Origin of the sequence: Mesobacterium pallidum (assembly GCF_019966535.1) — a bacterium.
GTDB classification, from domain to species: Bacteria; Pseudomonadota; Alphaproteobacteria; order Rhodobacterales; family Rhodobacteraceae; genus Mesobacterium; species Mesobacterium pallidum.
On record NZ_JAIMID010000009.1, the window covers coordinates 55188 to 167437 of the forward strand.

Below are 112250 nucleotides of genomic sequence, written 5' to 3' on the forward strand. Positions count from 1 at the left end.
AACGGCTTTGGGACCGGCCCGACGACTTCGACCCGGGCCGCTGGCAGACCGAGAACGGCAAGACCTGCGCGCGGCAAGCCTATATCCCGTTCTCGGCCGGCGCGCGGGTTTGCACCGGGGCCGGGTTCGCCATGGTCGAGGGGCCGCTGCTCTTGTCGATGATCCTGCGCCGGTTCCGGATCGAGCCCGTGGACGGGCGCACCCCCGTGCCCGTCGCGCACCTGACCGTTCGTTCGGAAAACGGTATCTGGCTTAGGCTTACGCCGCGTTCTTAAAGTTTTCGGATCCGCAGCCGGGTGATCCGGTTCTGCTTGCGTTCGGCCACCTCGAAGCGGAAGCCGTGGAAGGAGAACACCTGGCCCACGGTCGGAATCGTCTGCGCCTCGTGGATGACCAGGCCCGCGACGGTGTTCGCCTCTTCGTCCGGCAATTGCCAGTCGTTGGCGCGGTTCAGGTCGCGGATCGTCATGCCACCGTCGACCATGAAGCTGCCATCGGCCGCGGCACGCAACGCGCCCTCGTCGGTGGGGTCGAACTCGTCCGTGATCTCGCCCACGATCTCTTCGAGGATGTCCTCGAGCGTGATCATCCCCTGCAGCGCACCGTATTCATCTACCACCAGCGCGAAATGCGTGCGAATGCGCAGGAACTGCCGCATCTGGTCGTCAAGCGAGGTGGTGTCGGGCACGAAATAGGGCTTCATCGCCACCTGCAGGATATCGAATTTCTCCAGCGAATCCATGCGGCCCTCGTTGCTTTCGGCAAAGGCGTACATGGCGCGCAGCAGGTCCTTGGCGTGAATCACGCCGACGATGTTCTCGGGGTCGTCGCGAAAGAGAGGCAGGCGGGTGTGGTTGCTCTCGAGACATTGCTTGAGCAGGGCGGCGGGCTCCTCGTCGGCATCCAGCATCTCGATCTTGGAGCGGTGGAGCATGATTTCCTCGACCGTCCGGTCGCCCAGGTCCAGCGCGCCAAGGATGCGGTCGCGATCCTCCTTTTCCACCACGCCCTCGGAATGGCCGAGGTGCAGCGCGCCCACGATCTCTTCGCGGACGGCAAGGATGTGGCTGTCCGGGTCCGCGCGTACGCCGAAGATGCGCAGCACGCCGCGCACCAGCATGCGCACGGCCGAGACGACCGGGGAAAAGACCATGATGACGACGCGGATCACAGGGGCGACCCCGGCCGCGGCCTTTTCGGCATTGGTGATCGCGTAGGTCTTGGGCAGCACCTCGGCAAAGACCAGCACCAGCGCGGTCATGACCAGCGTCGCCAGCGCGACACCGCTGTCGCCAAGGATGCGGGTGAACAGCGCGGTGGCCAGCGAGGTGGCCAGGATGTTGACCAGGTTGTTGCCCAAGAGGACAGAGCCGATCAGGCGTTCATTGTCCTCGGTGATCTCGAGCGCGCTTTGAGCCCCGGAACTGCCCTTGTCGGCCTGGGTCCGCAGTTTCCCGCGCGAGGCGGCGGTCAGCGCGGTCTCGCTGCCCGAAAAGAACCCGGACAGGACCAGCAGAAAGATGATCGCCCCGGCCGTGATCCAGAAGGCGGCATCCAGCGTTGTCGTCGGTTCCATTTCGGTCGGTATCCCTTGGCCTGATGGGCCGGTTATGGGCATCCCCCCGGGATCGTTCAAGGGGCACGTTGGGGACGGGCGCCGGCAAGGCAAGTGAGGTCACGCATGAGCACCGCCCGGCAAGTGCTTGGCGGGCTGGGGCTTTCAACGCTCTTCCGCCTCGCCTTCGCGGGCAAGCGGGTGGTGGGTCAGCACCAATTCGCGCAGACGGGCGTCAAGCACGTGGGTATAGATCTCGGTCGTGCCGACGTCGGCATGGCCCAGAAGCGTCTGGATCGCGCGCAGGTCGGCGCCGTGGGCCAGCAGGTGCGTGGCGAAGGCATGGCGCAGCGTGTGTGGCGTCACTTTTTCAGGCGACACGCCAGCTTCGACCGCGAACTCCTTGATCAGCATGTAGAAGGCGTGGCGCGTGAGGTGCCCGCCCTTGCCGTGGGACGGAAACAGGAACCGCGACGGCGGCTTGCCCTTGGCGCGGGCGGCCTCTTCGGCCGCGTCGCGATGCTGCAACCAGCCCGCCAAGGCGACCCGCGCCGGCGGAGTCAGCGGCACCAGCCGTTCCTTGCCACCTTTGCCGAGGATCAGCAACAAGCGCGGATCGCCGCGCGCGGCCGAGACGGGCAGGGTCACCAGCTCGGTCACCCGCATGCCGGTGGCATAAAGCAGTTGCATCAGGCAGCCGTTGCGGCTGCGCTCGGCCTCGGTCCGGCCATGGGCGCCACCAGCGTCGAGCAGGCGGTCGACCTCTTCCTCCGACAGGGTCTTGGGCAGCTTGCGGTCCTTGCCGGGCCCGGCGATCTGGATGGCGGGGTTGTCCTCGCGCCAGCCTTCCTCGAACGCGAAGCGATAAAGCTGCTTGATCGCCGACAGGCGCCGCGCCCGGGTGGATTTCGCCAGCCCCTGCGCCTCGCAATGGACGAGGTAGGCGGTGACGTCGTCCTCGGTCAATTCGAGGAAGCTTTTCCCAATATCCGCAGCCCATTGCGCGACGTCCTTCAAGTCGCGCCCATAAGCCAGCTGGGTGTTCGTGGCCGCGCCCTGTTCGGCTGCGACCGCCTCGAGAAAGGCCGATATCCAGCGCGCGTCGTTCATGCCTCGGACCTCAGCAGCAGCAGTTGCAGCGCCGCGCGGCGGGCGGTGTCCTCGAGCCCCACGGCGCGGAACGAGGCCAGTGCATCGGTCAGGGCGATCAGGCTGCCGTCCTCGGCATCCGACCAGATTTCGATGGCGGTGAGGATGGCCGCGCCAAGCTGGCCAGCGTCGATATGTTCCTGCACCGCGTCGGGCGGCACGGCGTCGGCAAAGGCCGCCGCGATGGCGCGCTGCTCGCCATCCAGCGCGCGGACCTCCTGCGGACGGCCTTCAGCCAAAGCGACAAGAAAGCGGTCGAAGGCCGTGTCCGCAGGGCCAAAAGCCCTGACGGCGGTTTCGTATTTTTCGGACAAGAGCGTGATCTCGCGGGCGAGCTCCGCGTCTTCTCCGGTCAGCGGCAGGCCGGTCAACCGGTCGCCGTAAAGCGCCGCCAGCGCGGCGCCAAGCCGGGCGTCACGCAAAAGCGGCCAGCCACGGGCAAGCCCGCGCGCGATCGCCGGCGGATCGCCCGCCGTCATGGCGATGTCGATGCGTTGCAGCGCCTCGACCCGGTCCCAGATCCCGCCCGAGGCGGCGGGCAGCCGCTCGGTGAAGATGCCCAGCAGCAGGTTCGGCGCGATGGCCCCGGTGCGGGCAAGCCGCTCGGCCGCCTCGAGCTTGGCCTTCCAGCCGGCATGGCCCGACAGGTCGATCACGGAAAACGCACGGGGCAGGGACGAGGTCGGCGGCGCCTCGCCCACCGATTCCAGCAGCCGGTAGGACAGCGGGTCGGGTGACGACGGCGGCGCAGAGGCCAGCTCGGGGTCCATGTCGGGATCGAGGAATCGTTCCAGCAGGTTGACCTGGCCGGCGGGCAATTCGTCCAGCAGCCGCGCGGTATCAAGCGTCGTGGCCGCGACCGGCCATTCGCCGTTCTGCGCGAGGCAATAGATGCGCAGGCCATAGCCGGGCGTCAGGCCGGGCTGGGCCAGCGCCTCGGCGCACATCTGGTCGGTCTGGCCGGTCAGCAGCGACAGGTCGGCCCAAAGCGCGAAAAGCTCGGGCGTGTCATGGCCGCCGCGCTCCAGCAGCGCGCGGGCCGGTTCGACCGCGCCCAGCTCGATCAGCTTGGCGATGCGGGCACGCAGAAGCACGTCGCTGGTGTCGGTGGCCGGGGTCTCGGCCTCGGCCAGCAGCAGGGTATAAAGCAGCGCCTGCATGGCGGGCGAACGTTCGACGTCCAGCGCGCCGAGTTGCCGCGCCAGGTCCTCGGGCGCGGAGGCGCGCCAAAGACCGCGCGGAAAGCCCGTGACCGACGACGGCAGCAGCCCGACCGCACCACGTGACGCCTCGCCCAGCTCGGTCACCGTCACCTGCGGCACCACCGCCGAGTCGGTGACCGGCGGCTCGGATCCGGCGGTTTCGCGCGGGACCATGGCCACGGGCTCGGCCTGTTGCAGCCAGTCGATGGCCGCAAGCGGTTCCTGCGCGGCGGCCACCATGGGCAGCGCCGCAGCCAGGGCCAGGCCCGAGAGATATGCGCGCCTAGTCTGCATCCAGCGTCACGGGGACCCGTATCTCGGTCTGCGGGGCGCCGAAATCAGCCCCGAAGAAGGGGCCGACATAGGCGTAGATGACAAGGGCGATGACCGCCAGCACTGCCAGATAGAAGAGCCACCTGATGATCCGCCACATGTCGGTTTCCCGTGCCTGCCTGTTGCTTTTGACGAAACTTATAACTGGCATTCCGGGGAATATCACGTCATTACGCGGACGAATTCACGGAAAGTGGCGGGGAGCCGCCTGCAAGGGGGACATGGCGTTGCGTTTGCGGAAAACCGTCGTGCTTGTCGGCATGATGGGGGCGGGAAAGACGGCCATCGGCAAGGCGCTTGCCCTGCGGCTCGGGGTGCCCTTTCTTGATTCCGACGCCGAGATCGAGGCGGCGGCCAACATGTCCATTGCCGAGATCTTTTCCCGGGACGGAGAGCCGTTCTTTCGCAAGAAGGAATCACAGGTCATCGGGCGCTTGCTGGATGCCGGCCCGTCGATCCTGTCGACCGGCGGCGGGGCCTACCTGGCCGACATCAACCGCAACATGATTTCCGAAAAGGGCGTGGCGGTCTGGCTCAATGCCGATCTCGACACGCTCTGGAACCGGGTGCGCCACAAGGATACGCGCCCGCTGCTGCGCACGTCCGATCCCAAGGGCACGCTGGCCGCGCTGTGCGAACTGCGCGAGCCGATCTATGCGTTGGCCGACCTCAGCGTGGAAAGCCTGCCGCGTTATTCCATCGAAGAGACCTGCGCCAAGGTGATCGAGGCGCTCAAGACCCGTCCCGACGTGTTGGAGAAGGTGACATGATCGAAACCGTCCACGTACCGCTGGGCGAGCGTGCCTATGATGTCCGCATCGGGCCGGGGCTGCTGGAGCGCGCCGGCGCGGAGGTTGCGCCGCTGCTGCATCGCCCGCGTGTCTGGGTCGTGACCGATGCGACGGTCGGTCCGCTGCATCTGGACACGTTGCGCGCAGGGCTGGCGCCGCAAGGCATCACGCTCGAGGCGCTGACGCTGCCGGCGGGCGAGGCGACGAAAAGCTGGCCGCATTTCGAGACCTGCGTGGACTGGCTGCTCGAGCAGCGGGTCGAGCGGCGGGATATCGTCATCGCCCTGGGCGGCGGCGTGATCGGTGACCTCGTGGGTTTTGCCGCCGCCGTGCTGCGGCGGGGCGTGCGCTTCGTGCAGATCCCGACCTCGCTGCTGGCGCAGGTCGACAGTTCGGTCGGGGGCAAGACGGGGATCAACTCGGTCCACGGCAAGAACCTGATCGGTGCGTTTCACCAGCCGTCGCTGGTGCTGGCCGATACCGCGCTGCTGGGCACGCTGCCCCGGCGCGACCTGCTGGCGGGCTATGGCGAGGTGGTCAAGTATGGCCTGCTGGGCGATGCCGCCTTCTTCGACTGGCTCGAGGTGCATGGACCGAAGCTGGCGGATGGCGACATGGCCGACCGCATCGCCGCCGTGCGCCGCTCGGTCGAGATGAAGGCCGAGATCGTCGTGCGCGACGAGACCGAGCAGGGGGACCGGGCGCTTTTGAACCTCGGTCATACCTTCTGCCATGCGCTGGAAAAGGCGACGGGCTATTCGGACCGTCTGCTGCATGGCGAAGGCGTGGCGATCGGTTGCGCGCTGGCGTTTGAACTGAGTTCAAGGCTGGGTCTTTGCAGCCAGGAGGCGCCGAGCCGGGTGCGCGCGCATCTGAAAGACATGGGGATGCGCTGCGATCTTGCGGACATCCCGGGCGATCTGCCGGGGGCAGAGGCGCTGGTCGACCTGATGGGCCAGGACAAGAAGGTGCTGGACGGCAAGATCCGCTTTATCCTGGCGCGCGGGATCGGCGACGCCTTCGTCACCTCGGAGGTGCCGTGTGACGAGGTGCTGAGGCTGCTGAACGACGGCTTGACCGGGCGCTGAACCATTCCCTCCGGAATGCAGAAACGGCCGCCCCATCCGGGCGGCCGTTTTGCGTTTTTCCAAGGATCTGACGGATCAGAACGGAATCTCGTCGTCGAGGTCGCGGCCACCGCCGCCCCCGCCTGAGGGGCCACCGTATCCGCCGCCCGATCCGCCGCCGCTGTAGCCACCGCCGCCACCACCGTAGCCGCCGCCCGCAGGGCCTTCGTCGTAGCCGCCGCCACCGCCGTAGCTTCCGCCACCACCACCGCCGCCGCCTTCGCCGCGGCCGTCAAGCAGGGTCAGCTCACCGCGGTAGGGGCGCAGCACCACCTCGGTCGAATAGCGGTCCTGGCCGGACTGGTCCTGCCACTTTCGGGTTTCCAGCTGGCCCTCGATATAGACCTTGGAACCCTTGCGCAGGTATTGCTCGGCGATCCGCGCCAGCGGTTCCGAGAAGATCGCGACCGAGTGCCACTCGGTCCGCTCGCGCCGCTCGCCCGTGGCCTTGTCGCGCCAGTTCTCGGACGTGGCGATCCGCAGGTTGCAGACCTTGCCCCCGTTCTGGAACTGGCGGACTTCGGGATCGCGCCCGAGGTTGCCCACCAGAATGACCTTGTTGACCGAACCTGCCATGAGCGCTGTTCCCCCGGATTCTGCTGTGTCGTGTTTCGGCGACGTTACACCATTGGTGCCGCGCGATGGAAAGGGCAAATTCGCGGGCCGGGGGCATAAACCGGGGGATTATGCCCGCAAACCGGCCGCTGCCGGGCCCCGATTAGGCCCCCGGTTCGATGGCCGCGGCGTCCCGGGCCGGGCATCTGTTCGGCACCGCCCCATGCCGGGGCTCCATTGCCGAAAGGACATCCCATGACCCTGCTCAAGACCCTCCCGCTGATCGCCGCCCTTGGCCTCGTCGCCGTGCCGGCGCTCGCCAGCTCCTCCATCCCCGAAGAGCAACGCGCCGAGATCACCCGCACCCTGACCGAACAGGGCTACGAGGTGCGCAAGATCGATCCGAGGACGGCATGATCGAGGTCTACGCGCTCAAGGACGGACAGCGGCTGGAGCTGTACCTCGACAAGGACCTCAAGATCGTGCGCACCAAGTCGGACGACTGAGGCCTTCGTCCGGGGGCGCACCGTCCCTGCCGCCCCCGGACACCATCTGCCAACAAGGAGGTGTCGCCATGCGTCACATCAAGGTCTGGGATCCGCTTGTCCGGATCTTTCACTGGTCGCTCGTCGCCGGCTTCACGGCCAATGCGCTGATCGTCGAGGACGAGAGCAAACTGCACGAACAGATGGGCTATGTCGTGGTCGCACTCGTGCTGCTGCGGGTGTTCTGGGGGATCGTCGGCACGGCCCATGCCCGGTTCCGCGACTTTCCGCCCAGCATCTCGGGGTCGATGGCGCAGCTGTCGGACATGGCCACCGGCCGGCGCCGGGTCCATGTCGGCCACACACCGCTGGGGGCGCTGATGATCTACAACCTGCTGGTGACCATGCTCGCCATAGGCGCCACGGGCTACATGATGACCACCAACGCCTTCTGGGGCGTGGACTGGGTCGAAGAGCTGCACGAGGTGCTGGTCGGATGGGCCGAGCTGTCGGTCGTGCTCCACATCGCCGCAGTGGTCTATGAAAGCGTCAGAACAGGTGTGAACCTGCCGCGATCCATGGTAACCGGCGCCAAGTCCATTCCGGAAGACGTGCGCCTGTCATGACCCAGCGCCCCGCCCTCGACGGTCCCGGACGGCAGGGCGCGGGCCTTGCCGCCCTGATCCTGTTGCAGATCGCCTGCGCCGGCTTCTTCGTCTGGGACGCGGGGCAGGACCTGATCGACAGCGGCTCGTTCCGGCCCGACCTGCATCTTGGGATCGAGATGGTGGCCGCCGTGTCGCTCATCTTTGCCGTGGGGTTCGAGATCCGCGCGCTTGGCCGGCTCTTGCGGCGGCAGGCCCGGATCGAGCGCGGGTTGCAGGTCGCCTCGGGCGCGCTCAACGACCTGATCGACGCCTGGTTCGAAGACTGGGGCCTGACCCCGGCCGAGCAAGACGTGGCCGCCTTTACCCTCAAGGGCTTTTCCATCGCCGAGGTGGCGGCCCTGCGCGGCGCCGCCGAGGGGACGGTCAAGGCGCAGCTGAACGCCATCTACCGCAAGGCGGGCGTTTCGGGCCGCAACGAGCTTTTGAGCCTGCTGATCGAGGACCTGATGGCCGTGCCGCTGCTGGATTCGCAGGGCCGCGCGGCGCCGCGACCTGACGCCTGACGGCCACGTTCATGACAATGCCGGGACGTTGCGCGCGCCCGGGCTTCCTTTGACGCCTCGTTGACGTTATGGTCCCGCAAAAGCAGACGGGACAGGATAGGGGCAGAGGGATGCTCGGACGGATGCTGGCAGGCGCCACGGCGCTGGTGGTCGTGGTGGGTGCGCAGGCGGCGGTGGCCGATGTGCTGTCGTCGAAGAACCGGTCGCAGCTCTTCCGGTCGCAGACCAAGATCCTCGACACCCGCGCCAAGGAACAATACCGCACCTCGGTCCGGCTGACGCCGCAGGCGGTCGAGACGCCGACCAAATGGGCGACCACCGTGCCGGCCTATGTGGGCAAGTACCGCGGGCCCTACCTTGCGCTGGCCAGGGATGCGGCGCGGATGCATGGCATCCCCGAGGACCTGTTCCTGCGCCTCGTGCAGCAGGAAAGCGGCTGGAACGCCCAGGCCAAGTCGCACAAGGGGGCCATGGGGCTGGCGCAGCTGATGCCGGCGACGGCGCGCAAGCTGGGGGTCGATCCGAAGGATCCGGCGCAGAACCTCGAAGGCGGGGCGCGCTATCTCAAGCAGCAATACCGCAAGTTCGGCTCCTGGCGCCTGGCGCTGGCGGCCTATAACGCGGGGCCGGGCGCGGTCGAGAAATACGGCGGGGTGCCGCCCTATTCGGAGACCCGCAATTACGTGAAGATCATCACCGGCCAAAGCTGACCTGAGCGCCGGGATTGATCCGGGCGTGCGCATCCGCGCGATTTTGATCCGACATCAGCGAGGCGTCGCTGGCACCTGAACGACGTTCACGTGGCCGGGTCGAGCTTGATCCAGTCCTTCATCCGGGCGCGGAACCAGGTGCGTTGACGCTTGGCGAATTGTCGCGTGGCGATGGTCGCGGCCTCGCGGGCCTCGTCCAGTGTCATCTCGCCTTTCAGGTGCGCGATGAGTTCTGGCGCCCCTATCGCCTTCATCGACAAGAGCGCCGGGTCCCAACGGGGCAGGTTGGCGCGGGCCTCCTCCAGCGCGCCGGCGTCCAGCATGGCGTCGAAGCGGCGGGCGATGCGGGCGTTCAGCCAGTCGCGGTCCACATCAAAGAGGATGGGCGTCACAGAGGGCAGCGGCAGCAGCGGCGGCGGCGTGTCGTCCTGCCAGGCGGCGATTCCCCGACCCGTGCTGCGAAGCACCTGCCAGGCGCGCTGGACGCGGATCGGGTTCAGCGGGTCGATCCGCGCGGCCGAAGGCGCATCAAGCTCGGCCAGCAGCGCCTCACGCCCTTCGGCGGCCAGGCGGGCATCGGCCTCGGCCCGTACCTCGGGCGGGGTCGCGGGGATCTCGGCCAACCCCGCGGTCAGTGCGGCAAAGTAGAGCCCGGTGCCGCCGGTGATGATCGGACGCTCCGGCCCGGTCAGCAGCGGCGCCACCTCGCGCAGCCAATGGCCGACGGAATAGGCGGAATCCCAGGGCACATGGCCGTAAAGCGCATGGGGCGCGGCGGCCTCGTCCTCGGCCGAGGGCCGGGCCGAGAGCACGCGCCAATTGCCGTAGACCTGCAGCGCGTCGGCGTTGACGATGACGCCGCCCTGCCGCGCCGCGATCTCGAGCGCGAGCGCGGATTTGCCGCTGGCGGTGGGGCCGGCGATCAGGACGGGGCGGTCGGCGGGGATGGCGCCGAGGTCGATCATGCGCGGCGCCCCGCGCAGGCCGCGCGGCACATCCATGCTCTTTCCCAGAGATCCCGCATTGAACCCGGCCCCGATTTCCGACATTTTGCGCGCGATCCTAGACCCCCGGACAAGGCGCGCGCAACATGACCGACCAAGACACTTCCAAGACCGCCTACAAGCGCGTCCTTCTCAAGATCTCGGGCGAGGCGCTGATGGGCGACCAGGGGTTCGGCCTGCACCCGCCCACGGTCGAACGCGTGGCCCGCGAGGTCAAGTCGGTGCATGACATGGGCGTCGAGATCTGCATGGTCATCGGTGGCGGCAACATCTTCCGCGGGCTGGCCGGGTCGGCGCAGGGGATGGAACGGACGACGGCCGATTACATGGGCATGCTGGCCACGGTGATGAACGCGCTCGCCGTGCAATCGGCGCTCGAGGGGCTGGGCGTCTTCACCCGCGTCATCAGCGCGATCCGCATGGACGAGGTGGCCGAGCCCTACATCCGCCGCCGCGCTGTGCGGCACCTGGAAAAGAAGCGGGTCTGCATCTTTGCCGCCGGCACCGGCAACCCCTATTTCACCACCGACACCGCCGCGACGCTGCGCGCGAACGAGATGGCCTGCGAGGCGATCTTCAAGGGGACCAAGGTGGACGGGGTCTACGACAAGGACCCGATGAAGCACGCGGACGCGGTGCGCTACGACCGGATCAGCTATGACGACGTTCTGTCCAAGCACCTCAAGGTCATGGATGCCAGCGCCATCGCACTTGCCCGCGACAACAACCTGCCGATCATCGTCTTCTCGTTGGACGAGCCGGGCGGCTTCCGCGGGATCCTGGCGGGTGAAGGGACATTCACCAAGGTTCACGGCTGAGGCAGGCCGGGCAGGGGGGCCAGCCCCCCGGCGGCAGAGCCGCCGCCCCCCGAGGTATTTGGAAAACAATGAAGGCGGGGGGGGCGCGGGCGCGGGGTATCTCGGTGCTATACATCCGGGGCGCTCTGGCTTAGAACGCGGCAAACACTCTTGGAACGGGCAGAGCACATGTCTGAAGACTTCGAACTCGACACCGATGACCTGAAGCGGCGCATGGACGGCGCCATTGCCAACCTGCGCACCGAATTCGCGTCGCTGCGCACCGGGCGCGCCTCGGCCTCGATGCTGGAGCCGGTGCAGGTCGAGGCCTATGGCCAGATGACCCCGATCAACCAGGTCGGCACCGTCAACGTGCCCGAGCCGCGCATGGTCACCATCAACGTCTGGGACAAGGGCCTGGTCGGCAAGGTGGAAAAGGCGATCCGCGAGAGCGGGCTGGGCATCAACCCGCAGCTGAACGGCACGATCATCATGCTGCCGATCCCCGAGCTGAACGAGGAACGCCGCCGCGATCTGACCAAGGTCGCCGGGCAATATGCCGAGCACGCGCGCGTCAGCATCCGCAACGTGCGCCGTGATGGTATGGACCAGATCAAGAAGGCCAAGGCCGACGGCATGTCCGAGGACGATCAGAAGCTTTGGGAATCCGAGGTGCAGGACCTGACCGACCGCTTCATCAAGAATGTCGACGAGCTGCTCGAGACGAAGCAAGGCGAGATCATGCAGGTCTGAGGATTGGCCGGTTCCGGACGGGACCGGTTTCGCCGGACGGGGAGAGAGGCCATCGCACGCAAGCCAGAGCCGACCGGGCCGCGCCATGTCGCCATCATCATGGACGGCAATGGCCGCTGGGCCACGAAACGCGGCCGGCCGCGCCTTTTCGGGCACCAGGCCGGGGCGCGCCGCGTGCGCGAGATCGTGTCGGCTTGCCCGGATTTCGGCGTCGATTACCTGACGATCTTTGCCTTTTCGACCGAGAACTGGAAGCGCACCCAGACCGAGGTCGCGGGGCTGATGAGCCTGTTTCGCCGCTACATCATCAAGGAGATGCAGCAATTCGTGGCCGAGAACGTCCGGGTCCGCTTCATCGGTGACCGGGCGCGGCTGGACGCGCGGCTGCGCGGCCTGATGGACGAGGCCGAGAAGATGACCGGCCATTGCACGGGCACCAACCTGACCATAGCGCTCAACTACGGCGGTCGGGACGAGGTGGCGCGCGCCACCCAGCGGCTGGCGCAGGACGTGGCGGCCGGCAAGCTCGACCCGGCGGACGTGGACGAGGAAACGCTGCCCAAGTACCTCGACACCTGCCTGCTGCCCGACCCGGACCTTGTGATCCGGACCAGCGGCGAGGCGCGGATTTCGAACTTCCTGCTCTGGCAATCGGCCTATGCGGAATACGAGTTCATCGACACGCTCTGGCCCGATTTCACCGCCGAGGAATTCGGCAAGCTGGTCGGCAATTACGGCGGGCGCGACCGGCGCTTTGGCGCCGTGAAGGCCTGAGCGATGGCCGGGAAGTGGAGGGATCTTGCCCCGCGTGTCGCCTCGGCGGCGGTGCTGGTGGTGCTGGCGCTTGGCGCCGCCTGGGCCGGGCTGACGGTCTGGGCCCTGCTGGTCGCCGTGGCCTGCGGGCTGATGACCTGGGAGCTGTCGCGGCTGCATGGCGCCGGCGACTCGGCCGCCGCGCTGCCGGGGCTGCTGGTTACCGGCGCAGTGCTGCCGATGCTGGGGCCGGTCGGGGCCGTGCAGGTGGTGCTGCTGGTGGTGGCCGCGCTGGCCGGGCTGGCGGTGGTCAGCCGCGACCGGCTGGTGCAGGTGCTGTATACCGCCGCGATCCTGGCGACCGGCCTGCTGGCCATCTGGCTGTATCGTGATGCGCAGCGGATGCTGGTGTTCCTGCTGCTGGTCGTGATTGTCACCGACATCATGGGCTATTTCGTCGGCAAGCTGATGGGCGGACCGAAGTTCTGGCCGCGCATCAGCCCCAAGAAGACCTGGTCGGGCACCATCGGCGGCTGGGTAGGTGCGGGTGTGGTCGGCGCGGCTTTCGCCTCGGATGGCTGGTTCGTGGTGCCGCTTGCCGTGCTCATGTCCTTTGCCGCGCAGATGGGTGACATTGCCGAAAGCGCGATGAAGCGGCGGGCGGATGTCAAGGACAGCTCTGGGCTGATCCCCGGCCATGGCGGGGTGATGGACCGGTTCGATGGAATCGTCGGCGCCTCGGCCGTGCTGTTCCTGGTGTTCCTGACCGGGCTCTTCGGGGCCGCGCCATGAGCCGCGCGATCAGCGTGTTGGGGGCCACCGGCTCCATCGGGCAGAACACGCTCGACCTCGTGGCGCGCGCACCCGAGGCCTACCGCGTGGTCGCGCTGACCGGCGGGCGCAACATCGCGCAGCTGGCCGCGGATACGCGCCGGTTCCGGGCCGAGGTGGCCGTGACCAGCGAGCCCGCGCTGCTGGACGATCTGCGCGCCGCGCTGGCGGGCAGCGGGGTCGAGGTCGCCGCCGGGCCGCAGGCCATCGCCGAGGCCGCCGCGCGCCCCGCCGACTGGGTCATGTCGGCCATCGTCGGCTTTGCCGGCCTCGCGCCGGGGATTGCGGCGCTGGGGCAGGGCGCGACGCTGGCACTGGCGAACAAGGAAAGCCTTGTCGCCGCCGGCGCGCTGGTCAAGGCGACCGCCAAGGCCCATGGCGCGCGGGTTCTGCCGGTCGACAGTGAGCATTCCGCCGTCTTCCAGGCGCTGGTGGGCGAGGACATGGCGGCGGTCGAGCGCATCATCATCACCGCCAGCGGCGGCGCCTTCCGCGACTGGCCGCTGGAAAAGCTGGCCAGTGCCACGCCCGAGCAGGCGGCCACGCATCCGAACTGGGACATGGGGCAGAGGATCACGATCGACAGCGCCTCGATGTTCAACAAGGCGCTCGAAGTTATCGAGACGCGGGAATTCTTCGACGTGGACCCGGACCGGATCGAGGTGCTGGTGCATCCCGAATCCCTTGTCCACGCGCTGGTCGGCTTTACGGACGGCGCGCTGATGGCCCATGTCGGCCCGCCCGACATGCGCCACGCCATCGGCTATGCGCTGCACTGGCCCGACCGGGGCCATGTCCCGGTCGAGCGGCTGGACCTGTCCCGCGTCGCGCAGCTGACCTTCCGCCCCGCGGACGAGGCCCGCTGGCCCGCGTTGCGGCTGGCGCGCGAGGTCATGCACCAGGGCGGCCTTTCGGGCTGCATCTTCAACGCGGCGAAAGAGATCGCGCTGGATGCTTTCATCGCCCGGCAGATCGGTTTCATGGACATGGCGCGCGTCGTCGAGGAAACAATGACCGCGATGTTCACGGCAAATTGCCATAAAGCAGCCCAATTGACCCTTGATACAATCGTCGAGACGGACCATCTCGCCCGGGAACGGGCCGGGGCGCTCGTCCCTCTTGCGTGCAACTGACAGGACGGATCCTTGGACCCTACGATGTTGATTCCCGAGTTCGGTGGTTTTCTCTGGACGATTCTGGCCTTCGTGGTCGCCTTGTCGGTGATCGTCGCGATCCATGAATACGGGCATTACATCGTCGGCCGCTGGTCGGGGATCAAGGCGGACGTGTTCAGCCTGGGCTTCGGCCCCGTGCTGCTGAGCCGGACAGACAGGCACGGCACGCGCTGGCAACTGGCCGCGCTGCCCTTTGGCGGCTACGTCAAGTTCGCCGGCGATTCCAACGCCGCCAGCGGCAAGGATGCCGAGGCGATGGAGGGGCTGAGCGACGACGAACGGCGCCACACCATGCACGGCGCCCCGCTTTGGGCGCGGGCTGCGACGGTCGCGGCGGGGCCTGTCTTCAACTTCATCCTGTCGATCGCGATCTTCGCCGGCGTCATCTGGTCCGAGGGCGTGGCCACCGACCCGCTGAGCGTGGGCGAGATGGTGCCGCTGCCGGTCGAGCATGACCTGCGCGAGGGCGACATCCTGCTCGAGATCGGCGGTATGCCGGTGCCGGGCATCGACAGCGCCGGCGGGTTCCAGGCGATTCTCGACGCGCTGCCGCTTGCGCCCACGGTCCCCTACCTGGTGGGCCGCGAGGGCGATGCGATGCGGATCGAGGGGCCCTATCCCTTTCCGCCGCTGGTCGAACAGCTGAGCCCGAAATCCGCCGCCTATGACATCGGCATGGAGGTAGGCGACGTCATCACCGAGGTTGACGGTATGCCCATCGTCGCCTTCAGCCAGTTGAAGGAGATCGTCGAGACCTCGGACGGCGCACCGCTGCTGATCAAGGTCTGGCGTGATGGCGAACAGCTTGATTTCGCGCTGACCCCGCGCAGCCGGGACGAACCGCAATCCGATGGCACCTTCACCAACAACTGGCGCATCGGGATCGCCGGCGGCCTCGTCTTCGAGCCCGCCACCGAGGCGCCCGGTGTGGGCTTTGCCCTCAGCACTGGCGTGAACCAGGTGCTGCGCATCGTCGAAGGGTCCGTGTCGGGCATCTGGCATATCGTCACCGGTGCGATCAGCACCTGCAACCTGTCGGGCCCGGTGGGCATCGCCCAGGCCTCGGGCACCATGGCCAGCCAGGGCACCACCAGCTTCATCTGGTTCATCGCCGTGCTCAGCACCGCCGTCGGCCTGCTGAACCTGTTCCCGATCCCGGTGCTGGACGGCGGCCACCTGATGTTCCACGCCTACGAGGCGGTCACCGGCCGCCCGCCCAGCGACCGCGCGCTGCGGGTGATGATGACGCTGGGCCTTGCGCTGATCCTGACCCTGACGGTGTTTGCCCTGGGAAGCGATCTGTTCTGCACCTGAGGGCCGGGCGGGGGCCCCGCGCCCCGCAAGGGTCACGGGTCTGCCGCATTTGTGCCCAATTCGACCGATACCACCGACGATAGGCAATTAACCTTCTGAGGTGCGAAACATGGACGCCATCTATGACGGCTATCGCGGGCTTCGCCTGGTGTGGAGCCTCAACTGGGACCGGCTGCTGGCCGTCTTCGCGATTCTGCTGTCGCTGACCCTGTTCGGCTACATCGGCACGCCGTAAGGCGGCCCATCGGATCATGGCTGCGCGCGCGCCAGACCGTGCCGGCCGCATGAAAGGCCCCGACCCATCCGGTCGGGGCTTTTTGCTTGCTTCCCCAAGATTTTGGGCTTTTGACAAGGTCCCACAATATCGGTAGGTCATTTCCAACGGGGGACTGCCGGAGTAGTGAGCCATGATCAGGGCTGAAAATCGCCTGGTGCGACTGAAGAACGTTGCACGGAAACAGAGCCACAACCTGGCCATTGGTATTTTTCTAAGCACGGCAAGCGTTTACGCCATGGTCCCGACCGAGGTTGCGGCGCAAAGCTATGTCTTTTCGACGGTCGAGATCCAGGGCAACGAGCGCGTCGATCCCGGCACGATCCTGTCCTACGCAGGAATCGCGCGGGGTCAGAGCCTGACCGGCGGTCAGCTGAATGCCGCCTACCAGCGCGTGCTGGCCTCAGGCCTGTTCGAGAGCGTCGAGATGGTGCCGCAGGGCTCGACCCTGGTCATCAAGGTGGCCGAGTTTCCGACGATCAACCGCATCAACTTCGAGGGCAATCGCCGGCTCAAGGACGAGGACCTAGCGACCGTGATCCGCTCGCAGTCGCGCCGCGTCTTCAACCCCTCCACGGTCGAGCAGGACGCCGCCGCCATCACCGAGGCCTATGCCGCCGAAGGCCGCCTGTCGGCCCGGGTGCAGCCCCGCGCGATCCGGCGCAACAACAACCGCGTCGATCTGGTGTTCGAGATTTTCGAAGGCGACCTGGTCGAGATCGAGCGTCTCGGTTTTGTCGGCAACCAGGCGTTCAGCGATGCGCGCCTGCGCCGCGTGCTCGAGACCAAGCAGGCGGGCCTGCTGCGCGCGCTTGTCCGCAAGGACACCTTCCAGGAAGACCGGATCGCCTTTGACCGCCAGGTCCTGCGCGATTTCTACCTGTCGCGCGGCTATGTCGATTTCCGCGTGCTGTCGGTGAATTCCGAGCTGGCGCGCGAACGCGACGGCTATTTCGTGACCTTCAACGTCGAGGAAGGGCAGCAGTTCCAGTTCGGCGCGATCACCGCGACGAGCGATCTGCCCGAGATCGACCCCGAGGAATACCTGGCCCAGTCGCGCGCCACGTCGGGCCGCGTCTACACCCCGACCGAGGTTGAACGCGACATCACCCGGCTGGAACGCTACGCGACCCGGCAGGGCAAGGATTTCATCCGCGTCGAGCCGCGCATTACCCGCAACGACCGCGACCTGAGGCTGGACATCGAATACGTCATCACCCGCGGCCAGCGGGTGTTCGTGGAACGCATCGACATCGAGGGCAACACCACCACGCTCGACCGCGTGGTGCGGCGCCAGTTCGAGACGGCCGAGGGCGACCCGTTCAACCCGCGGGCCATCCGCGAGGCGGCGGAACGCATCCGCGCGCTGGGGTATTTCTCCAGCGCCGAGGTGCAGGCCCGGGAGGGGTCGAGCCCCGACCAGGTCATCGTCGACGTGGACGTCGAAGAGGCGAATACCGGCTCGCTCAGCTTTGGCGGCACCTACTCTTCGTCGGCGGGCTTCGGCGCGCTGATCGAATACCGCGAGAACAACTTCCTCGGCCGTGGCCAGGGGCTGAACCTCAAGGTCTCGACCGGGTCGGATTTCCGCGAATACGGGTTGCAGTTCACCGAGCCGGCGTTCCTGGGCCGTGACCTGCGGTTCGGCCTGAACCTCAGCTACCGCGAGACGGACAACCAGTTTTCCGATTACGACACCACGCTGGGCAACTTCGCGCCCAGCCTGACCTTCCCGGTCAGCGAGGACGGCGAGCTGCAGCTGCGCGCGGCCGTGGCGACGAGCGACATCAACAACCTGGGCACTGTCGGCGCGATTATCACCAGCGAGGCGGCGCGCGGCGAGCTCTGGGATTACTCGGTCGGCTACCAGTACAGCTACGACACGCGGCGCAGCGGGCTGGACCCGTCGCGCGGGGTGCTCTTGCAGTTCGGCCAGGACTTCGGCGGCATCGGCGACGGCGACGCCTATATCAAGACCTCGGCCCGGGTGACCGGCCAGACCAGCATCGCCAATGACGAGGTCACGCTGCGGGCCTCGCTGCGCGGCGGCCTCCTGGCCTATTCCGGCGGCTCGGGCGGGCGGGTCACCGACCGCTACGTGCTGAACCCGAACCTGATGCGCGGCTTCGAGGTCGGCGGAATCGGCCCGCGCGAACGCGCCGGCGGAGGCGTGGACGACGCGCTTGGCGGCAATGCCTTCGTGGTCGCCAGCTTCGAGGCCGAGTTCCCGCTGGGCCTGCCCGAGGAATACGGCATCCGCGGCGGCGTCTTCTACGACATGGGCTCGGTCTGGGGGCTGAACCAGTCCAATGCCGACGTGATCTACGAGGATTTCTCGCTGCGCCATTCGGCCGGCGTGACGATCTACTGGGCAACCCCGGTCGGCCCGCTCGAGTTCAACTTCTCGCGGCCGATCGTCAAGAAGAAGTACGACCGCGAGCAGAACTTCAACCTGACGATCTCGACCGAGTTCTGAGCGCGCGCCGGCGATCCGACCGGCAGGAGGGCCCATGGCCATGCTGTTGACGCGACGCATTATCCTGACCGGCCTCGCGGCCCTGGCTTTCCTGCCGGGGCCGGCGGCCGCGCAGGAGCTTGGCCGCGTCTCGAGCCCGATCCTGATCATCGAGAGCGAGCGGATCCTGACCGAATCCGCCTATGGCAAGCGCCTTGCCGCCGAGCTCGAGGCGCTGAGCGCGGAGCTCTCGACCGAGAACCGCAGCATCGAGGCCCAGCTGATCGAGGAAGAGCGCGCCCTGACCGAACGGCGCCCAAACCTGAGCCCGGCCGAGTTCCGCGAACTGGCCGATGCCTTCGACGCCAAGGTGGTCGAGATCCGGCGCGAGCAGGACGGCAAGGCCCGGTCGCTTGGCCAGCGGGGCGAAGAGATCCGCCGCGAAGTGCTGGTGGCCGCGACCCCCGTGCTCGAGGATATCATGCTCGACGCCGGCGCGGCCGTGATCGTCGAGCGGCGCTCGGTCTTCATGTCCGCCGACGTGATCGACGTGACCGACCTGGCGATCCAGCAGATGGACGAACGGCTGGGCGACGGGGCCGATGCAACCCCCGAGGCGCCCCCGCCGGAAGGCGCCACCCGGCCCTGACCGGGCGCGCATCGCTTGCCCCGCGGGGCGCGGGCCGCTAATCATCCGCGAAACGAACTTTTGGCAGGAGCCCCCATGACCGATACGCCCACCAGCGCCGACATCCAGCTGATCCAGCGCATCCTGCCGCATCGCTACCCCTTCCTGCTGGTCGACCGCGTGGTGGATATCGAGGGCACGTCGCGTGCCACCGGCATCAAGAACGTCACCATGAACGAGCCGCACTTCCAGGGCCATTTCCCGGGCCTGCCGATCATGCCGGGCGTCACCATCGTCGAGGCGATGGCGCAGACGGCGGCGGTGATGGTCGGCGTGTCGATGAACATGGCCGACCGAGAGCTCAAGGTCTATTTCATGGCCATCGACGGCTGCAAGTTCCGCCGTAAGGTCGTGCCTGGCGACCGGCTGGTGATGAAGCTCGAGACTCTGCGCGGCAAGCCCGGCGCCAAGGTGTGGAAGTTCAAGGGCGTGGCCGAGGTCGATGGCGAGATGGCGGCCGAGGCCGAGTTCACCGCCATGATGGACCTGCCGGCAGAGGCCTGAGCATGACCAGCCATATCCACCCCTCGGCCGTCATCGAGGACGGCGCGCAGATCGGCATCGGCTGCGAGATCGGCCCGTTCTGCCACATCGGCCCCAACGTGGTCCTCGGGCCTGATGTCACGCTGAAAAGCCACGTGGTCGTCACCGGCCAGACCGAGATCGGCGAGGGCACGGTGGTGTTTCCTTTTGCCGTGATCGGCGAGATCCCGCAGGATCTCAAGTTCAAGGGCGAAGAGACGCGGCTGGTCATCGGGAAGCGCAACCGCATCCGCGAACATGTGACGATGAACGCCGGGACCGAGGGCGGCGGCGGCGTGACCCGCGTGGGCGACGACGGGCTCTTCATGGCCGGCTGCCACGTCGCGCATGACGCGCAGGTGGGCGACCGGGTGATCCTTGTGAACAACTCGGCCCTCGCGGGGCACTGCGTGATCGAGGATGACGTGATTGTCGGCGGCCTGTCGGGCGTGCACCAATGGGTCCGCATCGGGCGCGGCGCGATCATCGGCGCGGTCACCATGGTGACCAATGACGTGATCCCCTACGGCCTAGTGCAAGCCCCGCGCGGAGAGCTCGACGGGTTGAACCTCGTCGGTCTCAAGCGGCGCGGCGTGGCGCGCAGCGACATCACCGCCATGCGCGCGGCCTTCCAGATGCTGGCGCAGGGCGAGGGGTCGTTCATGGAACGCGCCAAACGCCTCGGGGACGAGACGGAAAGCGCCTATGTGCAGGAAATCGTGGACTTCATCCTGGGCGACAGTGATCGGTCGTTCCTGACGCCGAAATGACCGACCTCGCGTTGATCGCCGGCCGGGGCCGACTGCCCGAGCGCGTGGCCGCGCAGGTCACCCCCGCGCCGTTGGTCTGCGCGCTGGAAGGGAACGCGCCGGACAGGCTGTCCGTGGACCTGACCTTCCGGCTGGAAACGCTCGGGACGTTTCTGCTGGAACTGGGCACCCGGGGCATCAGCCGCATCTGCATGTGCGGCAGCATCGACCGGCCGCAGATCGACCCGTCGAAGCTGGACGCCGAGACCGCGCCGCTGGTGCCGCTGTTGCAGGAGGCGCTGGGGCAGGGGGACGATGGCGCGCTGCGGGCGGTGATCGGGCTTTTCGAGCAGACGGGCTTTACCGTACTTGGCGCCGAGAGCTTTGCCCCCAAGGTCGTGGCGGATATCGGCTATCCGACCCGGCGCGAGCCGCGCACGGCGCACCGGATCGACGCCGAAACGGGCGAACAGACCGTGGCCGCCATGGGCGCGTCCGACACCGGCCAGGCCTGCGTGATCCGCAAGGGCCGCGTATTGGCCGAAGAGCAGGCCGATGGCACCGACGCCATGCTGGCCCGCCTCGGCCCCCTGCCAACCCCGCCCGAGACCGGCGCATGGGACGAGTGGCTGTTCGACGGGGACAGCCTGACCGAGGCCGGCCGCGCCTGGGCGGCACAGGTCGTCGAGGCCGGTTTTGACGCCAAGGGCCTGGGCGGCATCCTCTACAAGGGCCCGAAACCTGGGCAGGAAACCCGCGCGGACCGGCCGACCATCGGCCCGCGCACCGCGCTGTCGGCCGCGGCGGCGGGGATGGACGGGATCGTTCTGGGCCAGGGATCCATCATCATCGACCAGGCCCGGCTCGTCGCCCTGCTCGACGCCATGGACATGTTCCTCTGGGTCCGGCGGTGAGCCTGCGGGTCTTTACCATCGCGGGCGAGCCCTCGGGCGACCGGCTGGGCGCGGCGCTGATGGCGGGGCTGAAGGAACTCAGCCCCGGCGTGCAATTTACCGGCGTCGGCGGCCCGCTGATGGAAGGCGCGGGGCTGCACAGCCTCTTTCCAATGGACGAGATCTCGATCATGGGGATCACCGAGATCCTCAAGGAATACCGCGCGCTCAAGGCCCGTATCCGGCAGGTGGCCGAGGCGGTGATCGCGCAGAAACCCGACGTGCTGGTCACCGTGGACCTGCCCGAGTTCTGCCTGCGCGTGGCCAAGCTTGTCCGCGCGGCCGATCCGTCGATCCGCATCTGCCACTACGTCGCGCCCACGGTTTGGGCCTGGCGCCCGGGCCGCGCGGCGAAGATGGCGCCGCATGTCGACCAGGTGCTGGCGCTCCTGCCGTTCGAGGCGCCCTACATGGAGGCCGCCGGGATGCGCTGCGATTTCGTCGGCCACCCCGTCGTGACCGAACCGCAGGCGACCGAGGCCGAGGCCGAGGCCTTCCGCGCGGCCCATGGCATCGGCTCCGCGCCGCTTCTCATGGTCCTGCCGGGCTCGCGCCGGTCCGAGGTCGGGCGGCTGGCGCCGATCTTCGGCGAGGTGCTGCGCCTGTTGCTGCCGCGCCGCCCGGATCTGCGCATCGTGCTGCCCGCCGCCCGCTCGGTCGCGCCGCTGGTGCGCGAAGCGGCCGCGACCTGGCCGGGCAAACCGGTTGTGCTGGACCCTGCCGCCCCGGACGCAGCGGCGACAAAGCGGGCGGCCTTCACGGCGGCGGATGTCGCGCTGGCGGCCTCGGGCACCGTGTCGCTGGAACTGGCCGCAAGCGATACGCCCATGGTCATCGCCTATGACATGAACTGGCTCAGTCGGCAGATCATCGGGCGGATGCTGCGGACCGACACGGTGACACTGGTCAACCTGGTGTCCGACACCCGCACGGTGCCGGAATTCATCGGAACCAATTGCCGGCCGGGGCCCATCGCCGAGGCATTGCTGCAAACCCTGGCGGATGACGGCGGCCAGCGCGCGGCGCTGCGCAGCACCATGGACCGCCTCGGCGCGGGCGGAGAGCCCCCGGGCCTGCGCGCCGCCCGCGCGGTGCTGGACGGGCTGGCCGCCGCCCGCGCCTGACGGGCAAAATGAAACCGCCGCGCGGATCGCTCCGCGCAGCGGTTTTGGTTTTCGGCAGGGCCGCTTACTGCTGCGGCACGGCGCCCGTGTCCGCTTCGAGCCCGTCAAAGCCAGCGGTGAAGCCGGTCAGCGAGAGCGACAGGTTCACCTTGGTGTCCGGCGCGGTCACCGGAACCAGCGTCACGGTCGCCATGTTGCCGCGCTTGAAGGCGGCCACGTCCTCGTTCGTCATGCCGAGGCGCGCGTAGCAGCCGATCGGCGTGCAGAAGCTGAACGGGTAGCGCTTGGCCGCGCCGTCATCGACCTTGATCGTCAGCTGGCCCGTCAGCAGCGTCTCGAGCGGGGTGATGACCGTGGCGCCGGCCGCGGCACGCCCGCCTTCGGGCATCTTGAAGACCACGAATTCCGACACCGGGTTGCCGTCCTGGTCCATCAGCAGCTGGTAAAGCTGGCACGGGTCGGTGCCTTCGCCCTCGGGCATCTTGGTGCATTGCACCTGCCAGTCGCCGCTGGTGCCCACCACGTAGGTCTGGCCGGGCTGCGGGCCTTCCTCGGCCGGCACTTCCTCGCCCATGGACAGGCCCTCGTCCGGGGTCGCTTCCTCGGTCGGGGCGGCCTCGGGCGCGGCGTCGGTCTCTTGCGCAGCAAGCGGGGCCGCCAGCGCCATCAGCGCGACGAGGGGCAGGGTCTGCAACGTCTTTTTCATGAATCTCACCCGTCAGGTCCTTGGTTTGATTGATGTCGCGCATACCACGGGGCGCGGCCGGTGTCAGGCCGAAACCAGGGCGGCAAGCGCCCCGGCCCGCGAAATTCCGCTGAATGTGAACAGGCGAAAAGAACGCCCCTCATCATGCAACAAGGGGGACCTTGCGGCCCCCCTTGCGAATTTTTCTCTCCCCGTCGGACTGGCCGACTTAGTTATTGGCCGTACGCTATGCCACATCCCGCGAGGGGTCAACAGGGAAATTTCGACTGGTGAATCGTGCCCAAGTGCATGGAATCGCGCCATAATAAAACGTGCTGCGGGCATGAAAAAAGGCCGCACCCGAAGGTGCGGCCAGTCTGACAGGGAGGAAGTCAATCCGGGGCCAAGAGGACATGTGCCCCGAACAATGTTGACACTCGCACCGAAAAGTTAAGGTTACGTTTCATGTGCGCACGCAAGCAACAGGGGCAAATCATGAGCGACGGGATTTTCGTGGGCGGCGGTGGCCAGGGCTACGGCGAACAGCAATACCTCGCGCTCAAATATGCCAATCGTCACGGGCTGATCGCCGGCGCCACCGGCACCGGCAAGACCGTGACGCTGCAGATTCTGGCCGAGGGCTTTTCGGCCGCCGGCGTGCCGGTCTTCCTGGCGGATGTGAAAGGCGACCTGTCTGGCCTGGCCGCCGCCGGGCGCGCGGATTTCAAGCTGCACGAGGCTTTCACCAGCCGCGCCCAGACCATCGGTTTCGACGATTATTCCTATGACAGCTTTCCGGTCACCTTCTGGGATCTCTTCGGCGCGCAGGGCCACCCGGTGCGCACCACCGTGGCCGAGATGGGGCCGCTGCTGATCTCGCGCCTGCTCGAGCTGAGCGAGGCGCAGGAGGGGATCCTGAACATCGCCTTCCGGTTGGCGGACGAGGAGGGCATGCCGCTGCTCGATCTCGAGGACCTGCAAGCGCTGCTGGTCTGGGTGGGCGAGAACCGCGACACGCTGGGCCTGCGCTACGGCAATATCTCGGTCCAGTCGGTGGGCGCGATCCAGCGCCGGCTGCTGGTGCTCGAGAACGAGGGCGGGGCGGGCATCTTCGGCGAGCCGGCGCTGGAGCTGTCGGACATCATGGCCCATGCGCCGGACGGGCGCGGGCGCATCAACATCCTTGCCGCCGATACGCTGATGGCCTCGCCCCGGCTTTACGCGACCTTCCTGCTGTGGCTCTTGTCCGAGCTGTTCGAGGAGCTGCCCGAGGTGGGTGACCCGGACAAGCCAAAGCTGGTCTTCTTCTTCGACGAGGCGCATCTTCTCTTCGACGACGCCCCCAAGGCGCTGGTCGACAAGGTCGAGCAGGTGGCGCGGCTGATCCGCTCCAAGGGGGTGGGGGTCTATTTCATCACCCAGAACCCGGACGACATCCCCGAAGACATCCTCGGCCAGCTCGGCAACCGCGTGCAGCACGCGCTGCGCGCCTTTACCGCGCGCGACCGCAAGGCGCTGCGCATGGCGGCTGAGACCTACCGCGAAAACCCGGACTTCGACACCGAGGCCGCGATCCGCGAGGTCGGTGTGGGCGAGGCCGTGACCTCGATGCTGGAAAAGAAGGGCGTGCCCGGCGTGGTGCAACGCACGCTGATCCGCCCGCCCTCGTCGCAGCTGGGCCCGCTGGGGTCCGAGGAACGGGCGGCGGTGATGGCCGCCTCGCCGGTCGCGGGGAAATACGAGGAACGGCTCGATCGCCGTTCGGCCCACGAGATCCTCGCAGAGCGCGCGGCGGCCGCGGCGAAAGAGGCCGAGGCCGCCGAGGCGCGGGAAGAGGAGATGGAAGCGGCCGAACGCGAGTTCAACGCCGGCCGGCGCTATTCCGGCACCCGCGTCAGCCGTTCGACCGCCAAGCCCGCGCGCAGGGGCGACAGCTTTGGCGAGGCGATGGCCAAGAACGTGATGAAGGAGCTGACAGGCACAACCGGGCGACGCATCGTGCGTGGCATTCTCGGCGGGATTTTCAAGGCCCGCTGACGGGCCCGGGGGGCGCTGCCGCCCTTCACGTACCGCGGACTCGACCGGAGTTTTCAGGGACATGTGAAGACAGACCAGGCGCCGGCCTTCATCTTTCCAATAAATATGCGCGCCGCAGGCAAGACAGCCGCCCCCGCCAGGAACGGCACCTCCTGCTTTCACTTTTCCCCAAATACTCCCGCCGGAGGCGACGCGCCAAGGGCGCGTTCGTGGCGCGATAGGGCTGGCGTCGGAGCGAGGGGCCAGCCCCTCGCGCTCCCCGGAGTTTTTTGGCACCGTGAAGGGGGATCAGGTCAGCTCAGAACCCGAGGTAGCGATCCTTGCGGTGGTTCAGTGCGATGGTCAGGTTGACCACGATGGCGCCCATCAGTGAATACAGCACCAGGTCCCACGGCAGCTGTGTGAAGGCGAGGGCAAAGAGCGCAGCGTCAAAGATCAGCTGCGTCCAACCGGCGCGAAAGCCTGTCTTGTCCTGCAGGTAGAGTGCCGCGATGCCGATGCCGCCCATGCTCGCCCCGTGGCGAAAGAGCACGATGAGCCCGGTGGCCGCGCAGGCCCCGGCCAGCAGGGCCCCGATGGGGGCGTTGAGCGTCTCGAACGTCACATAGCCGGGCAGAACCAGCGTCAGCATCGAGGTCAGCCCGACCGCGATGAAGGTCTTGAGGGTAAAGCGCAGCCCCATGCGCGTCAGGGCCAGCCAGTAGAACGGCAGGTTCACCAAGAAGAACACGAGGCCGAAGCTGGCCCCGGTCATGTAGGACCCCAGCACCGCCAGCCCCGCGGTCTGGCCGGTGATCAGCCCGGCATGGGTCAGCATGAGCACGCTGAAAGCCATCATGGTGGTGCCGAGCGCAAAGGCCAGGACGTCTTCGTATAGCGCGTGTCGCGGGGGCTGTCGGGGCGTGTCGTTCATGGCGCCGCGGATAGCCCGCGGCGCCGGCGTCGTCCAGAGGCCGCATCACGACCAGACTGCGTCGGCCTCGCTTTGCGTGATGGTCTCGATCGTCGCAAGGCGGGCGGGCAGGGCGCCGACAGCCACGAGGGTCGTGTCGCAGGGGGGCGGCGTATTGGCGCTGCCCGCGCCCGGGAACGCGCCGCACCTGTCGACCGGGCAGTCGCCTGCCGAGAGCCCAACGCGCAGGTGGCGGTCGGTGAGCGATCCGCGGCAGACCTCGGGACGTTTTCGACCCGGATGTCGAGGCCCAGGGGCGGGTCGCTGCCCGCCGCCGCGTCGCTGCTGTCGCTGTGATCGGTGCCCAAGACGATGTGGTGCGTCGGGTCAGTCGTGAATGCCGCCCCGGCCAAACTGCCGAAGCGCGCCTTGAGAGCGAAAGCCATGGAACACAACCCCGAACCGGCAACACGCGAAGCAGGGCACCGCGTCGCCCCTTGGGGCAAGCACCGAACATCGGACAATTCCAAGGCATTGTGGCGCGGGGCGGAGCACACCTTCGCCCCGCGCCGGAGCTGTTCGGGATTTACGCGCCGAGCGCCTTGTCGAGGTTCGCGTCGACCTTTTCCAGGAATCCCATGGTGGTCAGCCAGCTTTGGTCCGGCCCGACCAGCAGCGCCAGGTCCTTGGTCATGAAGCCCGCTTCCACCGTGTCCACCACAACCTTTTCCAGCGTCTCGGCAAAGGTTGTCAGCGCCGCGTTGCCGTCCAGCTTGGCGCGGTGCTTGAGGCCCCCGGTCCAGGCGTAGATCGAGGCGACGGAGTTGGTCGAGGTCGATTCGCCCGCCTGGTGCTGGCGGTAATGGCGGGTGACGGTGCCATGGGCGGCCTCGGCCTCCACGATCTTGCCGTCGGGGGTCATCAGCTGCGACGCCATCAGGCCAAGCGAGCCGTAGCCCTGCGCGACCGTGTCCGACTGCACGTCGCCGTCGTAATTCTTGCAGGCCCAGACGTAGCCGCCGTTCCATTTCAGCGCACAGGCGACCATGTCGTCGATCAACCGGTGTTCGTACCAGATCCCGGCTTCCTTGAACTTGTCGGCGAACTCCGTCTCGTAGATGTGCTGGAACAGGTCCTTGAAGCGGCCGTCGTAGGCCTTGAGGATCGTGTTCTTGGTCGACAGGTAGACCGGCCAGCCCAGGCTGAGCCCATAGTTGAAGGACGCCCGGGCGAAGTCGATGATCGAGGCGTCGAGGTTGTACATCGCCATCGTCACCCCGGCCGAGGGGGCGTCAAAGACCTCGCGCTCGATCACGGTGCCATCCGCGCCCTCGAACTTGAGGGTGATCTTGCCGGGCCCGGGGTAGTGGAAATCGGTCGCGCGGTACTGGTCGCCATAGGCGTGGCGGCCGACCACGATGGGGCGGGTCCAGCCCGGCACCAGCCGCGGCACGTTCTTGCAGATGATCGGCTGGCGGAAGACCACGCCGCCCAGGATGTTGCGGATCGTGCCGTTGGGCGATTTCCACATCTTCTTGAGGCCGAATTCCTCGACCCGCGCCTCGTCCGGGGTGATCGTGGCGCATTTGACGCCGACGCCGACCTCGCGGATCTTGTGGGCCGCGTCGATGGTGATCTGGTCGTCGGTCCGGTCGCGTTCCTGGATCGACAGGTCGTAATACAGCAGCTCCACGTCCAGGTAGGGCAGGATCAGCTTTTGCTTGATGAAATCCCAGATGATCCGGGTCATTTCGTCCCCGTCAAGCTCGACGACGGGGTTCTCTACCTTGATCTTGGACATGGGCGCGCCTCTCGGTTGCGGCATGGGGTTACCTGCGCTCTACCTAGCCCGCGTGAAGAAATGATGAAAGTCCGTATGCAATGGTATACGGAAAATTCCGCTTGATCCGGGGGGCTTGCCTGCCTTTCAGGCAAACGACCGGCGTTCGATCCGCGCAAGCAGCAGCATGAGGGCAAGGCCGAAGCCGCAGAGCAGGGTGATGCCGATGACCAGCGGGCGCTGCGTGCCGTCAAAGGCGAGGCCGATCGGCGTGGCCAGGATCGCGGCCAGGATCGTGGCGGTCGACTGGATCAGGCTCGAGGCGACGCCGCCGATGTGGCCCACGTGCTCCATCGCCATGGCCTGGATGTTGCCGATGGTAAAGCCGGTCTGGAAGAAGACCCCGACCTGCCAGGCCACGAAGAGGTGAAAGCCCAGCTTTCCGCCGATCCCCGTCAGCGGCAGGGCCAGCAGGCAGGTCAGGAAGAACCCGCCGAAGGCCCAGGTGATGACGTGCCGCATCCCCAGCCGCATGACGATCCGCGCGTTGAAAAAGCTCGAGGTGCCCGCCAGCACCGCGACCCCGGCGAAATACAGCGGCATCCATTCGCCCATGTCGTAGGTCTGTTCGTAGATGCCCTGCACCGACATGAGCGTGGCGAAGACCATCGAGAAACAGCAGGCCTGCACGAGGATCGAGATGCGGATCAGCGGCTGGACCACCAACTCCCTGAGCGCGGCCCAGATCGTGCCGGCGCGAAAGGGGCGACGGGCGGAGCGCGGCAGGCTCTCGGGTTGGCGGATCGCGTACCAGCCGATCGAGATGACGGAAAAAAGGATGAACGACACGAAGATCCCGCGCCAGGAGCTGACGGCGATGATGCCGGTGCCGATCAGCGGGGCAAAGGCCGGAAAGACGGTGAAGATCATCAGCACGAAGGACGTGATGCGCGCCATTTCGCGCCCGGCGTAAAGGTCGCGCAGCACCGCCATCGACACCACGCGCCCGCCCGAGGCGCCCAGCCCCTGCAAGAGACGCGCGGCGATCAGCAGCTCGAGCGTGGGCGCCATGGCCGCCATGGCCGAGGCGAGGATGTAGACGCCCGCACCGACCACGATAACCGGCTTACGGCCGTAAGCGTCCGACAGTGGCCCGGTCACGAAGGTTCCGATGCCCAGGCCCACGACGAAGGTGATCAGCACCAGCTGCGCTCGGTTCGGATCCTCGAGCCCGAGGTCCTGGGCAATCCGCGGCAGGGCTGGCAGCATCGAGTCGATGGAGAAGGCGATGGTGGCGAACATCATCCCCATCATCGCCACGAATTCCGGGGTCTTCATGCGCCGGATGGCGCTGTCGGGATGGGTCTGTGCCTCGCTCATGCGCCTGCGTTAGCATGCGGGCCGGGGCGCCGCTAGAAAATACATGCGTCAGTCACGCGTCTTGCGTGGCGGCTCGGGCGGGGCGTCCAGGTTCAGCGCATCGGGCTCGGGATCGGGGTCACCGAGGCGGGCGATCAGCCACTCGGTATGTTCCTCGCGCTTGCGCATGGTGAAGGCGCCGAATTGCTGGATCGCGACGGCAAAGATGCCGAGGCCAAGGAAGATGTAGACCGTGGTGCCGATCTTTCCCAGCGCGGTGGCGGGGACAAGGCTGCCGTAACCGACGGTCGACAGGGTCACGACGGTAAAGAAGTAGCTGTCAAGCAGGCTCCACCCCTCGATGAGGTGAAAGTAGACCGTGCCACTGGCGACCAGCATCGCCAGCGTGGTCAGCAGGAACAAGGCGCTGAGCGCGGCCTTTCTATGCCTCAGCCGCACCGTTCAGCTCCGCGATGACCTTGGCCCAAAGCTCGGCCGGCTGCGCACCCGGCACCGCGTGCTGGCCCGCGACAATGAAGCAGGGCACGCCGGTGATCCCCATCTCGCGGGCGGCGGCATCGCGGTTGCGGATCTCTTCGCGGTCGGCGTCGGTGGCCAGCAGGCGCAGGATCGCGGCGCCGTCCATGCCGAAGCTGTCCCCGATATCGGCCAGCACCTCGGGGTCGGCGATGTCGCGCCCGTCCTTGAAATAGGCCCGGAACAGCGCGGCGGCGACCGGCGTCTGGCAGCCCTCGATCCCCGCCCAGTGGATCAGCCGGTGGGCGTCCAGTGTGTTTGGCGTACGGGCGATCCTGTCCCATTCGATATTGAGGCCGATGGACTTGGCGTGCTCCATGATCGGCGTGTAGGCGGCCAGCGCGCCCTCCTCTCCGCCGAACTTGGCCGCGAGGTAGGCGCGGCGGTCCATGCCGCCGACGGGCATGTCCGGGTTCAGCTGGAACGGATGCCATTCCACGTCGAACGGATGGTCGGGCGCTGCCTCAAGGGCGCGGTCGAGTTGCGTCTTGCCGATGTAGCACCAGGGGCAGATCGGGTCGGAGAAGATGGCGAGCTTGATCATGGGACAGGGTTGTAGCCGTCCCGCAGGGCCTGCCGCAAGAGCTTGCCGTTGGGGTTGGTGGGCAGGGCATCGCGATGGATGAACAGACGCGGCTGCTTGTAACGCGCGAGATGCGCGGCGGCATGGGCCTTGAGCGTGCCGTCGTCCAGCGGCACGGGCCCGGTGTAGAAACAGGCGATGACGCGCACGCCGGACCGCACTTCGACATCCGTGGCGGCGCAGGCGGTGAGGCCGGGCAAGCTGGCCATGGCGTGTTCCACCTCGATCGGGGATACCCGGTAGCCGCCCGCATTCATCATGTCGTCCGCGCGGCCGTGGTAGTAGACCTCGAAGACGGCGTTCATTTCGCCCCGGTCGCCGGTCAGGAACCAGTCGCCCTGGAACTTATCCGAGGTCTCGTTTGGCGCGTTCCAGTAGCCCAGCATCAAGCCTGGGTCGGCGCGGTGGATGGCAATCACGCCGTCCTCTCCGATATTTACCGGGCCATCCTCACCCAGGATCGCGACCTTGCGCCCCTTCTGCGGGCGTCCCAGCGCGGCCGGGTCGGCGGGGTTGAGCGGCGACGAGGAGATGAAGGTCGAACATTCCGACATGCCGAAGGCTTCGTGCACCTCGGTGCCTGTCGCCGCGCGCCAGGCATCGCGGATCGGGGCGGACATCTTTTCCCCGGCGGAAAGGCCATGGCGCAGGTCGGGAAGGTTAATCCTGCCACCCGGCTTGAGCATCTGCCGATAAACGCCGGGGGCGGCGGCAAAGATCGTGGCACGCGCCTCGGCCAGCAGGTCGGGCAATTGCGCGGCAGGCGTGCCCTGGCCGGGGATCAGCGCCGTGGCGCCCATGGTCCAGGGGTCCATGAGGCCGGTGCCCAGCGTGTAGGTCCAGTTGAAGGCGCCCGCGTGCAGCAGCCGGTCATGGGGCCTCAGGTCGTACCAGCCCTGCATCATCATCTGCCGCGCCCAGATCGCACGATGGGTATGGACTACGCCACGGGGCTTGCCGGACGTACCGGATGTGAAGATCAGGTAGGCCGGGCGATCGGGATCGCCCATGTGGAAATCGGCGGGTTCGCAATTTCTTAGCGCGCGCAGCTCGTGCAGTTTGACCACGCGTCCGGTCTCGACTCCCGACACCTCCGGGTCCTGCAACACGCCGGCCGGGTCAAGATCGCCAGCAAGGGCAGCGACTTCTTCGGAGGTCAGCAGGGACGAGGTCGGCACCGGCAGGATGCCCGCCGCGATGGCGCCGAGATAGGCGATGGGGAAATCGACCGTGTTCCCCAGCCGCATGAGCAGGCGGTCTCCGGGCCGGAACCCGGCCGCCAGCAGCCCGCCGGCGGTGCCCCGCACGGCGCGGATCAACTCGGCATAGCTCAGCCGCAGCGGCGCATCGCCCGACAGCACCTCAAGCGCGATCTTGTCCGGCGCGGCGGCTCCGGCGGCCAGCACATGGGCCGCCATGTTGAAGGGTTTGGGGCAGGGCGCGGGCGCCCCCTGGTCGAAGATGGCTTTCATGCCACTGGGTTAGGCCCCCGTCGCCGCTGTTGCAAGCCTGCGCGGCGCTGCCTATAGGATGGCCATGGGCCAGACCGACAACACGCGCATCATCCGCATCGCCCGGGAAACCGGAGCCGAAGCCGACCAGCCCGAACCGCTGGACCTGGGCCACCGGGTGCGCGAGCTGCGCAAGGCCAGGGACTGGACGCTGGAACAGGCGGCCAAGCAGGCGGGGCTGGCGCGCTCCACGCTCTCCAAGATCGAGAACGGTCAGATGTCGCCGACCTACGAGGCGCTGAAAAAGCTGGCGTTGGGGCTGGGCATTTCCGTCCCGCAGCTCTTTACCCCGCCGAAGCGCGAGCAGGTGATCGGCCGCATGGTCACCACCCGGTCAGGCGAGGGGCAGGCCCAGGCCACCGTCACCTACGAGCACGAGCTGCTGGCCGAAAACCTGACACAGAAGCACATGCTGCCCTATCGCGCGCGGATCCGCGCGCGGTCGATGGAGGAGTTCGACGGCTGGGTCCGCCATGACGGAGAGGAATTCCTCTACGTCCTGACCGGGATCATCAAACTTTACACCGAGTTCTACGAGCCCATCGAGATGCGCCGTGGCGACAGCGCCTATTACGACGCCTCGATGGGGCATAACGTGATCTCGGTCAGCCCCGAGGATGCGACGATCCTCTGGGTGACCTCGCTGGTCTAGACAGGCTCCACCCGGCTGAACGCGGTTCAGAACCACCCCTGCACGGTGCGCGCCCCGCTCGAGATATCCTGACCGACCCCGTCGATCGTTGCGCAGGCGCCCAGACCCAGCAGGGCGGCAATCAGCAAGACATGTCTCATTGGCTCACTCCTCGGACCACCAGACTTCGGGCAACCATTCGGTGCCCCAGTCCCCGTAAATCGGCAGCGTGTCGGGATAGCGCAAGCTGCTGGCATGGGCAATCATGCTGGCATCGCGCCGGTAGAAGGGGATGACGTAGCGGCCCGCCATCAGCGCCCGGTCGAGCGCCTTCACGGCGCCGGTAAAGACCTCCGGGTCCTCTGCTGTCAGCAAGGTGTCGATCATCGCGTCGACCGCGGGGCTTTTGACGCCCATCAGGTTGCGCGATCCCGGCTGGTCGGCCTGGTCGGACGCCCAGTAATAGCGCTGCTCGGTGCCGGGCGACAGCGACAGGGCGCGTTCGAAATAGGTGACGTCGAAATCGAGCGCATTCTTGCGCTCTTCCCATTGCGCATCGTCCACCGTCGAGACGGTGACCTGCATGCCGAGGCGTTCCAGCGCACGGGCATATATGTCCATGATCGACTGGGTTTCCTGGCTGCCCTTGCGCAGCAGCACCTCGAAGGCGAAGGGCTGGCCATCCGGGCCGCGCAGCTGGCCATCCTCGACCGTCCAGCCGGCCTCGGCCAGCAGGTCCGAGGCGGCGCGGATGCCCGCGCGGTTGCGGGCCGAGCCGTCCGAGACGGGCAGGTCGTAACCCTCGAGCGCGCCGGGGGGCAGGTCGGCGGCGAACGGCTCGAGCAGGTCGCGCACGACGCCAGTCGCCGGGCCATGCTCCATCCCCAGGCTGGAGTTCGAGAAATAGGACGTGATGCGCGGCTGGCGCCCGCCGGTCAGCGTGTCGTTGACATATTCGAAGTTGAACGCCTGGATCATCGCCTCGCGCACGCGCCAATCGGCAAAGACCGGGCGGCGGGAATTCATCACCAGCCCCTGCATGCCCGAGGGGCGCTGGTCGGGGATCTCGGATTTCACGACATCGCCGCTGTCGATGGCCGGAAAGTCGAACCGGGTCTGCCAGAGCTCGGCGTTCTGTTCGCGCAAAACGGTGAGCGTGCCGGCCTTGAACGCCTCGAAGACCACGCCCGCGTCGCCGAAATACTCGATCCGGATCTGGTCGAAATTGTTGGTGCCGCGCCGCAGGCCCAGGTCCGCGCCCCAGTAATCGGGATCGCGCTGGAAGGTCACGTAGCGGCCGGGCTCGTAATCGCCGATGACGTAAGGCCCTGAACCGATGGGCACATCCGAAAGGCTCGACCGGGTGAAATCGGTGTCGTCCCACTGCGCCTTTTTCAGGATCGGCCGCAGCCCGGCGATCAGCGCCAGTTCTGCATTGTCCTCGGAAAAGGCGATGCGGATCGTCCGCTCGCCCACCTGCTCGATCCCCGACACCGAGGTCCAGAAGGTCAGGTAGCGGGGATGGCCAACGGTGCCGAGCGTCTCGAAGGACCAGATCACGTCTTCGACAGTGACAGGGCTGCCGTCGCTGAACCGCGCTTCGGGCCGCAGGGTGAATTCGACCCATTCCCGATTCGGCCCCGTCTCGATCGATTCGGCGAGCAGACCGTAAAGGGTGAAGGGTTCGTCCCGGCTGCGGCCCATCAGGCTTTCATAAAGATGAGCGCGCTGTTGCCAGGGCGCGTTGCCTTTCAGGATGAAGGGATTGAGCGAGTCGAAGGTCCCGACCTCGCCGAAGGTGATCCGCCCGCCCTTCGGTGCCTCGGGGTTGGCATAGGGCAGCGACACAAAATCCGGTGGGAGCGCGGGATAACCATACATAGCTATGCCATGCGCGGGCTCGGCCAAAGTCGGGCCGGATAGCCCGAAAACCGCGAGGGCCGCCAGCCCGACCAGCGGGGCGACATGGAAATAGTTCGGTCGCATTTGCGAAACAATCCCGATCTGCTCTTGTTTTCTTGGGACCGAGATTAACCCGGGATAGCTGCCTTTTCAAACTTTTAGCTTGGACTCCTCTCGCAAGGGGTCTATAACAAGGGCACTGCTCGATAGGTTTCTTGCCTGTATGAAACCTGCCTCAATAACTTAACGCCCGCTTCGTGCGGGCGTTTTTTTTGGGCAGGGTTCCGCGTGTCCCCCCTCATGACAGACCCCCGGCCGGCGCGCCAGTGGCCGTCCCTCACCCCTTGCGCACAAGGGGTCACGAAGCTGTGCAGGGTTGAACTTCTTTGCAGGTGCAGCATTACTCCTGCACAGGTTCACTTGGACAGAAGGAGAGTGAGATGTCACTCAAGGGCAAGACCGCGATCATCACGGGTTCCAATTCGGGAATCGGCCTGGGCGTCGCCCGGGAACTGGCCAAGGCGGGCGCGGACGTGATTCTCAATTCCTTTACCGATAACGAGGAAGACCATGCGCTGGCCAGGAGCCTGGGCGAGGAATTCGGCGTCTCGGCCCGCTACATCAAGGCGGACATGTCTAAGGCGGACGAGTGCCGTGCGCTGGTCGAGCAGGCGGGCAGCTGCGACATCCTGGTGAACAATGCCGGCATCCAGCACGTCGCCCCGATCGAGGATTTCCCGATCGAGAAATGGGACGCCATCGTCGCGATCAACATGTCCTCGGCGTTTCACTGCACCGCCGCCGCGCTGCCGATGATGCGCAAGGCGGGCTGGGGGCGGGTGGTCAACATCGCCTCGGCCCACGGTCTCACGGCCTCGCCCTACAAGGTGGCCTACGTCGCGGCCAAGCATGGCGTCGTCGGCATGACCAAGGTGACCGCACTGGAGACGGCCAAGGAAGACATCACCTGCAACGCGATCTGCCCGGGCTACGTGCTGACCCCGCTGGTCGAATCCCAGATCCCCGACACGGCCAAGAAGTACGGCATGACCGAGGAGGAGGCGAAGGAGAAGGTCATCCTCGAGCGGCAGCCGTCGAAGCAATTCGCCACGGTCGAGCAGATCGGCGGGACGGCGGTGTTCCTGTGCTCGGACGCGGCGGCGCAGATCACCGGCACGACGATCTCGGTCGACGGGGGCTGGACGGCACTTTGACCTCGGGGTGAGGGGCTGGCACCACATGAAGGTCTGGTGGGGGCCAGCCCCACACCCCCGGAGTTTATTGGCACAATGAAGTTGGATCGGGTCCCTTGGGGAGGGTGGTGCCTGACGGTATAGGTGACCGAATGGCACGGAAGACGAAGAAGAAGATCAACATCGCGCTTCAGGGCGGAGGGGCGCATGGCGCATTCACCTGGGGCGTGCTCGAGGGGCTGCTGGATTGCGACGAGATCGAGATCTGCGGCATCTCCGGCGCCTCGGCCGGGGCCGTGAACGGCGCGGCGCTGAAGTCGGGTTTCGCCGCCGACGGGCGGCAGGGCGCGCGCGCGGCGCTGGCCGAACTGTGGGAGGCGCTTGGCGCGATCGACGACGCGGCGATGCCGGCCTGGATGGACCTGTCGGATGCTGTCGCCCTGTCACGTCGTATGGATTACCTGCCGGGCTACCAGATCGCCGAGGCGATGGGGCAGATGTTCTCGCCCTACGCCTGGGGGCCGTTCTACCGCCACCCGCTTGAGCCGGTGGTCGACAAGTTCGATTTCGGCAAGGTCTGCCATCGCGAGGGGCCGCACCTGCACATCTGCGCCACCAACGTGCGGACGGGCAAGGTGCGGGTCTTCGCCGGCGAAGAGGTGACGGCCAAGGCGATCCTTGCCTCGGCCTGCCTGCCGACGCTGTTCAAGGCGGTCGAGCTGCCCGACCCGCGGACCGGCAAGATCGAGGCCTTCTGGGACGGCGGCTATACCGGCAACCCGGCGCTGTTCCCGCTGTTCGAGCCGCATTTGCCCGACGACATCATCGTGGTGAATATCAACCCGCTGGTGCGCGAGGAGGTGCCGCGCACGCCGCAGGACATCCGCAACCGGATCAACGAGATCAGCTTCAACTCCTCGCTCTTGCGCGAGTTGCGTGCCATCGGCTTTGTGCAGCGGCTGCTGGACGACGGCCACGTGGCGGATGGGGCGATGAAACGGGTGCGGGTGCACATGATCGCCGATGACGAGCTGATGAACGAGCTGTCGGTGGCGACCAAGTTGCTGCCCCTGCCGGGTGTCATGGGCCAGTTGCGCAGCGCGGGGCGGTCGGCGGCCGAGGCGTTCCTGGGCCGGCATCTCGAGGACATCGGGGTGCGGGATTCCATGAACCTGAGCGAGATGTATGGCTGACGCCTATTCCGCGGCGCGGTCGGCGGCCTCTTCCGGCGGCTGCGCCGGGTTCTTGGAGTTGGGATAGACGAGGCCGGCCGAGATCACCAGCTTGGCCGCGTCCTCCACGCTCATGTCGAGCTCGATCACGTCTTCTTGCGGGAAATACAGCAGGAAGCCCGAGGTCGGGTTGGGCGTGGTCGGGACAAAGACGCTGACCAGTGCAGAGCCGCCACCGCCGCGCGCCGCGATCTCGCCCTTGGCCATGGTCGAGATGAAGCCGATGGCCCAGATGCCCTTGCGGGGATATTCGATCAGGCAGGCGACCTCGAAGCTGCGTTCGGACTGGGCAAAGACCGTCTCGGCGATCTGCTTGATGCCGGAGTAGATCGAGCGGACGACCGGCATCCGGTCGACCATGCTTTCGGCCCAGCGGAGGAAGCTGCGGCCGATGAAGCCCTTGGCGACCCAGCCGACGAAGATCGTGAACAGCAGGAAGATGACCACGCCGACGCCGCGGATGTTGATGTGGACGTCTTCGCCGATCCAGTAATTGTAGCGCTCGAACCCGACGAGGCGGCGGATGATCGCGTCGGGGTGATAGCCCGCCGGCACGAAGGGCAGCACGAAGCTGTCGACCCAGCCGATGAAGCTCCAGAGCAGCCAGATGGTGATCGAGATCGGAAAGATGACGATGAGCCCGGTCAGAAAGCTCGACCGCAGGCTCGAGAACCAGCCGGGGCGGCGCGGATGGGGGTCGTCGTCGAAAGGTGTGTTCATCGGGTTGGTCGATCGGGAGCTCGGGCAGGGGTTGAGAGGCCGGTTGCCGCAACGCGGCCGGTCAGGGGTCATTTAGGGCCAACGGCCGGGCACTACAACTGCCCGGCGTCACCTTGGGTGAATTCAACGGCAATTTCCGCCGCAAGGCGCGCGTTATTGAGCACCAGCGCGATGTTGGACGTCAGCGACCGCCCCTCGGTCAGCTCGAAGATGCGCTGGAGGAGAAAGGGCGTCACCTGCTTGGCCTTGATGCCCTGGGCCTCGGCTTCCGAAAGGGCGGTGTCGATGATCGGGGTCATCTCGGCCAGTGGGATCTCGGCCTCGGGCGGGATCGGGTTGGCGACCAGCTGGCCGCCGGGGATGCCCATGGCCGTCCGCAGGTGCTGCGCTTGGGCGATCTGCGCGGCCGTGTCGGCGCGCAGCGGGGCAGGGATGCCGTAGCTGCGCGACCAGAAGGCGGGGATGTCGTCCTGACCATAGGCGATCACCGGCACGCCGAGGGTTTCCAGCACCTCGAGTGTCTTGGGAATGTCGAGGATCGCCTTGGCGCCGGCTGCGACCACCGTGACCGGGCTTTGCGCCAGCTCCTGCAGATCGGCCGAGATGTCGAATGTCAGCTCGGCCCCGCGGTGCACGCCGCCGATGCCGCCGGTGGCAAAGACGCTGATCCCCGCCAGACGTGCGCCGATCATTGTCGCGGCGACGGTGGTGGCGCCGGTGCCGCCTGTGGCCAGGCACATAGCCATGTCCGCGCGGCTCAGCTTGGCGACGTTCTTGGCCTGCGCCAGCGCGGTCAGCTGCTCTTCGGTCAGGCCCACGTGCAGCGTGCCGTCCAGCACGGCGATGGTCGCGGGCACCGCACCGCCATCCCGGATCACCTGTTCGACCTTTTGCGCCATCTCGAGGTTTTGCGGCCAGGGCATGCCATGGGTGATGATGGTCGATTCCAGCGCGACGATGGGGCGGCCTTCGGCCTTTGCGGCGGCAACTTCGGGAGACAGGGCAAGCGGGGTCATTGGGCAGATTCTCCGGAGACGTAGCGGGCCGCGGCCTTGAGCGCGCGATCCAGCGCGGCGCGCGGATCGGCGCCGGAAAGCTCGGCCGCGATATGCGCGGCCATGAATGTGTCGCCCGCGCCGGTGACGCGGGTCACCATCACTTCGGGCGGGGTGAGCGTGACTAGGCCGTGGCTGCCCGCCGATGCGGCGGGCTTGCCGCCATCGGTGACCAGCACCCGGTCGGCCCCGGCCGCGACCAGCCCCTCGGCGGCCTTGGGCGCATCCGCGAAGTCGCAATGGCACAGCAGCCCGGCCTCTTCGAGGTTGACGTAGAGCGTGGCGCCGGACCGGTTCAGGAAAGGCCGCAACCGTTCCGCCTTGCCGGGCGAGGCGGGGGCCACGTGCAGGCCCGCGTTCGCGAACAGCGGGCTGTGCGCGATCTCGGTCAGCAGCGGCACCGTCAGGTTGCCGTCCAGCACCACGGGGCCCTCGTAGGGCGCCTGCTCGGTCCCGAGACGTCCGTCGGCCAGCGGGCGCAGGATCTTGTCGCCCGCCGCCTCGAGCGAATGGGCATCGGCAATGGCGGCGATCAGCCCGTTGGCGCCCTCGACCGCCATGTAGACATCGGTCGGCAGATCCTCGGAGCGGTAGAGGAAGGATGTGACCATCCCCATCCCTTCGGCCTCGGCCACCAGCTCGTGCCCCTCGCTGTCCTGGCCGATGGCCGACAGCAGCACGGGCCGCAGGTCGAACCGGGTGAAGGTCATGGCGATGTTCATCGCCACGCCGCCGGGCAGGCGGGTGATGCGCCCGGGCACGTCGGCCCCGTGCTTCATGTGCCGGTCGGACCGACCGATGATGTCCCACAGGACCGCGCCGATGCAAAGAATATCCGTCATGCGCCCATTTGACCGACCTATTGGCCCGGCGCAAGGCGGGGCGTGCCTTGATCTTTGCTGCCCGCGGGTCATCCTGTGCCGAAACCTTGGGGAGAGCTCACCTTGTTCGCATATATTCGCCGCCTGGCCTTCTTGGCCGCCGCGATGCTGGCCGTTCCGGCCGCCGCGCATGAAATCCAGCCGGCGATTGCCGACCTGACACTGTCGGGCGAGGCCGCGCGGATGGACCTGGCCTTCAACGCCGAGGTCTTCCTGGCCGGGATCGACGTGGACGGCGTCGCCGACACCAACGAAACCGAGGGGTCGGACGATTACGACGCCCTGCGCGCCCTGGCACCCGATCAGATCGCCGAACGGCTGCGCGGCGCCTTTCCGGGCACGGCAGATGTGCTGTATCTCGAGACCGGGACCGGGGCTGTGGTGCCCTTTGCCATCGACACCGTGGACGTGCCCGAGGTCGGCAATACCGACCTTGCGCGGATGACCACGCTGGGGCTGACGGCCGATCTGCCGGACGGGGTGCAGACCGCCGCGCTGGCCTGGCCCGAGGGGTGGGGAGAGTTGATCCTGCGCCAGCAAGGCGTCGAGGAGCCCTTTACCGGCCTTGTCGGCCCCGGCGAGACGTCGCCGCAGATCCCGGTGGCGGGCGGGCTGCAACAGACCGGGCTGGTGGCCTTCCTGTCCTATATCCCCGTCGGGTTCGACCACATCCTGCCGCTGGGGCTGGACCACATCCTCTTCGTCCTGGGCCTGTTCCTGCTGGCACCGGGGGTGCGACCGCTGCTGTGGCAGGTCACGGCCTTCACCGCCGCGCACACGGTCACGCTGGCGCTTGGCGCGCTGGGGATCGTCACCATCCCCGGCTCCATCGTGGAGCCGATCATCGCCGCCTCCATCGTCTATGTCGCGGTCGAGAATATCTTTACCGATGGCCTCAACCCCTGGCGGCCGGTCATCATCTTTGTCTTCGGCCTGCTGCACGGGCTCGGCTTTGCCAGCGTACTGGGGGAGTTCGGCCTGCCTGAGGGCCAGTTCATCCCGGCGCTGCTGGGCTTCAACATTGGCGTCGAGATCGGCCAGCTGACGGTGATCGCCGTCGCCTTCCTGATCGCCTGGGCCACCATACGCCTGTCGGAGTTCGGCGAGGTGAACCGCGTTCAGGCCATCGTCTACCTGGCGGCCGCGCTGGTGCTGGTGCCGCTGGCGCTGATCCCGGTCGCCGCGATGGGCGGCGAGATGGCCGAAGCGCTGCCGCCGCTGCTTGTTACAATCGCGATTCTCGCGGGGCTCTGCGGGGCCGCCTCGGCCGCCGGCGGGGTCGGTGTCTACCGCCGCATGGTCGAGATGCCGGCCTCCTTCCTGATCGCCCTCGTGGGCGCCTATTGGTGCGTCGAACGCGTTTTTCTCTAGGAAAACGCGGCATAAGGGGCAGGGGCTGCGGATCGCCCGTGCCCCTGCCGAAGCGTCATTTGGGGCCGCGGCGGGCCCTGTCATAAACCTGTTACACGAGTGTCACAAAAGCATCGCGACCCGGCTGGTAGTCCCCGCCCCGAAGGCTGCCCCCATGTGGCCTCGTTGTGAAACAGGAGAGACATATGTCCATCGCGAAACTCACCGCCTCCGCCCTGACGATCGCCGCCGTTTCGGCCTCGGCCGCTGCCGCACGCGACAACGTGCAGGTCGCCGGCTCGTCGACCGTGCTGCCCTACGCCTCGATCGTCGCCGAAGCCTTTGGCGAGAACTTCGACTTCCCGACGCCGGTCGTGGAATCGGGCGGCTCCTCGGCTGGCCTCAAGCGCTTCTGCCAGGGTGTCGGCGAAGAGCACACCGACATCGCGAACGCCTCGCGCGCCATCCGCGAAAAGGAAATCGCGGCCTGCGCCGAGAACGGCGTGACCGACATCATCGAAGTCCGCATCGGCTATGACGGCATCGTGTTTGCCTCGCAGCTCGACGGCCCGGACTACACCGCCTTTACCGAGGCCGACATCTTCAACGCCCTGGCGCCGAAGGTCATGGTCGACGGCCAGCTGGTCGACAACCCGCACAAGCTGTGGTCGGACTTCAACCCCGATCTGCCCAGCGAAGAGATCCTGGCCTTCATTCCCGGCACCAAGCACGGCACTCGTGAAGTGTTCGAAGAGAAGGTCGTCGCGGCCGGCTGCGAAGTCACCGGCGCCCTGGAAGCCATGATCGCCGGCGGCATGTCGGAAGACGACGCCGAAGACGCCTGCCTCGCAGTCATGTCGGACGGCCGCGCCGTGGACATCGACGGCGACTACACCGAGACGCTCGCCTCGATCGACGCCAACGCCAACGGCATCGGCGTGTTTGGCCTCGCGTTCTACGAGAACAACACCGACAAGCTGAAGGTCGCCACCATGTCCGGTGTCGAGCCGACCACCGAGACCATCTCGACCGGCGAATACCCGGTGTCGCGGCCGCTGTACTTCTACATCAAAAAGGCCCACATCGGCGTGATCCCCGGCCTGAAGGAATATGCCGAGTTCTTCGTCAGCGACGAGATCGCCGGCCCCGATGGCCCGCTGGCCGAATACGGCCTCGTGTCCGACCCCGAGCTGGCGGCAACGCAAGCCAAGGTCGCCGACGAGCGGACCATGAACGAAGGTATGTGATCCGAAAGGGTTTCGGCCCACGGATCGGGGGCGGCATATTCCGCCGCCCCCTTTTCTTTTAGAACCTTTTTACGCGACAAGCAGACCTGATCGGGGGGCACATGCCTGTACTTTGGCTCGTTTTGGCGGTTCTCGGGATCGCCCTTGTCGGCTACGTCCTGGGCCGGTCGCTGGCGCTCGCCAGCGCCGGCGGCGAGATCCGCAACCTGCATTCGCTGCCCAGCTACTACGGCTCGAACGTGGCGATGAAGGCGGCCGTGCCGGCGCTGCTGCTGCTTGTGGTCTGGCTGATCGTCCAGCCTTTCGTCGTCAACGGCATGGTCTCGGGGATGATCCCCGAGAGCGAGATTTCAGAGGGCTCAAACCTTGGCCTCGTGATGGCCGAGGTGCACCGCACCTCGGAGGGGCTGAGCAACGCGGTCGCCGCCGGGATCATCGACGAGGACACGGCACGCAACCCCGGTGCCGACCCCGAGACGATGACTGACCGGCTGAAGGACGCGGGCCAGGTCGTCACCTCGACCCTGACCGCGCCGATCCTCGCGGCCGCGCAGCGCTACCGCGCGCTTCATGACTCCGGCGCCTGGATCATGTCCGGCGTCGTGCTGGTGCTGGCGCTGGCCGGGCTGATCTGGGGCCTGCGCGAAAGCCAAGCCGAATTCCGCGCCCGCAACACGGTCGAACAAGGCATCCGCGCCCTGCTGATCGCCGCGGCCTCGATCGCGGTCCTGACCACCATCGGCATCGTGCTGTCGCTGATCTTCAACACGATCGAGTTCTTCCGGCTCTACCCGGCGGCCGAGTTCTTTTTCTCGCTCAACTGGGCGCCCAGCTTTTCCGGCCGCGGCGGCAGCTCCGAGTTGGGGATCATCCCGCTGCTCTGGGGCACGCTTTACATCAGCTTCGTCGCTCTGGTGGTGGCCGTGCCGGTGGGCCTCTTCGCCGCCGTCTACCTCAGCGAATACGCCACGCCCAAGGTGCGGGCCATCGCCAAGCCGCTGCTCGAGGTGCTGGCCGGCATCCCGACCATCGTCTACGGCCTCTTTGCGCTGCTGACCATCGGGCCGATCCTGCTGAGCGTCTTCGGTGACGACACGGTCGGCTGGATGCAGGGCCAGCGTGCCGTGATGACCGCCGGCATCGCCATGGGCATCATGCTGATCCCCTTCGTCAGCTCGCTGTCGGACGACATCATCAACGCGGTGCCGCAATCGCTGCGCGACGGGTCCTACGGGCTGGGCGCGACCAAGTCCGAAACCATCAAGCAGGTGATCCTGCCCGCCGCCCTGCCGGGCATCGTGGGCGCCATCCTGCTGGCCGCCAGCCGCGCCATCGGCGAGACGATGATCGTGGTGCTGGGGGCAGGGGCCGCGGCCCGGCTGTCGCTCAACCCCTTCGAGGCGATGACCACCGTGACCGCCAAGATCGTCAGCCAGCTGACCGGCGACAGCGATTTCGCCTCGCCCGAGGCGCTGGTGGCCTTTGCCCTGGGCATGAGCCTCTTCGTCATCACGCTGGGGCTCAACGTCCTCGCCCTCTACATCGTGCGCAAGTACCGGGAGCAGTACGAATGACCGACGCAAGCATGGGCGCCACGCCCGCCGCCAAGGGGTCGCTGACCACCGAAGACGCGCGGACGAAAAAGCGCAACGCCGCCGAGAAACGCTTCCAAATGTACGGGATCGCCGCCATCGGCGCCGGGCTGTTCTTCCTGCTCGTGCTGCTGGTCTCGATCCTTTCCTCCGGGCTGGGCGCCTTTCAACAGACCTTTATCGAGGTGCCCGTGTACCTCGACCCCGCCAAGCTGGACAAGAATGGCAACCGCGACCCGGCCGAGATGGCCAAGGTGTCGACCTTCGGCTACGGGCCGCTGATCGAACAGGCCATCTTTGCCCAGGTCGAGGCCAACGGGATCGCCACGCCGCTCGACAGCTCGAAGGACATGAAGGCGCTGATCTCGGCCTCGGCCGCCGCGCAGGTGCGTGACGTGGTGCTGGCGAACCCGGACCTCGTGGGCGAGACCGTGAGCTTCCGCATGCTGGCCGCCAGCCGCGTCGACGGCTACCTCAAGGGCCGGGTCCAGCGCGAGGACGTGGCGCGCGACAAGAACATCGACGCCGAGCACCTCGACCTGACGGACGCCTTCGTGGACGCCGGGATCGTCGCCAAGCAGTTCAACATCGACTTCGTGATCGGCGCCGATGCCTCGGAAAGCCGCCCCGAACAGGCTGGCTTGGGCGTGTCGATGCTGGGCTCGCTCTTCATGATGATCGTGGTGCTGGTTCTGGCACTGCCCATCGGCGTTGCCGCCTCGATCTACCTCGAGGAATTCGCGCCGCAGAACCGCTGGACCGACCTGATCGAGGTGAACATCTCGAACCTCGCCGCCGTGCCGTCGATCGTCTTCGGCATCCTCGGCCTTGCGGTCTTCATCCAGTTCGCGCACCTGCCGCAATCGGCTCCGCTGGTGGGCGGCCTCGTGCTGACCCTGATGACCCTGCCGACGATCATCATCTCGACCCGCGCCTCGCTCAAGGCGGTGCCGCCGTCGATCCGCGACGCAGCACTTGGCCTTGGCGCCTCGCGCACGCAATCGGTTTTCCACCACGTGCTGCCGCTGGCCATGCCCGGCATCCTGACGGGCACCATCATCGGCCTGGCACAGGCGCTCGGCGAAACCGCGCCGCTCTTGCTGATCGGGATGGTCGGCTACATCGCCACCAACTATCCCGACGGCCTGGCCTCGGGCTTCATGGACCCGAACTCGGCCATGCCCGCGCAGATTTACGAATGGGCAAAACGCGCCGATCCGGCCTATTATGAACGGGCCTGGGGCGGGATCATCATCCTGCTGCTGTTCCTGATGACCATGAACATCATCGCCATCATCCTGCGCCGCCGCTTCGAGCGCCGCTGGTAACGGAAGGAGAGCTTCCCATGAACGACATGTCACTGCTGGAGAGACGCGTGGACACCAAGGATACCAAGATCTCGGCCCGCAAGGTTCAAGTCTTTTACGGCGACACCCATGCCATCAAGGACGTGGATGTCGATATCCAGGACAAGACCGTGACCGCCTTCATCGGCCCGTCGGGCTGCGGCAAGTCCACCTTTCTGCGCTGCCTGAACCGGATGAACGACACCATCGACATCTGCCGCGTGACCGGCGACATCATGCTGGACGGAGAGGACATCTACGACCGCCGCGTCGATCCGGTGCAGCTGCGCGCCAAGGTCGGCATGGTGTTCCAGAAACCGAACCCGTTCCCCAAGTCGATCTACGACAACGTGGCCTACGGACCCAAGATCCACGGGCTGGCCAAGAACAAGGCCGAGCTGGACGAGATCGTCGAAAAGGCCCTGCGCCGCGGCGCAATCTGGAACGAGGTCAAGGACCGGCTGCACGCGCCGGGCACGGGCCTGTCGGGCGGCCAGCAGCAACGCCTGTGCATCGCGCGCGCCATCGCGACCGAACCCGAGGTGCTGCTGATGGATGAACCCTGTTCAGCGCTCGACCCCATCGCCACGGCCCAGGTCGAGGAACTGATCGACGAACTGCGCCAAAGCTACTCGGTCGTGATCGTCACGCACTCGATGCAACAGGCCGCGCGGGTCAGCCAGAAGACCGCTTTTTTCCACCTGGGCAACCTGGTGGAATACGACGACACCTCGACGATCTTCACCAACCCCAGCGATCCGCGCACGGAAAGCTACATCACCGGCCGGATCGGCTGACGGGAGGGCCAGACCACATGGCACAGCATATTTCCTCGGCCTTCGACCGTGACCTCGAAGCGGTGCAGGCGCGCATCATGAAGATGGGCGGCATGGTCGAAGAGGCCATCACCGAGGCCGCCCGGTCCCTTGTCGAACGCGACGAGGAACTGGCCGAGCAGGTCCGCGCCGGCGACAAGGCCATCGACGCGATGGAAGAGCAGATCAACGAGGAGGCCGCCCGCATCATCGCGCTGCGCGCCCCCACGGCCATCGACCTGCGGCTTGTCCTGTCGGTGCTGCGGATCTCGAGCAATCTCGAGCGGATCGGCGATTATTCCAAGAACATCGCCAAGCGCACCGGCGTGCTGATGCAGCTGCCGACCATCGACGGGGCCGGGCAGGCGCTGAAACGCATGGCCCGCGAGACACAGCTGATGCTGGACGACGCGCTTGACGCTTACATGCAGCGCAACGACGCGCTGGCCCGCGACGTGATCGCGCGCGATGCGGACGTGGACCAGATGTACAACGCGCTGTTCCGCGAACTGCTGACCTTCATGATGGAGGATCCGCGCAACATCACCCCCTGCATGCACCTGCATTTCATCGCCAAGAACATCGAACGCATGGGCGACCACGTCACCTCGATCGCCGAGCAGGTGGTCTACCTTGTGACGGGCGAGACCGCCGACGAGGTGCGCGAAAAGCTCGACCGCACCTCGACCGATGCAGCGATGAGCACGCAAGGCGCCGGGGAGTGACACCATGAGCGTGCCCCATCCCGTCGTCCTGCTGGTCGAGGACGAACCGGCGCAGCGCGAAGTGCTGGCCTACAATCTCGAGGCCGAAGGGTTTGACGTCGTCTCGGCCGACAACGGCGAAGACGCGCTGCTGCTTTTCGACGAGGAAGGCCCGGACGTGGTCGTGCTGGACTGGATGATGCCCCAGCTCTCGGGGATCGAGGTCTGCCGCCGCCTGAAATCCCGGCCGGAAAGCCGCGGCGTACCGATCATCATGCTCTCGGCCCGGTCCGAAGAGGTTGACCGTGTGCGTGGCCTCGAGACCGGCGCCGATGATTACGTCATCAAGCCCTATTCGGTGCGCGAGCTGATGGCGCGGGTGCGCACCCAGCTGCGCCGCACGCGGGCCGCCGCCGTGGGCGAACGGCTCGAGGTCGGCGATATCACGCTGGACGCCGCGACCCACAAGGTGTTCCGCGCGGGTGAAGAGCTGAAGCTCGGGCCCACCGAATTCCGCCTGCTGGCCACACTAATGGAAAAACCCGGCCGCGTGCTGAGCCGCGCGCAGCTGCTGGACCTCGTCTGGGGCCGTGACGTCTATGTCGACACCCGCACGGTCGACGTCCATGTGGGCCGGCTGCGCAAGGCGCTCTGCGTGCATGGCGGCGACGATCCGGTGCGCACGGTGCGCGGCGCGGGCTACGCGCTGGGGTGACGGGCAGGGCGCTTGTTCCGGCCTTCGGAACATGGAGGCCGACTTGCGTCCTGCGCCAATCGGCGCAGGCGATTCCGGTCGAAATCGCCCGTTCCCTGATATACTCCTGACGGAACACGATTCAGGAGGAGAAGAGGGATGCTCGACCGACCCAAGCTGCGCGCCAAGGATGCCCCGGACCTTGGCTCATTTGACTGGGAAGACCCCTTCCGCCTGGCCGACCAGCTGAGCGAAGAGGAACGCATGGTAGCCGAAGCCGCGCGGTCCTACGCGCAGGAAAAACTGCAGCCGCGCGTCACCGATGCCTACCTGACCGAGCAGACCGACCCGGCGATCTTTGCCGAGATGGGCGCCATGGGCCTGCTGGGCACCACCATTCCCGAGGAATACGGCGGCATCGGCGCGGGTTATGTCACCTACGGCCTTGTCGCGCGCGAGGTGGAGCGGGTGGACAGCGGCTACCGGTCGATGATGTCGGTGCAATCCAGCCTCGTGATGTACCCGATCTATGCCTACGGATCCGAAGACCAACGGTCCAAGTACCTGCCCAAGCTGGCCTCGGGCGAATGGATCGGTTGTTTCGGGCTGACCGAACCCGACGCGGGCTCCGACCCGGGCGGCATGAAGACTACCGCAAAAAAGACCGAGGGCGGCTATGTGCTGAACGGGTCCAAGATGTGGATCTCGAACGCGCCCATCGCCGATGTCTTCGTCGTCTGGGCCAAGTCCGAGGCGCATGGCGGCAAGATCCGTGGCTTCGTTCTGGACAAGGGCTTGAAGGGGCTGAGCGCGCCGAAGATCGAAAAGAAGCTGTCCCTGCGCGCCTCGATCACCGGGGAAATCGTGCTGGACGGCGTCGAGGTCGGCGAGGACGCGCTGCTGCCGCATGTGGAGGGGCTGAAGGGCCCGTTCGGCTGTCTCAACCGCGCGCGCTACGGCATTTCCTGGGGCGCGATGGGCGCCGCGGAATTCTGCTGGATGGCGGCGCGGCAATACGGGCTCGACCGGCACCAGTTCAAGAAGCCGCTGGCGCAGACGCAGCTGTTCCAGAAGAAACTGGCCGACATGCAGACCGAGATCGCGCTGGGACTTCAGGCCTCGCTGCGCGTGGGTCGGCTGCTGGACGAGGCAAAGGCCGCGCCCGAGATGATTTCGATCGTCAAGCGCAACAATTGCGGCAAGGCGCTCGAGATCGCCCGGATGGCCCGCGACATGCACGGCGGCAACGGCATCTCGGCCGAGTTCCAGGTCATGCGCCACATGGTCAACCTCGAGACGGTGAACACCTACGAGGGCACCCATGACGTGCATGCGCTGATCCTCGGGCGTGCGCAGACCGGCTTGCAGGCGTTCTTCTGACATCATGACCAGCCTCTGGCAGGACACGTCCGCCGAACATGTGACCTGCGCGCCGTTGGCGGGCGCGCAGACCGCCGATCTTGCCATCGTCGGCGGCGGCTTCACCGGCCTTTCGGCGGCGCTGGAGGCGGCCGGGGCAGGGCTGCGCGTGATCCTGCTCGAGGCCGAGACGATCGGTCACGGCGGCTCGGGCCGCAACGTGGGGCTGGTGAATGCGGGGCTTTGGCTGCCACCCGACGCGGTCGAGAAATCCATGGGCACGGAACCCGGCGCGCGACTGAACGCGGCGCTGGCCGGCGCGCCCGACCTCGTGTTCGACCTGATCCAGCGCCACGGCATCGCCTGCGAGGCGCGGCGCGCCGGGACGATCCACCTGGCCCATGCGCCCTCGGGCCTGTCGGACCTCTCGGAACGGGCACGGCAACAGAAAGCACGCGGCGCCCCGGTGCAACTGCTGGATGCGGACGAGGTCGCCCGGCGCACCGGCACGCGGCATTTCCACGGCGGTCTCTTCGATCCGCGGGCTGGCACGATCCAACCTTTGGCCTATGTCCGCGGCCTTGCGCGCACGGCGCAAGGATCTGGAGCAATCCTGCATGAAAACAGTACACTGGAACGTATTCTTCACGTAGAAGGTCAATGGCGCCTGCACAGCGCAGATGGCCAGGTGACGGCGCCGAAACTGTTGATCGCGACCAATGCCTACCATCGGTTCGTGCCTGGCTTTCACGTGCCGCGCACGGCCGTGGTCGGCTATTTCCAGATGGCGACGCCGCCGCTGCCCGACGATGTCGCCGCCGCGATCCTGCCAGAGGGCGAAGGCTGCTGGGACACCGGCACGGTAATGACCAGCCTGCGCCGGGACAGAGCGGGCCGCATCATATTGGGCGCATTGGGAATTCCCGAGGGGGTGGGTGCAAGGCTCCACCACGACTGGGCCCGGCGCAAGCTGCTGAAGATCTTCCCGGACCTTGGCTCGCAGGACTGGACCCATCATTGGTGGGGCCGCATCGCGATGACCAGCGACCACATTCCCAAGGTCATCGACCTTGGTCGCGATGCCTGGGCCGTCATGGGGTACTCCGGTCGCGGCATCGGCCCGGGCACGTTGATGGGGCGCGCCGTGGCGCAATCCATGATCACCGGCAACACCACCGCAATGCCAGTTCCCGTCAGCGATGCGCGCTACCGCGATGCCATGCCGGGGATGCGCAGTCTCGTCGTCGAGACGGGAGCACGCGCGCTTCATTGGATCGGCGCACGCCGGGGCTGATCGCCGCTGTACGCGTAAGTCGAGTAATCGGTATTATGTGATTTTTATATTGGGACCGAATGGGCCCCCACATCAAGGCCTTATGGCAATACGCTCATCCATACGGACTGTCCCAAGGATCCGCATTGCGGCAGACCGCCCGGAATTCCCCCCGACCTGGCAGAAACCTTGCTGTAGACAGGAACCTGCACCTCTGGCACAAAAATTCTCACCAGCCGAACATCGACAGCAAGGAGTCCGCCCACGTGTATCCCTATGACGATTATCTGATCGCTCTGACCAATGCGCCATCGATCGAGGCGCTCTGGGATATGCACACGCGCAAGATGGCAGGATACGGCTTTGACCGGCTGATCTATGGCTTCACCCATTACCGCACGGCGACCTCTCTGGGCGATCCCGACGATTTCATCGTCCTGACGAACCACAGCGCGGAATACCGCAAGGCCTTCCTGACCGACGGCCTCTACTTCCACGCGCCGATGGTCCGCTGGGCAGTCGAGCACGAAGGCGCCGCCAGTTGGAGCCTGCTGCGCGACATGGTCGAGACCGGCACGCTCAGCGACAGCGAACGCAAGGTGCTCGAGTTCAACCGCTCCATGGGCGTCACGGCCGGTTACTCGATCAGCTTCAAGTCCGTCTCTGTCCGCTCCAAGGGCGCCATCGCGCTGACCGCGCGCGCCGGGATGGATCAGGACGAGGTCGATGCGATCTGGGCCGAACATGGCGAGGACATCATCGTCATGAACAACGTGGCGCATCTGAAGATCCTCACTCTGCCCAACACCTCGCTGTCGGGCCGCACGCTGACCAAGCGACAGCGCGAGGCGCTGGAATGGGTCGGCGACGGCAAGACCACGGCCGATATCGCGATTCTCATGGGCCTCACTCCCGCTACGGTCGAGAAACATTTGCGTCTTGCTCGTGAGGCGCTAAACGTGGAGACAACGGCCCAGGCCGTGCTCAAGGCGGCCTTCCAGAACCAAATGTTTGTTATGGAAGCGTGATTCCAGAATCAGGGGGAATTTTGGCCGCGTTTTTTACCGAAAGGTAGGGAATCCCTGACTTCCTTAACCCCGGGTAAATTGGCAGATTGGCCGTGTTCCGTGAGTGGTGGCTTTAGCCAGGGAACACCGGGTTGGAACCCCAGACATAACTGGGCCATTCCGATCTGCCGGTTCGCCGGAGCTGGTTGCGGGGGTCTATAGTCGGCCTTCGCGCCAGCACTCAAACCGGGCCGGATCCCGCCTCATCCCCAACTTCAAGCGGGGCCGGTCTGAAAGGAAGAGGGTGTCGTCGGTCCGGACGGCACCCTTTTTCGTTGTGCGGCGTCCGGCGGGCGCAATCCGGACAAAGGAAAAGGGCGCCCGTTTCGGGGCGCCCTTCCCTTTTCATGATCCGAAGAAAGGATCAGCCCTGGGCGGCCTTGGCCACCTCGGCTGCGAAATCCTCTTTCTCCTTCTCGATGCCTTCACCGACCTGCATGCGGATAAAGCCGAGGATCTCGGCGCCCGCGGCTTCGGCGGCTTCGGCAACGGTCTTGTCGGTGTCCATGACGAACTGCTGACCGGTCAGGGTGATTTCGGCCAGGAACTTCTTCATGCGGCCGACGATCATCTTCTCGATCACGGCGTCGGGCTTGCCCGATTCCCGCGCGATGTCGATCTGGACCTGCTTTTCCTTCTCGACGATGGACGGGTCGAGCTCGGCCTCGTTCAGCGCCTGCGGGTTGGCGGCGGCGATGTGCATCGCGACCTGCTTGCCGAACGCCTCGTCACCGCCCTTGAGCGCGACGACGACGCCGATCTGGCCCATGCCGTCGGTGGCGGCGTTGTGCACGTAGGTGGCCACGACATCGCCCGAGATCTTGGCCATGCGACGCAGCGACATGTTCTCGCCGATGGTGGCGATCTTGTCGGTGATCATGTCCGCGACCTTCTTGCCAGCCACGTCCGCTTCGGCCAGGGCCTCGACGGAATCGACGTTCACCGCAGCGCCGGCGATCTTCGACACCATGTCCTGGAAGTCGGCGTTCTTGGCGACAAAGTCGGTTTCCGAGTTCACCTCGACCGCGACACCGGTGCCACCGTCGACCTTGACGGCCACCAGCCCCTCGGCGGCGGTGCGGCCCGATTTCTTGGCGGCCTTGGCCAGGCCCTTGGTGCGCAGCCAGTCCACGGCGGCTTCCATGTCGCCGTCGGTTTCCACCAGCGCCTTCTTGGCATCCATCATGCCTGCGCCGGTCATTTCGCGCAGTTCTTTCACCTGTGCAGCAGTGATCGCCATGTCGTGGCTCTCCTCTATGTCTTGTCGGGCTCCGTGGGCCGGAGCAATCCGGGCGCGGGTTACCCCGCGCCCCGTAACAGCATCATGACCCCTGCCCCGCCCGCGACACGCGCCGCAAGGCAGGACGGTCGATCAGGCCTCTGCGCCTTCTGCGGCGATCGCGTCCTCGGTCGGCACATCTTCCAGCGCGCCAAGGTCGACACCGGCCGCACCCATCTGGGCGGTCATGCCGTCGAGGGCCGCACGCGACACCAGGTCGGTGTAGAGCGCGATGGCGCGGGCCGCGTCATCGTTGCCGGGGATGATGTAATCCACGCCATCGGGCGAGCAGTTGGTGTCGACGACGGCCACGACCGGGATGCCCAGCTTGTTGGCTTCGGCGATGGCCAGCGCTTCTTTCTTGACGTCGATGACGAACAGAAGGTCCGGCACGCCGCCCATCTCGCGGATCCCGCCCAGCGAAGCCTGCAGCTTTTGCTGTTCGCGCTCCATGCCCAGACGCTCTTTTTTGGTCAGGCCTTCGGCGCCGCCTTCCATCTGCTCGTCGATGGCCTTGAGGCGCTGGATCGACTGCGAAACGGTTTTCCAGTTGGTGAGCGTGCCGCCTAGCCAGCGGTGGTTCATGTAGTACTGCGCGCATTTCTCGGCAGCTTCGGCGATCGGCGCGGCGGCCTGGCGCTTGGTGCCGACGAACAGCACGCGGCCGTTCTTGGCAACCGTGTCGCGGATCACGTTCAGCGCCTGTTCCAGCATGGGAACGGTCTGCGTCAGGTCGACGATGTGGATGCCGTTGCGGGCGCCGTAGATGAACTCGCCCATGCGGGGGTTCCAGCGCTGCGTCTGGTGACCAAAGTGAACGCCGGCTTCAAGCAGCTGGCGCATGGTGAACTCGGGAAGAGCCATGTCCTTATCCTTTCCGGTTTGGCCTCGGCGAAGGGATAGGGCATCTGCCCAACCGGTGGACCCTCGGGGATGTCTCCCCCGGTGGCCCGCCCTCCGCCTGCGGATTTCGAGTAGGCGGCCTATAGACCCGTTTTCCCATGGGCGCAAGCCCTCCTCTTGCGCCTCCCCCCGGCCCTTCATTGTTTTCCAAGTACCTCGGGGGGAGTCGCCCCCCCAAGCTAGGCGCAAGGCCGGGCGTCAGGCGGGCAGCGTGACCGAGAACCGGCTGCCCTTCCCCGGCTCGCTCTCGATCCGCAACCGCCCGCGATGGCGCGAGACGATGTGCTTGACGATGGCCAGCCCCAGCCCCGTCCCGCCCATCTGGCGCGACCGGTGGCTGTCCACCCGGTAGAACCGCTCGGTCAGCCGCGGGATGTGCAGCGGGTCGATGCCCGGTCCGCTGTCCTCGACCACCAGCCGCACGGCTGGCCCGCGCAGGCCCGGATCTTCCGTGGGCCCGGTCAGGCGCAACACCACGCGGCCGGCCTCTCCGCCGTACTTGATCGCGTTCTCCAGCAGGTTCGTCAGCACCTGCCGCAACTGGTCGGAATCGCCGGGCACCATGACCGCGCCCTCGGGCAGGTCGGGCACCAGCGTGACCTGCGCGTCCTCGGCCAGCGGCGCCAGCCCGTTCAGGCAGGATCGGCACAGCCCCGCCAGGTCGATCCGATCGCGTGGCCGCAGTCGCTCCTCGCTTTCGACCCGGCTCAGGGACAACAGGTCGCCGACCAGGCGCACCATGCGGTTGGCCTCGGTCTCCATCACGCCAAGAAAGCGGTCGCGGGCCTTGGCATCCTCGCGCGCGGGTCCGCGCAGCGTCTCGATGAAGCCCAGCAGCGCCGTCAGCGGCGTGCGCAGCTCGTGGCTGACATTGGCGACGAAATCGCGCCGGATCTGGCTGACCTGCTCCTCGAGCCCGGCATCGAGGAAGCTCGCCACCACCATCCCCGACGGGGTCAGCGCACAATGCACATCATACTCGATATCGCGCTCGCCCTGCCGGATCCGGTAGCGCGGCACGCGCCGTTCGCCGGTGTGAAAGACCTCCTCGATCGCGCCCACCAGTTGCGGCTGGCGCAGGGCCGAGACATAGTGCCAGCCGACCGCCCGGTCGCCCAGCAGCTGCCGCGCCAGCCCGTTCAGCGCCGTCAGCCGCTCGTCCCGGCCGATCAGCAGCGCGGGGACGGGCAGCGCCTCGATCAGGTCCGCCGCCTCGGTGCTCATCCCCGGGCCGCCGCCAGCGCCCGGCCGAAGACGGCCAGCAGCGCCTCGGGTTCCTCGAGCCCCACCGAGACGCGGAACGACCCTTCGCTCAGCCCCAGCTTGGCGCGATCCTCCGGGGGCAGCGCCCGGTGCGAGGACGTGGCCGGGTGCGACAGCGTCGTGCCCACGTCGCCCAGCGTCGGCGCAAAGGCGATCCCGTCGGCGGCGCGGACAAAGGCATTGGCCGCCGCGCGCCCGCCCTCGATGTGGAAGGTCACCATGTTGCAATAGTTACCGCCCAGCAGCGCCCGGGCGCGGTCATGCTCCGGGTGATCGGCGCGGCCCGGGTAAAGCACCCGCGCGCCGGTCTCGGCCAGGAAATCCGCGAGCCGTGCTGCCGTCTCCTGCGCCCGGTCGAACCGCAGCGGGAAGGTCGCCAAGCCACGCTCGGCCAGCCAGCAGTCGAAGGGGCTGGCCGTCAGCCCGGCGGTCACGGCGAAAACCCGCAGCCGGGTGTTAACCTCGGGGTCCTTCGCCGCGACCCAGCCCAGCGTCACGTCGGAATGGCCGGCCAGCAGCTTGGTCACCGAATGGATGACGATATCGGCGCCCAGGTCCACGGGCCGCAACGCGCGCGGCGTGGTGAAGGTGTTGTCGACCACCAGCAGCACGCCCGCCTCTTTGGCCACCTTCGCGATGCCTTCCAGGTCGGCCACCCGCAGCGTCGGGTTCGAGACCGCCTCGACCAGGATCAGCCGCGTCTCGGGGCGGATCGCGGCGCGGATCGCCGCGGCATCCGTGGGCGTCGCCAGGGTGGTCGTCACGCCGATGCGCGGCAAATCCTCCTTCATCATCCGCAGCGACCGGCCATAAAGCTGGTCGCCCCCGATGACGTGATCGCCCGTCTTGCAGAGCCCCAGCAGCACGGCCGCCACGGCCGACATGCCCGACCCGGTGACGATGCCGCCTGTCATACCCTCCATCGCGTCGATCCGGCGCGCCAATGCGGCGGCATTGGGGTGCCCCTCGCGGGCATAGGTGAATCCCTCGGCCCGCCCCTCGTACTGGTCGTCCAGCTCGTCCGGGCTGGACGAGGCATAGACCACCGAAGGCGACAGCGGCGCCACGACGGGGGTCGAGACGCTCTCGGCCAGGGCCTCGGGGCGGATCAGGGTGGTTCGGGAATTGCGCATGTCATCACCTCGGGTCTTTCGCCCCGAGTGGTGACATGGCCGCGTGTCGCAGGCAAGACGCGCCCTTGCGTCTGCCCGGGCTCAGAGCGCCCGCATCCCCCTGGCGAAGCGCTTCGCATTGTCCTGGTAATGCCGGGCCGAACGCTTCAGCCCCTCGATCGCCGCCTCGTCCAGCTGCCGCACGACCTTGCCCGGGGCGCCCATGACCAGGCTGCCGTCGGGGATCTCCTTGCCTTCCGTCACCAGCGCCCCGGCGCCGATCAGGCAATTGCGGCCGATCTTCGCGCCGTTGAGGATGATCGCGCCCATGCCGATCAGCGTGTTCTCTCCGATCGTGCAGCCGTGCAACATGACCTTGTGGCCGATGGTGCAGCCCGGCCCGATGGACATCGGGTAGCCCGGATCGGTGTGGCAGACGCAGTTTTCCTGGATGTTGGACCCGGCGCCAAGGCGGATCTCCTCGTTGTCCCCGCGCAGGGTACTGCCGAACCAGACGCTCGCGCCGGCCTCCAGCACAACATTGCCGATGACATTGGCATCCGGCGCGACCCAGGCATCCCCGGCCAGCTTCGGGGCGATTCCGTCCAGTTCGTAGATCATGAGAGCTCCTCGAATTCGTCCTGCAGTTTGCGCACATGTTCGACCAGCCCCGGCTGCTGCAGGCGCCGCAACCGGGTCGCGGTCAGGATGGTCTTGAGATCCTCGAAGGTCCGACCGAGATCGTCATTGACCAGCACGAAGTCATAGGACCCCCAGTGGCTGATCTCGTCCCAGCTTTTCTGCATCCGCTTGGCGATCACCTCGGGCGCGTCCTGCCCCCGGCTCACCAGCCGCCGCCGCAGCTCGGCAATCGAGGGCGGCAGGATGAAGATCGATAGCGTATGCGGGCCCAGGCTCGAGTTCACGATCTGCTGCGCGCCCTGCCAGTCGATGTCGAACAGCACGTCACGCCCCGCTTCGATGGCCGCGGCCACGGGTGCCTTGGGCGAGCCGTAGAAATTGCCGAAGACATGGGCATGCTCCAGCATCCCGCCCTCGGCCACCTCGCGCCGGAAGGCGTCCTGCGACAGGAAATGGTAATGCACCCCGTCCTCTTCGCCGGGTCGCGGTGCGCGCGTGGTCGCCGAGACGCTGAACCTCAGGCTCGGATCCCAGTCCAGCAACATCCGCGACAGCGTCGATTTCCCCGCCCCGGACGGAGACGACAAGATCACCAGCAATCCACGCCGATCGGCCATATTCTTGTCCTTCCCCAGGCGGCCCGGGCCACCTGATCCCTTTCATCTTGCCAGATAAACTCCGGGGGACGTCACCAAGGGTGACGGGGGGCAGCGCCCCCTCCCTCCGGCCGCCGCAGGCACGTCACTCGACGTTCTGCACCTGCTCGCGCATCTGGTCGATCACGGCTTTCAACTCCAGCCCGACATTCGTCAACCCCCTGCCCTGCGCCTTGGAGCAGATCGTGTTGGCCTCGCGGTTGAACTCCTGCATTAGGAAATCGAGCTTTCGCCCCACCGCGCCGCCCTGCGCCAGCAGGTCCCGGGCGGCGGTGACATGGCCGCGCAACCGGTCGATCTCCTCGGTGACGTCGGCCTTGACCGCGATCATCGCCAGCTCCTGCGCCACCCGGTCCGGGTCGGCGCCGTCGCTGTTGTCGAGCACGCGGGCGAGGTTGCGCTTGAGCGCAGCCGCCATGTCACCCAGCCGTGCCTCGGCCTCGGTCGCGGCCTGGTCGGTCAGGCTGGCCACCTGGGCCAGCTGGTCATTCAGCACCTCGGCCAGCATCGCGCCCTCGGTGGCGCGCATGGCGATGAACTCGTCCAGCGCCGCTTCGACACCTGCCACCAGCGTGTCGGCCAGCTCGGGGCCATGATCCTCGACCCCGACGCTTTCCAGCACGCCGCGCTGGCCAAGGATATCGGCCGCGCTGGCCGGCGTCAGGGCGAGGCCCAGCTCGGCCGCCATCGATTCGATTCGCTCGAGCGCCGTGAGGACCGAGCCGGTGACGGATTCGGAGAGGCGCAGCGCCTGTTCACCCTCGTCCCGGGCCACGCGCAGGCTCAGCTGTACCGATCCGCGCTGCAATTTCGTGCCGAGAAGCTTGCGGATCCGGGGCTCGAGCCCGTCGATCCAGTCGGGCACCCGCAGGCGCAGGTCGAGCCCCTTGGCGTTAACCCCGCGCAGATCGAGGGCCCAATTGATGCCATCTTCCTGCCCTCGTCCACTGGCGAAACCGGTCATGGAATGGATCATTTCGCTGCCCTCACGTGCCTGTTTCGGCACCCCTTAACGCATTGTCACAGCAAAACAAAGCAGACATCGCGGACCCCGTAACGCCACAATAGTTAACCTTTTTCGCAGATTTTGGCCCAAATTGGGCGAAACTATGTCACATTAACACTCGAGCAATAATTGTGAAGTTTCTTGGGCGAAAGCTGGAAACGCTAGCTGGGCGCGGGGGCGTCAAGATACGCAGACAGGGTGAGAGCGATGCGGCTGGACCAGAACGAAATCGGAAACGTGATCTCGATGAACAGTTTCAAGCAGGACAATGACATGCAGGCCCCCGCCGAAGTGCGGGCCTATTGGGAAACGCTGCGCCGTGGTCAGCTGGTGCCCTACCGCTCCGAGGTCGATCCCCGGGCGATCGAGAACACGCTGCCCTACGCCTTCATCGGCGAGAAAGTGGCCCCCGGCCACGTGCGTCTGCGCATCGCCGGCACGCATCTGACCGATCTCATGGGCATGGAAGTGCGCGGGATGCCGCTGTCAGCGATGTTCGACCCGACCGCCCGCAAGCAGCTGTCCGAAGCGCTCGAGCAGGTGTTCGACGGCCCTGCGGCCGTGTCGATGTCGCTGACCGGCGACACGGGGTTCCGCCGCCCCGAGCTGGTGGCCCGCCTCGTGCTGCTGCCGATGCGCAACGACCTGGGCGATGTCAGCCGCGTGTTGGGCTGCCTCGAATCCTCGGGCCGCACCGGCCGCACGCCACGCCGCTTCGTGATCAGCGACACCCGTGTCAACAGGCTGCGCAGCACGCCGACCATCCCCGCGAAAGACGGGGACGAGGAGGCGCCGATCCGCAAACCCTTGACCGGCTTCCGCGAGCCGCGCCCGGTCTTCAAGTCGGCCGTGCCGAATCCCGCCGCCCCCTGGCTGCGTGTCGTCAAGAACGACGACGAGTGATCGCGCTTGCGCCTGCCCCGAGCGGGCGCGCGGAGCGTTGAGGTCGGAGGGGGCCAGCCCCCTCGGCCTGCGGCCTCACCCCCGGAGTTTATCGGCACAATGAAGGGGATCCGGCCCACGGGCGGTGAGGATCAGATCCGGTCCCTCGCTGCGGTCGGGCTGCAACAGACACAGAGTGGATCTGTGCACGGGCCGCGTTCGGACCGATAGCTGCCCAAAGAAAAACGGCGCATCCTGTGGGGGATGCGCCGTTTTGCTTTGTCAGGGCCGGGTCGGCGTCAGGAGACGGCGGCCTGCTGCTGCGCCACGCGGCGGCTGGTCAGTTCCTCGGCGACGAGGAACGCCAGTTCCAGCGCCTGGCTGGCGTTGAGGCGCGGATCACAGGCCGTGTGGTAGCGGTCGCTCAGGTCCTCGTCCGTCACGGCGCGCACGCCGCCGGTGCATTCGGTCACGTCCTTGCCGGTCATCTCGAAATGCACGCCGCCGGGGATCGTGCCCTCGGCGTTGTGGATGGCGAAGAATTCCTGCACCTCGCGCAGCACGTTGTCGAAGGGGCGCGTCTTGTAACCCGTGGCCGACTTGATCGTGTTGCCGTGCATCGGGTCGCAGGACCAGACCACCTTGGCGCCCTCTTCCTCGACCGCCTTGATGAGCCGCGGCAGGTGATCGCCCACCTTGCCGGCGCCGAAGCGCGCGATCAGGGTCAGGCGGCCGGCCTCGTTCCTGGGGTTCAGCTTGGCCATCAGCACCTTGAGGTCCTCGGCCGTGGTGGTCGGGCCGCATTTGAGCCCGATCGGGTTCATCACGCCGCGGCAGAATTCCACGTGGGCGCCATCGGGCTGGCGGGTGCGGTCACCGATCCAGATCATGTGGCCCGAGCCCGCGATCCACTTGCCGGAGGTGGAATCGACGCGGGTCAGCGCCTCTTCGTATTCCAGCAGCAGCGCCTCGTGGCTGGTGTAGAAATCCACCGTCTGCAGATCGGGGTTGTGATCCCCGGTCATGCCGGCCGCGCGCATGAAATCCAGCGCGTCCTGGATGCGGTTGGCCATGTCGCGGTACTTTTCAGCCTCGTCCCGCTCGGTGAAGCCGAGGGTCCAGGCATGCACCAGGTGCACGTCGGCATAGCCGCCCTTGGAGAAGGCGCGCAGCAGGTTCAGTGAGGCGGCGGCCTGGGTGTAGGCCTGCAGCATCCGGTTCGGATCGGGCACGCGGCTATCCGCCGTGAAGTCGAAACCGTTGATGATGTCGCCGCGGTAGCTGGGAAGTTCGACGCCGTTCACGACCTCGGTCGGGGCCGAGCGCGGCTTGGCGAACTGGCCTGCCATGCGGCCGACCTTGACCACCGGCACCTTGGCGCCAAAGGTCAGCACCATGGCCATCTGCAAGAGCACCTTGAAGGTGTCGCGAATGCCGTCGGCGCTGAACTCGGCAAAGCTCTCGGCGCAATCGCCGCCCTGAAGCAGGAATCCTTCGCCCCGGGACACGCCCGCGAGCGCCTCGCGCAGGGTCCGGGCTTCGCCGGCAAAGACCAGCGGGGGATACTTGGCAAGCTGGGCCTCGACCGATGCCAACGCGGCCGCGTCGGTATAGTCGGGCATCTGGATCCGGGGCTTCGCTCTCCAGTCGGTCTTTTTCCAGTCGCTCATCGCTCTCTCTCCCTGCGCATGTTTGCGCAATCAGCACTCGGAGCCCGGCTTATACAGAAGCCAAGGCTCAAGGGCCACAGGCAAAATGTCCTGCGCCCCTTGACGCGGTCTTTACGCTCTGACCAAGGTATCGCCACCGAAAAACGACATGAGCTGTCCTTTTCGGCGCCAGCCACGCGTTTTTCGAGAGCCCGCATGCAGGAACAGCGCCAGATCGTCCCCGTCGAAGCCGCCGAGACCGGCGCCAAGGCGCGACGCTACATCTTTGTCCTGCTGAACGACTTTTCCCTGCTGTCCTTCGCCTCGGCGCTGGATTGCTTGCGGATCGCCAACCGCATGGCCGGGCACAAGCTGTATGAATGGCGTCTGCTGGGCGAAGGCGGAGAGATGGTCAGCTGTTCGGCTGGCACCAGCTTTGCGCTCGACGGCGATCTGGAAGAGCTGAGCCGCGACGACGTGGTGCTGGTCTGCGGCGGGATCGACGTGCAATCGGCGACCACCAAGAAGCTGCTCAACTGGCTGCGGCGCGAAGCGCGACGCGGGCTGAGGACGGGCGGGCTGTGCACCGCGGCCTTTACCCTGGCCAAGGCCGGGCTGCTGGACGGCAAGCGCGCCACGATCCATTGGGAGAACCAGGACAGCTTTGCCGAGGAATTCGACGAGGTGACGCTGACCAAGTCGGTTTTTGTCGTGGACGGCACGCGGATGACCACGGCGGGCGGGACGGCCTCGATCGACCTGATGCTCAAGATGATCGCCGACGATCACGGCGAGGAACTGGCCAATGCCGTGGCGGACCAGCTGATCTATTCCACGATCCGCACCGACCAGGACACGCAGCGCCTGTCGGTGCCCACGCGCATCGGCGTGCGCCATCCCAAGCTGGCGCAGGTGATCCAGAAGATGGAGGCACATATCGAGGAGCCGATCAGCCCCTCGACCCTGGCGCAGGAGGTCGGCATGTCGACCCGGCAGCTGGAGCGGCTGTTCCGCCGGTATCTCAACCGCAGCCCCAAGCGATATTACATGGAGCTGCGGCTGCAGAAGGCCCGAAACCTGCTTATGCAGACCGACATGAGCGTGATCAACGTGGCGCTGGCCTGCGGGTTCGCCTCGCCCTCGCATTTCTCGAAATGCTACCGGGCGCATTACGAGACGACCCCCTACCGCGAGCGCGGCAGCCACGCCACCAAGCTCTCGGTCTGAGGCGCGTTCAGAACTTGTCGAGCACGATCGAGGCGTTCGAGTTCACGTTGAACTGGATCACCACGAGGTCATCGGCGCGTTCGTGCAGCAGGGCGTAGAACCAGGCGTAGCTGAGCCCGTTCCAATAGGCATAGGCTTCCTCGCGGAAACCGCCCGCCATCTCGATGCTGCGCACGGTTGCGACATCCGTGAAATCCGCCGGGAAGGCGGTCAGAAGCTGGGTGTTGACCTGGGACAGCTGCTCCATCGTGTATTCATCCCGGCCGCCAAGGCGTTGAATCATCGGGATGAAATCGCGCTGCATCATATGCGAGTCGATGTAGGCGCGGAAGTCCTGGTAATCGGCGAAAAGCGAATCGCGCTCGGCCTCCTGCGCCAAGGCGGCGACGGGCAGGCAAAGGGCGAGAAGCGGGAAGAGTGGGCGCATGGGGCCTCCGGTCTGGATGGTTCGGATCCAGCATAGCGAGCGCACCTTGGGGCGTCACCTTTCGAAGTGACGCGAAAGCGTTGACACAAAACAAGAACATCGGTAGAACAAAACCAGACGGGGCACTGTACCCGCCCGAGCGGCGCACATGGATGGCCAATCAAGATGCCGCGGTTGAAACCAAGGGGCCTGGACGCTCCGCTGGCGCGAGGTTTGAGCGATGCTGACCAAGAAACAACTGGATTTGCTGGATTTCATCAACAAGCGGATGATCCGCGACGGGGTGCCCCCGTCCTTCGACGAGATGAAGGAGGCGCTTGACCTGCGGTCCAAGTCCGGCATCCACCGGCTGATCACCGCGCTGGAAGAACGCGGCTTCATCCGCCGCTTGGCGCACCGCGCCCGCGCCATCGAGATCGTGAAGCTGCCCGAGGCGCTCGGGGGCGATCCGGCCGGGTTCACGCCCCAGGTGATCGACGGCGGTCGGCCCTCTGCCCGCCCCGCGGGGGCCGTGTCGGTCGAGGGGATCGAGGCGACGGAACTGGAACAGCTGGGCCGCATCGCCGCCGGTGAGCCGATCGAGGCGTTCGAACATGACGTGCGGGTGACCGTGCCGAACTCGATGCTGTCGTCCTCGGGCAAGCACTACGCGCTCGAGGTGAAGGGCGATTCGATGACCGGCGCCGGGATCAATGATGGCGACGTGGTGGTGATCCTCGAGACGAGCCATGCGGACAATGGCGACATCGTCGTGGCGCAGGTGCAGGGCTACGAGGCGACGCTGAAACGGTTCCGTCGCCAGTCGGGCATGATCGCGCTGGAACCGGCCAACCCGGCCTACGAGACCCGCGTGCTGCCCGAGGGCGAGGTCAGCGTGCAAGGCCGGCTGGTCGGGTTGATCCGGACATACTGAAACGGCGCGTTTCGGAAAGGATTTCGGATCGTTTCACGATCCGACCGGCGGGGCCGGGGCTGACGCCCCGGCCCCGTGTGCGTTCTCGCATGACGTCGTTTTCTAGAAGAAACTCTGCGCTCGCCAGCCGATGGTCCTTCGTCCAAAGCACCCGTGGACGAGGAGTTGGGGCGCGTTCGAGCCAGGCCGGTTTTTGGCGCGAAGGTCGGAGCGAGGGGCCAGCCCCTCGCGCTCCCCGAGGTATTTGGAAAACAATGAAGGGATGAAGCGTGCCTGTGCGAGCCGGGTCGATTTTCCGTTCGGTGGACTGCGGTGAAGCGCATGATCGGGTCGGCGCGGTGGGGAATGGGCCGCGCCGACCCGCGAGGCGCGTCAGCCGTCGCTGGTCATCGGGATCGTGCCGGCTTCCATCGCGGCGGTGACCTCGTCTTCGTTCAGCTGGCCATCTGCATCGGCGTCCAGCGTGCCGAACATGTCGGAGCTGATCTCGGGCCAGGCGGCCGTGACCTCTTCCCAGCTGAGCAGTCCGTCCCCGTTGACATCCGCCTCTGCCGCCGGGCCTTCGAGCGCGAGGAGCGGGGTGGCGAGGGCGAGGGTGGCGAGGGCCGTGAGCGGTGTCTTGAGCATGGTGTCATCCTTCTTGCTGACATGGGCCCGGGGCGGTCCGGCCCCGGATGCGCAAGAGATGAGGGCAAGCCGGCGCGTCGTGAAGGCCCCTGCCCCGCGCGCCCCGGTTTCGCGCCATGTGCCGCCTGTCGGGGGCGTTTTCATCGGCGCGCAATGGCCGGGCAAAACATCGCCGAGGCGAGATGAACGCGGTTCAGGCAGGGTCTCGCGTGCGGGTTCGCGTGTTGGGCGAATTCACGCCGCTGACCCCGACGGACAACCTGCGCAAAAAAAGGGGGCCGGTGGCCCCCTTTGAAGTTTCGCCGTCCAGGCTCGATTGATTCACCGCTCGAGTATATCGTTTTTGCCTGCGACCTGGACGCCGCCAGGAGCGCGCGCACGCGCTCCGGTGACCGTTAGCTGCAGCCGGAGGTCCCGCCGCAGGTGTTGCACTTCATGCAGGTGCCGTTGCGGACCAGCGTGTAGTTGCCGCAATCGCCGCAGGCCTCGCCCTCGTAGCCCTGCATCCGCGCCTTGACGCGCGCATCCATCGACACCGCGCCCGAGCTGATCGCGGTCGAGCCGGCGGCCGAGACGCTGCCCGAGGTCTCGGGCACCAGGGTCGCCAGTGCGGTGGCGGCATCGCCCGCCAGCGCCGTGGCCCCGATGGTCTGGCCGCCGTTCAGCACGACCAGTTCATGCGGGAGGCGCTTGCGCAGGTAACCGGTCGAGCTGATCTGCTTGAGCACCTCCAGCGAGCGCGAGGCCGCGCTTTCGCTCAGCTCCTTGACGTTGGCCACGCCTTCCTCTTCGCCGCGGCCGAGGTCGTCGAAGGACGCGCCCTGCGGTTTGACATGCGCGAGGTCGGTGCGGTCGAGATAGGAGACCGCCAGTTCGCGGAAGATGTAGTCGAGGATCGAGGTCGCGTTCTTGATCGAGTCGTTCCCCTGCACCAGGCCCGCCGGTTCGAACTTGGTGAAGGTGAAGGCATCGACGAACTCTTCCAGCGGCACACCGTATTGCAGGCCCACGGACACGGCGATGGCGAAGTTGTTCATCATCGCGCGGAAACCGGCGCCTTCCTTGTGCATGTCGATGAAGATCTCGCCAAGCGAGCCATCCTCGTATTCGCCCGTGCGCAGATAGACCTTGTGCCCGCCGACGACCGCCTTCTGGGTGTAGCCCTTGCGGCGCTCGGGCATCTTGGTGCGCTCGTTGCGGATGATCTCCTTGATGACCACCTTCTCGACGATCTTCTCGGCCAGCACCTGAGCCTTTTGCTGCGGGGTGCCGCTCTCGAGGATCTCTGCGGCCTCGTCATCGTCCTCGACCAGCGCGGCTGCGAGGGGCTGCGAAAGTTTCGAGCCGTCACGGTAAAGCGCGTTGGCCTTGACCCCCATCGCCCAGGAGCGTTCGTAGGCCGCCTGGCAATCCTCGATCGTGGCGTCGTTGGGCATGTTGATCGTCTTCGAGATCGCGCCCGAGATGAAGGACTGCGCCGCCGCCATCATGTCGATGTGGCTGTTGACGCTGAGGTACCGCTTGCCCTTCTTGCCGCAGGGGTTGGCGCAGTCGAAGACCTTCAGGTGCTCTTCGCGCAGGAAGGGCGCGCCCTCGAGGGTCATGGTGCCGCAGACATGGTCGTTGGCGGCTTCGATCTCGGCGCGGGTGTAGCCGAGGTGACGCAGCAGGTCGAAGGTCGGATCGTTCAGCTTGGCCGCCGGGATCCCGAGGGTCTTCTGGCAGAACTCCTCGCCCAGGGTCCACTGGTTGAACACGAAGCGGATGTCAAAGGCCGACGCCAGCGCGCCTTCGACCTTTTCCAGCTCGCGCGGGCCGAAACCGTGGCCGATCAGCGAGGTGTGGTTGATCACCGGTGCATTGCCGATGGTGCCATGGCCGACCGCGTAGCTGATGATCTCTTCGATCTGGGCCGAGCCGTAGCCAAGGTTCGCCAGCGCGGCCGGGACCGAGCGGTTGATGATCTTGAAGTAGCCGCCGCCGGCCAGCTTCTTGAACTTCACCAGAGCAAAGTCGGGCTCGATCCCCGTCGTGTCGCAATCCATGACCAGGCCGATGGTGCCCGTCGGTGCGATAACCGAGACCTGCGCGTTGCGGTAGCCGTGACGCTCGCCCAGTTGCAGCGCCTCGTCCCAGGAGGCCATGGCCAGCTCGATCAGCTTGGGATCGGGGCAATTGGCATGGTCCAGCGCGACCGGCTTGACCGCCAGGCCCTTGTAGCCGGTGGTGGCGCCATAGGCGGCGTTGCGGTGGTTGCGGATGACGCGCAGCATGTGCTCGCGGTTGCGGGCGTAGCCGTCGAAGGCGCCCAGCTCTTCGGCGATCTCGGCCGAGGTGGCATAGGCGACGCCGGTCATGATCGCGGTCAGAGCACCGCAGAGCGCGCGGCCCTCGTCGCTGTCATAGCCGAAGCCCATGTTCATCAACAGGCCGCCGATGTTGGCATAGCCGAGGCCGAGCGTGCGGAAGTCATAGCTCAGCTGCGCGATTTCCTTGGACGGGAACTGCGCCATCATCACCGAGATTTCCAGCGTCAGCGTCCAGAGCCGCGTGGCATGCATGTAATCCTCGGCCTGGAACACGCCGTCCTCGAGGAAGGTCAGCAGGTTCATCGAGGCCAGGTTGCAAGCGGTGTCGTCGAGGAACATGTATTCCGAGCACGGGTTCGAGCCGCGGATCGCCCCGTCTTCGGGGCAGGTGTGCCAGGCGTTGACCGTGTCGTGGTACTGGATGCCCGGGTCGGCGCAGGCCCAGGCGGCATGGCCGATCTGTTCCCAGAGGTCGCGCGCCTTGATGGTCTTGGCGGTGGTGCCGTCGGTGCGCTTGATCAGTTCCCAGTCGGCGTTGTCCTTGACCGCCTGCAGGAAGGCGTCCGTGACGCGAATGGAGTTGTTGCTGTTCTGGCCCGAGACCGACGCATAGGCTTCGCTGTCCCAATCCGTGTCGTAGGTCGGGAATTCGATGCTGGCATAGCCCTGCTTGGCGTAATCCAGCACGCGCTTGATATAGGTCTCGGGGATCGCGTGTTTCTTCGCGCCACGGATCGCGGTCTTCAGCTGCTCGTTCTTGCCTGGATCAACGGCATCTTCACTGCTGCCATCCCAACCGCGGATGGCGGCAAAGATGTCGTTCAGCCGCTGCTCGTGCATCTTGGAGCCGGCCACGAGGCTGGCAACCTTCTGCTCTTCCTTCACTTTCCAGTTGATGAACTCCTCGATGTCCGGGTGGTCGGCATCGCAGATGACCATCTTGGCCGCACGGCGCGTGGTGCCGCCCGACTTGATCGCGCCCGCCGCGCGGTCGCCGATCTTGAGGAAGCCCATCAAACCGCTCGACTTGCCGCCGCCCGAGAGGCTTTCGCCCTCGGCGCGCAGCGAGGAAAAGTTGGTGCCGGTGCCCGAGCCGTATTTGAACAGGCGCGCTTCGCGGACCCAGAGGTCCATGATGCCACCCTCGCCCACCAGGTCATCGGCGACCGACTGGATAAAGCAGGCGTGCGGCTGCGGGTGCTCGTAGGCCGAGGAGGAGCGCGTCAACGCCTTGGTCTGGTAGTCGACGTAATAGTGGCCCTGGCTCGGGCCGTCGATGCCATAGGCCCAATGCAGGCCGGTGTTGAACCATTGGGGCGAATTCGGCGCGGCGCGCTGGGTGGCCAGCATGTAGCGCATCTCGTCGTAATAGGCGCGGGCGTCTTCCTCGGTCGAGAAATAGCCACCCTTCCAGCCCCAGTAGGCCCAGGCGCCGGCGAGACGGTCGAACACCTGCTTGGACGAGGTCTCGCCCACCTTGGGCGTGTCGGCGGAGGCAGGGACCGAGCGCCACAGGAACTCGGGCACGCCCTCTTCGGGCACGCGCTTGAGCGCGGCGGGCACGCCGGCCTTGCGGAAGTATTTCTGGGCGATCACGTCGCTGGCGACCTGGCTCCAGCTCGAGGGCACCTCGAGTTCGTCCAGCTTGAAGACGGCCCGGCCGTCGGGGTTGCGGATCTCGGACGTCGTGGTGACGAAGGTGATTTCCGCATAGGCATCCTGCCCTGCCTTGGTGAATTTTCTTTCGATTTTCATGAGCCCCGGTCCCGTCTTTTTGTGATCGACGCCCCGGTCGTTGCCAGGGTCGTCATGCCTCGTCTTCAAGGGGCGCGAGACGCAAAACCTCCCAGGTCACCGGCCGCAAGCCCGGTGGGTCCAAAGATGGTTAACGTCGTAGCTGTCCCCGTTCACATGCCCACTACATCTTGTGGGGTCTTTGCGTGAACATCGCCAAACTGGCCAAAATCTGGGGGTCTGGTCAATCCAATTTTTCTGGATTTTTTGCCTTGTGCCGTATTGACGGGCCTCCTGCCCGACTTGCCCACAGGGGGGGCGCAGAGCTGATCCACAAAAGGTTAATGAACCCTATGCCCGAGGAAGCAGGCGAAACACCTTGAAAAAAGTACGCTTGCCGCGAGCGCGAAAAGGTTTCGAGAAAGTTTCCCGATGATTCTTCCACAGGTCGATTTTCTTTCGATCTCGCGACAGCTGTTGCGCATTCGCCGCGGCGTCTGCTGCCGAAAATGCGGGCAAAGGCCCCACATCATGGGGGTCGCAGCGAATTCTTACCACATGTAGGGTGCGGCGCAGCCCAAAGCTTTGACGTGCGAACCCGTGCCTCGGCGAATCGCACGGCCCAGATCTGGACATCTCGGGGAAATTTTGAGCGGCCACGAAGGTCGGCCGACCTGGCCACGGTTTCGCGCGCATGACCGGCGCGGGGTGCATGCCGGGGCGCGCGGGGGCCCCTGCCGGAATCCGGCCGGTCGATCGGCGTCTACGAAAAGAAGCAGGAAGAATGGTCGGGGCGGCGAGATTCGAACTCACGACCCCCTGTACCCAAAACAGGTGCGCTACCAGACTGCGCTACGCCCCGGACCGTGCGCGGGGTTTAGCGGTCGCGCGGCGAAAAGGAAAGGGGCCGCGTGCAACGATTTGCGCCCTACCCCGCCTCAGGGCTCGCAGGGCCAGACCGCGGGTCCCTGGGGCATCAGCGGGTGCTGGATCTGCACGCCGGGCGCAAGGCCCATGGGTGCCGCCATGCCGCCGTTGATCTCGAGCACAGCCAGCACGTTCGGCCCGCCATCGATGGCGGTCTCGTCCAGCGGGATCGCGTTGGAGTGCACGCGGGTCACGGTGCCGGTCCGGTCGATGAAGATCATGTCGAGCGGGATCAGCGTGTTGCGCATCCAGAAACTGGCCTGGCGCGGAAACGGGTAGAGAAACAGCATCCCCGCCCCGCGTGGCAAGCTTTCGCGATGCATGAGGCCCTGCGCGCGTTCGGCGGCGTCATCGGCGATCTCGACCCGGAACAGGGCCTCGCCGAAATCGCCCCGCAGGCGCAGCGTGTCCTCGCGGCAGGCCGCCGCGGCGGCGCTGCCCAGCGTCAGAAGGAACAGAAGGATCAGTCGTCCGACGACCGCAGCGCCGCTTCCCAGGCGCAGACCTCGGTGGCCATCCGGCCACGCTTGCCGTCCACGACCCGCAGACCCAGTGCCTCGCCCGGCTGCAGGTCGGCAAGACCCGACTGCCGCAGCACCTCGATGTGAATGAACACGTCCTCCGGTCGCCCGAAGATGTTGGCAAAGCCGAAGCCCTTGACCTTGTCGAACCATTTCACCCTCGCCGGCTCAAGTGTGGCGGCGGCGAGCACCTCCGGATCCATGTCCTGGAAATCCGCGAGCACGGCATTTCCGGCACCTTCCGGCGGTTCGATCTCAAGCACTTCCAGCGCCTGCACGCCGCGCGCGGTCGACTGTATCATCACGCGAATGCGGGCACCATCGGCGACCGAGCTTTGTCCGAAATTGCGCAACACATTGGCGTGAAGGAGGATGTCCGCACCTCCTTCATCGGCCACGACAAAGCCAAACCCTCGCGTTGGGTCGAACCATTTTACCTGGCCCGCGACTTCGCGCGCGCCATCATTCCCCTCAGGCAAGGTTTTACCCCGTCCGGTTAAGTTTTTTCCCCAGAACGTTACTGCGCCATGGCACGTCGGGATGCAAGTTGAATAAAATTCGAAATAACAACCATATGCAGTTCACGTTGCGTGAAATGCAGTTGGTTTCACCGCTTCACGCTGCGTGAGTTCACGGGCTGAGCCGGGCGATCTGCCAGGTTTCCTCTGGGGAATTACGGCGCCAGCGGAAGCGATCATGCAGCCGATGCGCGCCGTCCGCCCAGAACTCGATCTCGACCGGTGTCAGCCGGTAACCGCCCCAAAACGGGGGACGTTTCGGGTTCGGACCATGGGCCAGGGTGACCTTTCCGACCTCGGCCATCAGCGCGCCGCGCGAGCTGAGCGGCTGCGACTGATGCGAGGCCCAGGCCCCCAGCCGCGACTTGAGCGAGCGCGAGGCATAATAGGCATCGGCCTGCGCGCTGTCCTCGCGGGTGATGGTCCCGCGCACCCGGATCTGCCGGCGCAGCGACTTGTGGTGCATCACGAACGCCGCCTTGCCGGCGCCGTCCAGCTCCTGCGCCTTCACACTGGTGTAGTTGGTGTAAAAGACGAAAGCAGCTGCCTCGATCTCTTTCAGCAGGACCATGCGGACGTTCGGCAATCCGTCCGCATCCACCGTCGAAAGGGCGATGGCGTTCGGGTCGTTGACTTCCGTCCCCTCCGCCTCGGCCAGCCAGGCGCGCGCGATGGCAAAGGGGTCCTCGCCTGCAAAGATACCGCTTCTGTCGGACATGTGGTGCTCCTGCCTTGATGCGCGTCAAGCAATCGCCTAAAGCATCGATCACGTCAAATAGGGTGAGGTTCCGGCATGTCGAACGGGCTGATGGCAGGAAAACGCGGGCTGATCATGGGCCTGGCGAATGACAAGTCGATTGCCTGGGGCATAGCGCGCGCCCTGGCCGACGCGGGGGCCGAGTTGGCCTTTTCCTACCAGGGGGAGGCGCTGAAGAAACGCGTCGATCCGCTGGCTGCGCAGCTGGGCTCGGACATCGTCCTGCCCTGCGACGTGAGCGACGGCGCCTCGATCGACGCGCTGTTCGACGGGCTGAAGGAGCGCTGGGACTCGCTGGATTTCGTCGTCCACGCCATCGGCTTCTCGGACAAGACCGAGCTGCGGGGCCGCTATGTCGACACCAGCCGCGACAATTTCGCGATGACCATGGATATTTCCGTGTTCTCCTTCACCGCCGTGGTGAAGCGGGCGGAAAAGATGATGCCGAACGGCGGTTCGCTGCTGACGCTCACCTATTACGGGGCCGAGCGGGTGATGCCGCATTACAACGTGATGGGCGTCGCCAAGGCCGCGCTCGAGGCATCGGTGCGCTACCTGGCCGAGGATCTGGGCAAGGACCGCATCCGCGTGAATTCGATTTCCGCGGGGCCGATCAAGACGCTGGCCGCGTCGGGCATCGGTGATTTCCGCTACATCATGAAGTGGAACGAATACAACTCGCCCCTGCGCCGCAACGTGACCATCGAGGACGTGGGCAATTCGGCGCTGTATCTGCTGAGCGATCTTGGCGCCGGCGTGACCGGCGAGACGCACCATGTCGATGCCGGCTACCACGTGGTGGGCATGAAGGCGGTGGACGCGCCCGACATCTCGAAGGGCTGAGCGCCCAACGATTGAACGCCGTTCACGCCCCGGCCGACCCGCCGGGGCGTGTTTCGTTTGACGAAGGCCCTGCCCCTGCGCTGAATGATCGGAACAGATCGGAGCGCGCCATGGACTGGACCCATATCCTTGCCTTCAACCTCACGCTGCTCGCAGCCATGGCCTCGCCCGGGCCGGCGCTGCTGTTCCTGGTCCGCCAGGCGATCGCGGGCGGGTTCCGGCGCGGCTTTGCCACCGGCGCCGGGCTGGGGCTGGTTGCGGCCGGATGGACAGGCGCGGCGCTGCTGGGGCTCGACATCGTTTTCCGCCTCTTCCCTGCCGCTTTCGTGGTGATGAAGGTGGCAGGGGCGCTCTACCTCATCCGCATTGCCTGGATGATGTGGCGCGACGCGCGCCAGCCGGTGGGCGCGGGGCGCGACAGTTCCCGGACCGCGTTTCGCGACGGGATGCTGGTGAACCTGTCGAACCCCAAGTCCGTGCTTTTTGCGGCCTCGGTGCTGGTTGTTATCTTTCCGGCCGGTCTAAGTCTTGCCGACAAGTCCCTGATCGTGTTCAATCATTTCCTGGTCGAGGTCGCAGTCTACTGCGGGTTCGCTGCCCTGCTGGCCGCCCCGGCCGCGCGGGCGGGCTATCTCAGGGCCAAGGTCGGCCTCGACCGCGTCGCGGCGCTGGTGCTGGGCGCACTGGGCCTGCGGCTGCTTTGGGGACGTTAAGGCGCGCTTGCCCAAAAGGGCCTGTCCGGCTTATAGCCCTGCCCAACCGAGGATCAGGAGAGCGCCATGGACAACCGCCTGCCGCATGAAAAGGGTTTTCACGTCAGCTGGGACCAGCTGCACCGCGACGCACGGGCGCTGGCCTGGCGGCTGGACGGGCAAGGCCCCGAAGACGGCGGCTGGAAGGCCGTGGTCGCGATCACCCGCGGCGGCATGGCCCCGGCGATGATCGTCGCGCGGGAGCTCGACATCCGCACCGTGGACACGATCAGCGTGAAATCCTACCACTCGGGCGGTGGCAAGGCCGATGAGCGGCGCGAGGCCGAGGTGCTGAAGTCCCCCGATGCCGAGATGATGGGCGACGGGACCGGCATCCTGATCGTCGATGACTTGGTCGACACCGGCAAGACGCTGGAACTTGTGCGCTCGCTCTACCCCAAGGCCCATGTCGCGACTGTGTACGCCAAGCCGCAGGGGCGCCCGATGGTGCATACCTTCATCACCGAGGTGAGCCAGGACACCTGGATCTTCTTCCCCTGGGACATGGCCCTGCAATACGTGGAGCCCTATCGCGGCAAGGACTGAGCCGGGCATGAGGCGCGACCGCCTGCTCGAGCTGTTCTTCACCCTCAGCCTGCTGGGCAAGGGGGCGCTTGGGCTCACGCAGCTCATCGGCGCGCTGGGGCTCTGGCTGGCGCCCGCCAGCGGATTGCCGCGCCTCATCGACTGGCTGACCGCGAACGAACTGGCGCAGGATCCGGGCGACATGGTGGCGACCCATCTGCGCGACTGGGCCGCCGCGCTCAGCCTGCAGGCCGAGCATTTCTACATCATCTACCTGCTGGGCCATGGGGCGCTGAACTTCGGTGTCGTGCTGGCGCTGCTGCTGCGGCTGCCGGGGGCCTTCACCGGCTCGCTGGTGGTGCTCATCGGCTTCGTCGCCTACCAGGCGGTGACTTACGTTCAGACCCATGATCCGGCGCTGGTCGTGATGACTGCCATCGACGTGGTGGTCATCGCGCTGGTGCTGATGGAGCATCGCACCAAGCGCTCCCGCGATCCAGCATGACCAATCCGGCGCGGGGTCGTCCTGCCCTGCACATTTCCTGCATGGACATGGCCGCGATTTCCGTTACGCATCGGCCCGCAATGAGTCACCTGCCCCGAAAACCCCGCGGCCGTCCGCGCTCAAAGGCTGCCCGCGACAGGGCGCTGGCCGTCGCGCGCGAGATCATCGAGACCGAGGGCGTCGCCCGCCTGACGGTCGAGGGCGTGGCCGCCCGCGCCGGGATCGGCAAGCCCACGATCTATCGCACCTGGGCCAATGCGCAGGAGCTGGCCATGGCCGCGCTGATCGCACAGGTGCCGGGGCCGGATGCGCTGTGGTCCTCGGATATTCTCGACGTGTTGCGGCGGCAGCTGACCGGGTTGTGTGAGGCCTTCTCCAGCCCGCTTGGCCGTCAGATGGCGCAGGTGCTGGCGGGGGCCGACCCCGAGAGCGCGCTGGGCCGCGCCTTTCGCAAGCGGGTCGTCATGGCCGCGCGGGACGAGGGGCGCGGGCTGATCCTGGCCGCCGTGCAGGAGGGGCTGATCTCGGCCCCTGCCGACACCGATGTGCTGCTCGACATGATCTACGGGCCGCTGTTCTACCGGCTGCTTGTCGGCCATGCGCCGCTGGACGATGCACTGGTCGGCGGCATCGTCGACATGCTGCTCAGGGCGCATCCGCCGGCGCCCAAACCGGCAAAGCGCAAGCGCTAGGCCCGCGCCCTCTGGTCATTCCCCGCGCCGCGCGGCAGGGTACGCGCAATAGCCACGGAGCCCCTCATGACCAGCCGCACCGAACAGACCTTCACCGCCCCCGTGGTCGAGGCGTTTCGCTGGCTGGCCGAGACCCCGCGCCCCGAGGGCCTGCCGCTCATCAACGTCAGCCAGGCCGCCCCTGCCGCGCCGCCGCCCGAGCCGCTGCGCGCACACATGGCGCAGCTGGTGATGGATGTGCCCGCCGTGCATCTTTACGGCCCCGACCTTGGCCTGCCCGCGCTGCGCCAGGCCATCGCCGCGCGGTTCTCGCGCGATTACGGCGGGCAGATCGGGGCGGACCAGGTCGCCGTGACGGCCGGCTGCAACCAGGCCTTTTGCGCCGCCATTGCCGCGATCACGGACCAGGGCGACGAGGTGATCCTGCCGACGCCCTGGTACTTCAATCACAAGATGTGGCTCGACATGGCGGGCATCACCACCCTGCCCCTGCCCACCGGCGACAGCCTGCTGCCGGACCCCGAGGCGGCGGCGGCTCTGATCACGCCCCGTACCCGCGCCATCGTGCTGGTGACGCCGAACAATCCCGGCGGCGTGGAATATCCCCCAAAGCTGGTCGCCGCCTTCCGCGACCTCGCCCGCGCGCGCGGGCTGAAGCTCATTATCGACGAGACTTACCGCGATTTCGACGCGCGTAGCGGCGCGGCGCATGACCTCTTCACCGATCCGGACTGGGCCGACACGGTGATCCAGCTCTATTCGTTTTCAAAGGCGTACCGGCTGACTGGCCACCGCACCGGCTGTCTTGTGGCGCATCAGGACCTGCTGCCCGAGGTCGAGAAATTCATGGACACGGTCGCGATCTGCGCCCCGCAGCTGGGCCAGCACGCCGCCGTCTGGGGGATGGAAAACCTTGACCAATGGCTCGCCGGTGAGCGGGACGAGATCCTCGCCCGCCGCGCCGCGCTGGCCGAGGCCTTCACGGCGTTGGAGCCGCTGGGCTGGAAGCTCAAGGGTCTCGGCGCCTATTTCGCCTATGTCGAACATCCCTTCGCCCTGCCCTCGGATGCGCTTTGCAAGGCGATGCTTGAGACGGCGGCGATCCTCGCCCTGCCCGCCACCTTCTTCATGCCCGAGGGCGATGCAGAGGCAGACCGCCACCTGCGCCTGGCCTTTGCCAATGTCGAGGCCGGGACGCTCAAGGAATTGTGCACCCGCCTTGCGGCCCTTGGCTTTGACCGCAGAGCCGATTAGAGAAGGCCGACCCCGCGCGGGAGGGTGCGGGACCAACAAGGCAGGACGGGCATGGCACGCAAGGGCAACTCGGTTTCCAAGACCATCGTGTGGGTTCTCATGGGCCTCCTCTTCGTGGGGCTCGCGGGCTTCGGCGCGGTGAATTTCTCGGGCTCGGTGCGGCAGGTCGGCCAGGTCGGCGACAAGCCGATCAGCACCGACGCCTATGTGCGCGCGCTGCAGCAGGAGCTGCGCGCGCTGCAGGCCCAGACCGGGCAGCCGATCAGCCTGGCGCAGGCGCGGGCTTTCGGGCTTGACCGTCAGGTGCTGGGCCAACTGGTGACCACGCGGGCGCTGGATTGGGAAGCGAGCCAGTTGGGCCTGTCCATCGGCGACGAGAACCTGCGCCGCCAGCTGGTCGGGATCCAGGCCTTCCAGGGAATTGACGGCACCTTCGACCGCGAAGCCTACCGCTTTGCCATCCAGAACTCCGGCATGTCCGAGGCGGAGTTCGAAGCCCAGCTGCGCGAGGAAGCCGCCCGGACCATCCTTCAGGCCGCCGTGCTGTCGGGCACGCCGATGCCGGACGCCTATGGCGATGCGCTGATAGATTACATCGGCGCGCGGCGCAGCTTTTCCTGGGTCCGCGTGACCGGCGAAGAGATCGAGGCCGAGATCCCCGCACCCAGCGAGACGCAAATCCAGGCCTATTACGACGACAACATCGCCGACTTCACCGCGCCCGAGATCCGCCGCATCACCTATGCCTGGCTGACGCCCGAGATGATGCTGGATACCGTCGAAGTGCCCGAGGACGCGATCCAGGACGCCTATGATGCCCGCGCCGAACAGTACAACCAGCCCGAACGCCGGCTGGTCGAGCGTCTGACCTTCGGCGACGAGGCGCGCGCCAATGACGCCGCCGCCCAGCTTGAGGTCGGGGGCACCACCTTCGAGACGCTGGTCGAGGACCGCGGCCTGGCGCTCGCCGACGTGGACATGGGCGACATGTCCCGGGCCGAGCTTGGCGCTGCCGGCGAGGCGGTCTTTGAAGCCCAGGTGGGCGACGTGGTCGGGCCGTTCCAGTCGGACCTTGGCCCCGCGTTTTTCCGGGTGAACGGTGTTCTTCCGGCGCAGGAGATCGCGCTCGAGGACGTGCGGGACGAGCTGCGCGACGAGATCGCCCGCGACCGCGCCCGCCGCCTGATCGAGACCCGGGGCGAGGACATCGCCGACCTGCTGGCCGGCGGCGCCACGCTCGAGGATCTCGTGACCGAGACCGACATGCAGTTGGGCCAAATTGACTGGTTCGACGGCGCCCAGGGCGACATCGCCGGCTATGTCGAATTCCAGGAGGTCGCCGCGACCGTCACCATGGAGGATTTCCCCGACGTGGCCGAGCTGTCGGACGGCGGGCTCTTTGCCCTGCGCCTCGACGAGGTGGTGGACCCGGCCCCGCGCCCGCTGGACGAGGTCCGCGCCGACGTGATCGCCGCCTGGACCGAGGATGCGCTGGCCGAGGCCGTCGTCGCCCGCGCCGAGGAGATCGCCGCCGCGCTTGGCGAAGGCCGGACCTTCGAGGCGCTGGAGCTTGAGCCGACCGCCGAGTCGGGCCTGATCCGCAGCGATTTCGTGGCCGGGACCCGGGCGGGCTTCATGGAGCAGGTCTTTGCGATGGAGGTGGGCGCGGTCGACGTCATCGCCGATGGGGACAGCGCCATCGTCGTCCAGCTCGAGGCCGAGTTGCCGCCCGATCCGGGCAACACCGACCTCACCGAGGCCCGCGCCCAGCTGGTCGAACGCGCCGCGCAGGGCGTCGCCCAGGACCTCTACCAGGCCTATTCCGCCGACATCCAGCGCCGCGCCGGCATCTCGCTGGACCAGGCCGCGCTGAACGCCGTCAACTCTTCCTTGCAGTAAGCGACCCCATGGCACTGACTCCCGAGTTTTCCGATTTCGAGGCCGCCTATTCCGCCGGCCGCAACCAGGTCGTCTACACGCGCCTTGCCGCCGATCTCGACACGCCGGTGTCGCTGATGCTCAAGCTGACGGGCGCCGGCAAGGATGCCTTCGTCCTCGAGTCGGTGACCGGCGGCGAGGTGCGGGGGCGGTATTCGATCATCGGGATGAAGCCAGACGTCATCTGGCAATGTCATGGGGAAGAGAGCCGGATCAACCGCATGGCCCGGTTCGATCCCGACAGCTGGACGCCGCTGGACGGCAACCCGCTGGCGACCCTGCGCGCGCTGATCGACGAAAGCCGGATCGATCTGCCCGAGGACCTGCCGCAGGCCTCTGCGGGCCTTTTCGGCTATCTCGGCTACGACACGATCCGGCTGGTCGAGCATCTGCCGAATTGCCCGCCCGACCCGTTGGGCCTGCCCGACGGCATCATGATGCGCCCTTCGGTCGTGGCGGTTCTGGACGGGGTCAAGGGCGAGGTGACGGTGGTCTCTCCGGCTTGGGTCAGCGATGGCCAATCGGCCCGCGCCGCCTATGCCCAGGCGGCCGAGCGCGTCATGGACGCCGTGCGCGACCTCGAACGCGCCGTGCCCGAGGCCGGGCGCGACCTGGGCGAGGCTGTCGAGGTGGGCGAGCCGGTCTCGAACTTCACCCGCGAGAGCTACAAGGCGGCGGTCGAGAAGGCCAAGGACTACATCCGCGCCGGTGACATCTTCCAGGTGGTGCCGTCGCAGCGCTGGACGCAGGATTTCCCGCATCCGCCCTTCGCGCTCTATCGGTCGCTGCGGCGCACCAACCCCTCGCCCTTCATGTTCTATTTCAACTTCGGCGGCTTCCAGGTGGTCGGCGCCAGCCCCGAGATCCTGGTGCGGGTCTTCGGTAAGGAGGTGACGATCCGCCCCATCGCCGGAACGCGGCCACGCGGGGCGACTCCGGCCGAGGATGCCGCGCTGGAAGCGGACCTGTTGGCCGACCAGAAGGAGCTGGCCGAGCACCTGATGCTGCTGGACCTCGGCCGCAACGACGTGGGCCGGGTGGCCAAGATCGGCACCGTGCACCCGACCGAGAAATTCGTGGTCGAGCGCTATTCCCACGTCATGCATATTGTGTCCAACGTGGTGGGAGAACTGGCCGAGGGGCAGGATGCCCTGTCCGCCTATTACGCGGGGATGCCGGCCGGGACGGTGTCGGGCGCGCCCAAGGTCCGCGCGATGGAGATCATCGACGAGCTGGAGCCGGAGAAGCGTGGCGTCTACGGCGGCGGCTGCGGCTATATCAGCGCGGGGGGCGACATGGACATGTGCATCGCGCTGCGCACGGCGCTGGTGAAGGATCGCAAACTTTATATCCAGGCCGGCGGCGGCGTGGTCTATGACAGCGACCCCGAGGCCGAGTACATGGAGACCGTGCACAAGTCGAACGCCATCCGGCGCGCGGCGGCCGATGCGGCGCGGTTCATCAAGACCGGGAACTGAGCGCGTTCGAGTGATTTCGGATCGCAAGCGATCCGCCCGGCGGGGGCCGGGGCTGGCGCCCCGGCCCCCGGTTTTGGTGCGGTCCTGGCTTTTTGGGCCCGGCGGGGCGCCTGTGGTGCCTGCGGGAGCGAGGGGCCAGCCCCTCGCGCTCCCCGAGGTATTTGGAAAACGATGAAGTCATGGGCGGGTTTGGAGGGGTCGCTTTGCTCTCCGGCGGCTGTGCACGTGGGATGGGCGGGACCGAGGGTCTGGCCACGCGGGCGCCCCAGGGTCCTTGGGGACCAACAAGACCGGGCGGGATTCACCTTTCGGTAGGGTTGGGGGTCTAGGCTGGCGTCGGACGCGATGGGAGCCTTGCGATGATGCAGCGATGGATCCGGGCCTGGGTGATGGGTCTTGCACTGCTGCTGGGCAGCGGGGCGCTTGCCCAGGGGCGCGAGACCATGACGCGGGAGCAGTGCGACTTCGTCGCGATCCTCGGGCTGATGTCACAGGACCTGCGGGCCATCGGGTCGACCACCGATCCGCAGGTGCAGGCCGCGCATCGCCAGATTCTGCGGCACTGGATGGGCATGGTCGGGCCGAGCGACGTGCTGACCGCGCGGGGCGCGCCGGCGCTGCGGCTCCATGCCGACGACATCGGCGTCTTTCTTGCTGCCGTGTCGCGTTACCTGCGGGACGGCGGGGCGATCATGCAGGTGACCGGACTTGCACGGATGGAGCATATGGTCGAAGGCCTGGGCTGTCCGGTGCCGCAATCCGCGCGGGTCCAGGCGCTGATCGCGCAGCGGCCGGGGCCGGCGGACTGGCTGTCGCGCCTTTTGAATGCCTTTGCGAAACCCGAGATGCTGATCGCCTCCGAGACGATCTACGGCTCGCGCTGGCACCAGGCGATGTTCCTGTTCGGCATGTCTCTCTTTGCTGCGGCCTCGGGTGTCATGATCCATCGGAACCAGCGGCAGCGCCGGATGGAGATGCGGCACCCCTGCCATATCCCCTCGCGGGTCCGGCAAGGGCGGGACGAGACGGAGATCACCATCAAGGACCTGTCCTGCATGGGGGCCAAGCTGACCCGGCCGGACCGGGTGATCGGGCCCTCGCGGCTTTGGGTGCAGGTCGAAGGGGTCTGGCTGTCGACGCGGATCGCCTGGCGCAATGCCCATTTCATCGGGGTGGCGTTCGATCATCCGTTGAACATGGCGCAGGTGAAGCTGGCGCTTGGCAATGCGCCCCCCTACGAGCCTCCGCCGCACCTGCGCGCGCCGCTGCGCAACGAGGCGCGCAAGACCGAAGAGGCGGTCGACAAGGGGCCGGTGTTCCATTCGGCCCGGGTCAAGCGCAAGGCCGCGGCGTCGCTGCCGCGCGCGCCGTTGTGATCCTCTCGGGATATGGCGTCGTGCTGGTTGCGCCAGGGCGACGTGTTGGGGGTCGCGATGGCTGAGCTCACCTTTTGGGAGCTGGATCAAGGGGGGCTGCCTTGGGCCCATGTAGAGAGGGAGCTTGGAACCGGGTCAGGCACAGGCGATCCGGCAAATCTTGGCAGCCGACCACGAACCCGTTGCCTCCGCAGCGGGTGGCGCCGATGGGCTTGGGTCGGGTCTCAGCCTTGCAGCTCCGATCCATGTCATGCCAGCCGGGTGGTGGACCGGCCGGGCTTGCGGGAATGTGTCCTGGCACGTGCGGCGGTCGCGTTGCCGCTGATGCCGGTGCGGTAACGTGGCCGCGAAGGCCGCTAGCGGCTCTCGTCCTGGGTCAGAACCGCCGAAACCGGGACGAGGGCCACGCGCGATGCGCGGTCCTGCAGACCCCAGAGAAGCAGCGCGGAAATGGTGTCGGCCCGCAACCGGCCCGTCGCGATCACGCCCGTATCCGCGCCGGCCTTCATCGCGGCCTGGTCCAGCTGGCGCCGGATCGCCAGGGCATCTTCCCCCCTGGCATCGAGGTCGCGGTAGACGATGTGGGCCGGAACCCCAGCCTTTTCGGCAATCGCCTCGGCGGTGTTCAGCCCTTTCGGGAACAGCACCAGCCCATGACCACTGGCCGCGAGGATGGCCGCCACCTGGTCCGAGACATCGCGCGTGCCCTGCAGCCCGTTGCCCGGCGTCTCCATCAGGGCCACGGCCTCGGGCACCGCCGAGAGATAGGTCTCGAGCGCGACCTCGGTATCCCGCGCGGTGCTGCCCTCGGGCATGCTTGCCAGGGCCATCACCTCGAAACCCTGCGCCCGGTAACCCTCCATCACGGCACGGGCGTCGGGCAGGCTGGCATCGACGGCAAAGGTCAACGGGTAGGGAAAGGCGCTAAGCGCCGCGATGCCGATCGGGCTTGACCCGTCGTCGATCAGAACGACCGACATCAGCGGCTTGCCCGGCTCGATCTCGACCGGGGCGGCGAACCTGTCGATGGCGCGGGCGGCGGTGTCCTCTGCGTCACCCTCGGCAACCGGTGCAGTGCCGACGGAAGGCAGGCGCGAGGTCTCGACCCCGGTGCCAAAGCGGCCGAGATCGCCCGCCCGCTGGCCGATGGTCGGGCCCTGATCGACCGGTTCGGCAGCTGCTTCGGGTTCTTCGGTGACGCGCGGCAGGTCCGAGACCACGGGGCCCTGTGCAGGCGCGCGGCCCGGCTGTCCGAAGCTTTCCTCGGCGATCGGTTCCGCCATCGGCAGGGCCGGATCCTCCGACTGGACGGTCGGCGCGGCATCGGTCCCGGCATCGGCAACGGGAAAGGCGGCGTCGCCCTCGGTCGCATCGGGGGCCGGCGGCTGGGCCGGGTCGGTCGAGATCGACAGGTCCTCTTCGGGCAGCGGTTGCGCGGGCTGGGCCACGCTGCTGCCGGCCAGGACAGGCGCCTCGGTCTGCACCGCGATGCCGCCGGTCTCGCCGGCGTCCGGCGCGGCCATCACGGTCTCGGCGCTTTCCACCACGGGCTGGTCGGCGCTGGCGGTATCGGCCGCGGGGGCGCGGTCTGCCCCGTCGCGCGGCGCGGCCATGCCGGGCGCGTCCGAGGCCAGCTCGGGCGCGTCACTGGGCGGCGGCGGCGCGCTGGGCGCCGTGGCAACAGGCGCCCCGGTCTCGGCAGTCTGCGTCTCCGGGGCCGGGTCAGTGACCGGGTCTTCGGCCGGGGTCTCGACCTGGGTCTCGTCCGCGGCCTCTGCGGGCGTCGGCGTTTCCGTCGGCAGCTCGACCGTGACCACGGCATCCTCGCGCTCGGGCGTCGCCTGCGGCTCGGGCGCGCGCGTCTCGGTTGCCCCTGTCTCGGGCGTGACGGCGGGCCCGGTCACCCCGGGCGGCATCGTCGTCACCGACGACACCCCCAGCACCACGCCGGATACCAACGTTCCCCAGATCACACCTGAAAGCGCGCCTCGCATGCCTGACCTCTGCAACTTCTGCCGACCGTGATCCGGCCTTGTTTCAACCCCACCGCGCCGCCGGGTCCGGGCCCTGCCCGCCCGCGACGCCCGGGCAAACCGGCGCATGGCCGCTCTGCCGTCTTTTCCTGCCTGCGCCCCTTGACGCCCCTTGGCAAGCCTGAACATGTATACCGCGACCACGGCGGCCAGAACCAGCCTGAAATCGGGCGCATCGGACCGGGACCACAACATGTTGCTACTGATCGACAATTACGACAGCTTTACCTACAACCTAGTCCATTACCTGGGCGAGCTCGGAGCCGAGATCGAGGTGCGCCGCAACGACGCGCTGGACGTGCAGGCGGCGATGGCGATGAACCCGGCCGGGATCATCCTGTCCCCCGGCCCCTGCACTCCGAACGAGGCCGGCATCTGCCTGGCGCTGACCGAAGCCGCGGCCGAAACCAGCACGCCGTTGCTGGGTGTCTGCCTGGGCCATCAGACCATCGGCCAGGCGTTCGGCGGCAACGTCGTGCGCTGCCACGAGATCGTGCATGGCAAGATGGGCCATATGCACCACGAGGGCAAAGGCGTCTTCAAGGGCCTGCCTTCGCCCTTCGAGGCGACGCGCTACCATTCGTTGGTGGTCGACCGGGCCACCCTGCCCGCGTGCCTTGAGATCACGGCCGAGCTGGAAGACGGCACCATCATGGGCCTGCAGCACCGCGATCTGCCGATCCAGGGCGTGCAGTTCCACCCCGAGAGCATCGCCTCGCAGCACGGCCACGCGATGCTGCAGAATTTCCTCGACCTGCTGAAAGTCCCTGCATGAGCGAAGAGCTGAAACCGCTGATCGGCGCCGCCGCCGATCGCGCATTGTCGCGCGCCGAGGCTGAACGTGCCTTCCAGATCCTGTTCGACGGAGAGGCGACGCCCAGCCAGATCGGCGGCCTCTTGATGGCGCTACGTACCCGGGGCGAGACGATCCACGAATATGCCGCCGCCGCCAAGGTGATGCGCGACAAGTGCCACCGGGTGACCGCGCCTGCCGGCGCCATGGACATCGTCGGCACGGGCGGTGACGGCAAGGGCACGCTGAACATCTCGACCGCGACGGCATTCGTCGTGGCGGGTGCGGGCGTGACCGTGGCCAAGCACGGCAACCGCAATCTCAGCTCGAAATCCGGCAGCGCCGATGCGCTGACCGAGATGGGCGTGCATGTCATGATCCCCGCGAACGCCGTTCAGAAGGTGCTCGACAAGGTCGGCATCTGCTTCATGATGGCGCCGATGCATCATCCGGCCATGGCTCATGTGGGCCCGACCCGGGCGGAACTCGGCACGCGGACGATCTTCAACATCCTCGGGCCGCTCACCAACCCCGCCGGGGTCAAGCGCCAGCTGACCGGGGCCTTCACCCGCGATCTCATCCGCCCCATGGCCGAGGTGCTCAAGCAGCTCGGGTCCGAACGCGCCTGGCTGGTCCATGGCTCGGACGGCACCGACGAGATGACGATCACCGGCAAGACCTGGCTGGCCGCGCTTGAGGAAGACGGCCAGATCCGCGAGGCAGAGGTGCATCCCGAGGATGCCGGCCTGCCCGTTCACCCGTTCGAGGCGATCGTCGGCGGCACCCCCGCCGAGAACGCACAAGCCTTCCGCGCGCTGCTGGACGGCGCCCCCGGTGCCTACCGCGACGCGGTGCTGCTGAACGCGGCCGGGGCGCTGGTTGTCGCCGGCACGGCGTCGGACCTCAAGGAAGGCGTGGCGCTCGCCACTCAATCCATCGACAGCGGGGCCGCGCGCGACAAGGTCGCAGCGCTTGCCGCCGCCACCGGAGACTTCAAGTGACTGCAACCGTCCTGGAAAAGATCAAGGCCTACAAGCTCGACGAAATCGCCGCCGCGAAAGAGGCCAAGCCGCTCTCGGAGCTCGAGGCAGAGGCGCAGGCCGCCAGCACCGTCCGCCCCTTTGCCGATGCGCTGATGAGGGCCAGCCGCGAGGGCTACGGCCTGATCGCCGAGGTCAAGAAAGCCAGCCCGTCCAAGGGCTTGATCCGTCCCGATTTCGACCCCGCCGCCATCGCCGCCGCCTATGCGGCCGGCGGCGCGACCTGCCTGTCGGTGCTGACCGACACGCCCAGCTTCCAGGGCGCGCCCGAGTTCCTGGGCCAGGCCCGCGCGGCCTGCGACCTGCCTGCGCTGCGCAAGGATTTCATGTACGACACCTACCAGGTCGCCGAGGCGCGCGCCTGGGGCGCCGACGCGATCCTGATCATCATGGCCTCCGTGTCCGACGCCCAGGCGCAGGAGCTCGAGGCCGCCGCGACCCAATGGGGCATGGCCACGCTGATCGAGGTTCACAACGCCGAAGAGCTGGAACGCGCCTGCCATCTGTCCTCGTCGCTGATCGGGATCAACAACCGCGACCTGCATACCTTCGAGACCACGCTGGACACCACGCGCAAGCTGGCCAAGCGGGTGCCCGAAGACCGGCTGATCATCTCGGAATCCGGCCTCAACACGCCCGAGGACCTGTCCGAGCTGGCCCTCTATGGCGCGCGCTGCTTCCTGATCGGCGAAAGCCTGATGCGCCAGGACGATGTCGAAGGCGCGACGCGCGCGCTGCTGGCGAACCCGCTGCGCCCGGGTGGCATGTGATGGCGGGCCTCACGCATTTCGACGCCAAGGGCGATGCGCATATGGTCGATGTCTCGGACAAGCCCGTGACGTCGCGCGTGGCGACGGCCGAGGGCTGGGTGAAGATGGCGCGCGAAACCTTTGACATCATTGCCGAAGGTCGCGCCAAGAAGGGTGACGTTCTGGGCGTCGCGCGACTGGCCGGCATCATGGGCGCCAAGAAGACGCCCGAGCTGATCCCGCTCTGCCACCCCTTGCCCGTCACCAAGGTCGCGGTCGATCTAGTCCCCGACCCGGACCTGCCGGGCGTGCGGATCGAGGCCACGGTCAAGACCACCGGCCAGACCGGCGTCGAGATGGAGGCGCTGACGGCCGTGTCGACCGCCGCGCTGACGGTCTACGACATGGCCAAGGCGGTGGACAAGGCCATGGAGATCGGCGGCATCCGCGTCATTCTAAAAGACGGTGGAAAATCAGGCCGCTACGAGGCGACATGAGTGCGGGCCGGTCGCTCGAGCTCTACTTCGTCGACGGCCGCCCCGACGGCATGCTCACGGCCGAGGTGTTCAACTGGACCGGGCATGTGCTGCGAATCCCGCGGACCCGGCTGGCCGACGGATTGAAGCGGCCGCAAGCCGATCAGACAGGCGTCTACATCCTGACCGGCGCGGATGATGATGGCGAAATGGCCTATGTCGGCGAGGCGGAAAACCTCGCTGGCCGCTTGAAACAGCACGCGAAATCAAAGGACTGGTGGGACGAGGCGGTCCTTGTCACAACCTCCGGCGACGCGTTGCACAAGGCCCATGTGAAATACCTCGAAGCCCGCATGGTCGAATTGGCGCTTGCCGCAGGTGCAATGCGCCTGACAAACGCCGCTGCCCCGACCCGGTCGAGTCTGAACGAGGCTGCGACGGCGAGCATGGAGAGCTTTCTGGACACGCTTCAGCTGGTTCTGCCTGCCATTCGGGTCGATATCTTCCACAGCGGTCGGCGTCCGGACACGCCGCAAACCGAAGCCGTCGTAACGTCACCTGTCTTTATGCTGTCGATGCCGCGTAGCGGCGTCGAGGCACAGGCTGCGCTTGCCGGCAGCGATTTCGTCGTCAAAGCCGGCTCAAAGGTCCGCGCCAGCTATATCGGGACACATCCCAAGAACGCGACCCCTGCAGCCCTGCATCGGGCGCTGGTCCAGCGGCAGATCATCCGTGTCACGGGCAATGAGGCCGTAATGGCCGAGGACTACGCCTTCACCAGTCCCTCCGCCGCGGCCTCCGTTGTCTGCGGCACCAGCACACCCGGCCCGCGCATTTGGAAATTGCCCGACGGCCGCAGCTATGCCGACTGGGAAGCCGAACAAATGGAAGGCGACACATGATCTCCGTCACCGAGGCCCTCGCCCATCTCTTCGACCTCGTCACACCGCTGGGCACCGAGGATATCCCGCTGATCGAGGCCCCCGGCCGCGTGCTGGCCGAACCGGCCGCGGCGCGGCGCGACCAGCCGCCCTTCTCGGCCTCGGCCATGGATGGCTACGCGGTGAACGGCGCGGCCACGCCCGGCGCCAGCTTCGACGTGATCGGCGAAAGCGCGGCGGGCCATGGCTTTGACGGAGACCTCAAGCCCGGCCAGTGCACCCGCATCTTCACCGGCGCCCCGCTGCCCGAGGGCGCGACCCGCGTGGTCATCCAGGAGGACGTGATCCGCGACGGCGACCGGATCACGCTGGGCGACAAGCTCGACCCAGGCACCCACATCCGCCCCGCCGGCGGTGACTTCCGCACCGGCGACACGCTGGACGCCCCACGCCGCCTCAGCCCCGAAGACGTGGCCCTGCTGGCCTCGATGAACATCCCGCGCGTCACTGTCACCCGCAAGCCGAGCGTGGCGCTGATCGCCACGGGGGACGAATTGGTCATGCCGGGCGAAGACCCCGGCCCCGACCAGATCATCGCCTCGAACTCCTTCGGCCTGCACGCGCTGCTCACCGCCCTGGGCGCTGCGCCGCGCCTGCTGCCCATCGCGATGGACCGGCCGCAAAGCCTCCGGACCACGTTCGATCTGGCCGCCGATGCGGACCTTTTGGTCACCATCGGCGGCGCCTCGGTCGGCGATCATGACATCGTCGCGACTGTCGCCGAAGCCCTGGGGATGGAGCGCCGCTTCTACAAGGTCGCCATGCGCCCAGGCAAACCGCTGATGGGCGGACGTCTCGGTCAGGCCGCGATGATCGGCCTGCCCGGTAACCCGGTTTCGGCCATGGTCTGCGGCCATGTCTTCGTGGCACCGGTGATCCGCAAGATGCTCGGCCTCGGCGCGCGCCCGACGGCGCGACGCACCGCGCCCCTCGCCGCCCCGGCCCCCGCCAACGGCCCGCGCGAACATTACATGCGCGCGCGCCTGACGCCCGAGGGCGTTACGATCGCCGACCGCCAGGACAGCTCGCTCCTCTCAGTGCTCTCGGCTGCCAATTGCCTGGTGGTGCGCCCGCCGAACGACCCCGCCCGCGAGGCCGGCGAGACCGTCGAGATCATCGACCTCTGACACTTCATTGTTTTCCAAATACCTTCGGGGGTGAATTGGCGCAGCCAAGAGGGGGCAGACGGCCCCATCAGCCCGACCCACCAGGTATCATTCCGCCGGAGAAATCCGATACACGGCCCCCGCCTGCACGCTGAGGAACCAGAGCGTGCCGTCCGGCGCCTCGCGCACGTCGCGCACGCGGCCGGTCCAGGGGCCGTCCAGCCCCTCGAGCGGCTCCAGGCTCTCGCCATCGAGCCGCGCGATATAGTCGAATTTCAGCGAACCGACGAAGAAGTCACCCGCCCAGTCCGGCCAGAGCCTGCCGGAATAGATCGCCATCCCCGAGGGCGCGATCGAGGGGTCCCAGTAGTGGGCAGGCTGCTCCATGCCCGCCTTCTCGGTGCCCTCGCCGATGGCCATGCCGCTGTAGTGCCGGCCGTAGGAAATCACCGGCCAGCCGTAGTTGGCGCCGGCCTGAACGCGGTTCACCTCGTCCCCGCCGCGGGCGCCATGCTCATTGACCCAGAGCTGGCCCGCGGCGTCCAGGGCCGCGCCCTGCGGGTTGCGGTGGCCGTAGGACCAGATCTCGGGCAGAACGCCCGCCTGCCGGACAAAGGGGTTGTCCGCGGGCACCAACCCATCGCGGTTCACCCGGATCACCGTGCCATTGTGACGGCCGAGGTCCTGCGCGGCGGGGCGGTCGCCGCGCTCGCCGATGGTCAGGAACAGGTGCCCCTCGGGCCCCTCGACGATGCGCCCGCCGAAGTGGCGCCCGCCGGTGGAATCGGTCTCCATCACGAAGATCTCGCGCAGGTCCGTCAGCGACGCGCCTTCCAGTCGCGCCACCGCCAGCACCGTGCCCGCCCGGCCGCTGCCCAGGTCCTTGGCATAGCTCAGGAAGACCTCGCCAGAGCTGTCGAAATCGCGCGCCGGGATCGCGTCGAACAGCCCGCCCTGCCCGTTCGCGAAGACCTTCGGCACGCCCGAGACCGCCTGCCGCCCCGCGCCGTCGTAGCGCCAGAGCCGCCCGCCGCGCTCGGTCACCAGGAACGCTCCGCCGGGGAGAAAACCGATGGACCAGGGCTCGTTCAGCCGGTTCGCCATCTCGTCGACCTCGACCGCGACATCGCCGATCCGCGCGAGCTCCGCCCAAAGTGGCACGGCCGCGCAAAGGGCCGCGGCCATCATCGTCACTCGCATCGCTTGCATCGCGCTCTCCTTGTCTGGCCTGCGCAAAACACTAGCGCCGGGTGACGTCGCGGCCAGCCCCACTCACGCGGGATTGACGCGCAAGGCCCCTCTTTTCATTTGCCATTTCCCCGCCTAGGCTCTGGTCCAGGACCCAAGTCCAAACAGGGAGACTACAGACAATGAAAAACCTCCTCATGGCCACTGCGGCCACGGCTCTCATCGCCGGCGCGGCAAGCGCCGAAAGCCATGGTGGCGGCGAGGTGAAGATCGGCGTGATCCTCGGCTTCACCGGCCCCATCGAATCTCTGACCCCGCTGATGGCCGACTCGGCCGAGCTGGCGATCAAGGAGATCAACGACAGCGGCAAGTTCCTGGGCGGCATGATGCTGACCCCGGTACGCGCGGATTCGACCTGCGTCGACAGCGCCGCCGCCACGGCCGCCGCCGAACGCCTCGTCACCTCGGACGGTGTCGTGGCGATCATGGGCGCCGACTGCTCGGGCGTGACCGGCGCGGTGCTGGCCAACGTGGCCGTTCCGAACGGCGTGCCGATGATCTCGCCCTCGGCGACCTCGCCCGCGCTCTCGACGGCCGAGGACAATGGCCTCTTCTTCCGCACCGCCCCGTCGGACGCGCGCCAGGGCGAAGTGCTGGCCTCGATCCTGATGGACAAGGGCATCAAGGAAGTCGCCGTGACCTACCACAACTCGGATTACGGCAAGGGCCTGAGCGACAGCTTTGCGGCGTCGTTCGAGGGCATGGGCGGCACCATCACGCTGAACGCCCCGCACGAGGCGGACAAGGGCGACTACTCGGCCGAAGTCGGCGCGCTGGCCTCGGCCGGCGGCGAGGTGCTGGCGGTGCTGGGCTATGCCGACTCGGGCGGCAACGGCATCATCCAGACTGCGCTTGACCAGGGCGCCTTCGACACCTTCATGATGGGCGACGGCATGTATGCCGACAGCCTGATGGAAACGCTGGGCGCCGACATGGCGGGGTCGTTCGGCGCGGTGCCGTGGAGCCAGGGCGAGGGCGCCGAAGCCTTCACGCGCATCACCACCGAGGCCGGGATCAACGGCGAAAGCTCCTTCACCCGCGAAAGCTATGATGCGGCGGCGCTGATCGCGCTGGCGATGATGGCGGGCGGCGAAGCGACCTCGGAGGCCGTGGCGGCCAACGTCCTGGCCGTGGCCAACGCCCCGGGCGAGCCGATCCTGCCGGGCGAGCTGGGCAAGGCGCTCGAGATCCTCGCCTCGGGTGGTGACATCGACTACGTCGGCGCCACCAACGTGGAGCTGATCGGCCCTGGTGAGGCCGCCGGCAGCTACCGCGAATACGAGGTCAAGGACGGCGACTACTCGACCGTCCAGTTCCGCTAACTCGAGATCGGAGCGGCCGGGGTTTCCCCGGCCGTTTCCGTCGTTTGCGGAAGAACGTTCACGTGAAGGACATGCCATGATCCGGGTCGAGGCCCTGCACCGCCATTTCGGCGGTTTTCGCGCTGTAGACGGCGCCACGCTCGAGATCGCGCCGGGGTCGATCACCGGGTTGATCGGGCCGAACGGCGCGGGAAAATCCACGCTATTCAACGTGATCGCAGGCGTTCTTCCACCAACTTCCGGCCGTGTCACCATGGGCGGAGAGGACATCACGGGCCTGCCGCCGCACGAATTGTTCCACAAGGGACTGCTGCGCACCTTCCAGATCGCGCATGAATTCAGCTCGATGACCTGCCGCGAGAACCTGATGATGGTGCCGGGCGGCCAGTCGGGCGAGACGCTGTGGAACACCTGGTTCGGCCGCAAGCGTATCGCCGACGAGGAACGCGCGCTGAAGGCCAAGGCCGACGAGGTGCTCGAGTTCCTGACCATCAGCCATCTGGCCGATCACAAGGCCGGGCAGATCTCGGGCGGGCAGAAGAAGCTGCTCGAGCTGGGACGCACGATGATGGTCGATGCCCGGATCGTCTTTCTGGACGAGGTGGGCGCCGGCGTGAACCGGACTTTGCTGAACACCATCGGCGACGCGATCCGGCGGCTGAATGAAGAGCGCGGCTATACTTTCGTCGTCATCGAACATGACATGGATTTCATCGGGTCCCTGTGCGATCCCGTGATCTGCATGGCCGAGGGCAAGGTGCTGGCCGAAGGGACGCTCGAAGAGATCAAGGCCGACGAGCGGGTGATCGAGGCCTACCTGGGCACCGGGCTCAAGAACAAGGAGGCCGTGGGATGAGCTTTGCGCGCAGTTCCGAAAGAGGGGGCGCTGCCCCCGTCCGCCTGGGGCGGACTCCCCCGGAGTTTAGCTGGCAAAATGAAGCAGGGGATCGGTCGTGAGCGGCTCGGCTTACCAGGACGACCGGGGCAACAAGGACCGGTCGATCGCGAACCCGGACGGGCAAGGCTCGGCCGTGCCTGAGCATAAGGGCGGAACGCGACCGGCGCCGGGGGGGCCGTACCTCATTGGCGACAGCATGACCGGGGGCTACGGCAAGGGGCCGGACATCCTGCATGATTGCACGATCAGCGTCGAGAAGGGTGAGATCGCGGTGATCGTCGGCCCCAACGGCGCAGGCAAGTCCACGGCAATGAAGGCGGTCTTTGGCATGCTCGACCTGCGGGGTGGCGCGGTGCGCCTGGATGGTGAGGATATTTCCGACCTCTCGCCGCAGGACCGCGTGATCAAGGGCATGGGGTTCGTGCCGCAGACCCACAACATCTTTACCTCGATGAGCGTCGAGGAGAACCTCGAGATGGGCGCCTTCATCCGGCGTGACGATTTCCGGGACACCATGGCGCAGGTTTACGACCTGTTCCCGATCCTCAAGGAAAAGCGGCGCCAGCCGGCGGGCGAGCTCAGCGGCGGGCAACGCCAGCAGGTGGCCGTGGGCCGGGCGCTGATGACCCAGCCCAAGGTGCTGATGCTGGACGAACCGACCGCCGGGGTCAGCCCCATCGTGATGGACGAGCTCTTTGACCGGATCATCGAGGTGGCGCGCACCGGCCTGCCGATCCTGATGGTCGAACAGAACGCGCGCCAGGCGCTGGAGATCGCCGACAAGGGCTACGTGCTGGTGCAGGGCGCCAATGCCCATACCGGCACCGGCAAGGAGTTGCTGGCGGACGAACAGGTCCGGCGGAGTTTCCTGGGCGGATGACCGGGCGCGCGGGGGCATATGCGGGCCTTGCGCTCGGGGCGATCGCACTGGGGGCCGGTGCGGTTTTCTGGTCGGTCTGGTCGCGGGCGACCGAGGTCCGCGACTATCCCGCGCTGGCCTGCGACGTCCAGACGTACAGCTGCACCGATCCCACTTGCACCGAAGCCATGCCCGGCCAATTCATCCTTGTGCCCAAGGGCGATCACGACCGGGCGGCGCTGTGGTTGGGCACCCGGCCCACCAAGGTGTCGGTGCTGCGCGACGGCGACACGGTCACCTATACCAGCCGCGACGAGACCCATGGCGTGCTGGAGATCCGCCTCAACGGGCGCAACTTCACCGTCTTTGCCACGCCTGCCGCCGCGACCGAGGCCAAGGGCATCGGCGCCGGCACCTGCCGCGACACCACGACTGCAGAGGAACGCGCATGAGACACCTGGCCCTGGTCTTGCTATCCATCGCCGGCCCCGCCGCGGCCGAAGGCGCACGGGTGCGTTTCGACTGCTTGCAAGACCACATGTGCGCCCCCGATCAGCCCTGCCCGCAGGGCGGAGAGGCACTGGACATCGTGCTGGCCCCGCAGGACGTCGCCGCCGACGGCTCGGGCACCTTCCAGCTGACCACGGGCGGCGAGACCGTCCCTGCCCGCTCGGCCGGCGCCTTCGGGCCGTTCGTCTGGGGCCTGAACGGCGTTCAGCACACGCTGATCTACGACGGTGGGCGCGGGTCCAAGCCCGAAGCCTTCATGATCCTTCACCGCCAGCCGCCCGAGGGGCGCGGCCAGCTGACCCGATTCCTCTGCCGGACCGAATGATGAAACTTCTGATCGCCCTCGCCGCCCTGCCCATTCTCGCCACCTCTGCCATGGCGAATACCTTTTCGTGCAATTTCAACATGGAATGCTACGAGACCGAGACCTGCGCCGGGGCGGATTTCACCTTCGAGGTGGACACCGAGGGGCAGGAGATCCGCACCGATGCCGGCGATTTCAACGTGGTCGCAATCCGCGAACTGCGCGACGTGATCAACATCTTCGCCAACGATTCCAAGTCCACCTACCTGCTGACCGTGACCGAGGACGGCGCGCGGTTCACCGCGCAAATCGAGGACGGGCCGCAGGTGGTGACCTACCACGGCACTTGCGAGGGGGCCTTCTGATGGACCTTCTGAACGCCTTCGTCGCGCTGGCGAACTTCGTCCTGATCCCCGCCATCGCCTATGGCAGCCAGTTGGCGCTTGGCGCGCTGGGGGTGACGCTGGTCTACGGCATCCTGCGCTTTTCCAACTTTGCCCATGGCGAGACGATGGCCTTTGGCACCATGGTCACGATCCTGCTGACCTGGTGGATCCAGTCGATGGGGTTCAGCCTTGGCCCCCTGCCCACGGCCCTGTTGGCCCTGCCCTTCGGCATCGCGCTGACGGCGCTCTTCGTGCTGGGGACCGACCGGGTGGTCTACCGCTTTTACCGGGTGCAGAAGGCCAAGCCGGTGATCCTGGTGATCGTGTCCATGGGCGTGATGTTCGTCATGAACGGCCTCATCCGGATCGTGATCGGCCCCGATGACCAGCGCTTTGCCGATGGCGAGCGGTTCCTGGTGAGCGCCCGAACGTTCAAGGAAATGACCGGCCTCGAGGAAGGGCTGGCGATCCGCTCGACCCAGGCGATCACGCTGGCGACGGCCATCGTGGTCGTGATCGCGCTGTTCTGGTTCCTGAACCGCACGCGCACGGGCAAGTCGATGCGCGCCTATTCCGACAACGAGGACCTGGCGCTGCTGTCGGGCATCAACCCCGAACGGGTGGTGCTGGTCACATGGCTGATCGTGGCGGCGCTCGCGACCATCGCCGGCACGCTTTACGGGCTCGACAAGAGCTTCAAGCCCTTCATCTACGTGCAGCTGCTGCTGCCGGTCTTTGCCAGCGCCATCGTCGGCGGGCTCGGCTCGCCGCTGGGCGCCATCGCGGGTGGGTTCCTGATCGCCTTTTCCGAGGTGACGGTCACCTATGCCTGGAAAAAGGTGCTGGGCTACGCGCTGCCCGAAAGCCTGGAACCCGAGGGGCTCGTGCAGCTCCTGTCCACCGATTACAAGTTCGCGGTGAGCTTCGCGATCCTCGTCATTGTCCTGCTGTTCCGCCCGACGGGCCTGTTCCGGGGGAAATCCGTATGAGAGCCGCCCTTCTCTTTGCCGCCGTCGCCGCGCTGATCCTCGTCACCGGGTTCGTGCAAAGCTGGAACACGGCGCTGCTGATCCTCAACATGGGACTGGTGAGCGCGGTGATGAGCCTTGGCGTGAACCTGCAATGGGGCTTTGCGGGGCTCTTCAACGTCGGGATCATGGGCTTTGTCGCCGTGGGCGGGCTGGCGGTCGTGCTGACCTCGATGCCGCCAGTGCCCGAGGCCTGGGGCGCAGGCGGCACGCGCCTGATCGGCGCGCTCGCCTTCGGCGCGGGGCTGATCGCCACCGCCATCCTGCTTTGGAAACGGATGCCCAAGGGGCGGAACCGCGGGCTGGCGCTGACCGCACTGATGATCGTGGGTTTCTTCGTTTACCGCTGGATCCTCGATCCGGCCGTCGACGCGGTCGAGGCGGTGGACCCGGCCGCCACGGGCTACCTGGGCGGGCTTGGCCTGCCGGTGCTGCTGGCCTGGCCCATCGGCGGGCTTATGGCCGCGGGCGTCGCCTGGGTGATCGGCAAGACCGCGCTGGGGCTGCGCTCGGACTACCTGGCCATCGCGACGCTGGGCATCGCCGAAATCCTGATCGCCATCATCAAGAACGAGGACTGGCTGGCGCGCGGCGTCAAGAACGTGATCGGCCTGCCCCGCCCGGTCCCTTACGAGGTCGACCTGCAGGCCGACCCGGCCTTTGTCGAGCGCGCGGCAGGCTTCGGCCTCGATGCCGTCACCGCCTCGACCTACACGGTCAAGCTGGGCTATGGTGTGCTGTTTGCCATCGTGCTGGTGATCCTGCTGGTGCTGGCGCAGCTGGCGCTGCATTCGCCCTGGGGCCGCATGATGCGCGCGATCCGCGACAACGAGGTCGCGGCCGAGGCCATGGGCAAGGACGTCACGCGCAGGCACCTGCAGATCTTCATCCTCGGCTCGGCGATCTGCGGGATTGCGGGCGCGATGATGACCACGCTCGATGGGCAGCTGACGCCGGGGACCTACCAGCCGCTGCGCTACACATTCCTCGTTTGGGTCATGGTGATCGTCGGCGGCTCGGGCAACAATTTCGGCGCGGTGCTGGGCGGCTTCCTGATCTGGTTCCTCTGGGTGCAGGTCGAACCCATGGGCCAGGCATTGATGAGCGTCATCACGGCCGGCATGGCGGACGGATCGGCGCTCAAGGCCCACCTGCTCGACTCGGTCGCACATATGCGGCTGCTGACCATGGGGCTGGTGCTGCTGCTGGTGCTGCGCTTTTCCCCGCGCGGTCTGATCCCGGAGCGGTGACATGGCCTATGACGAAGGCCTGGCCCAGCTGATCCGCGACGACCTGACCGAGCTGGACGGGGTGAGCGAAGAGAAGATGTTCGGCGGCCTCTGCTTCCTGCGCCACGGCCACATGCTGGGCGGGGTGACGCGCGACGGCGCCATGTTCCGCGTCGGCAAGCCGTCCGAAGCGGCCGCCCGCGCGATCGAGGGCGCGGGGCCGATGACCTTCACCGGTCGGCCCATGGGCGGAATGATCGAGGTGACGGCCGACGCGCTCGCAGATGACACCCGCCGCGGGCAATGGCTGGCGATGGCGCTGGACCACGCCGCCAGCCTGCCACCGAAATAGCCTCTCTTGCCGCGCGGGCCGCGACGCGGTAATCCCTGCCGGACCCCGCAAAGGACCGAAAGACCATGGCCCAAGACGAGCGCCCCGGCCTCTACCTCATCACGCCGGCCGAGATCGAGCTGTCGACCTTCTCCGACCGGCTGAAAGCCGTGCTCGACGCCGAAGAGGTCGCCTGCCTGCGCATCGCGCTGGCCTCGCGCGACGAGGACCGGCTGGGCCGCGCCGCGGACCAGCTGCGCGACATCGCCCATGCCCGGGACGTGGCCATCGTGATCGACGATCACCTGGGCCTGGCCGAACGGCACGGGCTCGACGGCGTTCACCTGACCACTGGCGGCAAGGGCGTGCGCTATGCCCGCAAGGAACTGGGTCCGGACGCCATCGTCGGCGCCTTCTGCGGCGCCTCGCGGCACGACGGCATGAGCGCCGGCGAAGCGGGCAGCGACTACGTCGCCTTCGGCCCGCTGTCAGGTGCGGCCCTTGGCGACGGCACGCTCGCCGACGAAGAGCTGTTCCACTGGTGGTCCGAGCTGATCGAGCTGCCCGTGGTGGCCGAAGGCGGGCTCGACGTGGACATGGTCCGCTCGCTCGCCCCCTACACCGATTTCTTTGCCCTCGGCGACGAGATCTGGGGCACCGAGGATCCGCTTGCCGCCCTGCGCCGCTTCACGGCCGTGATGGGCTAGGCCCCGCCCCTGCTTTCACTTTTCTGAAAATACTCCGGGGTCCGGGGCAGCGCCCCGGTCCGACGGTCCGGCTTTGGCCGAGGTGGCACTGCGGGGGCCAGCCCGTCGCCATTGTCTCTTGGACCAATGGCGACGGGCTGGCCCCCGGAGTTTGTTGGCAAGTGAAGAGGATCAGGCTGCGCTGCGGCGCCAGTCGTCCAGCGCCGGGTTGTCGCTGGGCTCGATGGTTTGCAGCGTGAGCGCGGCGTCGGTCGTGGTCTGCGCCGCGCCCGGGCTGTCGAAGCGCAGGCTGCGCAGGGCCTCGACGTTCTCGACCATGGTGGGCACGGCGGCCATGGTCGTGGCGATCTCGCGCTGGAACTCCTGCCCCTTCACCTGGTGACGCGCGCCGAAATAGAAGCTGACGATGGCGCCAAGCAGCCACCACAGGGGTTCGGGCACCAGCGCGATCCCCTGCATCCGTTCGGCGAACCACAGCGGCGAAACCATGGCCGACACGAACAGCGCCAGAGTTCCCAGCGCCATGGCCGGTCGCGGCACGCGGTTCAGCGCATCCATGAGCCGGTCAAAGAGACCCCGGCGCGGCACGGCGAATTCCGCCCCGAACTGCGCCAGAGCTGCGGCGCGCAGCTCGGCCTCGCGCTTGGCCTGGCCCTCGGCATTGACGCGGAAGACCTCGGCCGTCTCGGCCACCACGTTGCGACCATCGCCGAAGACGGTCGACAGCAGACGTCCGATCAGCCCCATGCCGCGACCCTCCGGGCAAACTCCGCGTCGCTCATGTGATAGCGCGGGCTGATGAATTCCTCGGCCCGGCGGATCCAGCCGCCCTTGCCGCCGGCGCGGGTGCGGGCGTATTTGCGCGAGGCGGGCCGGGCATCGGCAAGGCCGAAATAGTAGTTCCGCCGGGCGATCCCGTAGGCATCGGCGATGTGATCCGGCGCGGCCTCACAGGCGCGCTGCGCGGCGGCGGCCGTCTGCGGGCCGATGACGCCATCGACGGTCACCTCCTGCCGCATCTGCACCAGCAGGCGTTGCAGGATCTTCACAGCGTTGGCCCCGGCGTTGACATACATGTCGAAAACGGAGGCCTGCAGCACCTGCGGCAGGCGCGCGATCCCGGGCCGGGTGAAGTAATGGTCGATGAAGATCTCGACGGCCTGGTCGCGGGTCAGGCGCCGCACGTCCGTCGCATCGACCCGACCGTTGCCGTCCAGGTCAAGCCCCAGCCGGCGCATGGTGTGAATGGTGACCCCGTAATTCGTCGCCCCGCCCGGATCGTGCGGGTCGTTGACGTAGCCACCCTCGCGGGCGACGATCTCTGCGGCGATATCGCGGACGTTGTGCATGTCGCACCCCTGCTGCTGCTGCTCATGATCGCAAAAGCTGGCAGCAAGGGGTTAAGCGGGCGCAGGTTGCTCGTCACGCAAGGTGTTGCGCGGGGGTCAGGAGCCGGTGTCCGCTTCCTTGTAGACGCCCTGTTCCTTGAGCGCGTCGATGACCTCTTTCGGCATGTAGGTCTCGTCGTGTTTGGCAAGGATTTCCGAGGCTTCGAAGACGCCGTTGATGTAGCGCCCGGTGCCGACCATGCCCTGGTTTTCCTCGAAGAGGTCGGGCAGGATGCCTTCGAAGGTCACCGGCACCGAGGCGCCGCCATCGGTCACGCTGAACGAAACCACATGGCCCTGGCCGCGACGCAGCGAGCCTTCCTCGACCAGCCCGCCGATGCGGAAGGTCTCGTTCGCCGAGGGCGGTTCGGCCAGCACCTGGCTGGGCGAGCGGAAGAAGTTGATGCCGTCGCGCATGGCATAGCCGATCAGCCCCGTTGCGAGGATCAGGGCGAAGACGGTGACAAAGATCACCTGGATCCGGCGGGTCTTTTTCAGCGACTTCATGGCACGGCCTCCGACATTCTGTAAACGCGATGTAATCATCCGCGGCGCGATTGCAACGGGATCATATCGCCGCAGGCGAGGCCGTCCAATGCGCCTTTGGTCAGGCTTTCTCGAACGTGATCTCGCGGCGCAGGAACCGGGTGGCTCCGCCCGACACGCGCTTAGGGTCGCCCGTGGTCAGGAACTTGGAATTGTCGCCGGCCCCGCGCTTGTCCGGGTGACGTTCCAGGTAGTCGGCCAGGCTGTCGGCCACGAGCCGCGGCTGGGAAAAGACCTCGACATCCGGGCCAAGCGCGTCCTGGAAGATCTCCTCCATCAGCGGGTAATGGGTGCAGCCGAGCACGGCCGCCTCAGGCTTTGGCATCTTGCGTTTCAGCGCGTCGACATGGCTGCGCACGAGGGCTTCGGCGAGGATCATGTCGCCCTCTTCGATCGCGTCGACCACCCCGCCGCAGGCCTGCGCCTCGACATCGACGCCGATGGCGCGGAAGGCCAGTTCGCGCTGGAAAGCGCGGCTGCTGACCGTCGCCGGCGTGGCGAACAACGCGACGTTCTGCACGGCCACCTGCCGCGGCGGGGAATTGTCGCCCCACTGGCGTTCGGTCAACGCCTCGATCAGCGGCACGAAGACGCCCAGCACGCGCTTGTCGCGGGGCACCCAGGATTCCTGCATACGGCGCAGCGCAGCGGCGCTGGCGGTGTTGCAGGCCAGGATCACCAGGTCGCAGCCTTCGTCGAACAGGCGCTGCACGGCGGCCGTGGTCAGGTCGTAGATGTCATCAGCATCCCGCACGCCATAAGGCGCGTGGGCGTTGTCGCCGAAATAGACCACCGGCAGGTCCGGCAGGCGCTTGGTCACGGCGTCGAGCACGGTCAAACCGCCCAGGCCGGAATCGAAAATACCAACTGACATGAGGCGCTTAGTGCTTTCCGAGCTTTTCGTGTTTTTCTTCGAACTCGAAACCGTACCCGAGGTGAACGAGGGGCTTCGGGGAAAGCTCATACGTCGATTTGCGCAGGAAATCCATCAATTCCCGCGTGTCCCGGGCGCGTGCGGCAATTTCGTCCGGCGGGATCGGTGCGCCGATGGCCAAGCTGACCGGCGTGCCGACGCGTGCGCGGAATTCACGGATCAGGAGCCCCATGCGCAGCGTCGTGTGCAGGTGGCTGGCCAGTTGGAACATGCGGCTGGTGTGGCCGTCGAAATAGACCGGCACGACCGTGGCGCCGGACCGCGCGATCATCCGCGCCGTGAACCCGCGCCACCCGGGATCGAGCGGGTGCGAAAAGGGAGTGGCGGCGGTCGAAACGGTGCCGCCGGGAAAGACACCCACCGCGCCGCCGGCCTGCAGGTAGTCAAGCGCCAGGCGCCGCGTCTCGAGGTTCGTCGCGACGGCCGCGCGCGTCTCGTCGAAGGCGATGGGCAGGATCACGCGGGCAAGGTCGTCGGACTTGCGAAACACCTGGTGCGCAAGGATGCGGAAATCGCCGCGCGTCGCGGACAGCAGATGCCCCAGCACCAGCCCGTCGAGGATGCCGTAGGGGTGGTTCGCGATCACCACCAGCGGGCCGTCGCGCGGGATCATGTCCAGCGAGCCTGAAATCAGCTCGAGCGACAGACGGTAGCGTTCGACCATCACCTGCCAGAAATCCCGCCCCTCGCCCACTTCGAGGTCGTAGCCCCTCGCCTTGCGGATCAGGCCGATGCGGCCGGTGGCATTCTCCATCAGCTTGATCAGGGTACGGCCGCCGCGGGTGGCAGCCGAATGGGCGTAAGAGATATCGCGGGCGACGTGGCGGGTCATGGTCTATGGCCGTGCAAGGGGCGCCGGCGGGCGGCGCCCCTGCCTATGAAACACGGGCGTGACAGAGATATGACAGGCTTGGCTATTGCGCGGCCTTCGCCTGCTGTTCGCCGCCGGCGCGGATCACGGCCAGCAGTTCTTCGCGCCGCTTGGCGGCTTTCGCCTCGTTTGCCTCCTTCACCGGCCCGTATCCCTTGATCTGCAAGGGCAATTTGGCAAGCGCCACGATCGGGTCGCGGGTCGCGTCGGTGAGCCTGGGCAGCACCTCGGCCATGTCCGCCTCGTATTGTGTGATCAGCGCCCGCTCCATCCTGCGCTCGGCCGAGCGCCCGAAGGGATCAAGCGGCGTGCCGCGCAGGCCCTTCATCCTGGCCAGGACCTTGAGCATCCGCCCCATGCCTTCGCCGAACTGGCGCTTGACCGGGCGGCCGTCGGGGCCGGTCTTGCTGAGGATCGGCGGCGCCATGTGGTAGGACATCTTGAAATCCCCCTCAAAGACCTCGCCGGCCTTCTCGCGCGTGTCGAGCAGCAGCCGCGCCACCTCGTATTCGTCCTTGTAGGACAAGAGCTTGTGATAGCCGAGCGCCACGGCTTCGCGGACCTCGGCATCCGCGATCCCGTCCACCAGCTTGCGGTAGCGTTTCGCCAGTCGCTTGGACTGGTAGGCGGTCAGGTGTTCGGCGCGGAAGGCGATCCGATCCTCCAGCGTCTTCGGCAGCGCGACCACCTTGGGCGCGGCCATGCGCGCCGCCTCTTCGGGGTGCAGGACGGCCCAGCGGCCGATTTCGAAGGCGCGCAGGTTGCGCTCGACGGCCGCACCGTTCAGGCGGATCGCCTCCTGGATCGCTTCGCGCGACAGCGGGACAAGGCCCTTCTGCCAGGCCGCGCCAAAGATCATCATGTTGGAAAAGATCGAATCGCCCATGACGGCCCGCGCCAGTTCGCTGGCGTCGAACAGGGTCACCCGGTCGCGCAGCCGGGCCTGCAGCGACAGCTCGAGTTGCGCGCTCGGGATGCGGAACTCGGTGTTGCGGGTGAAATCGCCGGTGACGATCTCGTGGTTATTGACCACCGCGCCCGTGCGGCCCGAGGCGGTCAGGCCCAGCGTCTTGGCCCCGGCGCTGACCACCAGATCGCCGCCGATCAGCGCGTCCGCCTCGCCCGTCGCGACCCGGATAGCACTGATATCGCAGGGGGAATTAGCCAGACGGCAATGGATATGCACCGCGCCGCCCTTCTGGGCAAGGCCCGCCATCTCCATCATGCCTGCACCCTTGCCGTCGATCTGGGCGGCCTGGGCCAGCACCGCGCCGATGGTCACGACGCCCGTGCCGCCAACCCCGGTGATGACCACGTTCCAGGTGCCGTCGATCTGCGGCAGCGCCGGTTCCACCATGTCCGGCAGGTCCAGCTGAGCGGTTTCCGACTTCTTCACCTTGGCGCCTTCGAGCGTCACGAAGGACGGACAGAAGCCCTTGAGGCAGGAAAAATCCCTGTTGCAGGCCGATTGGTCGATGGCGCGCTTGCGGCCCAGTTCGGTTTCCTCGGGGACGATGGCGACGCAGTTCGACTGCACGCCGCAATCGCCGCAGCCTTCACAGACATCGGTGTTGATAAAGACGCGCTTGTCCGGGTCCGGGAAGGTGCCGCGCTTGCGGCGGCGGCGTTTTTCGGCCGCGCAGGTCTGCAGGTAGAGGATGGCCGTGGTGCCCTCGTACTGCGCGAACTTGCGCTGAACGGCGTCCATCTCGGCCCGCTCATGAACTTCAAGACCGGAGGGGAAGTTATTGAGATCAATATCCTCTTTCTCGTCATAGACCAGCGCCACATGCGGCAGTCCGATGGCCAGAAGCTCGCGCGCGATGCGCGGGGCGGTCAGCCCCCCGTCATTGCCCTGCCCGCCTGTCATGGCGACCGCGTCGTTGTAAAGCAGCTTGTAGGTGATGCGCGTGCCGGCCGCATGGGCCGCGCGGATCGCCTGGATGCCCGAGTGGTTGTAGGTCCCGTCGCCGAGGTTCTGGAAGACATGCGGGGTCGTCGAGAACGGCGCCTCGCCGATCCAGTTCGCGCCTTCGGCCCCCATGTGGGTAAAGCCCAGCGTCTCGCGGTCCATCCATTGCGCCATGTAGTGACAGCCGATCCCGGCATAGGCGCGGCTGCCCTCGGGCACCTTGGTCGAGGTGTTGTGCGGGCAGCCGGCGCAGAAATACGGCACCCGCGCCGCGAGGTCCTGCGCATTGTCGGCGCGGCGCGCCTCGGCCAGCTGCGCCATGCCGGCGCGGATGCCGTCGGTCTCGCGGCCTTCCTCGCAGAGGATCGTGCCCAGCCGCTCGGCGATCATTACCGGATCCAGCGCGGACTTGGTCTGGAACAGCTCGGGCCCGTGCATGGACCCTGCCCCGCCACCCTTGTGCCAGCCATAGACCCGGCGGCCGCGACGGTCGTCAAAGATCGCCTCCTTGACCTGCACCTCGATCAGCTTGCGCTTTTCCTCGACCACCACGATCAACTCGAGCCCCTCGGCCCAGTCGTGAAAGCCCTGCATGTCTATCGGCCAGACCTGCCCCACCTTGTAGGTGGTGATGCCCAGCCGCTCGGCCTCGGCCTCGTCGATATTGAGCAGGCTCAGCGCGTGAACGAGGTCCAGCCAGTTCTTGCCCGCCGCGACGAAACCGATCTTTGCGCCCGGCTTGCCCCAGACGCGGTGGTTGATCTTGTTGGCATGGGCGAAGGCTTCGGCCGCGAAGCGCTTGTGGTCGATCATCCGCGCCTCCTGCAGGTGCGGCGTGTCCTGCAGCCGGATGTTCAAGCCCCCGTCGGGCATGGGAAAATCGGGCTGAACCACGTTCATCCGATCCGGGCTGCCATCGACCACGGCCGTGGTTTCGATGGTATCCTTCATGGTCTTCAGCCCGACCCAGAGGCCGGAAAAGCGGCTCAGCGCCCAGCCGTAGATGCCGTAGTCGAGGATCTCCTGCACGCCCGCGGGGGACACGATCGGCATGTAGGCATCGACCAGCGCCCATTCGGACTGGTGCAGCACGGTCGAGCTTTCGCCGGTGTGATCATCGCCCATGGCAACCAGCACGCCGCCATGCGCCGACGTCCCGGCCATGTTGGCATGGCGGAAGGCATCGCCCGTCCGGTCCACGCCCGGCCCCTTGCCGTACCAAAGCCCGAAGACCCCGTCATACTTGCCCTCACCGCGCAGCTCGGCCTGCTGCGCACCCCACAAAGCTGTCGCCGCGAGGTCTTCGTTCAGACCGGGCTGAAAGCGGATGTCATGCTCGGTCAGCAGCTTTTCGGCGCGCTGCATCTGCATGTCGACGGAGCCCAGCGGCGAGCCGCGATACCCGGTGCACAGCCCGGCCGTGTTCAGCCCGGCCTGTCGGTCGCGTTCCTTCTGCATCAACATGAGACGCACCAGCGCCTGGGTTCCGGTCAGCAGCACCGGCGATTTCGTCAGATCGAAGCGGTCCTGCAACGAGACGGCCTGTAGGGTCATGCGGTCTCCTCCTCTGTGCTCCAGCTTGCCCAAGGAACGGGCAGATGTGTAGCTCTGTCGTGATAATAGGTCGCAATTGCTGACCTGTATAGAGTGCGGAGATCAATTTTCCGGTAAGAGATTGGTGACCTTCGCCCGCCATGCTGTATGTAAAGGCGCGAGCAGGACGAAACGGATGGCAAAATGGACTGGGACAAGCTCAGAATCTTCCACGCGGTCGCGGACGCGGGCAGCCTGACCCATGCGGGTGAGGCGCTGCACCTGTCGCAATCGGCGGTCAGCCGCCAGATCCGCGCGCTCGAGGAATCGCTGAACACCACCCTGTTCCACCGCCATGCCCGCGGGCTGATCCTGACCGAGCAGGGCGAATTGCTGTTCGATGCCACGGCCGCCATGTCCAAGCGACTCGAGGCGGCATCGGCGCGCATCAAGGACAGCGAAGAAGAGGTGTTCGGCGAGTTGCGCGTCACCACGACCATTGCCTTCGGCTCGCTCTGGCTGGCCCCGCGCCTGCCCAAGCTCTACGAGAAATACCCCGACCTCAACATCGACCTCATGCTCGAAGAACGCGTGCTGGACCTGCCCATGCGCGAGGCCGATGTCGCCATCCGCATGAAGGAACCCAGCCAGGCGGACCTGATCCGCCGCCGCCTGATGTCCGTGCGCATGCGCCTTTACGCCTCGCCCGATTACATCCGCGCAAAGGGCCTTCCCGAACGGCTCGAGGACATGGGCAATCACCGTCTGATCTGCCAGAGCCCCAGCTCGACCCAGGTCAGTGCGGGCGCCAGCCTCGTGGCCGAGTTGATGACCTATGACGTGCATTCGCTGCTGACCGTGAACAATTACTTCGGCGTGCTTCAAGGCGTGCTCAACGATCTCGGCATCGGCGTGTTGCCCGATTACCTGGTCGAGGATTTCCCCGACCTGCTGCGCGTGCTGCCCAATGTCGAATCGAACGAGGTGCCCGTCTTCCTCGCCTTCCCCGAGGAGCTGCGCGCCTCGAAGCGAGTCGCCGCGTTCCGGGATTTCGTGACCGAAGAGATCATGGATCACCGGCGCAAGCTGCGCGACGAAGCGGCCGTGGCCTGACCGCGAATCGCTATTGAAACCGGCAGGCGTGCGCTAACATGCTGCAATACCTACCTATTGGTGTGCGATATGCGCAACACGCATGGCCGTTATGCTGCGTCTGCGGCATGAAAAGTCTTGATCGTACGCGGACTGCTCACTAATTCATCCCTTGAAGGCGGCGACGCTTCGCGCTTGCCCCTTCACCTCCCTGTTGGACTACGGCCGAGCTTAGTGCTCGGCCTTTTTTTTTGGCCATCGGCGGTAGTCAACCGCCCGCATTGATGCAATCTTCGTGGATTGCGGGGACCGGAGGGACAGATGACCGACCAGCACGAGATGACCTGCGACTGCGGCCGGACCCGATGGCAGATCGACGGCGCCCAGCCGGGCCGTGTGGTGACGTGCTACTGCGCCGATTGCCAAGCCTATGCCAAGCATCTTGGCGCCGCTGGCTACCTCGACAGCGCGGGCGGGACCAAGCTGCGGCAGACCATCCCGGTGGCGATCTCCTTTCCCGATGGGACGGACCGGGTCGGGCTGACCCGACTTGGCCCCAGGGGGCTGTTCCGCTGGCACACCACCTGCTGCAACACGCCCATCGCCAACACCCTGCCGAAGCCGGGATTTCCCTTTGTCGGCGCGGTGTTGCGTCCCGAGGACGACAGCTTTGGCCGGACCCGCGCGCAGGTGCAGACCAAGGCCGCCCGGCGCCCCGTCAAGGAACGCGGGATGCTTGGTGCCGTCGCGACGCTCTTTGCCCGCGCGGCCCAGGCAAAGCTGTCCGGCCGCAGTGCCAGCCCGTTCTTCACCGCCGGCGGTGCGCCCATCGCGCCCCCGACCGTGCTGACACTCGAGGAACGCGCGGCCGCGACACCGCGCTGAAGCCGCGCGGCCCCTTCCCCCCAAGTCCTGCATGGCTTAAAGAGCGGCCAAGCCGACATTGGGGGTACATGGGATGCAAGAACCAGCCATCACCGAAGAGCTGATCGCAAGCCACGGGCTGAAGCCCGACGAATACGCGCGGATCCTCGAGATCATCGGCCGCGAGCCGACCTTTACCGAGCTCGGCATCTTTTCCGCCATGTGGAATGAACATTGTTCCTACAAGTCCTCCAAGAAATGGCTGCGCACCCTGCCGACCGAGGGGCCTCAGGTGATCTGCGGGCCGGGCGAGAATGCGGGCGTGGTCGACATCGGCGACGGCCAGGCCGTGGTCTTCAAGATGGAGAGCCACAACCACCCGTCGTATATCGAGCCCTACCAGGGCGCGGCGACCGGCGTGGGCGGCATCCTGCGCGACGTCTTCACCATGGGCGCGCGGCCCATTGCGGCGATGAACTCGCTGTCCTTCGGTGAGCAGGCGCACCCCAAGACCCGCCAGCTGGTGCATGGCGTGGTCGAAGGCATCGGCGGCTACGGCAACTGCTTTGGCGTGCCCACGGTCGGTGGTGAGGTCCGGTTCGACCCCGCCTATAACGGCAACTGCCTGGTCAACGCCTTCGCCGCCGGCCTCGCCGACAGCGACAAGATCTTCTACTCGGCCGCCAGCGGCGTCGGCATGCCCGTTGTCTACCTGGGCGCGAAAACCGGCCGCGACGGCGTCGGCGGCGCGACCATGGCCTCGGCCGAGTTCGACGAGAGCATCGAGGAAAAGCGCCCCACCGTGCAGGTCGGGGACCCCTTCACCGAAAAGCGCCTGATGGAGGCGACGCTCGAGCTGATGCAGACCGGGGCCGTGATCTCGATCCAGGACATGGGCGCGGCTGGTCTCACCTGCTCGGCCGTCGAGATGGGCGACAAAGGCGGTCTGGGCATCAAGTTGCAGCTCGACGACGTGCCGCAGCGCGAGGCGAACATGACCGCCTACGAGATGATGCTGTCCGAAAGCCAGGAGCGGATGCTCATGGTGCTGAAGCCCGAAAAAGAGGCCGAGGCGCGGGCGGTGTTCGAAAAGTGGGACCTCGATTTCGCCATCGTGGGCGAGACGATCCCCGAGGACCGGTTCCTCATCCTGCACGGCAACGAGATCAAGGCCGACCTGCCGCTGGCGACCCTGTCTGGCTCTGCTCCGGAATACGATCGCCCCTGGGTCGAGACCCCGGCGGTGGAGCCGCTGGACGCCGCCTCGATCCCCACGGTGGATGCCATCGACGCGCTGAAGGCGCTGGTGTCTTCGGTCAACTACTGTTCGCGCCAATGGGTGTGGGAGCAATATGACCACATGGTCATGGCCGACACGGTCAATGCGCCGGGCCGCGGCGCCGGCATCGTCCGCGTGCATGGCACGGGCAAGTCGCTGGCCTTCACCAGCGACGTGACCCCGCGCTACGTCAAGGCCAACCCGGTCGAGGGCGGCAAGCAGGCCGTGGCCGAGGCCTTCCGCAACCTCTGCGCGGTGGGCGCCAAGCCCTTGGCCACGACCGACAACCTGAACTTCGGCAACCCCGAAAAGCCCGAGATCATGGGCCAGTTCGTGGGCGCCATCAAGGGCATCGGCGCCGCAGTCGCCGCGCTCGATACGCCCATCGTCTCCGGCAACGTGTCGCTGTATAACGAGACCGACGGTCAGGGCATCCTGCCGACCCCGACGATCTGCGCCGTGGGCCTGATCGCCGCGGGCGAAGAACCGATCCTGGGCACCGCGCGCGACGGCCATGTCGCCCTGCTGATCGGCGACACGGTCGGGCACCTGGGCCAGTCGGCCCTGCTGGCCGAGGTCTTCAACCGTGTCGAGGGCGACGCGCCCCATGTCGACCTTGCCGCCGAGCGGCGCAACGGCGATTTCATCCGCGACAACCGCGAGTTCATCAAGGCCTGCACCGACCTCAGCGACGGCGGCCTTGCGCTCGCCGCCTTCGAGATGGCCGAGGCCGGCGGCGTCGGCGTGCAGCTCGACGACACCGACATGCGCCAGCTCTGGGGCGAAGACCAGGCGCGCTACCTCGTCGCCTGCAGCTTTGACCAGGCCGAGGCGCTGATGGTCAATGCCGGCAAGGCGGGCGTGCCGATCCGCAGTGTCGGCAAGTTCACCGGCGACAGCGTCAAGATCGCCGGCAGCGAAGCGCCGCTCTCCGAGCTGTCGTCGCTGTACCGCGGGGCCTTTGCCGGCGCCTTCGCCTGACCGCACGAACCGTCGAAACGAAAAGATCCGGGGCCAGCCGCCCCGGATCTTTTTTCTTGCGCCATAGACCCAAGGTCAGCTCGGCGGCAGGTACCCGTGCTTCAGCGTCAGACCGGACATGCCGTGGTAGCGCTCGATCCCGTCGTTGAACGCCTGCACGACGCCCTTGGGGTAATGCCGCCGCAGGATCGCCTCGACCCGGATCAGCACGTCCTCGGGGATGGGCTGCGCCACGCTCCAGGGCAGGTAGAAGCCGCGCGACAGCGCAAGGCCGATACGCGCAAGCTGCGGCGGACGCTTGATGGCGAACATGTTGCCGGCGAACTTGCGGGTCCGCAGCCCCTCGACCTTGGACGGGTCCACGAGGCTGTTGAAGGTCACGAGGTCGCGCTGCGGCACCTGATCGAACAGCATCTTGGGGCCGATGGCCAGCTTGTTGGTCTTGTCGATATACATCATCAGGTCGTGCTGCGCGAGCAGCCCGCCCGGCCGCACGTAGGGCATGACGCAGAGCGTGTCGATCAGCGGCCAGGGGTGCTGGTGGCTGGCATCGATGAAGCAGAAGTCGATCGGCCTGGCTGGATCCCAGCTCTCGCCCACGTCCACGGCGGTGTGGCCGCGGTGGATGTCGACGACCGTCTTCGACTGCTGCGCGATCTCGTCGACCAGGTAGCCGACCTTCTTGGACGGATCGACGTAGTAATTTTGCGCAAGGTCATAGCTGTCGATGCGCCCGCCGCCGATCGAGTCGAGCATGAGAGACATCAGCGCGGTGGACATGCCCGAGGCGCAGCCGATCTCGACCACCTGCTTGGGCTTGTCCCGCTGGATGATGGCATTGATGAATGTCAGGTCGAACCCGTCAACGGCGCCCATTCCGCCATTCCAACGCTCATTGAACGATTTCTTCGCTCGCATCGGCAGATCAAAAGCCATGGGTCTCTCCTTGATTCGGCAGAAATGTTACCCGTCGAATAGCGCAGCCATATCCGGATGGCACCCACAACTTGCCGTCGAGGCCGCTCGGGGCGGCGCCTGCGTTCCCGCGCCGCACCGCTATTGCCCAGAGTTCGGGCGCGCGCCCCCGCGAACGCCCGCTACACGCGGGCGGCGGGCGCCCGGCGCATCTTGCATTGGCAGCAGCAAATCGACACTGTCGGGCCATGTTCGCGCGATCCCCCTCACAGCCCCGGATGACAGCCGAGTGTGGCCGCTGTGCCGCGCTTTGCTGCATGGCGCTTGCCTTCGACAAGGGCGCGCGGTTCGGGCACGACAAGCCGGCCGGGCGGCCCTGCCCGAACCTCGGCCGCCACCTCTGCACGATCCATGACGCGCTCGAGGACAAGGGTTTTTCCGGCTGCGCGGCCTATGATTGTCTTGGCGCCGGCCAGCGCGTCACGCAGGAGCTGTTCGGCGGTGCCAGCTGGCAGGACGAACCGGAACTGATGCGCCCGATGATCGACGCCTTTGCCCATATGCGCCTGCTGCATTCCCTGTGGGAGCTGCTCGAGACCGCGCTGACCCTGCCGCTGACGCCCGCCGAACGGCAGGCGGCCGAGGCGCATATCGCGGCGATCCGCGCACCGCTGACCCGTGACACGGTGGCCGCCCGCGCCACCGGCGCCCTGCAGACCGAGGTGCACCTGTTCCTGCGCGGGCTCGAACGGCACGTGACGGGCCGCGCGCCCGTGACCCTGCCGCCGCCCCCGGCCCCGCGCCGCCCGGCCTAGCGCCCCTTGCAGCCCCTGCCCGGCCCAATTACATTTCGGGCAAGATCCCAAGCAACGGAGCCCCCTATGGCCATCACCGCCGCCGAAATCGAATCCCTGATCCGCGACTCCTTTCCCGAGGCGCGCATCACCGTGCAGGGCGACGACGGACAGCATTTCGCGGCCGAGGTGGTCGACGAAAGCTTTCGCGGCATGAACCGGGTGCAGCAGCAGCGCGCCGTCTATGCCTCGCTCAAGGGCAAGATGGACGGCAGCGCGGGCGAATTGCACGCGCTGGCCCTGACCACCCGCGTCCCGGGCTGAGCCCCGGGCGCCAGAGACCGACGGCCGGGCCGACCGCCCGACTCCACAGACCCCGCGCGACGTGAGCCCACGTCCGACGACAAGGAAACGCGACATGACCGACGCAAAGACCCGTATCGACGAAACCGTCAAAGCCCATGACGTGGTGCTTTACATGAAAGGCACCAAGTCCATGCCCCAATGCGGCTTTTCCAGCCGCGTGGCCGGCGTGCTGAACTACATGGGCGTCGATTTCACCGACGTGAACGTGCTGGCCGATGACGAGATCCGCCAGGGCATCAAGGATTACTCGGACTGGCCGACCATCCCGCAGCTCTACGTCAAGGGAGAGTTCGTGGGCGGCTGCGACATCATCACCGAGATGACCCTGTCGGGCGAGTTGGACCAGCTGTTCGAAGACAGCGGCGTCAGCTACGACAAGGCCGCCGCCGAGAAGATCCGCGAGGCCAACGCCTGATCCCTCACGGCGGTTCGCACCGCCTGAGCGAGATTTCCAGTCAAGGCCGGGCGCAAACCGCCCGGCCTTGTCGTCATTGGCTGTCCGCAAATGGTCCGTACTTGTTCAACCGGGCCCAGTCCTCAAGCGGTTTCTCGGCCTCGAGCTTCAGCACCTCCACCCCGACATCCAGCAAATCCGCGATCCGGGCGCGGGTCTCCGCATCCGACGGCGTGCCGGCCTTGAAGGCCGGATCCTGCATGACCAGTGCCAGCGCCAGGTTGTACTCATAGGCGCCCGCGCCGAATTCGCTGCTCTCGGGGCGCTTCTCGATCGCGGTTTCGAACATGCGCTGCACCTCGGCCCAGTCCGGATTGCTTGACTTGACCATGGCATAGCCCAGCTGGCCGTAGTTGCGGTAAGACCCGTCCGGATCGGCCGCGATCAGCCCCTGAAACACCGGGATGGTGCGGTCGACCAGCGCCGTCCGCTCGGGCTTGAGCCAGTTCTCGCGCCGCACGTTGCGCGCCCGGTCGAAAATGATCGACCGCGCCAGGACCGAGGCCGCCTGCACCTTGCCCTTGAGCCCGCGGAACATCGGGTCGTCCGGGTTGGTCTCGGGCTCGAGGTAGCGCGCCACCAGCTCGATCGCGTCGCTGTCGGCGCTGGCCTCGCGCTTGCGCTCTTCGGCGACGATGTCCTTGATTTCACGGGTCGATAGCGCGTTCTGCCGGCGCAGCACGGTCGCCATGTAGACCCGCGTCCAGAGGTAGGAAAACAGGAACCCCAGGATCAGGAAATACAGGATCAACGCCACGCCCACGGCAGTCTGGATCTCGGCATCGCCCTTGATCAGCACCGGTCCCAGCGCCCCGCCCGCGACGATCAACTGGTCGCGCAGGGGTCCGAATTCGACCAGCGTCAGCCCGACAACGATCTTGGTCAGCCAATCCGACATCTGTTCGAGATTGGTGTTCTCGTTGTAATCCCCGTCGGCGTCCGGGGTCTGCCGCGCGCGGGGAATGCCGAAGATGAAGCCCAGAAAGCCCCCCACCATCGCCGCGGCACCGGCAAGCACCAGCCCGGCAAAGGTCGCCGCAGGGCGCGAGACCGTGCCACCGCCATGCGAGACGCCCAGGAACAAAACGACCAGCAGCGAGGCCAGCAGCGCGTATCCCAGCGCCCGCATCCAGTTGGTGTGATCCTCCCCGAACCGGGGGCTGCGGCTGGAGGTGTCTGCGGCCGGGTCGGACATCGCGGGCTCCGAATAGATGTGTCAAATCTGCGTAATTTCTACGCAGAGTTTAACACAGATCAGGGCTTCGCGGAATGCGCGTCCTCAGCCGACCTTCTGTTCCAGCTCCTCGGCCAGCGACTCGGCCCGGGCGGCCACTTCCGACAGCGTGTCGGTGACGCTTTGCGGCACCACCGGCACCTCGATCCGCTCGGGCTCCGGCGGCGGGGCGGCGCCCATCTCGCGGGTCTGCTCGGTCAGCGCGGCGATGCGGTCCTCGGCCTCGCGCAGCCGGTCCTCGAGCCCGGCGGTCTTGTCGGCCAGCATCAGCCCCGCCATCAGCAGCATCCGCGCCTCGGGCAAGCGGCCGATCTGTCCGGCCAGGGCCGAGGCCTCGATGTCCAGCATCTTGGCGGCCGATTGCAGGTAATGTTCCTCGCCGGCGGCGCAGGCGACCTCGAAGCTGCGGCCGCCGATGGTGATCTCGACTTCGGGCATCAGGCGGTCTCCTCGTTCTCGGCGGTGGCGGCTTCGACCATGGGCGTCAGCACGTCGAGGATGGCCTGCGTTTCGGCCCGGTCGGCCGAGCGCGCGGCACGCAGGCTTTCCAGCTCGGTCCGCATGCCGGTGTTGATCAGGTGCGGCTCGCCCACGCCGGCCTCGTTGGCCGCGCGCAGGGCCGCGTTGTTCTCGGCCAGTTGGGCGTTGATGCGGCGCAGGCGCTGCATCTCGACCTCGAGCGCGGCCAGCGCGCCGCGCGCCTCGGTCGCCTGCAGTTGCAGCGCGGCCTTTTCCGTGGCGTGGCGGCCGTGAATGGCGTTCAGCCGGCTTTCCAGCTGGGCATTGGCCAGCCGCTCTTCCTCAAGCGCGGTGCGCAGGTCGTCAAGGTCCTGCGGATCGGCCGCCGGGGCCGCGGGCTCTGCCGGCTCGATCGCCTCGATCCCGCGGGCGATGCGATCCATCGCGGCGGAGATCCGGCGTTCCAGCTCTTCGATCTCGGACATGGTCTGCCTCTTCGTCTTGCCTGGCCCCGGGATCCACGAGCGAATCGCCTCGGGGCCGCCTGATGGGCCAAGTGTAACGGCGGCCGACGGAAATTACCCCCCCTTCGGCATTTCGCCGCGCGCGGGGCCAGATCGCTTGCCTTTATGGCCGGGACTGCTATGCAGCGGCAGCAGATCGGACGCCCGGTCCGGGCGAGATTAACGCCCGATGTGGGCGCTAACATCGTCAACCAGAGGAGTCCGCCCCGTGGACATCGACGCCCTCCGCAAAGCCAATCCCGACCACTGGATGCGTGCCGCCGCGATCCGCGCCCTGACGCTGGATGCCGTGGCCGCGGCGAACTCGGGCCATTCCGGCATGCCCATCGGCATGGCCGACGTGGCGACCGTGCTGTTCGAAAAGCACCTGAAGTTCGACGCCTCCAACCCCGACTGGATCGACCGCGACCGTTTCATCCTGTCGGCGGGCCATGGCTCGATGCTGCTCTATTCGCTGCTGCACCTGACGGGCTATGCGGACATGACGATCGACCAGATCAAGAACTTCCGCCAA

The 112250-nt window shown here is 66.8% G+C and carries 113 protein-coding genes and 1 tRNA gene (2 of these 114 cut by a window edge); 69 read left to right on the plus strand and 45 right to left on the minus strand.

Annotation, left to right across the window (positions count from 1 at the left end):
- Positions 1–275, plus strand: the final stretch of a protein-coding gene (locus MF270_RS14190; protein WP_238366559.1) for a cytochrome P450. Its footprint begins 1081 nt before the window's first position; 275 of the gene's 1356 nt are visible here — the last part of the coding sequence; its start codon lies beyond the left edge, outside the window; its stop codon occupies positions 273–275.
- Here the strand turns inward: MF270_RS14190 and MF270_RS14195 are convergent.
- The 4 genes from MF270_RS14195 to MF270_RS14210 all read right to left on the minus strand — a co-directional run bounded on the left by MF270_RS14195 (position 272) and on the right by MF270_RS14210 (position 4339).
- Positions 272–1576, minus strand: coding sequence for an HlyC/CorC family transporter (locus tag MF270_RS14195; RefSeq protein ID WP_238366560.1), 1305 nt, complete (start codon positions 1574–1576; stop codon positions 272–274). The two genes, MF270_RS14190 and MF270_RS14195, sit on opposite strands and share 4 nt — an antisense overlap.
- Positions 1577–1720: 144 nt before the next feature.
- Positions 1721–2665 (minus strand): site-specific tyrosine recombinase XerD, encoded by a 945-nt coding sequence (locus MF270_RS14200; protein WP_238366561.1) that lies wholly within the window; start codon positions 2663–2665, stop codon positions 1721–1723.
- Positions 2662–4200, minus strand: coding sequence for a hypothetical protein (locus MF270_RS14205; RefSeq protein ID WP_238366562.1), 1539 nt, complete (start codon positions 4198–4200; stop codon positions 2662–2664). Before MF270_RS14205 ends, MF270_RS14200 begins: the two co-directional genes overlap by 4 nt.
- Positions 4190–4339 carry a hypothetical protein gene (locus tag MF270_RS14210; RefSeq protein WP_238366563.1) on the minus strand — a complete coding sequence of 50 codons (150 nt, stop codon included), beginning with the start codon at positions 4337–4339 and terminating at the stop codon, positions 4190–4192. Before MF270_RS14210 ends, MF270_RS14205 begins: the two co-directional genes overlap by 11 nt.
- Before the next feature lie 121 nt (positions 4340–4460).
- Here MF270_RS14210 and MF270_RS14215 point away from each other — a divergent pair, with 121 nt between their 5' ends.
- Both MF270_RS14215 and aroB read left to right on the plus strand, forming a co-directional pair.
- Positions 4461–5009, plus strand: a complete 549-nt coding sequence (locus MF270_RS14215; protein ID WP_238366564.1) for a shikimate kinase — start codon at positions 4461–4463, stop codon at positions 5007–5009.
- Positions 5006–6118 carry a 3-dehydroquinate synthase gene (gene aroB / locus MF270_RS14220; RefSeq protein WP_238366565.1) on the plus strand — a complete coding sequence of 371 codons (1113 nt, stop codon included), beginning with the start codon at positions 5006–5008 and terminating at the stop codon, positions 6116–6118. The genes MF270_RS14215 and aroB overlap by 4 nt, the downstream gene beginning before the upstream one ends.
- 75 nt (positions 6119–6193) lie before the next feature.
- Here aroB and ssb read toward each other — a convergent pair whose 3' ends face one another.
- Entirely contained in the window at positions 6194–6733 is a 540-nt protein-coding gene (gene ssb, locus MF270_RS14225; protein WP_238366566.1) for a single-stranded DNA-binding protein, read from the minus strand.
- A 234-nt stretch (positions 6734–6967) separates the two neighbouring features.
- Here ssb and MF270_RS14230 point away from each other — a divergent pair, with 234 nt between their 5' ends.
- From MF270_RS14230 to MF270_RS14245, 4 genes are all read left to right on the plus strand, one after another.
- Complete coding sequence (locus MF270_RS14230; protein WP_238366567.1) at positions 6968–7129, plus strand: hypothetical protein; 162 nt, start codon at positions 6968–6970, stop codon at positions 7127–7129.
- 157 nt (positions 7130–7286) lie between these two features.
- Positions 7287–7823 (plus strand): cytochrome b/b6 domain-containing protein, encoded by a 537-nt coding sequence (locus tag MF270_RS14235; protein ID WP_238366568.1) that lies wholly within the window; start codon positions 7287–7289, stop codon positions 7821–7823.
- Positions 7820–8368, plus strand: coding sequence for a helix-turn-helix transcriptional regulator (locus MF270_RS14240; RefSeq protein ID WP_238366569.1), 549 nt, complete (start codon positions 7820–7822; stop codon positions 8366–8368). Before MF270_RS14235 ends, MF270_RS14240 begins: the two co-directional genes overlap by 4 nt.
- Before the next feature lie 110 nt (positions 8369–8478).
- Positions 8479–9078, plus strand: coding sequence for a lytic transglycosylase domain-containing protein (locus tag MF270_RS14245; RefSeq protein WP_418887886.1), 600 nt, complete (start codon positions 8479–8481; stop codon positions 9076–9078).
- A gap of 86 nt (positions 9079–9164) precedes the next feature.
- Here MF270_RS14245 and miaA read toward each other — a convergent pair whose 3' ends face one another.
- On the minus strand, positions 9165–10043 hold the full coding sequence (gene miaA, locus MF270_RS14250) for a tRNA (adenosine(37)-N6)-dimethylallyltransferase MiaA (protein WP_238366735.1): 879 nt from the start codon (positions 10041–10043) through the stop codon (positions 9165–9167).
- 125 nt (positions 10044–10168) lie between these two features.
- Between miaA and pyrH the strand changes: the two genes are divergently transcribed.
- The 13 genes from pyrH to lpxB all read left to right on the plus strand — a co-directional run bounded on the left by pyrH (position 10169) and on the right by lpxB (position 22470).
- On the plus strand, positions 10169–10900 hold the full coding sequence (gene pyrH, locus MF270_RS14255) for a UMP kinase (RefSeq protein WP_238366570.1): 732 nt from the start codon (positions 10169–10171) through the stop codon (positions 10898–10900).
- Positions 10901–11068: 168 nt separating this feature from the next.
- Entirely contained in the window at positions 11069–11632 is a 564-nt protein-coding gene (gene frr, locus MF270_RS14260; RefSeq protein ID WP_238366571.1) for a ribosome recycling factor, read from the plus strand.
- 51 nt (positions 11633–11683) lie between these two features.
- Entirely contained in the window at positions 11684–12406 is a 723-nt protein-coding gene (locus MF270_RS14265) for an isoprenyl transferase (RefSeq protein ID WP_336246020.1), read from the plus strand.
- A 3-nt stretch (positions 12407–12409) separates the two neighbouring features.
- Positions 12410–13177 (plus strand): phosphatidate cytidylyltransferase, encoded by a 768-nt coding sequence (locus MF270_RS14270; RefSeq protein ID WP_238366573.1) that lies wholly within the window; start codon positions 12410–12412, stop codon positions 13175–13177.
- Entirely contained in the window at positions 13174–14349 is a 1176-nt protein-coding gene (dxr, locus tag MF270_RS14275) for a 1-deoxy-D-xylulose-5-phosphate reductoisomerase (RefSeq protein WP_238366574.1), read from the plus strand. Before MF270_RS14270 ends, dxr begins: the two co-directional genes overlap by 4 nt.
- A gap of 24 nt (positions 14350–14373) precedes the next feature.
- Positions 14374–15705 (plus strand): RIP metalloprotease RseP, encoded by a 1332-nt coding sequence (rseP, locus tag MF270_RS14280; RefSeq protein ID WP_238366575.1) that lies wholly within the window; start codon positions 14374–14376, stop codon positions 15703–15705.
- 109 nt (positions 15706–15814) lie between these two features.
- Positions 15815–15940 (plus strand): hypothetical protein, encoded by a 126-nt coding sequence (locus tag MF270_RS28190; protein ID WP_272490762.1) that lies wholly within the window; start codon positions 15815–15817, stop codon positions 15938–15940.
- A gap of 277 nt (positions 15941–16217) precedes the next feature.
- Entirely contained in the window at positions 16218–18455 is a 2238-nt protein-coding gene (bamA, locus tag MF270_RS14285) for an outer membrane protein assembly factor BamA (protein ID WP_238366576.1), read from the plus strand.
- Positions 18456–18489: 34 nt separating this feature from the next.
- The gene (locus MF270_RS14290; protein WP_238366577.1) at positions 18490–19083 is read left to right on the plus strand and encodes an OmpH/Skp family outer membrane protein; all 594 of its coding nucleotides are present in this window, start codon (positions 18490–18492) and stop codon (positions 19081–19083) included.
- 75 nt (positions 19084–19158) lie between these two features.
- Entirely contained in the window at positions 19159–19626 is a 468-nt protein-coding gene (gene fabZ, locus MF270_RS14295) for a 3-hydroxyacyl-ACP dehydratase FabZ (protein WP_238366578.1), read from the plus strand.
- A 2-nt stretch (positions 19627–19628) separates the two neighbouring features.
- A complete protein-coding gene (gene lpxA / locus MF270_RS14300; protein WP_238366579.1) occupies positions 19629–20414 on the plus strand; it encodes an acyl-ACP--UDP-N-acetylglucosamine O-acyltransferase in 786 nt (261 codons plus the stop codon).
- On the plus strand, positions 20411–21307 hold the full coding sequence (locus MF270_RS14305) for an LpxI family protein (RefSeq protein ID WP_238366580.1): 897 nt from the start codon (positions 20411–20413) through the stop codon (positions 21305–21307). Before lpxA ends, MF270_RS14305 begins: the two co-directional genes overlap by 4 nt.
- A gap of 2 nt (positions 21308–21309) precedes the next feature.
- Positions 21310–22470 (plus strand): lipid-A-disaccharide synthase, encoded by a 1161-nt coding sequence (gene lpxB / locus MF270_RS14310; protein ID WP_238366736.1) that lies wholly within the window; start codon positions 21310–21312, stop codon positions 22468–22470.
- A gap of 64 nt (positions 22471–22534) precedes the next feature.
- Here lpxB and MF270_RS14315 read toward each other — a convergent pair whose 3' ends face one another.
- The gene (locus tag MF270_RS14315) at positions 22535–23176 is read right to left on the minus strand and encodes an invasion associated locus B family protein (protein WP_238366581.1); all 642 of its coding nucleotides are present in this window, start codon (positions 23174–23176) and stop codon (positions 22535–22537) included.
- A gap of 474 nt (positions 23177–23650) precedes the next feature.
- Between MF270_RS14315 and MF270_RS14320 the strand changes: the two genes are divergently transcribed.
- Complete coding sequence (locus tag MF270_RS14320; protein ID WP_238366582.1) at positions 23651–25192, plus strand: helicase HerA-like domain-containing protein; 1542 nt, start codon at positions 23651–23653, stop codon at positions 25190–25192.
- 298 nt (positions 25193–25490) lie between these two features.
- On the opposite strand, the gene MF270_RS14325 is transcribed toward MF270_RS14320, so the two are convergent.
- From MF270_RS14325 to MF270_RS14350, 6 genes are all read right to left on the minus strand, one after another.
- Positions 25491–26105, minus strand: a complete 615-nt coding sequence (locus MF270_RS14325) for a YitT family protein (protein WP_238366583.1) — start codon at positions 26103–26105, stop codon at positions 25491–25493.
- A gap of 565 nt (positions 26106–26670) precedes the next feature.
- Positions 26671–27885, minus strand: a complete 1215-nt coding sequence (locus tag MF270_RS14330; protein WP_238366584.1) for an NADP-dependent isocitrate dehydrogenase — start codon at positions 27883–27885, stop codon at positions 26671–26673.
- Between the two features lie 126 nt (positions 27886–28011).
- Positions 28012–29244 (minus strand): multidrug effflux MFS transporter, encoded by a 1233-nt coding sequence (locus MF270_RS14335; protein WP_238366585.1) that lies wholly within the window; start codon positions 29242–29244, stop codon positions 28012–28014.
- A gap of 48 nt (positions 29245–29292) precedes the next feature.
- A complete protein-coding gene (locus MF270_RS14340; RefSeq protein ID WP_238366586.1) occupies positions 29293–29682 on the minus strand; it encodes a potassium channel family protein in 390 nt (129 codons plus the stop codon).
- Complete coding sequence (locus MF270_RS14345) at positions 29666–30304, minus strand: DsbA family oxidoreductase (RefSeq protein ID WP_238366587.1); 639 nt, start codon at positions 30302–30304, stop codon at positions 29666–29668. Before MF270_RS14345 ends, MF270_RS14340 begins: the two co-directional genes overlap by 17 nt.
- Positions 30301–31815, minus strand: a complete 1515-nt coding sequence (locus MF270_RS14350) for a class I adenylate-forming enzyme family protein (protein WP_238366588.1) — start codon at positions 31813–31815, stop codon at positions 30301–30303. Before MF270_RS14350 ends, MF270_RS14345 begins: the two co-directional genes overlap by 4 nt.
- Positions 31816–31879: 64 nt before the next feature.
- On the opposite strand from MF270_RS14350, the gene MF270_RS14355 reads away from it, so the two are divergent.
- Positions 31880–32506, plus strand: coding sequence for a helix-turn-helix domain-containing protein (locus MF270_RS14355; RefSeq protein WP_238366589.1), 627 nt, complete (start codon positions 31880–31882; stop codon positions 32504–32506).
- A 26-nt stretch (positions 32507–32532) separates the two neighbouring features.
- On the opposite strand, the gene MF270_RS14360 is transcribed toward MF270_RS14355, so the two are convergent.
- Both MF270_RS14360 and MF270_RS14365 read right to left on the minus strand, forming a co-directional pair.
- Entirely contained in the window at positions 32533–32646 is a 114-nt protein-coding gene (locus MF270_RS14360; protein WP_238366590.1) for an entericidin EcnA/B family protein, read from the minus strand.
- A 4-nt stretch (positions 32647–32650) separates the two neighbouring features.
- The gene (locus tag MF270_RS14365; protein WP_238366591.1) at positions 32651–34471 is read right to left on the minus strand and encodes an extracellular solute-binding protein; all 1821 of its coding nucleotides are present in this window, start codon (positions 34469–34471) and stop codon (positions 32651–32653) included.
- A gap of 356 nt (positions 34472–34827) precedes the next feature.
- Here MF270_RS14365 and MF270_RS14370 point away from each other — a divergent pair, with 356 nt between their 5' ends.
- Both MF270_RS14370 and MF270_RS14375 read left to right on the plus strand, forming a co-directional pair.
- Positions 34828–35601: a 3-hydroxybutyrate dehydrogenase gene (locus tag MF270_RS14370; protein ID WP_238366592.1), complete on the plus strand. Its 774-nt coding sequence runs from the start codon at positions 34828–34830 to the stop codon at positions 35599–35601.
- Positions 35602–35732: 131 nt separating this feature from the next.
- On the plus strand, positions 35733–36773 hold the full coding sequence (locus MF270_RS14375; protein WP_238366593.1) for a patatin-like phospholipase family protein: 1041 nt from the start codon (positions 35733–35735) through the stop codon (positions 36771–36773).
- A 3-nt stretch (positions 36774–36776) separates the two neighbouring features.
- Here MF270_RS14375 and MF270_RS14380 read toward each other — a convergent pair whose 3' ends face one another.
- The 3 genes from MF270_RS14380 to MF270_RS14390 all read right to left on the minus strand — a co-directional run bounded on the left by MF270_RS14380 (position 36777) and on the right by MF270_RS14390 (position 39429).
- Positions 36777–37532 carry a DUF502 domain-containing protein gene (locus tag MF270_RS14380; protein WP_238366594.1) on the minus strand — a complete coding sequence of 252 codons (756 nt, stop codon included), beginning with the start codon at positions 37530–37532 and terminating at the stop codon, positions 36777–36779.
- 92 nt (positions 37533–37624) lie between these two features.
- Positions 37625–38548 (minus strand): pseudouridine-5'-phosphate glycosidase, encoded by a 924-nt coding sequence (locus MF270_RS14385; RefSeq protein WP_238366595.1) that lies wholly within the window; start codon positions 38546–38548, stop codon positions 37625–37627.
- Positions 38545–39429 carry a PfkB family carbohydrate kinase gene (locus MF270_RS14390; RefSeq protein ID WP_238366596.1) on the minus strand — a complete coding sequence of 295 codons (885 nt, stop codon included), beginning with the start codon at positions 39427–39429 and terminating at the stop codon, positions 38545–38547. Before MF270_RS14390 ends, MF270_RS14385 begins: the two co-directional genes overlap by 4 nt.
- A gap of 102 nt (positions 39430–39531) precedes the next feature.
- Here MF270_RS14390 and MF270_RS14395 point away from each other — a divergent pair, with 102 nt between their 5' ends.
- From MF270_RS14395 to MF270_RS14440, 10 genes are all read left to right on the plus strand, one after another.
- Entirely contained in the window at positions 39532–40839 is a 1308-nt protein-coding gene (locus MF270_RS14395; protein ID WP_238366597.1) for a HupE/UreJ family protein, read from the plus strand.
- 185 nt (positions 40840–41024) lie between these two features.
- The gene (locus MF270_RS14400; protein ID WP_238366598.1) at positions 41025–42065 is read left to right on the plus strand and encodes a substrate-binding domain-containing protein; all 1041 of its coding nucleotides are present in this window, start codon (positions 41025–41027) and stop codon (positions 42063–42065) included.
- Between the two features lie 101 nt (positions 42066–42166).
- On the plus strand, positions 42167–43639 hold the full coding sequence (gene pstC, locus MF270_RS14405) for a phosphate ABC transporter permease subunit PstC (RefSeq protein ID WP_238366599.1): 1473 nt from the start codon (positions 42167–42169) through the stop codon (positions 43637–43639).
- On the plus strand, positions 43636–44985 hold the full coding sequence (gene pstA, locus MF270_RS14410; protein WP_238366600.1) for a phosphate ABC transporter permease PstA: 1350 nt from the start codon (positions 43636–43638) through the stop codon (positions 44983–44985). The genes pstC and pstA overlap by 4 nt, the downstream gene beginning before the upstream one ends.
- Before the next feature lie 17 nt (positions 44986–45002).
- The gene (pstB, locus tag MF270_RS14415) at positions 45003–45800 is read left to right on the plus strand and encodes a phosphate ABC transporter ATP-binding protein PstB (RefSeq protein ID WP_238366601.1); all 798 of its coding nucleotides are present in this window, start codon (positions 45003–45005) and stop codon (positions 45798–45800) included.
- A 17-nt stretch (positions 45801–45817) separates the two neighbouring features.
- Positions 45818–46543: a phosphate signaling complex protein PhoU gene (phoU, locus tag MF270_RS14420; RefSeq protein WP_238366602.1), complete on the plus strand. Its 726-nt coding sequence runs from the start codon at positions 45818–45820 to the stop codon at positions 46541–46543.
- Positions 46544–46547: 4 nt separating this feature from the next.
- Positions 46548–47237 carry a phosphate regulon transcriptional regulator PhoB gene (gene phoB / locus MF270_RS14425; protein ID WP_238366603.1) on the plus strand — a complete coding sequence of 230 codons (690 nt, stop codon included), beginning with the start codon at positions 46548–46550 and terminating at the stop codon, positions 47235–47237.
- Positions 47238–47375: 138 nt separating this feature from the next.
- The gene (locus MF270_RS14430; RefSeq protein ID WP_238366604.1) at positions 47376–48596 is read left to right on the plus strand and encodes an acyl-CoA dehydrogenase; all 1221 of its coding nucleotides are present in this window, start codon (positions 47376–47378) and stop codon (positions 48594–48596) included.
- 4 nt (positions 48597–48600) lie between these two features.
- The gene (locus MF270_RS14435; protein ID WP_238366605.1) at positions 48601–49869 is read left to right on the plus strand and encodes an NAD(P)/FAD-dependent oxidoreductase; all 1269 of its coding nucleotides are present in this window, start codon (positions 48601–48603) and stop codon (positions 49867–49869) included.
- A gap of 245 nt (positions 49870–50114) precedes the next feature.
- Entirely contained in the window at positions 50115–50876 is a 762-nt protein-coding gene (locus MF270_RS14440; protein ID WP_336246019.1) for a helix-turn-helix transcriptional regulator, read from the plus strand.
- A gap of 403 nt (positions 50877–51279) precedes the next feature.
- On the opposite strand, the gene tsf is transcribed toward MF270_RS14440, so the two are convergent.
- The 7 genes from tsf to MF270_RS14475 all read right to left on the minus strand — a co-directional run bounded on the left by tsf (position 51280) and on the right by MF270_RS14475 (position 57746).
- Positions 51280–52155, minus strand: coding sequence for a translation elongation factor Ts (gene tsf, locus MF270_RS14445; RefSeq protein WP_238366606.1), 876 nt, complete (start codon positions 52153–52155; stop codon positions 51280–51282).
- Between the two features lie 132 nt (positions 52156–52287).
- Positions 52288–53058: a 30S ribosomal protein S2 gene (gene rpsB / locus MF270_RS14450; protein WP_238366607.1), complete on the minus strand. Its 771-nt coding sequence runs from the start codon at positions 53056–53058 to the stop codon at positions 52288–52290.
- A gap of 237 nt (positions 53059–53295) precedes the next feature.
- Complete coding sequence (locus MF270_RS14455; RefSeq protein ID WP_238366608.1) at positions 53296–54321, minus strand: sensor histidine kinase; 1026 nt, start codon at positions 54319–54321, stop codon at positions 53296–53298.
- On the minus strand, positions 54318–55493 hold the full coding sequence (locus MF270_RS14460) for a trans-sulfuration enzyme family protein (protein ID WP_238366609.1): 1176 nt from the start codon (positions 55491–55493) through the stop codon (positions 54318–54320). The genes MF270_RS14455 and MF270_RS14460 overlap by 4 nt, the downstream gene beginning before the upstream one ends.
- 81 nt (positions 55494–55574) lie before the next feature.
- Positions 55575–56093, minus strand: a complete 519-nt coding sequence (locus tag MF270_RS14465) for a gamma carbonic anhydrase family protein (RefSeq protein ID WP_238366610.1) — start codon at positions 56091–56093, stop codon at positions 55575–55577.
- The gene (gene gmk, locus MF270_RS14470; RefSeq protein WP_238366611.1) at positions 56090–56731 is read right to left on the minus strand and encodes a guanylate kinase; all 642 of its coding nucleotides are present in this window, start codon (positions 56729–56731) and stop codon (positions 56090–56092) included. The genes MF270_RS14465 and gmk overlap by 4 nt, the downstream gene beginning before the upstream one ends.
- A 124-nt stretch (positions 56732–56855) precedes the next feature.
- Positions 56856–57746 (minus strand): YicC/YloC family endoribonuclease, encoded by an 891-nt coding sequence (locus tag MF270_RS14475; protein ID WP_238366612.1) that lies wholly within the window; start codon positions 57744–57746, stop codon positions 56856–56858.
- Positions 57747–57983: 237 nt separating this feature from the next.
- On the opposite strand from MF270_RS14475, the gene MF270_RS14480 reads away from it, so the two are divergent.
- Complete coding sequence (locus MF270_RS14480) at positions 57984–58679, plus strand: PAS domain-containing protein (protein WP_238366613.1); 696 nt, start codon at positions 57984–57986, stop codon at positions 58677–58679.
- Positions 58680–58957: 278 nt separating this feature from the next.
- On the opposite strand, the gene MF270_RS14485 is transcribed toward MF270_RS14480, so the two are convergent.
- Entirely contained in the window at positions 58958–60328 is a 1371-nt protein-coding gene (locus MF270_RS14485; RefSeq protein ID WP_238366614.1) for a class II 3-deoxy-7-phosphoheptulonate synthase, read from the minus strand.
- Between the two features lie 195 nt (positions 60329–60523).
- On the opposite strand from MF270_RS14485, the gene MF270_RS14490 reads away from it, so the two are divergent.
- Positions 60524–61534 (plus strand): GlxA family transcriptional regulator, encoded by a 1011-nt coding sequence (locus MF270_RS14490; RefSeq protein ID WP_238366615.1) that lies wholly within the window; start codon positions 60524–60526, stop codon positions 61532–61534.
- A 7-nt stretch (positions 61535–61541) separates the two neighbouring features.
- Here MF270_RS14490 and MF270_RS14495 read toward each other — a convergent pair whose 3' ends face one another.
- Positions 61542–61961 carry a hypothetical protein gene (locus tag MF270_RS14495; RefSeq protein WP_238366616.1) on the minus strand — a complete coding sequence of 140 codons (420 nt, stop codon included), beginning with the start codon at positions 61959–61961 and terminating at the stop codon, positions 61542–61544.
- A 220-nt stretch (positions 61962–62181) separates the two neighbouring features.
- Here MF270_RS14495 and lexA point away from each other — a divergent pair, with 220 nt between their 5' ends.
- The gene (gene lexA / locus MF270_RS14500; RefSeq protein WP_238366617.1) at positions 62182–62874 is read left to right on the plus strand and encodes a transcriptional repressor LexA; all 693 of its coding nucleotides are present in this window, start codon (positions 62182–62184) and stop codon (positions 62872–62874) included.
- Between the two features lie 372 nt (positions 62875–63246).
- On the opposite strand, the gene MF270_RS14505 is transcribed toward lexA, so the two are convergent.
- The 6 genes from MF270_RS14505 to pdxH all read right to left on the minus strand — a co-directional run bounded on the left by MF270_RS14505 (position 63247) and on the right by pdxH (position 70228).
- Entirely contained in the window at positions 63247–63501 is a 255-nt protein-coding gene (locus tag MF270_RS14505; RefSeq protein WP_238366618.1) for an EF-hand domain-containing protein, read from the minus strand.
- Positions 63502–63896: 395 nt separating this feature from the next.
- The gene (locus MF270_RS14510) at positions 63897–67565 is read right to left on the minus strand and encodes a vitamin B12-dependent ribonucleotide reductase (protein WP_238366619.1); all 3669 of its coding nucleotides are present in this window, start codon (positions 67563–67565) and stop codon (positions 63897–63899) included.
- Between the two features lie 764 nt (positions 67566–68329).
- Positions 68330–68406: transfer RNA gene (locus MF270_RS14515), tRNA-Pro, on the minus strand.
- Between the two features lie 76 nt (positions 68407–68482).
- On the minus strand, positions 68483–68974 hold the full coding sequence (locus tag MF270_RS14520; RefSeq protein ID WP_336246022.1) for a DUF192 domain-containing protein: 492 nt from the start codon (positions 68972–68974) through the stop codon (positions 68483–68485).
- On the minus strand, positions 68935–69471 hold the full coding sequence (locus tag MF270_RS14525) for a cold-shock protein (RefSeq protein WP_238366620.1): 537 nt from the start codon (positions 69469–69471) through the stop codon (positions 68935–68937). The genes MF270_RS14520 and MF270_RS14525 overlap by 40 nt, the downstream gene beginning before the upstream one ends.
- A gap of 151 nt (positions 69472–69622) precedes the next feature.
- Positions 69623–70228: a pyridoxamine 5'-phosphate oxidase gene (gene pdxH / locus MF270_RS14530; RefSeq protein ID WP_238366621.1), complete on the minus strand. Its 606-nt coding sequence runs from the start codon at positions 70226–70228 to the stop codon at positions 69623–69625.
- A gap of 75 nt (positions 70229–70303) precedes the next feature.
- On the opposite strand from pdxH, the gene fabI reads away from it, so the two are divergent.
- The 9 genes from fabI to MF270_RS14575 all read left to right on the plus strand — a co-directional run bounded on the left by fabI (position 70304) and on the right by MF270_RS14575 (position 79630).
- Positions 70304–71110, plus strand: a complete 807-nt coding sequence (gene fabI / locus MF270_RS14535) for an enoyl-ACP reductase FabI (RefSeq protein ID WP_238366622.1) — start codon at positions 70304–70306, stop codon at positions 71108–71110.
- A 110-nt stretch (positions 71111–71220) separates the two neighbouring features.
- Complete coding sequence (locus MF270_RS14540; protein ID WP_238366623.1) at positions 71221–71823, plus strand: LysE family translocator; 603 nt, start codon at positions 71221–71223, stop codon at positions 71821–71823.
- Positions 71824–71889: 66 nt separating this feature from the next.
- Positions 71890–72408, plus strand: a complete 519-nt coding sequence (gene gpt / locus MF270_RS14545; protein ID WP_238366624.1) for a xanthine phosphoribosyltransferase — start codon at positions 71890–71892, stop codon at positions 72406–72408.
- A gap of 7 nt (positions 72409–72415) precedes the next feature.
- Positions 72416–72892 (plus strand): DUF2127 domain-containing protein, encoded by a 477-nt coding sequence (locus MF270_RS14550; RefSeq protein WP_238366625.1) that lies wholly within the window; start codon positions 72416–72418, stop codon positions 72890–72892.
- 80 nt (positions 72893–72972) lie between these two features.
- Positions 72973–73584, plus strand: coding sequence for a TetR/AcrR family transcriptional regulator (locus tag MF270_RS14555; protein WP_238366626.1), 612 nt, complete (start codon positions 72973–72975; stop codon positions 73582–73584).
- A gap of 66 nt (positions 73585–73650) precedes the next feature.
- On the plus strand, positions 73651–74838 hold the full coding sequence (locus MF270_RS14560) for an aminotransferase (protein ID WP_238366627.1): 1188 nt from the start codon (positions 73651–73653) through the stop codon (positions 74836–74838).
- A gap of 51 nt (positions 74839–74889) precedes the next feature.
- Positions 74890–76737, plus strand: coding sequence for a SurA N-terminal domain-containing protein (locus MF270_RS14565; protein WP_238366628.1), 1848 nt, complete (start codon positions 74890–74892; stop codon positions 76735–76737).
- An 8-nt stretch (positions 76738–76745) separates the two neighbouring features.
- A complete protein-coding gene (gene trpE, locus MF270_RS14570; RefSeq protein WP_238366629.1) occupies positions 76746–78254 on the plus strand; it encodes an anthranilate synthase component I in 1509 nt (502 codons plus the stop codon).
- Positions 78255–78613: 359 nt separating this feature from the next.
- Entirely contained in the window at positions 78614–79630 is a 1017-nt protein-coding gene (locus MF270_RS14575) for a PilZ domain-containing protein (protein ID WP_238366630.1), read from the plus strand.
- Between the two features lie 356 nt (positions 79631–79986).
- Here MF270_RS14575 and MF270_RS14580 read toward each other — a convergent pair whose 3' ends face one another.
- Positions 79987–81624 (minus strand): divergent polysaccharide deacetylase family protein, encoded by a 1638-nt coding sequence (locus tag MF270_RS14580; RefSeq protein WP_238366631.1) that lies wholly within the window; start codon positions 81622–81624, stop codon positions 79987–79989.
- 232 nt (positions 81625–81856) lie between these two features.
- Between MF270_RS14580 and MF270_RS14585 the strand changes: the two genes are divergently transcribed.
- Genes MF270_RS14585 through MF270_RS14610 form a run of 6 tightly spaced genes read left to right on the plus strand, consistent with a single transcriptional unit; the run spans position 81857 to position 86789 of the window.
- Positions 81857–82438, plus strand: coding sequence for an anthranilate synthase component II (locus tag MF270_RS14585; RefSeq protein ID WP_238366739.1), 582 nt, complete (start codon positions 81857–81859; stop codon positions 82436–82438).
- A complete protein-coding gene (gene trpD / locus MF270_RS14590; protein WP_238366632.1) occupies positions 82435–83457 on the plus strand; it encodes an anthranilate phosphoribosyltransferase in 1023 nt (340 codons plus the stop codon). Before MF270_RS14585 ends, trpD begins: the two co-directional genes overlap by 4 nt.
- A complete protein-coding gene (trpC, locus tag MF270_RS14595; protein ID WP_238366633.1) occupies positions 83454–84266 on the plus strand; it encodes an indole-3-glycerol phosphate synthase TrpC in 813 nt (270 codons plus the stop codon). Before trpD ends, trpC begins: the two co-directional genes overlap by 4 nt.
- Positions 84266–84742, plus strand: a complete 477-nt coding sequence (gene moaC, locus MF270_RS14600; protein WP_238366634.1) for a cyclic pyranopterin monophosphate synthase MoaC — start codon at positions 84266–84268, stop codon at positions 84740–84742. Before trpC ends, moaC begins: the two co-directional genes overlap by 1 nt.
- Positions 84739–85623: a GIY-YIG nuclease family protein gene (locus MF270_RS14605; protein ID WP_238366635.1), complete on the plus strand. Its 885-nt coding sequence runs from the start codon at positions 84739–84741 to the stop codon at positions 85621–85623. The genes moaC and MF270_RS14605 overlap by 4 nt, the downstream gene beginning before the upstream one ends.
- Positions 85620–86789 (plus strand): molybdopterin molybdotransferase MoeA, encoded by a 1170-nt coding sequence (locus tag MF270_RS14610; RefSeq protein ID WP_238366636.1) that lies wholly within the window; start codon positions 85620–85622, stop codon positions 86787–86789. The genes MF270_RS14605 and MF270_RS14610 overlap by 4 nt, the downstream gene beginning before the upstream one ends.
- Positions 86790–86876: 87 nt before the next feature.
- Here MF270_RS14610 and MF270_RS14615 read toward each other — a convergent pair whose 3' ends face one another.
- Complete coding sequence (locus tag MF270_RS14615; RefSeq protein WP_238366637.1) at positions 86877–87977, minus strand: PQQ-dependent sugar dehydrogenase; 1101 nt, start codon at positions 87975–87977, stop codon at positions 86877–86879.
- A 161-nt stretch (positions 87978–88138) separates the two neighbouring features.
- Between MF270_RS14615 and MF270_RS14620 the strand changes: the two genes are divergently transcribed.
- From MF270_RS14620 to MF270_RS14665, 10 genes are all read left to right on the plus strand, one after another.
- Complete coding sequence (locus MF270_RS14620; protein WP_238366638.1) at positions 88139–89338, plus strand: ABC transporter substrate-binding protein; 1200 nt, start codon at positions 88139–88141, stop codon at positions 89336–89338.
- A gap of 76 nt (positions 89339–89414) precedes the next feature.
- On the plus strand, positions 89415–90194 hold the full coding sequence (locus tag MF270_RS14625; RefSeq protein ID WP_238366639.1) for an ABC transporter ATP-binding protein: 780 nt from the start codon (positions 89415–89417) through the stop codon (positions 90192–90194).
- Between the two features lie 97 nt (positions 90195–90291).
- Positions 90292–91116 (plus strand): ABC transporter ATP-binding protein, encoded by an 825-nt coding sequence (locus tag MF270_RS14630; RefSeq protein ID WP_238366640.1) that lies wholly within the window; start codon positions 90292–90294, stop codon positions 91114–91116.
- Complete coding sequence (locus MF270_RS14635; protein ID WP_238366641.1) at positions 91113–91547, plus strand: hypothetical protein; 435 nt, start codon at positions 91113–91115, stop codon at positions 91545–91547. Before MF270_RS14630 ends, MF270_RS14635 begins: the two co-directional genes overlap by 4 nt.
- Positions 91544–91930, plus strand: coding sequence for a hypothetical protein (locus MF270_RS14640; protein WP_238366642.1), 387 nt, complete (start codon positions 91544–91546; stop codon positions 91928–91930). The genes MF270_RS14635 and MF270_RS14640 overlap by 4 nt, the downstream gene beginning before the upstream one ends.
- Positions 91930–92274, plus strand: coding sequence for a hypothetical protein (locus MF270_RS14645; protein ID WP_238366643.1), 345 nt, complete (start codon positions 91930–91932; stop codon positions 92272–92274). Before MF270_RS14640 ends, MF270_RS14645 begins: the two co-directional genes overlap by 1 nt.
- Entirely contained in the window at positions 92274–93284 is a 1011-nt protein-coding gene (locus MF270_RS14650; RefSeq protein ID WP_238366644.1) for a branched-chain amino acid ABC transporter permease, read from the plus strand. The genes MF270_RS14645 and MF270_RS14650 overlap by 1 nt, the downstream gene beginning before the upstream one ends.
- Positions 93281–94573, plus strand: coding sequence for a branched-chain amino acid ABC transporter permease (locus tag MF270_RS14655; protein WP_238366645.1), 1293 nt, complete (start codon positions 93281–93283; stop codon positions 94571–94573). The genes MF270_RS14650 and MF270_RS14655 overlap by 4 nt, the downstream gene beginning before the upstream one ends.
- A 1-nt stretch (position 94574) precedes the next feature.
- Positions 94575–94904, plus strand: coding sequence for a TfoX/Sxy family protein (locus tag MF270_RS14660; protein WP_238366646.1), 330 nt, complete (start codon positions 94575–94577; stop codon positions 94902–94904).
- Positions 94905–94969: 65 nt separating this feature from the next.
- Positions 94970–95590, plus strand: coding sequence for a thiamine phosphate synthase (locus MF270_RS14665; protein WP_238366647.1), 621 nt, complete (start codon positions 94970–94972; stop codon positions 95588–95590).
- Positions 95591–95761: 171 nt separating this feature from the next.
- Here MF270_RS14665 and MF270_RS14670 read toward each other — a convergent pair whose 3' ends face one another.
- The 6 genes from MF270_RS14670 to MF270_RS14695 all read right to left on the minus strand — a co-directional run bounded on the left by MF270_RS14670 (position 95762) and on the right by MF270_RS14695 (position 102795).
- Entirely contained in the window at positions 95762–96337 is a 576-nt protein-coding gene (locus tag MF270_RS14670; protein WP_238366648.1) for a holin family protein, read from the minus strand.
- A complete protein-coding gene (locus tag MF270_RS14675; protein WP_238366649.1) occupies positions 96328–96939 on the minus strand; it encodes a holin-associated N-acetylmuramidase in 612 nt (203 codons plus the stop codon). The genes MF270_RS14670 and MF270_RS14675 overlap by 10 nt, the downstream gene beginning before the upstream one ends.
- Positions 96940–97035: 96 nt before the next feature.
- The gene (gene ccmE / locus MF270_RS14680; RefSeq protein WP_238366650.1) at positions 97036–97485 is read right to left on the minus strand and encodes a cytochrome c maturation protein CcmE; all 450 of its coding nucleotides are present in this window, start codon (positions 97483–97485) and stop codon (positions 97036–97038) included.
- 100 nt (positions 97486–97585) lie between these two features.
- Positions 97586–98398 carry a glutamate racemase gene (gene murI, locus MF270_RS14685; RefSeq protein WP_238366651.1) on the minus strand — a complete coding sequence of 271 codons (813 nt, stop codon included), beginning with the start codon at positions 98396–98398 and terminating at the stop codon, positions 97586–97588.
- A 7-nt stretch (positions 98399–98405) separates the two neighbouring features.
- The gene (locus tag MF270_RS14690; RefSeq protein WP_238366652.1) at positions 98406–99290 is read right to left on the minus strand and encodes a lysophospholipid acyltransferase family protein; all 885 of its coding nucleotides are present in this window, start codon (positions 99288–99290) and stop codon (positions 98406–98408) included.
- 82 nt (positions 99291–99372) lie between these two features.
- Positions 99373–102795, minus strand: coding sequence for an indolepyruvate ferredoxin oxidoreductase family protein (locus MF270_RS14695; RefSeq protein ID WP_238366653.1), 3423 nt, complete (start codon positions 102793–102795; stop codon positions 99373–99375).
- 183 nt (positions 102796–102978) lie between these two features.
- On the opposite strand from MF270_RS14695, the gene MF270_RS14700 reads away from it, so the two are divergent.
- The 3 genes from MF270_RS14700 to purL all read left to right on the plus strand — a co-directional run bounded on the left by MF270_RS14700 (position 102979) and on the right by purL (position 106990).
- Positions 102979–103887 (plus strand): LysR family transcriptional regulator, encoded by a 909-nt coding sequence (locus MF270_RS14700; RefSeq protein WP_238366654.1) that lies wholly within the window; start codon positions 102979–102981, stop codon positions 103885–103887.
- A gap of 300 nt (positions 103888–104187) precedes the next feature.
- Positions 104188–104751, plus strand: coding sequence for a DUF6151 family protein (locus MF270_RS14705; RefSeq protein ID WP_238366655.1), 564 nt, complete (start codon positions 104188–104190; stop codon positions 104749–104751).
- Between the two features lie 73 nt (positions 104752–104824).
- Positions 104825–106990 carry a phosphoribosylformylglycinamidine synthase subunit PurL gene (gene purL / locus MF270_RS14710; protein WP_238366656.1) on the plus strand — a complete coding sequence of 722 codons (2166 nt, stop codon included), beginning with the start codon at positions 104825–104827 and terminating at the stop codon, positions 106988–106990.
- A 75-nt stretch (positions 106991–107065) separates the two neighbouring features.
- Here the strand turns inward: purL and MF270_RS14715 are convergent, their stop codons facing one another.
- A complete protein-coding gene (locus tag MF270_RS14715; RefSeq protein ID WP_238366657.1) occupies positions 107066–107926 on the minus strand; it encodes a class I SAM-dependent methyltransferase in 861 nt (286 codons plus the stop codon).
- Between the two features lie 257 nt (positions 107927–108183).
- On the opposite strand from MF270_RS14715, the gene MF270_RS14720 reads away from it, so the two are divergent.
- The 3 genes from MF270_RS14720 to grxD all read left to right on the plus strand — a co-directional run bounded on the left by MF270_RS14720 (position 108184) and on the right by grxD (position 109480).
- On the plus strand, positions 108184–108720 hold the full coding sequence (locus MF270_RS14720) for a hypothetical protein (protein ID WP_238366658.1): 537 nt from the start codon (positions 108184–108186) through the stop codon (positions 108718–108720).
- 66 nt (positions 108721–108786) lie between these two features.
- Positions 108787–109023, plus strand: coding sequence for a BolA/IbaG family iron-sulfur metabolism protein (locus tag MF270_RS14725; RefSeq protein WP_238366659.1), 237 nt, complete (start codon positions 108787–108789; stop codon positions 109021–109023).
- Positions 109024–109117: 94 nt separating this feature from the next.
- Entirely contained in the window at positions 109118–109480 is a 363-nt protein-coding gene (gene grxD / locus MF270_RS14730; RefSeq protein ID WP_238366660.1) for a Grx4 family monothiol glutaredoxin, read from the plus strand.
- A 73-nt stretch (positions 109481–109553) separates the two neighbouring features.
- Here grxD and MF270_RS14735 read toward each other — a convergent pair whose 3' ends face one another.
- The 3 genes from MF270_RS14735 to MF270_RS14745 form a co-directional block, all read right to left on the minus strand.
- Positions 109554–110714, minus strand: coding sequence for a hypothetical protein (locus tag MF270_RS14735; protein WP_238366661.1), 1161 nt, complete (start codon positions 110712–110714; stop codon positions 109554–109556).
- An 84-nt stretch (positions 110715–110798) separates the two neighbouring features.
- Entirely contained in the window at positions 110799–111191 is a 393-nt protein-coding gene (locus MF270_RS14740; protein ID WP_238366662.1) for a cell division protein ZapA, read from the minus strand.
- Positions 111191–111697, minus strand: a complete 507-nt coding sequence (locus MF270_RS14745; RefSeq protein WP_238366663.1) for a hypothetical protein — start codon at positions 111695–111697, stop codon at positions 111191–111193. The genes MF270_RS14740 and MF270_RS14745 overlap by 1 nt, the downstream gene beginning before the upstream one ends.
- 247 nt (positions 111698–111944) lie before the next feature.
- On the opposite strand from MF270_RS14745, the gene tkt reads away from it, so the two are divergent.
- On the plus strand, positions 111945–112250 hold the start of the coding sequence (gene tkt / locus MF270_RS14750; protein ID WP_238366664.1) for a transketolase. The gene runs 1713 nt beyond the window's last position; only the first 306 of its 2019 coding nucleotides appear in the window; it begins with the start codon at positions 111945–111947; the stop codon falls past the right edge of the window.

Coding starts and splice junctions, on each gene's coding strand:
- MF270_RS14375 (WP_238366593.1), top strand. CDS start 35,733: ATGGCACGGAAGACGAAGAAGAAGATCAACATCGCGCTTCAGGGCGGA.
- MF270_RS14475 (WP_238366612.1), bottom strand. CDS start 57,746: ATGATCCATTCCATGACCGGTTTCGCCAGTGGACGAGGGCAGGAAGAT.
- MF270_RS14620 (WP_238366638.1), top strand. CDS start 88,139: ATGAAAAACCTCCTCATGGCCACTGCGGCCACGGCTCTCATCGCCGGC.
- MF270_RS14745 (WP_238366663.1), bottom strand. CDS start 111,697: ATGTCCGAGATCGAAGAGCTGGAACGCCGGATCTCCGCCGCGATGGAT.
- MF270_RS14605 (WP_238366635.1), top strand. CDS start 84,739: ATGAGTGCGGGCCGGTCGCTCGAGCTCTACTTCGTCGACGGCCGCCCC.
- MF270_RS14540 (WP_238366623.1), top strand. CDS start 71,221: ATGGACTGGACCCATATCCTTGCCTTCAACCTCACGCTGCTCGCAGCC.
- MF270_RS14555 (WP_238366626.1), top strand. CDS start 72,973: ATGAGTCACCTGCCCCGAAAACCCCGCGGCCGTCCGCGCTCAAAGGCT.
- MF270_RS14330 (WP_238366584.1), bottom strand. CDS start 27,885: ATGTCCAAGATCAAGGTAGAGAACCCCGTCGTCGAGCTTGACGGGGAC.
- MF270_RS14480 (WP_238366613.1), top strand. CDS start 57,984: ATGCGGCTGGACCAGAACGAAATCGGAAACGTGATCTCGATGAACAGT.
- aroB (WP_238366565.1), top strand. CDS start 5,006: ATGATCGAAACCGTCCACGTACCGCTGGGCGAGCGTGCCTATGATGTC.
- MF270_RS14715 (WP_238366657.1), bottom strand. CDS start 107,926: ATGGCTTTTGATCTGCCGATGCGAGCGAAGAAATCGTTCAATGAGCGT.
- lexA (WP_238366617.1), top strand. CDS start 62,182: ATGCTGACCAAGAAACAACTGGATTTGCTGGATTTCATCAACAAGCGG.
- MF270_RS14640 (WP_238366642.1), top strand. CDS start 91,544: ATGAGACACCTGGCCCTGGTCTTGCTATCCATCGCCGGCCCCGCCGCG.
- MF270_RS14645 (WP_238366643.1), top strand. CDS start 91,930: ATGAAACTTCTGATCGCCCTCGCCGCCCTGCCCATTCTCGCCACCTCT.
- MF270_RS14455 (WP_238366608.1), bottom strand. CDS start 54,321: ATGAGCACCGAGGCGGCGGACCTGATCGAGGCGCTGCCCGTCCCCGCG.
- MF270_RS14365 (WP_238366591.1), bottom strand. CDS start 34,471: ATGCGACCGAACTATTTCCATGTCGCCCCGCTGGTCGGGCTGGCGGCC.
- MF270_RS14400 (WP_238366598.1), top strand. CDS start 41,025: ATGTCCATCGCGAAACTCACCGCCTCCGCCCTGACGATCGCCGCCGTT.
- MF270_RS14505 (WP_238366618.1), bottom strand. CDS start 63,501: ATGCTCAAGACACCGCTCACGGCCCTCGCCACCCTCGCCCTCGCCACC.
- MF270_RS14580 (WP_238366631.1), bottom strand. CDS start 81,624: ATGCGAGGCGCGCTTTCAGGTGTGATCTGGGGAACGTTGGTATCCGGC.
- MF270_RS14655 (WP_238366645.1), top strand. CDS start 93,281: ATGAGAGCCGCCCTTCTCTTTGCCGCCGTCGCCGCGCTGATCCTCGTC.
- MF270_RS14210 (WP_238366563.1), bottom strand. CDS start 4,339: ATGTGGCGGATCATCAGGTGGCTCTTCTATCTGGCAGTGCTGGCGGTC.
- MF270_RS14465 (WP_238366610.1), bottom strand. CDS start 56,093: ATGATCTACGAACTGGACGGAATCGCCCCGAAGCTGGCCGGGGATGCC.
- phoU (WP_238366602.1), top strand. CDS start 45,818: ATGGCACAGCATATTTCCTCGGCCTTCGACCGTGACCTCGAAGCGGTG.
- MF270_RS14270 (WP_238366573.1), top strand. CDS start 12,410: ATGGCCGGGAAGTGGAGGGATCTTGCCCCGCGTGTCGCCTCGGCGGCG.
- phoB (WP_238366603.1), top strand. CDS start 46,548: ATGAGCGTGCCCCATCCCGTCGTCCTGCTGGTCGAGGACGAACCGGCG.
- rpsB (WP_238366607.1), bottom strand. CDS start 53,058: ATGGCTCTTCCCGAGTTCACCATGCGCCAGCTGCTTGAAGCCGGCGTT.
- MF270_RS14610 (WP_238366636.1), top strand. CDS start 85,620: ATGATCTCCGTCACCGAGGCCCTCGCCCATCTCTTCGACCTCGTCACA.
- MF270_RS14245 (WP_418887886.1), top strand. CDS start 8,479: ATGCTCGGACGGATGCTGGCAGGCGCCACGGCGCTGGTGGTCGTGGTG.
- MF270_RS14510 (WP_238366619.1), bottom strand. CDS start 67,565: ATGAAAATCGAAAGAAAATTCACCAAGGCAGGGCAGGATGCCTATGCG.
- MF270_RS14660 (WP_238366646.1), top strand. CDS start 94,575: ATGGCCTATGACGAAGGCCTGGCCCAGCTGATCCGCGACGACCTGACC.
- trpE (WP_238366629.1), top strand. CDS start 76,746: ATGGCACTGACTCCCGAGTTTTCCGATTTCGAGGCCGCCTATTCCGCC.
- MF270_RS14315 (WP_238366581.1), bottom strand. CDS start 23,176: ATGAAAAAGACGTTGCAGACCCTGCCCCTCGTCGCGCTGATGGCGCTG.
- trpD (WP_238366632.1), top strand. CDS start 82,435: ATGAGCGAAGAGCTGAAACCGCTGATCGGCGCCGCCGCCGATCGCGCA.
- MF270_RS14695 (WP_238366653.1), bottom strand. CDS start 102,795: ATGACCCTACAGGCCGTCTCGTTGCAGGACCGCTTCGATCTGACGAAA.
- MF270_RS14335 (WP_238366585.1), bottom strand. CDS start 29,244: ATGAGCGAGGCACAGACCCATCCCGACAGCGCCATCCGGCGCATGAAG.
- fabI (WP_238366622.1), top strand. CDS start 70,304: ATGTCGAACGGGCTGATGGCAGGAAAACGCGGGCTGATCATGGGCCTG.
- MF270_RS14205 (WP_238366562.1), bottom strand. CDS start 4,200: ATGCAGACTAGGCGCGCATATCTCTCGGGCCTGGCCCTGGCTGCGGCG.
- MF270_RS14720 (WP_238366658.1), top strand. CDS start 108,184: ATGACAGCCGAGTGTGGCCGCTGTGCCGCGCTTTGCTGCATGGCGCTT.
- MF270_RS14665 (WP_238366647.1), top strand. CDS start 94,970: ATGGCCCAAGACGAGCGCCCCGGCCTCTACCTCATCACGCCGGCCGAG.
- lpxA (WP_238366579.1), top strand. CDS start 19,629: ATGACCAGCCATATCCACCCCTCGGCCGTCATCGAGGACGGCGCGCAG.
- MF270_RS14390 (WP_238366596.1), bottom strand. CDS start 39,429: ATGACGGATATTCTTTGCATCGGCGCGGTCCTGTGGGACATCATCGGT.
- fabZ (WP_238366578.1), top strand. CDS start 19,159: ATGACCGATACGCCCACCAGCGCCGACATCCAGCTGATCCAGCGCATC.
- purL (WP_238366656.1), top strand. CDS start 104,825: ATGCAAGAACCAGCCATCACCGAAGAGCTGATCGCAAGCCACGGGCTG.
- MF270_RS14215 (WP_238366564.1), top strand. CDS start 4,461: ATGGCGTTGCGTTTGCGGAAAACCGTCGTGCTTGTCGGCATGATGGGG.
- MF270_RS14460 (WP_238366609.1), bottom strand. CDS start 55,493: ATGCGCAATTCCCGAACCACCCTGATCCGCCCCGAGGCCCTGGCCGAG.
- MF270_RS14740 (WP_238366662.1), bottom strand. CDS start 111,191: ATGCCCGAAGTCGAGATCACCATCGGCGGCCGCAGCTTCGAGGTCGCC.
- MF270_RS14735 (WP_238366661.1), bottom strand. CDS start 110,714: ATGTCCGACCCGGCCGCAGACACCTCCAGCCGCAGCCCCCGGTTCGGG.
- gpt (WP_238366624.1), top strand. CDS start 71,890: ATGGACAACCGCCTGCCGCATGAAAAGGGTTTTCACGTCAGCTGGGAC.
- MF270_RS14345 (WP_238366587.1), bottom strand. CDS start 30,304: ATGATCAAGCTCGCCATCTTCTCCGACCCGATCTGCCCCTGGTGCTAC.
- MF270_RS14240 (WP_238366569.1), top strand. CDS start 7,820: ATGACCCAGCGCCCCGCCCTCGACGGTCCCGGACGGCAGGGCGCGGGC.
- gmk (WP_238366611.1), bottom strand. CDS start 56,731: ATGGCCGATCGGCGTGGATTGCTGGTGATCTTGTCGTCTCCGTCCGGG.
- MF270_RS14200 (WP_238366561.1), bottom strand. CDS start 2,665: ATGAACGACGCGCGCTGGATATCGGCCTTTCTCGAGGCGGTCGCAGCC.
- MF270_RS14690 (WP_238366652.1), bottom strand. CDS start 99,290: ATGACCCGCCACGTCGCCCGCGATATCTCTTACGCCCATTCGGCTGCC.
- MF270_RS14560 (WP_238366627.1), top strand. CDS start 73,651: ATGACCAGCCGCACCGAACAGACCTTCACCGCCCCCGTGGTCGAGGCG.
- ccmE (WP_238366650.1), bottom strand. CDS start 97,485: ATGAAGTCGCTGAAAAAGACCCGCCGGATCCAGGTGATCTTTGTCACC.
- MF270_RS14490 (WP_238366615.1), top strand. CDS start 60,524: ATGCAGGAACAGCGCCAGATCGTCCCCGTCGAAGCCGCCGAGACCGGC.
- MF270_RS14430 (WP_238366604.1), top strand. CDS start 47,376: ATGCTCGACCGACCCAAGCTGCGCGCCAAGGATGCCCCGGACCTTGGC.
- MF270_RS14625 (WP_238366639.1), top strand. CDS start 89,415: ATGATCCGGGTCGAGGCCCTGCACCGCCATTTCGGCGGTTTTCGCGCT.
- bamA (WP_238366576.1), top strand. CDS start 16,218: ATGGTCCCGACCGAGGTTGCGGCGCAAAGCTATGTCTTTTCGACGGTC.
- MF270_RS14305 (WP_238366580.1), top strand. CDS start 20,411: ATGACCGACCTCGCGTTGATCGCCGGCCGGGGCCGACTGCCCGAGCGC.
- frr (WP_238366571.1), top strand. CDS start 11,069: ATGTCTGAAGACTTCGAACTCGACACCGATGACCTGAAGCGGCGCATG.
- moaC (WP_238366634.1), top strand. CDS start 84,266: ATGGCGGGCCTCACGCATTTCGACGCCAAGGGCGATGCGCATATGGTC.
- MF270_RS14495 (WP_238366616.1), bottom strand. CDS start 61,961: ATGCGCCCACTCTTCCCGCTTCTCGCCCTTTGCCTGCCCGTCGCCGCC.
- MF270_RS14350 (WP_238366588.1), bottom strand. CDS start 31,815: ATGAAAGCCATCTTCGACCAGGGGGCGCCCGCGCCCTGCCCCAAACCC.
- MF270_RS14325 (WP_238366583.1), bottom strand. CDS start 26,105: ATGAACGACACGCCCCGACAGCCCCCGCGACACGCGCTATACGAAGAC.
- MF270_RS14235 (WP_238366568.1), top strand. CDS start 7,287: ATGCGTCACATCAAGGTCTGGGATCCGCTTGTCCGGATCTTTCACTGG.
- MF270_RS14670 (WP_238366648.1), bottom strand. CDS start 96,337: ATGGGGCTGATCGGACGTCTGCTGTCGACCGTCTTCGGCGATGGTCGC.
- MF270_RS14575 (WP_238366630.1), top strand. CDS start 78,614: ATGATGCAGCGATGGATCCGGGCCTGGGTGATGGGTCTTGCACTGCTG.
- MF270_RS14550 (WP_238366625.1), top strand. CDS start 72,416: ATGAGGCGCGACCGCCTGCTCGAGCTGTTCTTCACCCTCAGCCTGCTG.
- MF270_RS14725 (WP_238366659.1), top strand. CDS start 108,787: ATGGCCATCACCGCCGCCGAAATCGAATCCCTGATCCGCGACTCCTTT.
- MF270_RS14675 (WP_238366649.1), bottom strand. CDS start 96,939: ATGCACAACGTCCGCGATATCGCCGCAGAGATCGTCGCCCGCGAGGGT.
- pstC (WP_238366599.1), top strand. CDS start 42,167: ATGCCTGTACTTTGGCTCGTTTTGGCGGTTCTCGGGATCGCCCTTGTC.
- murI (WP_238366651.1), bottom strand. CDS start 98,398: ATGTCAGTTGGTATTTTCGATTCCGGCCTGGGCGGTTTGACCGTGCTC.
- MF270_RS14635 (WP_238366641.1), top strand. CDS start 91,113: ATGACCGGGCGCGCGGGGGCATATGCGGGCCTTGCGCTCGGGGCGATC.
- MF270_RS14615 (WP_238366637.1), bottom strand. CDS start 87,977: ATGCAAGCGATGCGAGTGACGATGATGGCCGCGGCCCTTTGCGCGGCC.
- MF270_RS14320 (WP_238366582.1), top strand. CDS start 23,651: ATGAGCGACGGGATTTTCGTGGGCGGCGGTGGCCAGGGCTACGGCGAA.
- MF270_RS14355 (WP_238366589.1), top strand. CDS start 31,880: ATGGGCCAGACCGACAACACGCGCATCATCCGCATCGCCCGGGAAACC.
- MF270_RS14290 (WP_238366577.1), top strand. CDS start 18,490: ATGGCCATGCTGTTGACGCGACGCATTATCCTGACCGGCCTCGCGGCC.
- pdxH (WP_238366621.1), bottom strand. CDS start 70,228: ATGTCCGACAGAAGCGGTATCTTTGCAGGCGAGGACCCCTTTGCCATC.
- pyrH (WP_238366570.1), top strand. CDS start 10,169: ATGACCGACCAAGACACTTCCAAGACCGCCTACAAGCGCGTCCTTCTC.
- MF270_RS14435 (WP_238366605.1), top strand. CDS start 48,601: ATGACCAGCCTCTGGCAGGACACGTCCGCCGAACATGTGACCTGCGCG.
- MF270_RS14230 (WP_238366567.1), top strand. CDS start 6,968: ATGACCCTGCTCAAGACCCTCCCGCTGATCGCCGCCCTTGGCCTCGTC.
- MF270_RS14700 (WP_238366654.1), top strand. CDS start 102,979: ATGGACTGGGACAAGCTCAGAATCTTCCACGCGGTCGCGGACGCGGGC.
- MF270_RS14360 (WP_238366590.1), bottom strand. CDS start 32,646: ATGAGACATGTCTTGCTGATTGCCGCCCTGCTGGGTCTGGGCGCCTGC.
- tsf (WP_238366606.1), bottom strand. CDS start 52,155: ATGGCGATCACTGCTGCACAGGTGAAAGAACTGCGCGAAATGACCGGC.
- MF270_RS14705 (WP_238366655.1), top strand. CDS start 104,188: ATGACCGACCAGCACGAGATGACCTGCGACTGCGGCCGGACCCGATGG.
- ssb (WP_238366566.1), bottom strand. CDS start 6,733: ATGGCAGGTTCGGTCAACAAGGTCATTCTGGTGGGCAACCTCGGGCGC.
- MF270_RS14585 (WP_238366739.1), top strand. CDS start 81,857: ATGTTGCTACTGATCGACAATTACGACAGCTTTACCTACAACCTAGTC.
- rseP (WP_238366575.1), top strand. CDS start 14,374: ATGTTGATTCCCGAGTTCGGTGGTTTTCTCTGGACGATTCTGGCCTTC.
- MF270_RS14370 (WP_238366592.1), top strand. CDS start 34,828: ATGTCACTCAAGGGCAAGACCGCGATCATCACGGGTTCCAATTCGGGA.
- dxr (WP_238366574.1), top strand. CDS start 13,174: ATGAGCCGCGCGATCAGCGTGTTGGGGGCCACCGGCTCCATCGGGCAG.
- pstB (WP_238366601.1), top strand. CDS start 45,003: ATGAACGACATGTCACTGCTGGAGAGACGCGTGGACACCAAGGATACC.
- MF270_RS14565 (WP_238366628.1), top strand. CDS start 74,890: ATGGCACGCAAGGGCAACTCGGTTTCCAAGACCATCGTGTGGGTTCTC.
- MF270_RS14380 (WP_238366594.1), bottom strand. CDS start 37,532: ATGAACACACCTTTCGACGACGACCCCCATCCGCGCCGCCCCGGCTGG.
- pstA (WP_238366600.1), top strand. CDS start 43,636: ATGACCGACGCAAGCATGGGCGCCACGCCCGCCGCCAAGGGGTCGCTG.
- MF270_RS14195 (WP_238366560.1), bottom strand. CDS start 1,576: ATGGAACCGACGACAACGCTGGATGCCGCCTTCTGGATCACGGCCGGG.
- MF270_RS14485 (WP_238366614.1), bottom strand. CDS start 60,328: ATGAGCGACTGGAAAAAGACCGACTGGAGAGCGAAGCCCCGGATCCAG.
- grxD (WP_238366660.1), top strand. CDS start 109,118: ATGACCGACGCAAAGACCCGTATCGACGAAACCGTCAAAGCCCATGAC.
- miaA (WP_238366735.1), bottom strand. CDS start 10,043: ATGATCGACCTCGGCGCCATCCCCGCCGACCGCCCCGTCCTGATCGCC.
- MF270_RS14385 (WP_238366595.1), bottom strand. CDS start 38,548: ATGACCCCGCTTGCCCTGTCTCCCGAAGTTGCCGCCGCAAAGGCCGAA.
- MF270_RS28190 (WP_272490762.1), top strand. CDS start 15,815: ATGGACGCCATCTATGACGGCTATCGCGGGCTTCGCCTGGTGTGGAGC.
- MF270_RS14650 (WP_238366644.1), top strand. CDS start 92,274: ATGGACCTTCTGAACGCCTTCGTCGCGCTGGCGAACTTCGTCCTGATC.